A 115,343-nucleotide genomic window follows, 5' to 3' on the forward strand; every position below is an offset into this window, starting at 1 on the left:
ACCAGATCCTAACGATCAGGGGGTAACAAGGGCAATCAGTAATATGTATGTGAACCGCGAACCACGTTTTTATGCAAATATTACTTATTCAGGCCGTAAATGGATCAATACTTCGTCAAATATTGTTACCAGTTTCGAGTTTAATGGTAATGCAGGTAAATCGGCCATTGCAAATACAGATTATACAAAAACCGGTTATACTTCAAGAAAGCACCTTACAGTAGCGGGTTGGACAAATGGCAGGACTATTTTTACCATGATCAGGTTGGCTGAGATTTATCTGGATTATATCGAAGCATTACAAGAGTCGAATCCTTCTGATCCGGATATCCTGATTTATTTAAACAGAATTCGTACAAGAGCGGGGATTCCTGCTTATGGAACCGGCGGACTTCCTATTCCAACCGATATGAAAGATGCTATTCGTAGAGAAAGACGCGTTGAGCTGGCTTTCGAGTTAGACCGCTATTTCTATACAAGAGAGTGGAAAATTGCAGAAACTACAGATACACAAATCAGGGGTTTAAATATTACCCAAAACGCACCTGGATTTTTTACACCAGTAGTTACCGAAAACAGGGTTTTCCAAAAGAAACACTATCTGTGGCCAATACCAAGTGGTGAAATTCAAAAAGTTCCTGTAATTGTACAAAATACAGGCTGGTAAAATTAAAAGCACCGGGTATTTCACCTGGTGCTTTTTAATTCCTTAACATTTAACCTATGAAAAATATTTTCCCATTATCAGCAATAACCGTGGTTTTACTTCTGGCCTGTAATACTAAAAAGGAACCTGTAGAAACGGTGAAACCTGCGCCTCCACTGGTAGAAGCAATAGATCCGCCAGATGCACCACCTAAAACCTGGAAAGAGCATTGGTTCGAACATGTGCAATTACTTAACCGTGTATCGTACGATACCAGCGTAGTGGTTTATTATGACGGCGATGTTAAACCCACCATTGTTTGGCCAAAAACCTATATGGCCGAAGCCTGGAATTACACCAAAAAAGCTTATGGTAAATTTGGAGATGATAGCCGCTTATTTGTAATTTACCATGCCGGTAAATATGGCGGTGGTCATCCGGGGACCTATCTTGATGCCGGTCATGATTACCGGAATGTTACGGACTGCGGTTCTAACGACCTTAATGCATGGGTAACCGGGGTAGATAACGACATTGATTTATCAACCCACGAAATTGGCCATATTGTAGAAGGAGCATCGAAAGGTATAAAAGAATCTCCGGCTTTTGATATCTGGCACGACAGTAAATGGATGGAAATCTATCAATACGATGTGTATCTGGGGTTAAACAGAACTGCTGATGCACAACGCTGGTCGGCTAAAATGATGACCACAACCGATAGTTATCCAAGAGCAGGTACACAATGGTTTAAAAACTGGTTTTTACCAGTTTACGAAAACTATGGCAAAACAAAAGTATTAAACGGCTTCTTTACCCTTTTGTCTCAGCAATTCCCTAAACAGGCTATTACTGTACAGGGCAAAAGTTACCAGCAATATACCCGGAAAATGAATTTTGGCGAGTTTATCCATTTCTGGAGCGGCGCAGCCAAAGCAGACCTGGCCCCATTGGCATTAAGCGCTTTCGGACCGAAAGACGAAAAAGGTGCAGACTGGGCACCAATGCTGGCCAAAGCGAAATCCGATTTTCCTAACATTAACTACTAAATTTATTTAAGCGAAAGATTCAGGATATATACCTGGATCTTTCTTTTTTTTATTATAAACACACAAATAAAACAATGAACAACAAATTTTTAATCCTCACATTGCTATCATTTTTAACAACAGCTGCTTATGCGCAGAACAGGGAAAGAGGGTATAAGCTAACTATTAACGATAAAGACAGCGCAACAAATCCAACGGTAGATCATAAACTGGAAGCCGCTTTTTTTAATGTGTATCCGGGTTTTGCTCAGGCAGATGGCTACCGAACGAAAAGAAATGTGGTGCTGGATTTTGTAACCGATGAAACACCTACAATTAAAGCCAAAGCCGGCGAAATTAAAGTGAACAGCGAATGGGTTAAAAACAAATCTCAAAAGAAAATTGAGAAAGAATTATTTACCGCACTTTCCAAAAACTGGGTATCATACAGTAAAGAAAAACATAAAGGATACAGTTTAACTTTCATCAGCAAAGACCCGAATTTGGATCCTGAGGTGAGAAAAAACCTAATTTCTACCTATTTCGAAATCTACCCCACTTTGGTAAAAACATTTAACGATAAATCTACTCACGATGTTTTATTCGTTGTTGATACTGCTTATAAAGCCGTGGCAGAAGCTAGTGGGAACAGAATTTTGTTCAGCGCGGGTTATATGAAAGCACACCCAACTGATATTGATGTGGTTACACACGAAACTATGCATATTGTTCAGGGTTATGGTTACAGCGCTGGTCCGGTTTGGTTAACAGAAGGCATTGCCGATTATGTGCGTTATAAATATGGAGTAGATAATGTAGGCTCGAAATGGAGTCTGCCGGCTTATAACGAAAAACAGAGTTATACCAACAGTTACCGCATTACTGCCCGCTTTTTTGCCTGGTTAGAGCAAAACGTAAAACCGGGATTAATTGCCACATTGGATCAGCAATTAAGGGCACATCAATACACCGCACAATCGTGGGAAACCTTAACCGGAAAAACCCTCGATCAGCTGTGGACAGATTATGGTAAAGAACCACAAAAAGTAACCCTGACTTATAGTAGTAAGAAATAATTACCTAATGGCCGTCATCTCGACTGGAACGCAATGGAATGCCTGCCCGTACAGGCGGGGAGAGATCTATCCCGAGATAGATTTAGCTTCGCTGAGCCTTCGGGTTCTCTGCTCTATTGCACTCCGCTCGAAATGACGACCGCTGTTTTGTAAAAATAACCATCACTAAAGTAAAATTTTTGATCATTTACTAAAACGTTTTACATAAAATAATTAATTTGCAGAATTAAACGCTAACCAAAACACTAATATCCCATAATAAATGAAAAAAATATCTATTCTTTCGGTTTTCGTGATGCTTGTTTCGGCCTTATCAGTGCAGTTGAAAGCGCAGGAAATCACTAAAAAGAGCGGTTATACCTTATCGTTCGAAAGCAACTTCAAAGAACTTGATCCACAACTTAAAAAGCGGCTGATCAAAACCTTTTTCGAAGTTTATCCGAAACTGGCAAAAGAATACAATCCGTCTACCATTAAAGAAGTAAAGTTTTTTGTAGATACGGCTTATAAGGGTGTAGCTGCAACCGCTGATGGTAAAGTAACCTTTAGTTCGATGTGGATGATAAAACACCCCGAAGATATTGATGTAGTTACCCACGAAGTAATGCACATCGTACAGGATTATGGCCGCAGTGTTGGTCCGGGTTGGTTAACCGAAGGTATTGCCGATTATGCCCGCTATAAATTCGGCGTAGATAATGCCGGTGCCAAATGGGCGTTACCAGCGCTAAAACCAGATCATTCTTATAAAAACAGTTACCGCATTACTGCTGCATTTTTTGCCTGGATAGAAAAAGATGTAAAACCAGGTACCATTAAAGCCGTTGATGCTTCTTTAAGAGACCATACCTATACCAAAGAAATCTGGACCAAATTAACCGGTAAAGATTTAGATGCACTTTGGGCAGATTACGTTAAAAATTCGCAAGTTTAAAAAATAATTATTCCCATATAAAAAACACAAACACAACAAATGAAACGATTATTTATCGCCTTACTGGGTTTTGCAGCAACAACCAGCTTTGCACAAACAATAGGTAAGGTAACAGATCCGGTAGATTGGATAAACCCGTTAATGGGAACAGCCTCCAAACCGTCATTATCTAATGGAAATACCTATCCGGCAATCGGCTTGCCATGGGGAATGAACATGTGGACACCACAGACCGGCAAAAGCGGCGATGGGTGGGCATATACTTATGAAGCCGATAAAATCCGCGGATTTAAACAAACCCACCAGCCATCTCCATGGATGAACGATTACGGCGCTTTTTCAATTATGCCCGTAACCGGAAAATTAAGATTTACTGATGACGACCGTGCAAGCTGGTTTAGCCACAAAGCAGAGGTTTCCAAACCATATTATTACAGCGTTTATTTGGCTGACGCTGATGTAACTACTGAAATTACCCCAACAGAAAGAGCAGCCCAATTCAGATTTACATTCCCTAAAACCGATAGTTCTTACGTAGTTGTAGATGCCCAGAACAGAGGATCGTACATTAAAATCATTCCGGCTGAAAGAAAAATCATCGGTTATACCACTAAATATGCCCGTGGTCCGTTGCCTAAAAACTTCAAAAACTATTTTGTAATCTATTTCAATAAAGATTTTAAACTGGCCAAAACCTGGGATGATAAAAAACTGAACGATAAAGATTTAGAACTGACTGTAGATCACGCTGGTGCTGTTATTGGTTTCGCTACACAAAAAGGTGAGCAGGTAATTGCAAAAGTGGCTTCTTCTTTTATCAGCTTCGAACAGGCCGATCTTAACTTAAAAAGAGAACTGGCTAGCGATGGTTTCGATGCTACAAAAGCAAAAGGCAGGGCAACCTGGAATAAAACGTTAAGCAAAATTTCGGTTGAAGGTGGTACCATCGATCAGGCCCGCACTTTTTATTCGGCCATGTACCGTACCTTGTTCTTCCCGAACAAATTGTACGAAGTTGATGCACAAAACCAAATTGTACACTGGAGTCCATATAATGGTCAGGTTTTACCGGGCTACATGTTCGCCGGTACCGGTTTCTGGGATACTTTCAGGGCATTATACCCTTTCTTAAACCTGGTTTATCCTTCTATCAACAAAGAAATGCAACAGGGTTTAATCAACGATTACAAAGAGGGTGGTTGGTTGCCAGAGTGGAGCAGCCCGGGTTATGCCAACATCATGGTGGGTAACAACTCTGCTTCAGTAGTTTCTGATGCTTATATTAAAGGAATGCGTGGTTACGACATCGAAACTTTATGGCAGGCGGTAAAACATGGTGCCAATAACGAAGGCCCGATGGAAGCTGTTGGTCGCGATGGTGTTAAATATTACAACGAATTGGGTTATGTGCCTTTCGATGTGAAAAAGAACGAAAATGCGGCTAAAACTTTAGAATATTCTTATGATGACTTCACCATCTACCAATTGGGTAGGGCTTTAGGTAAACCGGCATCGGAGATCGACATCTACAAGAAAAGAGCCATGAACTATAAAAATCTTTTCGATCCGGCTTCTGGCTTAATGCGCGGTAAAAACCAGGATGGAACTTTCCAAAGCCCGTTCAGTCCGTTTAAATGGGGCGGTGCATTTACCGAAGGGAACAGCTGGCACTACACCTGGTCGGTTTTCCAGGATGTTGATGGTTTAGCCAAATTAATGGGCGGACATGATAAATTTGTAACCAAACTCGATTCGGTTTTCTCTATGCCTCCGGTATTTGATGAAAGCGCTTACGGTGGTGTAATCCACGAAATCCGCGAAATGCAGATTGCAAACATGGGTCAGTATGCACATGGTAACCAGCCTATCCAGCACATGATTTACCTGTACAACTATGGTGGTGCCCCTTACAAAACACAATATTGGGTACGCGAAACCATGAACAGGATGTATAAAGCTACACCTGATGGTTATTGCGGTGATGAAGATAACGGGCAAACTTCTGCCTGGTATGTTTTCTCGGCAATGGGTTTCTACCCGGTAACACCAGCAGTTGATCAGTATGTTTTAGGCGCACCGTTGTTTAAAAAGGTAACCATTACTTTAGAAAACGGTAAAACTGTTGTCATCAATGCACCAGCTAATAGCGATAACAACCGTTACGTGCAAACCTTGCAAATGAATGGTAAACCTTATTCAAAAAACTGGATCAGCCACAGTGGTTTGCAAAAGGGTGCGGTGTTAGATTTTAACATGACCGCAACGCCAAACAAAACAAGAGGTACAAACCCTGCTGATTTCCCTTACTCGTTATCAACAGAAAAATAGAAAAACAATTAAGGCTGTATCATATAAATAGATTTGTCATCCAGAGCCCATCGAAGGAAGAATAAAATTTGTTATGATGATACAGCCTGATATTTAAGGAAAACCTTAGTCCCCAAAAGGACTAAACTAAAAAACCAAATATATGAACATCAACGTCTCTAAGACGGGGTTTACAGCCATCATCTGGCTTTGCGGAACCCTGCTGGCATTTGGTCAGCGTATCGATCTCAAAGATCTTTCTGCCTTTAAAAATCCTTCAAATTCATGGTCGCTTGCTCAAAATGTGGTGGCCGATCTTAATGCCGAAAATGTTTTAAAAACAACTAAAGGCGAAGGTATATTAGTAAACCAATCAACCGCAAAAAAAGCCGGTGCCGATTTATATACGGTAAACGAATATGGCGATGTAGCCGTAGAACTAGATTATTTAACCGCCAAAGGAACCAATTCTGGTATTTATCTTCAGGGCAATTACGAAATCCAGATCGATGATGCCTGGGGTTTAAAAAATGCTACTTCATCAAACAATGGCGGCATTTACCAACGCTGGGACGACAGCAAACCTGAAGCCGATAAAGGTTTTGGTGGTGTTGCTCCCCGTCAGAATGCAAGTAAAGCGCCTGGTTTATGGCAGCACATTAAAATTATTTTCAAGGCGCCAAAGTTTGATGCTTCGGGAACAAAAACGCAAAACGCAAAAATCATCAGCGTAGAATTAAACGGTGTATTGATCCACGAAAATGTAGAGCTTTTTGGCGCAACCAGAGGTGCAGCAGGTGCCGAAAAAGCGAAAGGCCCTTTGCGTTTGCAAGGCGACCACGGTTCGGTTGCTTTTAAAAATATCTCAATCACCGAATTATCTGATATTCCTAAATCAGACCAAAGAGGCGGTGCTGATCCGATTTATATCGAAGCAGCAAGCAATAACATGATCAGAAGTTTTGTTGATGTGGTTCCGGGTGTACGTTCGGTACACGCTATTTCGGTAGGTGGACCAGAAAAAACAGCTTATAGCTATGATTTGGATAACGGAACCTTATTACAAGGCTGGCATGGTAATTTTGTTGATGCGACCCCGATGTGGGATGGTCGCGGAAACGGAACCTCACGTCCGTTGGGCAGTATTACCCGTTTTACCAAAAAACCGGTTTTGGCCATTGCGAAATTAGCAAACGATCAGGCGGCCTGGATTGCCGATACCGCAGGTACTGGCTTCAGAACCAAAGGTTATATAATGGATAAGCAGGACCGTCCGGAGTTTAAATACATCATCAACGGAGCTCAGGTTACCGATGCGATTAAAGTAATGGAAAATGGACAAGGTTTAACCAGAGAGATTACTATTAATAAACCATCAAAAGACTTATATTTCTTATTGGCTACTGCTTCTAACATTGAAGAAGCTGGCAAAGGTTTGTATTTAATTGATGATAAAGCATATTATATACAGCTTGGTGAAGGTACCGCAAAACCTATTATTAGAAATATTGATGGCAAATGGGAAATAATTGCAGCCATTGGAACCAGGTTAAATTATACCATTTTGTTTTAATTGTGATGACAATGAGAAATACATTCAAAAAATTAGCAATACTGGCATTAAGTTTTAGCTTTTCTACAGTTTTTGCACAGGAAACCCCGAAAGAAGAAGATTTTTTCAAAATAAATAAAGTACGCGTACCAGAAGGACCGATTTTAGAAGTTGGTGGTTTAATTGCCATGCCAAACGGCGATTTAGCCATTTCTACCCGTAGAGGAGAAGTGTTTATTGTAGAAAACCCCACGAGTACCAAGCCTTACTGGCGCAGATTTGCTTACGGACTGCACGAAATTTTAGGTATTGCCTATAAAAACGGGGCATTGTACGTGGCACAACGTGGCGAATTAACCAAACTGGTAGATAAAGATCAGGATGGCAAAGCCGATGTGTACGAAACCGTTTATGCATGGCCTTTAAGCGGTCACTATCACGAATATAGTTTCGGACCTAAATTAATGCCTGATGGTACCTTTATGGTTACCGCAAACGTTGCCTTCGGCGATGAAGAATGGTGGCGTGCAGAAAGCCGTGTACCCATGCGTGGTTGGGCCATGAACATTACCGAAGATGGTAAAATGAGTCCTTATGCTGCGGGTTTCCGTTCTCCTGCCGGTATTGGTAGCATTGACGGTAAATTTTATTACACCGAAAACCAGGGCGACTGGGTAGGATCAGGCGGTTTGTGGAAAGTAAACAAAGGCGATTTTATGGGCCACCCTGCAAGTTTAAGGTGGACAAACCTTCCGAATTCTCCTGTTAAATTACAATCCGATTTCTTCTATTCACAAATGGACGAGCGTCGTATTAAAAACGAACAAGGCCGGTACATTAAACCGGAAAACAGGGTGAACGAAACTTTCAAAACCTTATTCGAAATGAAAAAGGTATTCCCTGAACTGCGTTTACCGGCAGTTTGGTTACCTTACGGTATTTTGGGTATCTCTTCTGCAGAGCCTGTTAAAATTCCCGCCAATACATTCGGTCCCTTTGCCGGTCAGATTTTGGTTGGCGATCAGGGAATGAGTATCATCTCGAGGATTTTTATGGAAACCGTAAAAGGTGAAGAACAAGGCGCAGCCTTCCTTTTCCGCAAAGGTTTCCGTTCAGGTGTGTTAAGATTAGAGTGGGGCACTGACGGATCATTATTTGTGGGCGAAACCAACCGTGGCTGGGGATCTGCAGGTGATGCCAACGAAGGTTTGGAAAGATTGGTGTACAATAACAAAACCCCATTCGAAATGAAAGCGGTTAGGGCAATGCCTGACGGTTTCGAGGTAGAATTTACCATGCCTGTTGATCGTAAATCTGCAGAAGACTTGGCTTCGTACAATGCAGAGAGCTTTATTTACAAATACCACCCGGTTTATGGTTCACCTCCGGTAAATACCGAGAAACTAAAAATCTCTGGTGTTAAAGTTTCGGCTGATGGGTTAAAAGCAAGGATTATCGTTTCTAATCTCCGTCAGTATTATATCCATACCTTAACCCTCGATGGTATTCGTTCGCAGGATGGTTTTTACTCTCTGATTCATCCGGTAGCCTATTATACTTTAAATCAGATTCCTGACGGAAACAAACTCTCTGCCAGCGAAGTAAGCACTAAAAACTCTGCAGCAACACCAGCTGTACCTGCAAAGAAAACGGCCATACCGAAAGTAACAACCGGTAAAGCACCAGAAGCCAAAGGAGCAACTGCAACAGAAACCAAGCCGGCTACTACAGCAGCAAAAGCACCTACCTACAAAGAAGTAGAAGGCCTTTTGACTAAAAATACCTGCTTAGCCTGCCACAACCCAACTAAAAGACAAATTGGGCCACCCTTTGCAGAAATTGCTAAACGTAAATATTCACCAGAAAAAATATTTCAGTTGATCCATAACCCACAACCACAAAACTGGCCGGGTTACTCAACAGAAATGCCTCCAATGCCGCAGGTAACCAAAGCAGAAGCTTTAAAAATTGCCGGCTGGATCAATTCTTTAAACAAATAAGTTAGTTAGTATAGTTGTTAGGAACGGTTAGTAGAAATGCTAGCCGTTTTTTTGTTTAAATGTAAAAAAGAAATGGGGATTCCACTATTGCAGAATCCCCATCATCTAAATTAACGCTCTCATATACATAAACGCTGTAAATCGGATTTATTGCGTTAGCCGTAATTTTTTTCTTTGTCCGTACAAAACAGTTCAATCACCGCTTGCCCTCATTTCGACATAGACCGACCTAATATTAGTGTCGTTATTGCTGAGGAGGAACAAAAGCCATTCTCGAAATGACGATTTATCTCAGGTAGACATACCACCTGTAAAAAGAAATGGGGATTCCACTATTGCAGAATCCCCATCATCTAAATTAACGCTCTCATATACATAAACGCTATAAACAGGATTTATTGCTTTAGCAGTAATTTTTTTTCATTTTTTGGGATCTTACCATTAAAACCTATTTTTACCTTATGGCTACGATAGATAAAACCCAACAAGATGCTGAGAAAATGGCAGCTGCCCTTGCTGCAGTAAAATTTGTAAAAGATGGTGATGTTGTAGGCCTTGGCACAGGATCTACCACTACTTTTGCCATTAAAGAACTCGGTAAACGCGTAAAAGAAGGATTGAAAATCACCGCTGCGGCGAGTTCTATCCGTACAGAAGAACTTGCAAAATCTTTGGGCATCGAAATCCTGGACCTGGGCAGTTTAAGTTCAATTGATATCAGTATTGATGGGGCTGATGAATTTACCGAAACGCTCGATCTGATTAAAGGCGGAGGTGGTGCGCTATTCAGGGAAAAAATTATTGCCTCATTAAGTAAAAACGCCATCATTATTACCGATGCCTCTAAAAAAGTAAAAAAACTCGGGGCTTTTACCGTCCCAATTGAAGTAATTCCTTTGGCTTATCAGTATGTTTTCGATCAGATTACCAAACTTGGCGGAAAAGGAAAATTAAGATCGGTAGAAAATAAATCATTTATTACCGACAACGGAAACCTGATCATTGATGCCGATTTCGGTCTTATTAATGATCCTGCAAAACTATCTTCAGACCTCAACCAAATTAACGGATTACTGGCCCATGGCTTATTTATTAACCTCACTTCAAAGGTTGTTATGAGTGAAGGAAAGGATATTATCGTTTTTGAATAAATAGTTTAATGGTTTATTAGTTATTTATTCATTAGTCATTAGTTCATTTGTCATTAGTGATGTCCGTCATTGAGAACCGAAGCGGTGGAAGATGTGGGGCAGGGTGAAGCAATCTTTCATGCAATTCACTAGCTCATTGATCATAGGTTAATCCTCGCCAAACACTTAATTTTTTCTTTTGGTTAATCGGTTAATTGTGGAAATTGGTTAACTGTCGCCAACCGCCTACTCATTTCGTCCGTCATTGCGAACCGAAGCGGTGGAAGATGTGGGGCAGTGTGAAGCAATCTTTTAGTTTATTGGCCCATTAGTTAATCCTCGCCAAACACTTAATTTTTCTTTTGGTTAATCGGTTAATTGTGGAAATTGGTTAACTGTCGCCAACCGCCTACTCATTTCGTCCGTCATTGCGAACCGAAGCGGTGGGTATGTGGGGCCGTGTGAAGCAATCTTTCTTCTAATCGTTTAGTCGACTCCGGACTTCAGACTGCCGACTCCGGACTATTCAATAATTTCACCGATAAATTTCTCCTCCTTCAAATTCTCCAAAAATTTTTACCGACAATTTTATTTCACTCACCGATAAAACATCGCAACTAAGGGAAAAGCCATTCTCCGGTCTGTATTTCTGTGCTACATTTGAATCATAAAACAAACAGTCATGGAAACTTTAATCAACAAAAATCGCGCAGATAAACAATTAGGTTTAGGCATTTTAATCTTAGTAATCGGTTCAGTATTCTTACTTAGAAACACCGGAGTAGATGTTCCACATTGGATATTGAGTTGGCACACCATTATGCTGGGCGCAGGTTTGTGGATGGGTTACCGCAAAAACTTTCAGGGAAGCGGCTGGTTGGCATTAACCATAATTGGAGGTTTATTCACCTTTAAAGCCATAAATATTTTTGATTTCGATCTGTTCAGGGTAAGCATTCCAATGGTATTAATCGGCTTAGGTTTATACGTGATCTTAAAACCTAAAAAAGTTCAAAACTTTGATCAGTATTTCGAAAAGAAACCTATCGATTTTACAAAGAAAGAAAGCTAAAATTCTTAACTCCATCATATATCTAAAAAAGGAACATTTTTTTAATAATGTCCCTTTTTTGTGCGTACTGGCGTAGGGTATTGAGCATGGAGCTCCGTATGCCTTCAGGCCTTGAGCCATGCACTTTGCACGCTGCCCCATGCTAAAAAAGAAACGGGGATTCCACCCTTAGGCAGTATCCCCGTCATCTAAATTAACGCTCTCACATACATAAACGCTGTAAATAGAATATATTGTGTGGACCTTAAATTTTTTTTTATTTTTTTTGCTAAACCTGTAAAACAGGTGCTGCCTTATGGTATTTGTTGCGGTATTCAATCGGGGTTAAACCCGTTATTTTTTTAAAAACATCCCTGAATGATTTGGTATCGGTATAACCCACATCAAACATCACTTCGGTAATGTTTTTCCTGCTCGATTCGAAACTGCGCTTTGCTGCTTCAATTTTAACCCTCTGGATATATTCTATTACGGTATTTTTAGTAGCGCTTTTAAACCGCCGCTCAAAACTCCTTCTGCCCAAAGCAAGCATATCTGCCAGCTGATCTACCGTAATCCGCTCCTGGTAATTTCCATCGATAAATTCCTGCGCTTTTTTAATTTTTGCATCTTCATGTCCTTTCTGTCCCTGAAACATCATAAATGCAAGCTGACTTTCTCGATCGATATCAATGGCGAAATATTTTGCCGCTAAAATAGCCGTATCACGGTCGGTAAACTTCTCTACCAGGTATAAAAGCAGGTTCCAGTACGAATTTGCCCCACCACTTGAATATAGTCCCTGAGCGTCGGTAATGATGCTGCCATCAACCAATTCCACATCAGGAAACATTTCCCTGAACTGATTGGCAAATAACCAGTGCGTAGAGCATTTTCGGCCGTTTAACAAACCTGTAGCAGCCAATATAAATGCACCTAAACAAAGTGAGGCTACTTCTGCGCCTTTTGCATGTTGTTTTACAATCCATGGAATCAGATCCTCATTGGCCTCCATTGCATAACCTACATTACCACTTATTGCCGGAACGAAAATGAGATCAGTATGTTCTACTTCGTGCAATAATTTGTCGGCATGTACAGAGAAAAGGCTATTGTTCAGTCTTACCTCTTTTGTCATGGCTACAAGCTCAACCTTAAAAAGCGGTAACTTGCCTGATGCCTGTAAAAATTCATTAACAGCGGTAAATAAATAGCGTGGATCTGCTATGGCCTCGATCACGGCAGTCTCTGGAATTAAGATAGATACATGTTTCATATCTCAAATATAGCGAGCCTGTTTGTCGTAAACAACCCCTGCAATTGACGTTTCTGCATGTTTAGCTTTTTGCGATCTCCGCGTATGTTTGTGTTGTTAATGGGCTGATGCCAAAAATGTATAATAGAGAAACCGATTGCTGTAGGGCATCAAAAAAAAGATCAGATGGCTAGTATAAATTCATACCTCACATTTAATGGCAACTGCCGGGAAGCGATGATTTTTTACCGGGATTGCCTCGGTGGAGAACTAACACTCGAAACCATTGGGGAAACTGAATTTGCTGACAGAATGCCTAATGTTATCAAGCGAAGCATTATGCATGCCGTTTTAGCCAAAGATGAACTGGTGATTATGGGGACCGATATGGTAGAAGAACGCGGGCTCATCAAAGGAAACTCAATATCCCTGATGCTCAACTGCAGTTCTGAGGAAGAAGCAAAAGCTTATTATGATAAACTTTCGGCAGGAGGGAAAGCATCACATCCCTTACAGCAAACCTTTTGGGGAACGCTTTTTGGCGATTTAACTGACCGTTTTGGGAATAACTGGTTAATTAATTACGATAAAAACAGATAAAATGAAAAATTTAAAAACCTGGTATTGGATTGCGACCATAATTTTCGCACTGATGATGATAATGGATGGTTTTGGTGGAATAACACAACAGGAAGCTGGTAAAGAAGTGCTCAAACACCTTGGTTATCCGATGTATTTGCTCATCATTGTTGGTATTGCAAAATTATTAGGAGCAATATCAATCTTACAGCATAAATATACCGCCATTAAAGAATGGGCTTACGCAGGTTTTGCCATCAATTTTATTGGCGCTTTTGCTTCCAGGGCTTTCGTTGGCGATGGCATATCGCTATTAATTCCACCCGTTATTGCGCTGGTAATTATGTTTATTCCTTACACATTATGGAAAAAATTAGATGGAAATGTTAAAAATAGTTAAAACTAAATGATTAGTTTTAATAAAGGCTTTTCAGAACCAAATATTGTTAACTTTGGGTATTGTAAACAAGCAAACACAACTGTGGTGCCATCGTGATTTTCAATCCGGATCATGATCGTTTCACCATCCCTAAAAACAATTTATACGAATGAAAAAGAGCCTTTTATTCATAATCGCTTTATTATTTACCACTTCTGCATTTTCTCAAAATGTGATCCAGCTGTTCAACAGCGCAAATGATTTTTTTAAATTATTGCAGGAAGAGAAATTTACCGATGCACATGCATTTTTTGACGATACCTTAAAAACCAAACTACCTGAAGAAAGCTTAAAGAAACTTTGGAGCGATATCGGCAATAAATTCGGTAAAGCAGAATCTTTTGATGCCATTCAGAGTAAAGCAGAGGGGCAATTTTTTGCTGTAACCGTTGAAGGTAAATTTGCCAAAGGAGACCAGAATTTTATTATTGGTTTTAACAAAATTCAAAAGATTGTGGGGATTTTCCTGGCGCCATCAAAAAAAATAACCACCTATTTAAAACCCAGCTATGTTGATACGGCTTTATTTACTGAAAAATCGGTGTATATTGGTCCTCCGGGAAAACAACTGGCAGCCATTATTACGGAACCAAAAAATGTTAAAAACTTCCCGATGGTTGTTTTTGTGCATGGCTCTGGCCCCGGCGATATGGATGCAACCGTTGGTGCCAATAAACCTTTTAAAGATTTAGCCGGCGGACTGGCTTCGAAAGGAATTGGTTCGGTCCGATATGTGAAAAGAACACTTATTTATCCGAATGAATTTACAGGTCCGTTTACGGTAAAAGAAGAGGTTTTGGATGATGAAACTGCTGCTATTGCTGCTGCAAGAACCGCTGTTGGTGCCGATCCTAAAAATATTTATGTATTTGGCCACAGTTTAGGTGGAATGCTGGCCCCCAAAGTGGCAACGCTTTCTCCTGAATTGGCCGGGATTATTTTAGCGGCTGCACCGGCAAGAAAGTTAACGGATATCATCGTTGATCAAAATAAATACATGTTTGAGCAAGCTAACGATACATCTGCCGTGTTTAAACAACAACTGGCCAATGCGATGGCAGAGATTGATAAAAGCAGGATTTCTCAATTGGGAACAACCATAAAACCGGATTCTGTTATTTTGGGGCTGCCTGCAAAATACTGGACCGATTTAAACAGTTACGATCAGGTAGCTGTAGCAAAAACTTTATCAAAACCCAGGATTTACGTTTTACAGGGTGGAAATGATTTTCAGGTAAGCAAAACCGATTTCGATTTGTGGAATGAAGCCCTGGGTAAAAAGAAAAACGTAACTCTTAAATTCTATCCTGAGTTAAACCATTTATTAAGTCCACAAACAGGAAAAGGAACCATGGCGCAATATCAGGCTGCAGCAAGTGTTTCGGATACGCTGGTGAACGATTTAGTGCTTTGGATCAAAGCTAAATAGGCAGATTTCAGATATTATTAAAAGATAGAAGCTCCGGTAAACCGGGGCTTTTTTTGTGCCTTCCTGAAAATTAATAAAAAACAATTCAAAAAATAAGCGGTTTAAATTACAGGATCTCATTTTAACCTATTATTATGGCAACAAGGAATAAAATCACTTTAAAAGGAATTTGGGGAGTATTAAAAGCTTCATTTACTGGTTTTACTGATCATAAAGTAACCAAATTAAGTGGCTCACTTGCTTATTATACCGTGTTTTCAATGGCTCCTTTATTGGTGGTAATTATTTCTTTATGCGGTATATTTTTAGGAAGAGAAATTGCCGAAGGGCAGGTTTATGCCCAGCTGGAAGGTTTTTTAGGAAGAGAATCGGCTACTTCTTTACAACAACTGATCAAAAATGCATATCTGGACGGGAAAAGCACCATCGCACTAATTATCGGTATTTTTACTTTATTGTTAGGTGCGACTACCGTTTTTGGCGATATTCAGGATTCTATCAATACCATTTGGGGTTTAAAACCAAAACCTAAAAGAGGCTGGGTAAAAATGTTGCAAAACCGTTTTCTGTCGTTCTCAGTGATTATAAGCCTTGGTTTTGTTTTATTGGTATCACTTGCTGTAACTTCCGTATTAGACGCTTTTAGCAACCGTTTACAGCTTAGGTTTGCTGAAGTATCAGTTGTTGTATTTTACATCATTAACCAACTGGTTACCCTCGCTGTGATCTCTTTAATATTTGGGGTGATTTTTAAGGTATTGCCTGATGCGATAATTAAATGGCGTGATGTGATTGCCGGTGCAATTGTAACAGCCGTTCTTTTTATGATCGGTAAATTTGCCATTTCTATTTATATCGGACAAAGTAATGTAGGCGGAACTTATGGTGCAACAGGATCGTTAGTGGTGGTACTTTTATGGACGTACTATTCATCTATCATTTTGTATTTTGGCGCAGAGTTTACAAAGGCTTATGCCGTTGCTTTCGGGTCGGAGATTTATCCTTCACATTATGCGGTTACCACCAAAGAAATTGAGGTGGAAACGGATGGGAAATCTATTCAGGATAATCATCCTGAAATTAAGGAAGAAGTGAAAAAAGCTTAAACTTATTCTCCCCAGGCGGTAATGATTAATCTTCTTTGTCCGCCACGGTTTCGGTGTTCGCAAAGGTAAATGCCCTGCCAGGTGCCAAGTGCTAACCTGCCGTTTCTGATTGGAATAGTAACCGAACTGCCTAAAAGTGCCGATTTTAAGTGAGCAGGCATATCGTCTGATCCTTCATAATCATGCTCGTAATCAGGGTCGTTTTCCTTAACGGTTTTATTAAAGAACATTTCAAAATCCATACGCACAGTTGGATCGGCATTTTCATTAATAGTAAGCGAAGCCGAAGTATGCTGGATGAATACCTGGCAGATGCCAATATTAATCTCATCAAGCTGGGGTAGGGCATCCTCAACTTCATCAGTAATGATATGGAAACCCCTTCTTCTTTCTCTAAGTGTTAAAGCTTGCTGGTATATTTTCATTTTAAATTAATTCTCAATGATTTTAATAAAATCTTTTTCGCTAGGTAAAACCGTTAAATATTTACTGGCAAAAATCTGTTCATTGTTTTCAGGGAGTGTATATCTTACAACTGATTCACTTTTATCCTGGCAAAGAATAATCCCAATGGTTTTGTTTTCATCCCCGAGCTTCACTTCTCTGTCAAAATAATTCACATACATCTGCATCTGACCAATATCCTGATGTTTTAATTCTCCGATTTTCAAATCAATAAGCACGAAACATTTTAAAATACGGTTGTAGAAAACCAAATCTATCTTAAAATGTCTTTCTTCAAAAGTTATTCTTTTTTGACGGGCTGCAAAGGTGAAGCCATTGCCAAGTTCCAATAAGAAATGTTCAAGCTTATCAATTAATTTTTGCTCTAAATCACTTTCTGAATAAAAGCTTTGTTCTGGTAAACCTAGAAATTCTAATATATATGGATCTTTTATCAAATCCTTATTATTTTCAATTGTTTGCCCTTGTTGGCCAAGAGATAATATTTCTTCTTTATTTTTACTTAGTGCTAAACGGGTATATAGCGCTGAATCATATTGACGTTGTAGTTCACGTAAACTCCAGTTATTCTTTATTGCCTCTATTTCATAGAAATTACGCTCATTTGCATCTGTTATCCTAATTAATTTAAGATAATGGGACCAGGTAAGTTTGAATTGCGCAGACACTGTCTGCGCAATTGAATAAGTTAGATAAAACTGGCGCATTTGTTCTAAATTTCTTTTCGAAAAACCTTTGCCAAATTCAGTAACTAATTTTTTAGAAAGCTCACTCAAAATTTGTTTGCCATATTCGGCCTTTTCTTTGCCTTTCTGCTCTTCTTCAACAATCATCTTACCAATTTCGAAGTAGGCCATAGCCATTGTATTATTAATGGTTTGTGCAACTTTTTGCCTTGCCTGAGTTAGCAATTCAATAACCTTGTTATATAGATTTTGGTTATTTATTTCCATTTTAAAATATTAAAACCTGCTGCTGAAATGGGATTTTAATTTTCTACTTCAAAAACTCTACATTCCATATTTTTTCTGCTTTCCGGCCAATTAACCAGAAAGAAGCAGCTAACACCGAAAAGAATAAAGCCTTATGCCAGCTATCCCAGAAATATTCGAAATAACGGGTGTATAGGTTGATAAAGAGAAATGTAATACCAAATTCTCTTGCAATATCATCGTGGTATTTTAAACCGAATAAGGTGCTTACAACACAGATTGCTGCCGAAATTAAGGCCCAATAGAACAAACTCAATTGCCTCACCGTGTACCATTCTTCTAAACTGGCAAAATTGCCGAATACCGATAAAGCCCAAAGCGATACAAACAGATAAACCATCCCGGCGATATAGGTAACCTGAAAGAAGTTTTGCGTTTTAGGAATAGCTTTCATAATGAACGATGCTGCGGTTAACGTTGCACCAAAAACCACAAATCGTAAAGGATAGTTCATTCCGAGGAAATAATAGTTCCATCTGCTGAGGTAACCAGTTTCGGTACCAAACCAGGCGCCTAATGAGATTAAAGCAAAAATCCAGATCAACCGGGAGTTAAAAATAAAACCTAAAGCACCATAAATAAATACTGAAACCAGTATCAGAATGGAGAAATTGCCCGAACCATTATCAAAAGCTTTCCCGAAATAAGCAACGGCATTTGCAGTAAGTAGAATCGCTGAAAAAACAATCGCCTCGTTGCTGAATTTTAAATGTGCAAGTTTCTTTTTCCGCCTGAAACCCAGGATATAAAGCCAGGCCGCCAATCCGCCTGATACAATTGCAATTACAATGTTTGGCGTATTATAAACCCTTTTAAGGTAGTTTAAAATTGAATTATCGATTAATAATGAGCCAAGTGCAATAAAACCACAGGCCAGCGCTACCCAAAAAGCATATTGCGCCAGGCGCAACCAATCGAAATTTTTAGCTTCGTAACTTTTACGGAGTTTATTTCCTGTTTCTTCGTTAATGATCCCGTCGCTTTGCCACTGTTCAATCATATCATCAAGAAACTCACTTTTTTCTCTATCGACTTTCATAGGTTAGGTTATGTACGAAGATAGGTTTTTTAGTCATTAGTCAAAAGTCCTCAGTCAATAGTCTATATCGACTAAAAATATGGACTAATGACTCCCGACTAATGACTCCGGGCTACCTAAATCACCTCTTTAATCTTCTTGTTATTCCCTACAATCCAGATCACATCACCATTATCGAAAATAAAATCAGATGACGGATTTAGTATCCGATCTTTGCCCCGCTCAATGCCAACAATTAAAGCCTGTGCTTTTTCGCGGATTCCTGCATTTCTGATGCTTAATCCATACACCGGCGATTCGGCATGAACCACCACTTTTTGTAAGGTCATTTCCTTGTTCGGGAAGTTGTCTTCTTCAGCAATTTCCGGCCTGTCAACTTCTAATAAGACTTTAACAGCCGCCAGTTGATCATCAGCACCAATTACTAATAATTTATCGTTAGGGTAAAGCCTTTCGTCTCTTCCCGGTGTTGGAATGTTATTCCGTCCACGCTCAATTAAAGCGATGTTTACGCCATATTTTTCCCTGATCATCAATTCTGTAAGCGTTTTTCCAACCACTTCCGATTCGGGTGAAACCGTAAGTTCTGTCAAGTGGGTATCCCAGGGTAAAATATCGGGTTTCTGGTTTTCGCGTGCATTTAAATTCAACATGAAACGCCTTTCCAGTTTGTCGTAAAAGGATTGAAGTTTTCTGGAGAAAATCACCATTCCAAGAATAATTAATCCCAGCGCAATTACGGCAGCCACCCAGGTGTCAAAAAACTCATACATCAAAAAACCTACAAAGAAAATCCCCAGGGCAATTCTGAAAAATTCGATCGCTATTAATGGTCCCCGGGTATATTTTTTGTTTAGCCAAAGGTGCGAATAAGCCGTTCTTTGAATCCTCCGAATGGATAAGGCCCATAAAAAAGGCGACATCAATATAAATGAAACTACAACGCTGATGATAATGGAAGTTAAGCTATTGGCAATATTGCTTGCAATAAAGGGCTGCACGTACCGGTAGGCCAAAAAGATAATCGCAATAATAATTACCGAATGGATAATGGTATTAAAGATGTACGATCGCAATAGAATTTTCCAGTCGCTTAGGGTAGTAATCCCTTCGGTACTCGAACTGTACCTTTCGATACCATCCAGCCATTTTTTTGGTAAAACATGATTTAAATACTGATAAAAAGGTTCTGATAATTTAATCAGATATGGTGTGGTAAAGGTGGTAATCGCCGCTGCAGCTACCGCAATAGGGTAAAGAAAATCGCTGGTTACTTTCAATGTTAACCCCAATGAGGCTATAATAAAAGAAAACTCACCAATCTGCGCCAAACTCATGCCCGATTGTACCGAAGTTTTTAGCGGCTGACCAGAAAGTAAAGCCCCTAAAATGGTAAAGAGGATCTTTCCGAAGATAATAACGGTTGTAGCCACTAAAATTGGAACAGCATATTTAACCAGCATAGATGGATCGATCAGCATCCCGACAGAAACGAAAAATACTGCTGCAAATAAATCTTTTACCGATTTGGTTAAATGTTCGATCCTTTCGGCCTGTGTAGTTTCTGCTAAAATAGAACCCATAATAAATGCACCAAGGGCAGGAGAGAAGCCAACTTTATCGGCCAGTAAAACCATTACCAAACATAAGGCTAATGATACCACAAGCATGGTTTCATCATTCATTAATTTCTTTGTGGCTTTAAGAAATGATGGAACAACGAATATTCCGCCCAAAAACCATAATACAAGGAAAAAAGCCAGTTTAAGGATCGAATATAACATTTCTGTACCAGCCGATTGCTGACTAACCGCGAGGGTAGAGAATAGTACCAGGAGGAGGATGGCCACTAAATCTTCAACAATTAGCACTCCAAATACCAAACCTGCAAATTTCTTGTGTTTTAAGCCCAGTTCTTCAAAAGCCTTAATGGTAATCATGGTTGATGAAATGGACAAGATTCCACCTAAAAACAGGCTATCCATATCTTTCCATCCCATGGCTTTCCCCACCAGATAACCCGCCAGAATAATGAATAAAACTTTTACAATGGCAGTAATGGAGGCAGAACCTCCTACTTTAACCAGCTTTTTAAAACTGAATTCTAAACCTAAGCTGAACAAAAGGAAAATAACGCCTATTTCGCCCCAGATGTTAATGCTCTTGGTATCGGTAACGGATGGAAAAAAATCTAAGTGTGAGCCAACCAACAGGCCGGCCAGTATATAGCCCAAAACGAGGGGCTGTTTAATTCGTTTAAATATTAGTGTAGTAATTCCTGCGGCGGCAAGAATTAAGCCTAAATCGGCAATCAAATCAGGTAAATGCATCTATAAAAAATGGGTAATGATGTTAAATAATCTATTTTCGGACACGATGTGCACCCGACATTTATTAAAATTCCAATAAAATGAAATTACTTACCAAAAAACATGTTTTGGATAGAGCATTTTAAACAGGCACCAATAATTATATTTTAATCTTTTGATTATAACTTTGGTATTGACGGTTTTGTTCTTTAAAAAAAGAAACAGCAAAAAAGATAAGAGGATACAGGCGTTTGATACCACTTTTACAACCGGACTGTTAATAAAATCCTTTTGTAAACTTTCATTATCCTGATTAAACCCAAGATTGATGTTTTTCTTACATGAAAAGAAACTGATTTTTGGGTTTTTTAATGCTGCATCATTTCTTTTTTCCTGCGATGCGATGGCCGCAAAATTTATAGAGATAGAAAAAAAGAAGATGATGTAAAAAAGCCTCATTGCCGCTAATATAACGAAAATAAGGCTTTTTTGAAAGATGAATTTGTCATTCTGAATGAAATGAAGAATCTTTTGGCTGAAAATTGTATGTAATTTTCAATTGTTAACCAATATTGTTATCGCAATTTGGGTTCTGTGCCTTGTTGGTTAGAGATTCTTCACTGCGTTCAGAATGACAGACTTTATATGAAAGAGTCGTCATTTCGAGCGGAGTGCAACGTAGTCGAGAAATCTGTTTAAATAGATATCTCTCCCGAATATTCGGGACTGCGCTTCAGTCGAGATGACGATCGAATTGGATACGCTGAATAATCTACCCGTTAAAATAAGCCAGCGTAGCCTCCTTATCTTTTTGTAACTGAACGGTTAAAGCTTCTAAACCGGTAAATTTTACATCATGACGTAAGAATTTCAAAAAGTTCATTTTAATGTCCTGGCCGTAGATTTCCTGGTTAAAATCAAAAATATTTACTTCAATATTTCTCGTCATTCCGTTAATGGTGGGGCGCTGCCCAATGTAAGCCATACCCTGGTAAGCTTGAAGGTTGAAGGCTGAAGGCTGAATGTTGGACGTATTGACTTCAGATTCCGGACTTTGGACTTCGGACTCTATTTCAACCGTTACGGCGTAAATGCCATCACCTGGAATTAACTTATAAGTTTCTTCCACAAAGATATTTGCGGTTGGGAAGCCGATTGTCCGGCCGATTTTATCGCCTTTAATTACCCGTCCGAAGATGGAAAAAGGATAACCTAGATAATCGTTGGCCAAACCCACATCGCCGGCTAAAAGCGCCTGACGGATTTTGGTAGAGCTTACAGCCACATCGTGAATGTCCTGCTCCATAATTTCCTCAACAGTAAAGCCGAAGTGTAAACCAGCGGCTTTTAAGTCGCTTAAATTACCCGAACGGTCTTTACCAAAACGGTGATCGTAACCAATAATAATATGTTTGGTACCGATATTATTAACCAAAGTATTTTTAATATAATCTTCCGGCAGCTGGTTCGAAAAATCGCGGGTAAAAGGGGTAATAATCAAATGATCTACACCTAAACCTTTTAAAATTTCGGCTTTTTCGTTAATGGTATTGATCATTTTCAGATCCTGATTTTCAGGGTCGATGATCATCCTGGGGTGTGGAAAAAAAGTTAAAATTACACTTTCTCCGTTCTCTGCCTTTGCTTTTTCTACCAGTTGTTTAATGATTTTTTGATGCCCGAAATGCACGCCATCAAAAGTGCCAATGGTAACAATGGCATTGTCTAATTTTTTAAATTCCGAAAGGTTATTGTATATCTTCAATGGGATAAGAAATTAATGTAAAGCGTGGCGTTTTACTACCCCGCCTTTTAAATCGGCAATTTGTTGCTGTATTACAAAAGCATCCGAATCGATCTGTCGGATGGCGGTTTGCAATTTGCTCATTTCCAGCTTGGTAACCACGGTAAAAATAATATCAATATCTTTCTTTTCTCCGTAGCCGCCCTCACCTTTATAAATGGTAACACCACGTTTCATTTCGTTGATGATGAAGCCTTTAATGGCTTCCTGATGTTCCGAAATGATGGTTACACCGGTATATTGTTCAATGCCATTCACTATAAAATCGATAGTGCTGGATGCTGATAAATAGGTTAAAATAGCATATAATGCCGTTTCGATATTCAGAAAATAAGCAGCAAAGGCAAAAATAATGATGTTTAAAATCAGAATGATGTTCCCCACCGTTAAAATACTGTTTTTACTGATGTAAAGTGCTAAAACCTCAGTTCCGTCAATAACACAGCCACCACGCATAGCCAAACCAATTCCGCCACCTAAAAACAGACCACCAAAAAATGCAATGAGCAATTTATCGTGGGTAATGGGCTGGAAAGGCAGAAAAATTAAGGCTATAGAAAGTGCTGCGATGGCAATGGCCGTTTTAAGTGCAAAGCCTTTGCCAATCTGCCTGTAACCTAAAATAACGAACGGAATATTGATGATGGCAATCAGATATGATAAATTCCATCCGGTTAAGGTGCTTAATAATAAGGAGATACCTGTAACGCCGCCGTCGATAAAATGGCTCGGCATTAAAAAGCTTTTTAAGCCAAAACATGCTGAAGTTACACCCGCAATAATTAAAAGAATTTCTTTTATAAACCTGGTGTGCCTGTTTTTAATGTGGTTCATGCTTCTGCTTCAGTTTTAGCTTCTTCTTTCCTGCTACGAATATAATTAACAAGTTCTAATACCTCAAACGCATCTTTAAGCAAAAAGTTTCCGCTTCTGGTACGGGTAAGTTTAGAAAGATAGGCACCATTGTTTAATGCTTTTCCAAAATCCGAAATCAGGGAACGGATATAAGTGCCTTTACTGCATACAATCCTGAAATCTATTTCCGGTAATTCGATCCGCGTAATTTCAAATTCAGGAACACTTACAAAACGCTTACGCAATTCGACCTCTTCACCCAAACGAGCTTTAACATATAAACGTTCGCCATTTACTTTTACCGCAGAGTGGGCTGGCGGATACTGTTCTATATCACCAATAAATGGTTTACAGGCAGCATAAATTTCGTCTTCGCTAATGTTGCTGATACCGAAAGTTTCGTCTACCTCAGTTTCCATATCGAAAGATGGGGTAGTGGCCCCCAGAATCATGGTGCCGGTGTATTCTTTCTCTTCGGCCTGAAAAGTATCGATCTGCTTGGTTAATTTGCCCGTACAGATAATTAAAAGTCCTGTTGCAAGGGGATCTAAAGTGCCGGCGTGACCAACTTTTAGTTTTAGCGGTTTTAAAGAATTACGGATTTTGCCCACCACATCAAACGAAGTCCATTTGTATGGTTTGTTAATCAACAGTAATTCGCCTTCAGCAAAATTGAAATCTTTAAATTTTGAATTTTCGGTACTCACAAATCTTTTTTGCGCAAAGATACGGATTAGTTTATATCAATGTGATATCCTGATAAGAACAATGCCAGTATGATAATTCCCAGTGCAATACGGTAATACCCGAAAACTTTAAATCCGTGTTTGGTTAAAAAGCCTATAAATGATTTTATGGCGATTATGGCAACAATAAATGCAATAACATTGCCCACCAATAACAGTTTAATATTTTCTGTATTTAATAGGTGATATCCTTTTAAAAGTTTGTAACCTGTTGCTGCGCACATAGTAGGTACAGCTAAAAAAAATGAAAATTCTGCAGCAGCACTTTTTGTGAGTTTTTGGCTCATTCCACCTAAAATTGTTGCAGCACTTCTGCTCAAACCCGGGAAAGCTATTGCCAAAACCTGAAAAAGACCAATTTTCAAAGCAGTTGCATTTGTGATTTCTTTTTCACTATCAATTATGGCATTTTTGAACCATTTATCAACCAAAAGAAGAATTACTCCGCCAACAAGTAAAACGGCAGAAATAAATATCGGATTACCAAGGGTATTATCAATAAAATCGTTCAAAAGGAAGCCAAAAACCAGAGCCGGTATAACAGCAATAATTAATTTCAGGTAGAATTTCCAATCAGAAAAATTGAAGAATTTCTTCCAGTAAATTACCACTACGGCCAAAATTGCACCTAATTGAATTGCAACCTCAAAAAGTTTTACAAAATCATCTTTACCAATTCCCATCAGGGCTGATGTGATGGCCATATGGCCAGTGCTCGATACGGGTAAAAATTCGGTTAATCCTTCAATAATGGCTAAAATAATAGCTTCGAAATAGTTCATTTTTTTAGAAAAGATAAGAAATAAAGAAAACGCTTAATCAAATAAATTAAGCGTTTGCATATATAATTCTTTTATGATATATTATTTTTTTAAGATGGCATAGATTCCAAAAGCAAAACCTGCCAACACCACTACAGGTGCCAATAAAGTCCTTCTGAAATCGTAAATATCACCAGTGGTGCCCATCATCAGGATAAAACCAACTGCAACAATTGCAATGCTGATCAATAACAACTGGTAATTTTTTTTGGTAAAAACCAATTCGCTTTTAACGTCCTTAACAGCCGGACTTGTTTTTTCTTCTGCCATTATCTATAAAGATGATAAGATTTTAAACGTAAATATCTGCTTACTGCAAACCATGTACTAATGCCTGTTATAAAAATACCAACAATTAAAAGGCCGATAAAAACAAAGCCAAATTCCTGGTAGTTATTTAAAATAATAATTTCCGGTACTTCTTTGCGGGCATAAATCAAGGTTGCCAATAAAATAATGATGGCAATAAATGCAGCAATTAAGCCATGCAAAGCAGCATACAATAAGAAAGGACGTCTGATAAAATTTTTCGTTGCACCAACAAGCTGCATACTTTTAATTAAAAAGCGTTGCGAGTAAATTGCTAGTCGTATAGTGTTGTTAATCAGTGCAATAGAAATTATTAAAAGTAATACTGCAAAAGCGAAAATAATTAAACCAATGGTATTGATGTTTTTGTTTACCATATCGATTAAAGAACTTTGGTAAACTACTTCTTTAACCACAGGGTTTTTAGATATACTGGCTTTTAATGCATCAATGCTTTTGTTATTCGCATATTCTGCTTTTAAATACACATCGAAAGTTGAAGTTAAAGGGTTGTAACCTAAAAAGTTAACAAAATCTTCGCCTAAATCCTGTGTTAAATTTCTCGCAGCAAGTTCTTTATTTACATATTGTGTCTGCTTTACTGCAGGGTTTGTATTCAGCTCTTTCTGGAAAGCCAGTACATCGGCTTCTTTTGCGCCTTCATCAACAATAATGTTTAAAACAATGTTTTCCTTAACGTAGTTAGACAGGTTTTTGGCATGTACAAGTACCAACCCAAGTAGCCCCAGCATTAATAAAACCAATGCAATACTAATTATAGTAGAGATATAAACGGTTTTGGTTTTCTTAGATGCATCACTTACTTCGAATTCTTCCATGTATTTCATTTTTGTTTCTGCGAAAATATAAATTATACCTGATAAACACCAATTAATGATTGCTAAATGAATATTAACGGATAGGATTAGCTTTTAGTTTGAGCGTCAGATTGTTTGGCTGGATTTAACTTTTTAGGTAAATACGGTACGAAATTTGTTAAAAGGGCGTTAAATAGATATTCTTAAAACAAAATTTACTATGAAAAAACAAATTACCATCCTTAGTCTATTGATGCTCTTTACCTCAATCCTTATCTCCTGCAAAAAAGATGAAACTTCGTTAAAAGCTCAAATGATGGGCCGCTGGACATTAAACAGGATTGTAACTACAGGTTATACTGATGATAAACTTAATGGCGACGTTAATTATGGTAAAACCACTGATTATATTGACTATAAATCAAATAACGACGATCAGGTGGAACTAAGTTTGTCTGGAAACAGGACAATTGGTACTTATGTGATCATTTATTCAGACCAGTTTAGTATGGATATTAATGATGGTCTAAATTATTGCAAAATAAACAGCATTTCTCAGAATAAATTGCAGTTTACTGCTAAAGTTGATAAAACAAACGTTACTAAAGTGTATTATTTAACCAGATAAGATCTTAATCCCCCTATTATTTGCCTGCGCCATTGGTTTTAGATCAATGGCGCATTTTTTTTGCGCTAAGCTATTATAAGCCAGTCAATTTCTTCAATACTCTCTGCGACAGATTCTTTAATCCTTATTTTTCTGTAGCCCACTTTCCGATTAATTTTTTACTGTGAGCTTTAGCCTCATTAATAGAAAATGTTTTTTCGGGATGATGTTTTAAGGCTGCTGTTTTTTGTAGCTCTTGATAACTTTCTTCAGGGATGAGTACGTATTTTTTATTTTCAATTGTAAGATGTGTCATGGCCGCTCGTTTTTGATACACCAAGATACTAAATAATATATTAACCCATTTATTTCGATTTAGTTTCTTTTACAGGCTGTTGCTGGCTGTGGTGTCGATTTTTGATAGCTGACCTTAAATAAACTTTTTAGCCTAGAAGGATCAGATGGTAACATCTGACCGCGAGCCTAACCTCTTCTTATTCTGCATTTCTGAAGGCAAAATAATATCATTAATCTGCTTTTTTAAGCCCCTTAATTTCTGTATTTTCGCGTCTTTAAAAATTTAAAACTTGCAATGGATTATCAATTCAAAGAAATAGAACAAAAGTGGCAGAAATTCTGGGCAGATCATCAAACGTTTAAAGCCGAAAGTAATTCTGATAAGCCAAAATATTATGTGTTAGATATGTTTCCTTATCCATCAGGAGCAGGCCTGCACGTTGGCCACCCACTGGGTTACATTGCATCAGATATTTTTTCGAGATACAAACGCCTTAAAGGCTTTAACGTATTGCACCCAATGGGATACGATTCGTTCGGGTTACCTGCAGAGCAATACGCCATACAAACCGGACAGCATCCGGCAATTACTACTGAAGCCAACATTGCAACCTACCGTCGTCAGTTAGATCAGATTGGTTTTTCTTTCGATTGGAGCAGGGAAGTACGCACCAGCGAGCCATCTTATTACAAATGGACGCAGTGGATTTTTATGCAATTGTTCAACTCCTGGTACAACATTGAAAACGACAAGGCAGAGGATATTACCACCTTGATCGAAAAATTTAATGCATCCGGCACAGCCGACGTAAAAGCGGTTTGTGATGATGATACCAAACAATTTTTGCCAAGCGACTGGGCAACGTTTACTGATGAGGAAAAACAGATCGAATTGTTGAAATACCGTTTAACCTATCTTCGCGAAAGCACTGTAAACTGGTGTGCAGCCTTAGGAACGGTTTTAGCCAACGATGAAGTAAAAGATGGTTTTTCTGAACGTGGCGGTTTCCCTGTTGAGCAAAAGAAAATGATGCAGTGGAGTATGCGGATTACTGCTTATTCTGACCGCTTATTGCAAGGTTTAGATACCATCGATTGGCCGGAGCCGATTAAAGAAATGCAGCGAAACTGGATCGGTAAGAGTGTGGGTGCGTCTGTTAAATTTCAGGTGGAAGGACATGATAAACAAATCGAAGTTTTCACTACCCGTGTGGATACCATTTTCGGAGTTTCTTACCTGGTACTGGCTCCGGAACACGAATGGGTTGCTGAATTAACTACTCCTGAACAAAAAGAGGACATTGCAAATTATATAGCTTTAACCAAAAAGAAATCAGAGTTAGATCGTATGGCCGATACCAAAACGGTTTCGGGTGCTTTTACGGGTACATATGTGATTAATCCGGTAAGTGGCGAGCGTGTTCAACTTTGGATTGCTGATTATGTGTTAGCTGGTTACGGAACAGGTGCGGTAATGGGCGTGCCAAGTGGCGACCAACGCGATTGGTTATTCGCTAAGCATTTTAATTTACCGATTATCCAGATTTTGGACGCACAGAAAGATATAGATGTTCAGGCTGATCCGACTAAAGAAGGAACATACATTAACTCAGGCTTTATTAACGGATTGAGTTACAAAGAAGCTGTTGCATTTTTGAACAACTGGTTAGAGGTTGAGAAAGTTGGAAAAGCAAAAGTAAACTTCCGTCAGCGCGATGCGATTTTTGGTCGCCAGCGTTATTGGGGCGAACCGATTCCGGTTTACTTTAAAGATGGATTACCTTATCTGGTTAAGGAAGAAGAATTACCTTTATTGTTGCCTGAAATTGATAAATATTTACCGACTGAAACAGGAGAACCACCTTTGGCGAGGGCCGAAAACTGGTTGCCTGCAGATGGCGGACATTACGAACTGAGCACCATGCCGGGTTGGGCAGGAAGCAGCTGGTACTGGTACCGCTACATGGATGCGAACAACAATAACGATTTTGCTTCAAAAGAAGCGGTTGAATACTGGAAAGATGTGGATTTGTACATCGGTGGTTCTGAGCATGCAACCGGCCACTTATTGTATAGCCGTTTCTGGAATAAATTTTTGAAAGATTTAGGTTATACCAAAGAAGAAGAGCCTTTCAAAAAACTGATTAACCAGGGGATGATTCAGGGCAGAAGTAATTTTGTTTACCGCATCAATGATGAAAACGGAAAACCAACCAATACTTATGTTTCTGCTGGTTTAAGAAAAGAATACAAAACTTCGGCACTGCATGTTGATGTAAACATTGTTGAAAACGATACTTTAGATATTGCTAAATTTAAAACCTGGAGAGAGGAATATGCCAATGCAGAATTTATTTTCGAAGGTGGCAAATACATTTGTGGTGTTGAGGTAGAAAAAATGTCGAAATCGAAATTCAACGTGGTTAACCCGGATGATTTGATTGAGCGTTACGGTGCTGATACTTTGCGGATGTACGAAATGTTTTTAGGGCCATTGGAGCAGAGTAAGCCCTGGAATACAAACGGTATTGAAGGTGTTTTCAAATTCCTGCGTAAGTTCTGGCGTTTGTTCCACAATGAAGACTGGACTTTCCATGTAAACGATAATGAACCGACAAAAGCAGAGTTAAAATCGCTGCATAAGATCATTAAAAAGGTACAGGATGATATCGAGCGTTTCTCGTTCAATACATCTGTGTCGAGTTTTATGATTGCAGTAAATGAATTAACTGATCTGAAATGCAAAAACCGTCAGGTTTTGGAAGATATGGTGATTATCCTTTCACCTTATGCACCGCACATCTGTGAAGAGCTTTGGGTATTATTGGGTAACGAAAGGGGAACTTTATCATACACCGCTTATCCAACATTCAAACCTGAGTATCTGGTAGAAGATGAATTTGCTTACCCGGTTTCCATCAACGGTAAAATGAAGATGAACCTGAATTTGAGTTTAACTTTAGCTCAGCCGGAAGTAGAAGCAATTTTATTCGCAGATGAGCAATTTCAGAAATTTTTGGATGGAAAACCGACTAAAAAAATCATTTTCGTTAAAGGAAAGATTATTAATGTAGTTGTTTAAGGTAGAAGGTAGAAGATAGAAGTTGTAAGGTTTAGGGTTTTCCTTTCTCTTGCCTTAAAAATAGAAAAACCCGATTTGCGTATTGCAAATCGGGTTTTTGTTTATTATGGAGCGAACTCCAGGATCAAGGCCGTCATCTCGACTGAAGCGCAGTCCCGAATATTCGGGAGAGAGATCTATCCAGACAGATTTAGCTTCGCTGAGCCTTCGGGTTCTCGACTTCGTTACACTCCGCTACCATTGACAGACTAAAATAAAAAAGGCTCGTCATTGCGAGGAACGAAGCAATCTTAAAGAGCACGCTAGGCAGCGATCGTTGTAAGATTGCTTTCCCGTAAAAACGGGACAGGCAATCGGCTGAAAGAGCCTCCTCTCAATGACGAATTTTCGCGGCTTATCGTATGGGTTTAAAAAACAAACCCAAGTTGTAATTTACAACTTGGGCTTTTAATATATGGGTGGGAAATCTTTAGTCTTTCCGCCTTAGTCTTTAAGCTTAAAACCTAATCTCTCTTCCTCCTGTTTCCACCAAATCTTCTGTTGTTACTGGCGTTACGTGGTTTGCCGCTCATGTTGCCATCGCCGGCTTTTTTACCCCCACCACCTTTTGATTGAGCCTGAGGTTTACGTTTAACCTGATTTTTGGCCAGCATGCTTTCCCAGGTTAACGGATAGGGATGATCATCAACAACGGGAAGAGTAATTTTAATCAGTTTCTGAATATCCAACAGGTACTCATTTTCTTCTGCATCGCAAAATGAAATCGCAATACCATTTGCACCCGCACGACCGGTACGACCAATCCTGTGTACATAAGATTCAGGAATATTAGGCAATTCGAAGTTGAAAACATGCGATAACTGATCAATATCAATACCACGGGCAGCAATATCAGTCGCTACCAAAACGCGAATTTTCCTGTCTTTAAAGTCAGTTAATGCCCTTTGTCTGGCATTTTGCGATTTGTTACCATGAATGGCAGCCGCTTTAATTCCGGCATGAGCCAAATCTTTCACAATCCTATCCGCACCATGTTTAGTACGCGTAAAAACTAATGCAGTTTGAATATTTTTATCTTCCAGTAAATGGATCAATAATTTCTTTTTATCAGGTTTATCCACAAAGTAAACCGACTGAACAATCGTTTCTGCCGTTGAAGAAACAGGGGTAACTTCTACTTTTGTAGGGCTTGATAAAATCGTATTCGCCAATTTCTGAATTTCATCCGGCATCGTTGCGGAGAAAAACAAAGTCTGGCGTTTAGCAGGCAATTTAGCCACTACTCTTTTCACATCGTGGATAAAGCCCATATCGAGCATCCTGTCAGCCTCATCCAGTACAAATAACTCAATAGTGTTTAAGTTGATAAAGCCCTGATTCATTAAATCTAATAAACGGCCGGGCGTAGCCACTAAAATATCGATGCCTTTTTTAAGTGCTTCAACCTGCGAGTGTTGATTAACCCCGCCAAAAATTACCAAGTGGCGTAAGTTTAAGTTGCGGCCATAAGCTTTAAAACTTTCTTCAATCTGGATGGCCAACTCGCGTGTTGGTGTTAAAATTAAAGCCTTTATGTTTTTGGTTGCTTTGGTATTGATGTGTTTTTCGTGTAATAACTGCAACATCGGAATGGCAAAGGCAGCGGTTTTTCCGGTACCGGTTTGAGCACAGCCCAATAAATCTTTACCTTTTAATATCGTTGGAATAGATTGCTCCTGTATAGGCGTAGGTTGTGTATAACCTTCGGTCTCAAGGGCCTTTAAAATTGGCTCAATGAGGTTTAATTCTTTGAATAACATGTATGTTTTTATGTAATATTTATCGAAGAAGCTAGAACGATCAATTGTTGAAGGACTAACTTGCGGAGAGAATATGCCATTAAGAATGGCAAGCCCTTATTCCTGCTTCGGCGGCAAAGATACAAATAAAATGTGGAAAAGTAAAGTCCGTCAATCTGTTGTACCGGCTCAGGTTACTACGTAACCCTGGGGTATGATTAGGAGAATTTATTCTCAAAATAATGTATTTAAATTTAATGTATATGCAATTGTAATTTTTTTGTATATTTATTTTGTTTTAAATGTATTTTTCACGTTTATTTTTTTGTATCGATAATTTATGATGTAAATATATTAATCTCTAACCAACTATCTAACCAATTACTACACTATGAAAAAAACAGTACACCCGCTTTATGAGTATTCGATTCTGATTTATTTGCCCCAGATTTAGAAAGGCAAAAAACCGGTCAACCTAAAATTATTACTGAAAAAATTGCAACAAATTAAACTGTTGTGTGCTACGCATTTGCCAATTTTTTCAGTTCAGTACCCTAAGAATCATTAACTATCATTATAACCTATGAAACAAAACCTATCTTTTTTCAGGAGGAGTTATGTTCTCTTGTGCCTGAGTATGCTGTTCGCAATCAAGGCAAATGCCCAAACCAAAGTAACCGGGAAAGTTACTGCGAGCGATGATAAACTTCCCATCGTTGGGGCAACAATAAAAATCAAAAACGGTCCTGGAGGTACCACAACCGATGCAAATGGTACATTTTCTATTGCAGCAAAATCAAACGATGTACTGGTGGTTTCGTTTATCGGTTACGGATCGAAAGAAGTTGCCGTAGGCGGTGAAACCACTCTTTCTATCGTTTTACTGGCCGAAAACAACAAATTATCAGAAGTGGTGGTAACAGGTTACTCGAGCCAGCGAAAAAAGGATTTAACGGGTGCGGTTGCCGTGGTGAGCATGGGCCTGTTAAAAGCCCAGCCTGCTGCCAGTGCGGTAGAAGCTTTACAGGGTAAGGCTACCGGGGTGCAGATTATTAATGACGGAGCGCCGGGTTCTACACCGCAGATCCGGATCAGGGGGATTAGTACCATCAATAACAACGAACCACTATATGTAATTGATGGAGTTCCGTTTGAAGGTAAGCTTTCCTGGCTTAACCAAAATGATATCGAAAGCATGCAGGTGTTAAAAGATGCTTCATCGGCCTCTATTTACGGATCGAGGGCCAATAATGGTGTTGTAATTATTACCACTAAGAAAGGCGTGGCAGGACCACCAAAAATCACACTCGATTCTTATTACGGTACACAGGCTCCGCGTAAAGGCAGTTTCCCTGAAATGATGAATCCTCAGCAATATGCCCAGTATGTATTTGATGGCTACAAAAATGCCGGAAAAGCCATTGCAGCAGGTAAAAATTATGGTTCAGGGCCAACGCCGGTACTGCCTGATTACCTGGTGGCAGGTTCAAAATTAGGTCAGGATGTTACTGCCGCCGACGCTGATCCTTCTAAATACAATTACAGCCGCGATCCTAATCTTTTCTATCAAATTACAAGGGCTAATAAAGAAGGTACCAACTGGTTTGATGAGATTACGGAATCGGCACCAGTGCAAAATTACCAGATCAGTGCTACAGGTGGCGGCGAAAATGCAACCTACACTTTTTCGGGCGGGTACCTTGATCAGAAAGGGACCATAAAATATACCGGTTTTAAAAGGTACAATTTGAGATCGAATACCAGTATATCTGCTTTTAACAAACATGTCCGTTTTGGCGAAAATGCGCAGTACAGTTATTCAGAAGGTTATGGTTTTGGTGTTAATCCCAATACGCCAGGTAGTTATCAGGATCAGGGCAGTGCATTGGGCTGGGCTTACCGAATACCAACCATTATCCCGGTTTACGATATTGCCGGAAATTTTGCGGGCAGCCGCGGAAGTCAATTGGGAAATGCTGAAAATCCGCTTGCTTTTCTTTACCGTGCAAAAGACAATAAAAACAAAAGTAATTTCTTCTTCGGAAATGTTTTCGCTGAGGGCGATATCTTGCCGGGACTTGTACTAAGAACCAATTTTGGTTTGCGTTACGAAAACTTTAACGGCCTGTCTATGCGTTATCCAAATCTGGAATTTTCTGAAGGTAACAACTCCAATAACCTCAACGAATACCAGGGATATAATACCGAATGGACCTGGACCAATACTTTAAATTATAGTAAAGTTTTTAATGAATTGCACCGCGTAAATGTATTGGTTGGTACAGAAGCCATCAGATCAAGATCCCGTCAGTTAAATGCAGGACGGAATGATTTCTTTATTCTGGGCAATCAGGATTACTATTACCTGAGTACGGGTTCTTCCAACATCAGCAATACCAGTTTTGGCTCAATTGGTTCGCTGTTCTCTTTATTTGGAAAGGTAGATTATTCTTATCATGACCGTTATCTGGCCAGTATTACTTTCAGGCGTGATGGTTCTTCAAACTTTGGTCCGAACAATAAATACGGTAATTATCCGGCAGGAAGTGTTGCCTGGAGATTATCGGAAGAAGAGTTTATGAAAAGTTTGAAATGGGTGAGTGATTTAAAACTACGTGTTGGTTATGGCCAGACGGGAAATCAGCGGATCCCGCCTTACCAGTACATTAACCGTTTCCAAAGTTCCATTATCAATTCTGCTTATGCCGTTGGTGGTGCAAACGGGTTAACCACTGGTGTATGGCAAAATGCTTATCAAAATGCCGATGTAAAATGGGAATCGTTAAAGGCTTTAAACATTGGACTTGATTTTAGTTTGTGGGGAGGGGCAATAGATGGATCGGTAGATTGGTATAACAAAAAAACGTCTGATATGCTTTATAATCTTCCTCTACCGTCAAGTGTGGTTGGTTTAGGTAGTTCGCCGTTTGTAAATATTGGTGATATGAGCAACAAAGGGGTCGAATTTAATGTGGCTTATCATTATGGCATTAAAGACAACAATCCGCTTAAATTTGATGTTGGCGTAAATTTCTCCAAAAACAAGAACGAGATTGTAAGATTGGCTCCTGGTATTTTTAATCAGATTTATGGTAATTACAGAAGTTTACAAACCAGTGTATTGCAGGAAGGTGCACCATTTGGTTCATTTTTCGGCTACAAAACAGCCGGAATTTACCAGAGTACTGCTGATATTCAGGCCAATCCATCTTATTCTGGCGCCAGGGTTGGTGGTTTGCGTTACCAGGATATTAATGGCGATGGGGTAATTGATCCTAAAGACCGGACCATTATTGGTGATCCAAATCCTGATTTTACGGTTGGGATAAACTTAAATGCATCTTATAAAAACTTTGATATTGCTGCATTTATTTATGGCGTTCAGGGCAATGATATTTTTCAGGCTACACGCTATTTCACCGATTTCCCTTCTTTCGACGGTGCAAAAAGTACCAGGCTGTTAAATGCATGGAGTCCTTCAAATCCGACCAGTTTAATCCCTTCTGCTTATGCGGGTGCTTCAGATCTGGAGTTTGCCTCATCAAGCTATTACATTCAGGACGGAAGTTTTTTAAGGTTGAAGAATATACAGCTTGGTTATTCGATCCCTACAGCTAAAGCATTTGGTGCAAATTCGCCCATCAATAAACTGAGGGTATATGTAAGTGCAACCAATTTATTTACAATTACCAAATATACCGGCATGGATCCGGAGGTGAGCCAGATTACGGATACTTTCTCTGCACCAGGGGTAGATCAGGGCGTTTATCCTTCTCCACGTCAGTTTTTAATCGGTATTAATGTTGGATTTTAATTAAAAAGAAACAAAGATGAAACATATAAAATATATCCTGCTCTCTTTTCTGATCTTGTCTACCTTCTCGTGTAAGAAGGAATTTTTGAACCTGCAGCCTCAGGGCGAACTTACAGAGGCGCAATTAACCACGCAAGATGGGGTTGAGGGTTTACTGGTAGGTGCCTACGGACTACTAAACGGTAATGTTAACGGTACTTACGGCAATTATGGCGCTGCACCGAGCCAATGGCTGTTTGGAGAAGTAGCTTCTGATAATGCGCATAAAGGCAGTAGTGTTGGCGATCAGCCGCCTATGAACGCCATTGAGCAACACTCGCCAACCAGTACCAATGATAATATATCGAACCTTTGGGACAGGTGCTTTGAAGGTATTCAGCGCTGTAACAATACCCTTAAAATATTGGCAAACTTACAGGCAGGCAATGGATCTGCCAAATTTGATGATGCCCGCGCCAAAGAAATACAGGGAGAAGCCCGTTTATTGCGTGCACATTATTATTTCTTTCTGGTAAGGGTTTTTAAAGTGGTGCCATACATTACCGAAGCCAATAGTGGTACTTTTGTTCCAAACGATAAGGATATTTACCCTAATATTGTGGATGATCTTCAGTTTGCTGTAGCCAATTTGAGTACAACCAAACCGAAAAACCAAAAAGGAAGGGTTGATAAATATGCGGCACAGGCTTACCTCGGTAAAGTTTTCTTATACCAGAAAAAATACCCGGAAGCATATGATCTGCTGAACGCGGTAATTTTGGCTAAACCAGATTTAACCACCATGCCTTATACAGATAATTTCGATATTACGAAAGAAGACGGACCTGAAACCATTATGTCTGTTCAGCATTCGGTGGGTACTGATGGTACCGGTGGAGACAATGGAAATGTTGGCGATATCCTGAATTTCCCTTACGGTAACACGCCAATCAACTGCTGCGGGTTCTTCCAGCCTTCTATCGATCTGGCCAATTCTTTTAAAGTTGATATTGCCGGTTTGCCATTATTAGATGGCAGTTACCGTACCAATCCCTATAAATCAGATTTTGGTTTAACCGGAGCCGCAAAAGACAATTATGTAGTGGATAAAACCTTGCCTCTTGATCCGCGGATAGAATCGACTATTGGCAGGCGTGGTGTTCCATACCGCGATTGGGGAATTATGGCAGGCGATACCTGGATCCGGGATGCTTCAAACGGTGGACCTTTTGTTCCCGTTAAAAATACAATAGAGGCTGCACAGATTTCAAGCGGTACAGCACCGGGTACTACTAACGTAACCGGCTTGAATGTAAACCTGATCCGTCTGGGTGATGTTTACCTCATGGCTGCAGAATGTGCGGTTGAAAAAGGCGACCTGCCAAGAGCTTTGGCACTTGTAAATGCTGTGCGCTTGAGGGCAGCAAAAATTACCCCTCAGCAAATAAATGGTACACCTGCTGCAGCATATAAAGTAAGTCCGTACACTTCATTTCCTAATGATACCTATGCCCGGAACGCAGTTCGGTTTGAGCGCAGGCTCGAGCTGGCGATGGAAGGTCACCGGTTTTTCGATCTGGTACGCTGGGGCATAGCCAAACAAACGCTGGAGAGTTATTTCTCTTTTGAGGGCGGATACTTCGACTATTTAAAAGGCATCACTATAGAAAGCAGAGATGAGTATTTTCCTTTACCACAAGATCAGATTGACAGAAGTAAAGGTACATTGAAACAAAGTCCGGGTTATTAGGATATTGTTATAATTAATATACATGAGTAGGGTTTTGGTATTGATAGGCCAGAACTCTACTCATTTTTTTTACAAGTAATTTGTTTGCAGACTTCCCCACTCAAAAAACCCAACTCAAACTATTTTTCCTCTTTAAACCTGCTGAAAAACAATAATGCGATTAAGCAGAGTCCGAAACCAACAATTCCGTTTAACCGTAAGCCGAAATCATTCCCCGGATCTTTGCCATAGATGGTAAGCATGGCAAAAATGGCGATGCCAAAGGTTTGTCCGAGTTTTACAAAAAGGTATTTCACTGCGAAGAACATTCCTTCGTGGTTTTCGCCGGTTTCTAAAGTGTCTTTCTGGGCAATATCGGCTAATATGGCCGTAGGTAAAATGCCCAGCGCCGCTAATGGAAAAGAGGCTGATAATACCAGGATGTAAATCTGCGTATGCGGTCCGAAGGGTAATTTCCCTAAAAAGAAAATGGTAACAAAGATCAGGCAGAGTACGCCAAAAGCAAACAATACAAAGGGTTTCTTCCCAATTTTAGCAGATCCAAAATTAACAACCGGGTAAAACAGGAGGGAAGCTAAAACCATCGCGCCCATAAATTTTCCGCCTTCAGATTCTGGTAAGCCTAATAAAACGGTACAGAAAAATAGTAAACCACTTGAAATAATGCTCAATGCGGTATAAAAAGCGAAATCGGAGATCAGGTAATATTTGAAATTGCTGTTCTTAAAGGTGCTCTTAATGGCTGGCCATAATGGTACATGCGTAGGCTTGGCTACCGAAAATTCTTTTTCATTGATAAAAAAAACAGGAAGTAACATCACCAGTCCGGATAGGATGCACAAACCCCATATTGCAGCCTGGATAGCTTCGCTGCGGTTGGCTACGTGAAAATTAGCTTCAACCAGATCGGCAAAATTGTTGGTGCAGGCCGATAAAATAATCCCGATAACGAAGCCCACCTGCTGGTAACTGGATAGTTTAACTTTTTGTCGTGGGGTATTGGTTACTTCAGCCAGTAAAGCATTATAAGGAATAATATAAGTGGTTACCGAGACGAAAAACAAGCAAAGTGTAATAGTAAGCCACCAGGCATTATGCAGGCTTTCCGTTTTTTGGATCGGGTAAAAAACCAGTCCGCAGAAAACCATGGCCGGAATAATGGCCCATTTCATAAAAGGCATCCTTCGTCCGTTTTTATTGGTACTGGCATCGCTTCTCGAAGCAATAAATGGATCGTAAATGGCATCTACCAGCCTGCCCGATGCAGCGATAATAGAAAGGATGTTAAATGCCCCCAATAAAACAAGTTGCGGCACCAAAGGGGGTAAACCGGCATTGCTTGGTGGAAGATAGAAATAGGGAAGCATTACAATGATAATGTTTGTCATTGTACTCCAGCCAATCATACCGGCAGCATAAGCAATTTCCTGTTTTAAAGAGAGTGTTTTGTTCATTAATTATTTAAATTCTTTTTACTTTTTAACACCCCGTCCTGCGGACACCCCTCTACGTGAGGGGAATTTTCCACCATAAGTGTATAGACCTGCTAGGTCTGATCAGGGGTAAACTATTTCTTATTAAACCATCTGCTCACAAAATAGATTGCCAGAAAGCCAACAAAAATATATAAACCATTCAGTGCAGCATTCTGATCATCAGCATAAATGCTAAACGCCACAAAAGTATAAGCCGCAATAAATATAACAGGCAATATAGGATATAAAGGCACAGTGTAGATGGTTTTTTTATCAAGATGTGCCGTTCTTTTTCTCAGGATAAAAATGGTAGCCGCAGAACTGGCCATACTGATGCTTTCTAAGAAAATGGTGTAGTTTAAAATCTTATCGAAGGTTTTGGCGTAAAAGATAATAACCACCGCTATCACAGTAAAAACAGTTAAACTAACAGTGATTACCTCTGTTTTTTTATTCATCCTGCTGAATATTTTTGGCAGGGCACCTTCTTCGCCCATGGCGAACATGGCCCTTGGGTTACTCAATAAATTTACGTTTACATAACCCATTACAGAGAAGAAGATAATAACCGAAAGCGCACTAAACCCTGCAGGACCAAATATTTTTGAAGCCAGAATTGCAGCAATGCTTTCGGCCGATTTTAATTCTTCGAAACCGATTACCTTTACATATACATAGTTAATGGCCAGGTAAAGTGCCACAATAATGGTTAAACCGATAATGATAGAACGTGGAATTACCTTTTTAGCCTCTTTAACCTCGCCACCAAAATTGATGGTTTGGGCATAACCCGCGTACGAAAATGAAACCGCAATTAAACACAGTCCTAGTGCTTTTCCATAATCGCTCCAGGTAGGTAATGTACCGGTTGCAGTTTTAAAAACAGGAGTAACCGTTTCTGTTTGTCCGCCGAAAAATACAGCACAGATTAAGGTCAAAATCATCCCGATCTTGATTACTGTTAATACATTTTGCGTTTTGGAACTCGCTTTTAAGCCCAAAAGATTAATGATATAAAAAACCAGAATGGTAACAATTGCTATGGCTACCCGGTAAGTTTCGGTTTGTTTTGCTGCCGGTAAAATAATTTTGCTCAGGTATTCTGCACCGATAATTGAAATGGCCGCAACTGACGCCGCACTGGAAATAATAACAATGCAGTTTATGGCAAAGGCAATGGATGGATGATAAGCAGATGAAAATATTTTATAATACCCGCCCGTAACCGGAAAACGTGAACCGATTTCGGCATAAGTTAAGGCGCCACAAAAAGCTACAAAACCACCAATAAACCAGGCGAGGTAAAAAAGTTCGGGGATTTGCGCTTTTGCAGCTACGTTTACCGGCGTACGGAACACACCCATTCCGATAACCAAACTCACCACAATCATGGATAAATCGAAGAGCGAAAGCTGTTTCTTTTGTTGCATTAAATAGAATTTTGAATAATGGGATGAAGATAGGGAAAATTGAATGATTGAATGAGAGAATGTTTGAATGGGGAAGGTGATTGGTTCATTAGTTATTAATTGATTAGTGGGCGGACAGGTTGCCCAGGCTTGAATTGTTAAATGTTGGAATGTTTTAAAGTTGAAATGTTTTGGACATTGGTTAATGGTTGATAGCCTATAGGCATATTAACAGTTGACTTCAAGAGAGTGAGCCGTTCACTTCAAGACTATTAACTATCAAACCATGAACTATCAACCACTAGCGATCACCAACTATTTCATTAATGACCAATCGAACTATTGAACCACAATATACCTCTTCCATCCTTTTGTTGAAATTTTCTTTTGCTAGCCTCATAGAATAAATCTATTATTGTATTATAATTCTGAAAAGCGTATTTGAAAATATTTTTATTTCAGGCATCAGGATTATTTCTACAGATTCTTCATCACTTTGCAAACCAAAAAGTGCAGGGTTTTTCATTGAAGAACAGATAAAACACAGTATGGCAGAAGTAATTTATAACGACGACAGTATCCGTTCATTAGATTGGAAAGAGCACATCAGGCTTCGTCCGGGGATGTACATTGGTAAACTTGGCGATGGTTCTGCTCAGGATGACGGTATTTACGTTTTATTAAAGGAAATTGTGGATAACTCCATTGACGAGTTTGTGATGGGTACCGGAAAAACCATCGAAATTACCCTTTCCGAGCAAAAAGTGAACGTTCGCGATTACGGTCGCGGAATCCCTTTAGGTAAGGTAATCGATTGTGTGAGCAAGATTAATACCGGTGGAAAATACGATAGTAACGCCTTCCAGAAATCAGTTGGTTTAAATGGAGTGGGTACCAAGGCGGTAAATGCACTTTCTACCAGTTTCACCGTACAATCCTACCGTGATGGAAAAACGAAAAAAGTAGAATTTTCTAAAGGTGAAATTGTAAATGAACAACCAGTTATTGATACCACCCAGCGCAATGGTACGGCAATTACTTTTTATCCGGATGAAACCATTTTCAGAAACTACCACTACATTCCGGATTTTGTGGAAAGTATGGTTTGGAACTATGTTTTCTTAAATACAGGTTTAACCGTAAATTTCAATAACCAGAAATATTTTTCGGAAAGAGGTTTGTACGACCTGCTCTCTAAATTTAATAAGCCTGAAGAAATCCGTTACCCGATTATCCACATGATTGGTCCGGATATTGAAATTGCCATGACCCACGGACAACAATATGGCGAAGATTACCACTCTTTTGTTAACGGACAGCATACCACGCAAGGTGGAACACACCAGGCGGCTTTCAGGGCTGCAGTAGTGAAAACTGTTCGTGAGTTTTACAAAAAAGAGTTTGATGCAGCCGATGTTCGTTCTTCGATTATTGCTGCAATTTCTGTCCGTGTGCAGGAACCGGTTTTCGAATCGCAGACTAAAACCAAATTAGGTTCACAAAACATGGGACCCGAAGGGCCATCGGTAGCAACTTTCATCAACGATTTTGTTAAGAAAGAACTGGACGACTACCTGCACAAAAACAAAGAGGTTGCGGATGCATTAGAGAAAAGAATTCTACAATCAGAGCGTGAGCGTAAAGATATTGCCGGTATTAAAAAGCTGGCTAACGACAGGGCTAAAAAAGCATCATTACACAATAAGAAACTTCGCGATTGTAAGGTGCATTTTAACACCACGCACGAGAAGCGTTACGAAACTACTTTATTCATTACCGAGGGAGATTCGGCATCGGGTTCGATCACCAAATCGCGTGATGTAGATTGTCAGGCGGTATTTAGTTTAAAGGGTAAGCCGTTAAACTGTTACGAGCTCACTAAAAAAGTGGTTTACGAAAATGAGGAGTTTAACCTATTACAACATGCTTTAAATATTGAAGATGGTTTAGATGGATTGCATTATAACAATATCGTTATCGCAACAGATGCCGATGTAGACGGGATGCACATCCGTTTACTAATGATGACATTCTTCCTTCAGTTTTTTCCTGATCTGGTAAAAGCCGGGCATGTGTACATTCTGCAAACGCCACTTTTCAGGGTGAGGAATAAAAAGGAAACGATTTATTGCTATAGTGATGAGGAGCGAAGAAATGCAATCGAAAAACTGGGCAACAAGCCCGAAATTACCCGGTTTAAAGGGCTGGGGGAAATCTCGCCTGATGAATTTGGATTATTTATAGGTAAAGACATCAGATTAGATCCTGTTATTTTAAAAGACCAGACCATTAAGAGCCTGCTCGAATATTATATGGGTAAAAACACACCCGATAGGCAACAGCACATTATCCGTAACCTAAGGGTAGAGAAGGACGAAGTAGAGGAAGAACCTAAAGTGATTACTGAGGAAGTAGCGTAACGATTTTTAAGGTAGGATTTTCCGTTTCGTGGAGACACGAACCGGAGAGTAGCATTTATAAATTGGGTCGTCATCTCCGAAACGCAGTGGAGCGGAGAGATCTATCTTGAGATAGATCTCTCGATTTCTTTCAGGATGGCAGACTATATAAAAGTGTTTGTCATTGCAAGAAAATTTTTTCAGCCGGCGAAGTAATCTTACCACTATGGTTGGTAATGATGATCCTGGGTTCGAGCCCCATCAGCCACCCTGTAGTTTAGAAAGCGGTTCAATTTTTTTTGATACGATAATGTTTGCTAAATGCAAAAATCTATCATCATATAACGCTGTTTAGATGTAGAAATAAACAGGTGTTTTTGAAGATGAAATTTATTTAAGATTATTCTCCTGACTGGATTTGTAGTCATTATATAAAGAATGTATTAAAATTTAAACAAAATTTGCATTGGCGAGCATGAAGGTTCCGTTGAAAATATCTTATGATTTATTTGGTGCTTTACGAAGCAATTATTTATCCTTGTTCACTTCAACCGTATCTTCAGGATGCTGCGGGGGCAGTACATCTACCTTTTTCTCTACAATCGTGATTTTTGTAAATACCGCATACTTACTAGGGGAGATGCCCTTATCGTATTTTTCGGCATAGGCCTGGGTAAATTCTGCCCCGAAATACAAGATAATAGATGTGTAATAAATCCATAGTAAAATTACGATGATTGAGCTGGCTGCCCCAAATGCTGAGCCTGGGTTACCTTTTTCGATGTAAATTCCAATCAGGTATTTACCTAAACTAAAAAGCACAGCGGTAAATAATGCCCCGATTATTGCCGATTTCCAGCGGATAACAACATCTGGTAATACTTTAAATATAATCGTAAATACAGCCGTAACCGCAGCAAGGGTAATTACATTGTTCAAAATATAAATCAGCAGCTGCATCGTATCATTTGCTACCGGAATGACCTTATCTATATCACTTTTTGAAACCAGCGAAACCAAGTTATCGCCCAAACCTACTACCACACTGTTAATTACGAGCGAAACAAGCAGTAAAAAGCCCATTGAAACAATCAGCGAAAATGATAGAAGTCTATTGGTGAGCATTTTCAGCCAGCCTTTTTTAGGAATGGCCTTTACTTTCCAGATGATGTTAATACTATCCTGTATTTCGATAAAAATAGCCGTTGCTCCAACAATTAAGGTACCAATACCAATAATTAACCCAATAGTAGATTGACCGGATTTATTAGCATGTTCTACAAAACCCTGAATTTGTGCTGCGGCATCTTTCCCCACCATTTCGGTTATCTGTCCAAAAAACTGACCCCTAGTCTGCTCGTTTCTTTTATCACCAAAAAATAGCGTGGCAGCCGATAATACAATGATGATTAGCGGTGTAAGCGAGAAAATAGTATAATAGGCAAGTGAAGCACTTAGTTTAGTTACCCTGTCTTCTACAAAACCTTTTCCGGCAGCAATAAAAAGGTGATAAAGCGCAATAAAAAAGTTTTTGATTTTGGTGATTATTTTCATCGAAAAATTAAAACGGATAACCTATCCCAATGTTAAAAATTAAATTCTGCCTGCGCCATTCTTTGTTGCCAAAGGCAATATCATCAAACACCCATCTTTGTCCTTCAGGCAGGTAAGGTTTACGTACTGGGAAAGCCACATCTAAACGTACCACAAAAATAGTAGCATCAACACGTAAACCTGCGCCGGTACCTACAGCCAATTCATTAAAAGTATTTTTTAATTTAAAGCCCGATCCAAGTCTGGCAGTTTCTGGTTTGCCTGGTTCCCCAAGATCTTCTTTCCTTAGCCAGATATTACCTGCATCTACAAATAATGCACCATAAAGCACACTCACTATCTTAAAACGAAGTTCTGAATTGAGCATTAACTTAATATCACCACCCTGATCAGCAAAAATGGCATTATCCGGAACCTTGTACGTACCCGGACCTAAAGTACGTGCCGGAAAGGCCCTGATATCGTTACTTCCGCCTGCAAAAAACTGCCTTACAAAAGGTAAAGATGTACTATTGCCGTAAGCATAACCATAACCCAGATTTAAGCGGTTTGCCCAGATCAGGTTGCGGTTAATTTTATAGAAATCCCTAAAATCGGCCTCTGCCCTTATAAATTGAGTAAGCGGTGTATTAAATAAAGTTTTTTGTCCTTTATCATTTGTTGGTGTAAATAATCCCCAAACATTACCACTCGTTTCTAAACCACCATAGAAATAAACATTGTTACGGCGGTTGGTTTCCATTTGGTTGGTGTAGGTGAAGTTATAATTACTACCTATGATAAACTGGTTTTCGAGTGTACTTCTTAACAACGGGTTTGCGTCAAATAAACTGTCCCTTTTTTTATCACTAGGAAAGCCTGTAGCAATATAACTAACAGAGATGGGATTGAAATTATGCTCTTTATATTGATTTTCTTTAAAATTGTATCCAAATTCGCCTTTGAATGCATTTAAGGTGTATTCCGATCCACGGTTAAGCATCTGGTAAGAAAGCGAAGCAATAGTTTTTGGTATGAAAGCAGTTGTACTGTTAGGTTTGTAAAAAGGAACGATAAACCTTGGGAAAGTTAACTTTCCTTCAGCCGTTAACGACAATGAATTACGGCCTAAAGACGTTCCCCTAACCTGTGTTTCAAAACCACCACTAACGCTCACATCCAATTGTTCTGCGCCCCTGAATAAGTTTCTGGTAGTTTGCGTTACTTTTACCTCCGAACCCACAAAATTATTCGATTTACTCGTACCGGTAACCGAAAAGCTCAGCGAGTTTTTCTTAAGCGGAGTAAGGTATATATTCAGATCCAATTGGTTGTTCTTGAAACTATCAATCGGTAAAAACTCAGCCCTGACATCCCTGAAAGCACCTACATTTACCATTCTGTTTAACGATTGGTTGTGGTCTTTACGGTTATAAGCTTCTCCTTTCTGAAAGAAAACCAAACGGTCGAATAACCTTGGCTTAAAAGTATTGCGGTCATCATAAATGCTGAAATCGTGATATTCCAGTGGTTTTAATTTTCTTAATATCGTATCTCTCCGCAGAGTGTAGTTCGGGTAAACATTGATGTTCCTGATGGTATAAGGCTTTAATCCGGCATCAGGTGCAATATCTTTAACTTTCACAGTTACATTTACCAAATTTTTACCGATGGTACTATCTACCTGCATAATCAGGTAATCCGGGCTGAAATAGAAATAACCCTGCTCTTTAAGGTCGTTATCAATCCTGATGCGCTCGTTTTTATAATTATCCAGGTCGTAATAATCGCCTGCTTTTAGTAAGGTTTTATCTTTGTTCTGATTGATGATTTTGGTTAGAGCACCACTATCTGGCGGAAAAGTTACTTTATTGATTTTATAACGGTTACCGGTTTCTGCAGTATAAACAGCTTTACCTTTCTTATCTTTCACTACGGTATCGCCGGTAACGGTGGCCTGTAAATATCCCTCGCTAATTAAATAGCTGGTTAGTACATCATTATTGTATTTCAGTTTTACCTCACTTACCAATACAGGTGGCTCCCCCTGCCTGCGTAACCAGTTTTTAAAACCTTTTGGTTTTTTGGGTTCGCCGGCCAGGTTATAAATGCCAAGTTTATATTTAATACCCAAAATAGATTTATTGGGACGAGGTCTTGTTTTGCTCTCTAAATCACTTTTTACCTGTTTTTCATCATCAATTTTACCCGACGAATCCGGATTAATCTTTACTTCAGCACCTGTATATAAATGTTGTCCCGGCTTTAACGATTTGGTAGAGCTACATGCAGCCCAAACTAAGCAGGCCAGTACAAATAAAATTGGTCTAATTAGTTGTCTCATTTTTAGGTTTTTGTTCAATGTTTCTTCTGTTGCGTTTTTTCTGGAAAATCTCTCTGAATTTATTGTAATCTACCACAAGGGTGAAACCTAAACCGGTTTCGATAATCTGTCCCTGTACAATTACATCGTTCTGGTTGCGTCGGTAAGCCCTTAAGCGGTACCTTCCATCGGCTGATAATGCGTACTCAACATTTACGTTTCCGCCAATATCTGTCGATTTTTCGCCTGGCGCCTGTGGTCCTTCCAAAGCGAAAGAACTGCCCACGGTTACGGTCAACCTGTCATTTAATAATTTTTTAGATAATCCAACTTCAAGATCTGTTTTCTGTTGCAGGGAGCCGGTAGAATAATCTTCTGAAGAATTTACTCCAAAATTCAATTCTACACCCTGAATTAAATCGGAAGCCAGGTTGTTTAACTGCTCGGTTAATAATTTACTTACACTCGATCTCGCCAGGGTAGAAACACCGCCGCCACCGCCTGCCAGACTTTCGAAAGGATTGTTGGCGATAAACCTGTTTAGTGCCAATAGGGCAAAAACCTGTTTATTCAACTCACTTTCGTCGCGGTTAACGTTAATCAGCTTGGTGTAAACCGTTCCGTTTAATGCGCCACGTTCGTTTTCAGGCAAATCAAGTTTGAAAGAGATAATTGGTTTTAACAGCTCGCCTTTCATCATTAAATAAACCTGGAAAGGCAATTTAGTTTTAGCCTGAATATTGTCTGGCTCGTTAATCAGATCGATAGGGGCAGCATTAACTTCATACAGGGCTGTTAAATTTACATTGGCCGAAGTAGGCTCGCCTGTCCAGATAATGGTACTTCCTTTTACCAGTTTGAACGCTTTTTTACCCAGCGGACCAACCGACAGATTGTATGAACCATCAATAATTTCGTAACGGCCTGTTAAACTGATTTTACCGCTCGGGTCCATAGTCGCGTTAAGATCTGCCTCACCTTTAATATTTAATGCATCACCATTTGATGGATCTACCACCACATTCAGTTCGGCCTCAGGATCGATGGTTACTGCGGCAACAAGGTTAATTCCCTTCATCGCCGATTTACTCACGCTATCTACTTTTAAAGCTTTTTGTCCGTTAAATGGCGGGGCATCCGCATCGATAAATTGCACAATTCCTTCCTGGTCTATAATGGCCGGATCGCTTGATGGTAAGGCGAAGAAGAACTTGGTACCTTTGTTTACCCTGATGTTCATATTTACATCAGGCTGGTTCAAATCACCGCGCACTTTGATGTCGCTCGTTAAAAATACCGTTCCATAAATGAGATCATTATCAGCTGCAGTCGAATTGATTGCCCTGAAATTGTTCATTTTGATATCTAAACCAAAACGGTAATTTTTAAAATCGTTGGTAAGGACTTTTCCGTTAATGGTTGCTTTTTGGTTTAAAGAATCAATCAGTGTGAAGTTATTAAAACTGATGCCTTCATTTGTAAATGAAATCTTTTCGTTTGGCATGCGGAAATATGAATTTACATAAGCCACTTTAATGCCTGCATTATTGAAAGTTAAATCGCCCAGTATTTTAGGCGCAGTTAAAGCACCTTTAACGGTTAGGGCGCCGGTTAAAGTACCGGTACCGTTTTTAAGCTGGCCTGCAGATAAACTTTCGATATTTTTCATTTCGATCTTATCGATATTCACTGTTAGATCCAATGCGCTTTGAGGCGCAGTATAATAAAAACCATTTACCCTTAACTCATGTACGCCGGTTAACGCCACATTTACCTCAAAAGCATTCTTGGTATTGTTGTTTACGGCTAAACGCAAAGTACCCAGCTGATCTTTCTGATAACGCAACTGATCGATGGTTAAGTTTGCCTCAAATTTTGGGGTTGATGCTAAATCTTTCACATTTGCAGTTCCGTTTAAACGACCACCCACCAGCGTAGTATCGGTTTCGGCAAATTTAGTCAGGGTTTCTAATTGGAAATCTTTAAACTCTACCGATAATGGTGCATTAGGCTGGGTAGGGTTGCTGTTAATGGAAAGTGATTGCCCGCTGTTACTGATCTGAAACTGGTTAACCAATATGCCCGAAGCACCAAACTGAATGTAATTATCCTGCGAGACCACCCATTTTTGATAATCGAGCAGTAACTTCTGAGGATCTAAAGTAAATTTAAAATCTTTATTGATCGATTGGAAATTACCTCCAATAACATATTTGTCTTTTTTCTGCCTGTCGCGTAAGAAAATGTTTACCCCCAAATTGTTATTGGCCGCATCGCCACTTACTTCGGTATTGAAAAGGGCAATAGATGGACTTTGAAAGCTTTTAACAGTTAAACTGTAGTCTAATTTATTATTATCGTTGTTGATATTTAAAACCGTGGTATCAACTTTGAAATCGCCATATACTACCTGCGGAAAATTACCTTTAATCTGCAGGCTGTCTTTTTGTGTATCAATTAATCCATAAAACTGCGATTGCTTAAATACCGTTAGCTCAGGTACAAAGTTCTTTAATAGTTTGGAATCATAAACCTGAACAAAAAATCTTAGACGCTGATCGGGAACTTTGGTTACCGTACCAAAAGCATAATATTTATTGATTTCGTTGATTATTGCACTACCCACTTTGGTCAGCTGGTATTTACCATCGATTTTGGCAGATAATATTTCAGATTTTAAGGTCAGTTCGTTTTCTGTAGCGGTTGATTTTGCACGGATCGAAATCGTATCTACGTTAACCTTTTGCTTGTCTTTTACCAGTTGCAAGCCGGTAACATCAACCGAACCGTTTAAATAATCGGCATCTGCAGTAGCCAGATCTACTTTAACAACCCCGGCAGCACTTAAAACCGTAGGGCTAAAATTTAAAGCCTGTAGGTTTACCTGTTTTAAGTTTAAATCGGCTTTTACGGCACTATATTTACCTGCAAGATTTACTTTGGCATCTAAATTAAAGTTAGCGTTGCTATCGGGCATGCTGCTTTTAATGCTGATGTTCTGGTTGCTGTAATTACCGGAAACGGTTAAATTGCGGTAGGTATATTTATTGTAATAAGCACTTAATACCCTTGCATTAAATTTGGCATTGATTTTTTTAGGATCGAGCCCTGTACCTGCAATATTGGCCTTAACAGAAACACGGCCCAGTTTAGGCTGCATTTTTAATAAGCGGCCTACGTTGAAGTTATTTAAATTAATATCTGCCTTATAACTTTCCCTGCCTTTAGGGCCATTCATGCCGGCAACCACCACGGCACCACCCATATCGGTATTGATATTTAAGTTGGTGTTGAAATCAGTCATGGAGCCTTTAAAATTACCTTTCGCGTCAATTACATTTGGCAATTCGATTGATGGCGGCAAAGATTTTTTAGGTACCGCCACTAAAATATCGCCTTTGGTAACATGAAGTTTTTTAATGTTTAAATCGAGAAAAGTTTTCTTGATGTCGGGCAGGCCTTTGGCTTTTCCGCTGATATCAATCTGTGTATTTTTTAGTCCGCTAATCTGCAGTTTTGGAATATTCAGGTTATTTAAATAACCGTTTACATCTGCATTTATTTTTATTTTTTCGTTGCGGTAATTCGCAGGTACAGCATTACTGAAATATCCGGCATCTTTTAAACCTATGGTGGTGTTTTTAAGGGCAATGTTTAGTTTTACACGCTCAGGATGTTTGGTTAAATCTTCCATTGAGGTAAAATTTAACTCTGTTGCATTTTCTATCGAGGTATTTGGTGTTTTCAGGATGAAATTGCTTAGCTTGATTTGTTTATCGTTATACACCGCGTCGCCACGTAGTTCATCCAAAACAAAACCACTTTTCTCTTTTAACGAACCATTTTTTACATTGGCTTTTATGCCTGCTGCACTATAGCTTACATCGCTGGCACCCAAATTAAGCTGGTTAATTTTAAGGTGGTTAAAATCCATGCCTTTAGGTGCAGGTTTTGCGCCCAGGTTATCGAACTGTACATCATTATCGGCCAGGCTAATGTTTTTAATGATTAAACCCAATGGCGATTTTTCAGGAACCACCGTATCTTTAACTTTCTTTAAATCGTTACTTGGTGCAGGTTTAAAAGCAAAAAGGATATTCGATTTGTTTAAATGGGCATCATCAACTGAATATTTGCTGTTGGTTAAATCTACTTTCAGGTTGGCTAAACCAAGGTCGTTTACCGTGGCAATGGCTTTGGTGGTCGAAATCTGGTCGTCGTAATTTACCTTTACGTTATTAAAAACGAAGTTTTGCACTTCAATTAATGGTAATTTCCCCTGTTCCTTCTGCGTACTATCTACACTGTTGGTAATATGCTGAACCAATTTAACCAATGGTTTTTGCTGTAAATAACGCAATGAGGTATTTACCAGGCTTAACTCCTTAATTACATAATGCTGGTTGGCGAGGTCGAAATCTTTAATTTTCGTTTTAAATGCCCCTAAATACAGTTTCACATCATTACCCGCAACATCATCACGGTAATTAATGCCAATATCTTCGAACGAAACTTTATCAACAGAGAATTTTAAGGTAGAGGTGGTGTCTTTCTTTACTTTTTCCTCCGGTTTTTTCTGATCGCTTGCAAAGGCATCTACCAGAAAAGAGAAGTTGAATGTTGTATCGGGACTAATACGCTTCACATTTGCGCGTACATTTTTTAGTTCAATGTTATTTACCTCAACTGTGTTTTTCAACAGTTTAAATAAGCTAATGTCTACAGCAAGTTTTTCGGCATATAATAAGGTATCGCCTTTGCGATCTTCGATGTAGAATTTATTTAAGACTACATCTTTTGGCAAAGCAATTTTAATGCTTTCTAAACTTACTTCTGTCTTGGTTTTGCTTTTAAGGTAGTTTATGGCCTTACCTTTTACAAAATTCTGAACGGCAGGAATATTTAAAGAGAGGGCTACACCCACAACCAGGATGATGATGGAGGCAATTACCCACAATAAAATTTTGAGACTTTTACGTACGTATTTATTCAAAGCTAAGGGTGTTTGGTGTCAGTTAAATGCCAAAAGCATGCCATTAAAATTAAATTTAAGGCAGTTTTTAATAATTAATACAAAAAATAAACTAAATTGTTCGCCCGCTATAAAAATTTAACACAGGCGGTGATGTAAATAGTTAAAAATGAAATCAATAAATCTGAATATATCTTTTGAGCAATATGCCGGTATCGGAGAATTAACATTGGAAGACCGTGCACTTTGCGAACTTTCTGAGAAGGCTTTAGCCAGTTCTTATTCTCCTTATTCGAGGTTTCGTGTGGGCACAGCTATCCGCTTGGCTTCGGGCGAAACCATACTGGGCAGTAACCAGGAAAACCTGGCTTACCCATCAGGGCTTTGTGCCGAACGCGTAGCGCTTTTTAGTATCGGTTCTACTTACCCGGATGCAGTAATTGAAAGCATGGCCATTACGGCCCAAACAGATAATTTTGAAATTTTAAAACCGATTACCTCTTGCGGGGGCTGCCTGCAGGTTATGGCAGAGTTCGAGCGTAAGCAAAATGCACCGATTGAAGTGATTTTTTATTGTTTAAACGGCGAAGTACTCAAAGTACCAAGTGTGAAAAGTTTATTGCCTTTTGCTTTTGTTGAGGATAGGCTGGAGCGGTAGTAGGAGGCAGGTTCGTGCCTATGAATGGCCTTCATTTTATTGCGAAAATCTCCTTACCGTCATTTCGAGCGGAGTGCAACGGAGTCGAGAACCCGAAGGCTCTGCGAAGCAAAATCTATCTCGGGATAGATCTCTCTACCGAATATTCGGAACGTTCTGGTCTGGAGATGACGACGCTTTTATTGACGTCTAATTCCGTCCTCCGACCCCGGACCTCCGACTTATTTTCTATATTTGGTTTTTTAACCACAATGAAGCATCTCTACATTTTTACGCTTTCCGTTTTTATTTCTTTCGGTGCATGCGCTCAGTCGGTACTTAAAAGTAACGCAGTTTATAAAATCACTTATTTCCGTTCGGCTAATGGGAAACCAAAGGACGATCGGAATCCTGCAGTGGTGATTGTTTCAGCAAAGCAAAACTTAATCAGTAATGCGTCTATTCTTGATCGTAAGGCGAAATATCCTTATGAGCAAAGCATCGTAACCAAACCCGAAAATATTTTATTTCAACTGGCAGATTTAGGTGTAAACAACCAGATTGCCACTGCCGATAGCGCTGCAATTGCAAAACAGGTTTTTGAGTTTGGTACTGAAACCAAAGTGATTTTGGGTTATACCTGCAAAAGGGCAACAACAGTGGTCAATTCTAACCGGATCGATTTATGGTACACTACCGATGCAGGTATAAAAGCGGCGCCAACGAGTTTAGGCCAAGGCCTGGGGCTGGTTTTAGAGCAGGTGCGTAATGGCAATAGTTATGTAACCGCTACAAAAATTGAAGGGGTTAAAAAGGCACAACCAATTGACCTTGAAAAAATTACTTCGAAACTAAGAGATGGTTTAACTTATAAAGACCTCCTTTGGAAAAGCAGGTTTACCACCTTAAACGTTTTCAATAATGAACAGATTAACTTTATAGATAAACCACAATCAAACGATTCTATTTTTCGCTTTGCGGGAGGTACGGTAATCGCCAGAAAGGTAAAATTCCCTGAACTGGCCAACCCAAATGTTTTTGTTGATTTAACGGAGCAATCGAACGGTGATGCTTACGACAGAACGGGTTCGGTGTTTATTATTCCAACAGATAAACAGATCAGTTTGATGGATGCGCTTAAAAACTCGGTTAAGGCACTGCCTGTTTATGATAACGGGAACGGGAAGCAATACCAGGGGGTGGTAGCTACGGCTAATTATGATCCTGTAATCGAATTGATGCGCTTTTTTACGCCTTTTGGTGTGGGTAAATACAACACTTTAAAATTAAAGGATAAAAACTGGGCGGAGAAAGTGTATTACAGACAGGATGTTTCGGAGTTATTTCCGCTGGTGAATGGAAAAGAAGTCTGGGTAGCTGTTTTTATCGGCAACTACGATAAAGGTGGACATAAAGTTTCGTTAAATATTACGCTACACAATGGCGGAAGGCCGAAAGAAGCCAAAGAAGTGATTCTACCTTTGTTTAACTCAACCAATGTAATGGAAATGGCCGGACAGGAATATGCAACCATGTTTAGCAGCGAAAAAGGTTTGGAAGTTTCTTTCACTTTAGCTAAAGATTTAAAGGATGCGAAACTGCGTTACACTACCACCGGACATGGCGGCTGGGGAAATGGCGATGAGTTTGTACCGAAGAAAAATACGATCTGGCTGGATGAAAAGGAAACTTTTGCTTTTACACCATGGAGGCAGGACTGCGGATCGTACCGTTTATCAAATCCGGCTTCGGGAAATTTCGAAAGCGGGCTATCTTCATCTGATTTAAGCCGATCGAACTGGTGTCCGGGTACGGTTACCAACCCGAACTGGATCAGTCTGGGAGATTTAAAGGCCGGTACGCACATGATAAAAGTAACCATCCCAATGGGTAAACCTGAAGGAGGCAGTTCAAGCGCCTGGAATGTTTCGGGTGTGCTTTTGGGGACAGAATAACTTTTTTTGTCATCCTAAGCGCAGCGAAGGATCTTTTATTAGCCTTATTTTACCATATAAGACATTTAAGCAATATAAGCTCAATAGTTTATATGCAATTGTTAATTTTTATTAATTTATAAAGGTTGATTTTATGCATCATGCAACCCCAAATAGTACCACAAACCTATTTTTCTAAACCGGATTGCAGAGCAGATCCTTTTTTGCAGGCTGAGCGTAGGTTGTGGGCAAAAAAGATCGTATCGGAAAGCCGGAAGTAACACTTAATAAAACTTACGGAACCCTGCTTTCCAAATCAACACAAATAAATTTAGAGAGATGTATCCTCCCGATCGTCATTTCGTCCGTAACCTGTCCCGAATATTTGGGAGCGGAGAAATCTATCTTGGAACTACTATTAGGATAGATCTCTCCATTTCGCTTCGCTCCAGTCGAGATGACGATTTTTCTATTAAATCTTTCATCCTAAGCGCAGCGAAGGATCTTTTATTCGCCTTATTTTACCATATAAGACATTTAAGAAATATAAGCTCAATAGTTTATATGCAATTGTTACTTTTTATTAATTCATAAAGGTTGATGGTTTTTATGCAACCATCCATAGCAGCACAAGCCTATTTCCTAAACCGGATTGGAGAGGAGATCCTTTTTTGCTGCCCGAGCGCAGGGCTGAGTGCAAAAAAGATCGTATCGGAAAGCCGGAAGTAACCATCATAAAACTTACGGAACCCTGCTTTCCAAATCAACACAAACAAATTTAGAGAGAGGTATCCTCCCGATCGTCCTTTCGACCGTAAACTGTCCAGAATATTGGGGAGCGGAGAAATCTATCTTGGAACTACTATTAGGATAGATCACTCCATTTCGCTTCGCTCCAGTCGAGATGACGGTCGTTTTATTAAATTGTCATCCTTGAGTGTTGTAGAAGGATCGAAATGTGAATAACCTCTCTTCATACTGTGCAATCATTTTTATTATATTTACGGCTGCCAATTTTTGTAAATAAATGAGTGAAGAATTAGATCAAAACGTAAACGAAGAGCACAAACATACCATAACCCCAATTAACGGTTTATACGAAAACTGGTTTCTCGATTATGCGTCTTATGTAATTCTCGATAGGGCTGTTCCGCACATACACGATGGTTTAAAACCTGTACAACGCCGCATTATGCACTCGCTTAAGGAGATGGATGACGGGCGTTTTAATAAAGCGGCCAATGTAATCGGTAACACGATGAAGTACCACCCGCATGGTGATGCCTCTATTGGCGATGCGATGGTGCAGATCGGGCAGAAAGATTTATTGATCGATATGCAGGGTAACTGGGGCGATCCGGTTACAGGCGATAGCGCTGCAGCACCGCGTTACATCGAAGCGCGTTTATCGAAATTTGCCAACGAGGTGGTGTTTAATCCGGATACTACAGAGTGGCAGCTGAGTTATGATGGACGTAACAATGAACCGATTACCTTACCGGTTAAGTTTCCTTTATTGCTTGCGCAAGGCGCCGAAGGTATTGCTGTTGGTTTGGCCACCAAAGTAATGCCGCACAACTTTATCGAGCTGTTAGATGCATCAATTGAAGCATTACAGGGTGTTCGCCCCAATATATTGCCCGATTTTTTTACGGGCGGCATGGCCGATTTCTCGAATTACAATGAAGGGCAGCGGGGAGGTAAAATCCGTGTTCGGGCAAAAATTACGGAAAAAGATAAGAAAACGCTGGTCATTACCGAAGTTCCTTTTAGTACCACAACGGGTTCGGTAATTGATAGTATTTTATCGGCCAATGATAAGGGTAAGATCAAGATTAAAAAGATCGAAGATAATACCGCAGCGAATGTAGAAATTGTGGTGCACCTGGCACCGGGCATCTCGCCCGATGTAACCATCGATGCACTTTACGCTTTTACGGCCTGCGAAGTATCGATTTCGCCAAATACCTGTATTATTCAGGGAGATAAGCCGCACTTTTTAAGTGTAAACGATATCCTGATTGAAAATACAAAACACACTAAAAGCTTACTTAAAAAGGAGCTTGAAATCCGCCTGCATGAACTGCAGGAAAAGATTTTCTTTAGTTCGTTATTGAAAATATTTATTCAGGAGGGGATGTATAAAAATCCTGAATATGAAAACTCAACCAATTTTGAAAAGGTTGTGGAGGTTTTACATGTTTTATTCGACCCTTTTAAACCCTCACTTTACCGCGAAATTTTGCCGGAGGATTTTAAGAAACTGATCGATAAGCCGATGAGTAGCATCACCCGTTTTGATGTGAAAAAGGCTGATGAGCAGATGAAAAATCTGGAAGATGAAATTAAAGTGGTTAAAAACCATTTAAAACACCTTACCGATTATGCCATTGCCTGGTACCAGAAGCTGAAAGATAAATATGGAAAAGGCAGGGAACGTAAAACCGAAATCCGTTTGTTTGATAGGGTAGAGGCTTCGAAAGTAGCACTTGCCAATGTGAAACTCTACATGAACAGGGAAGATGGTTTTATCGGTACAGGATCGGGACTAAAGAAAGATATACATGTTGCTGATTGCTCGGACATTGATGAGGTAATTGTTTTCCGCGAGGATGGAAAATGCATCATTACCAAAGTGGCCGATAAGACCTTTGTGGGTAAAAACATCATTCACGCACAGGTATTTAAGAAAAATGATGAGCGTACCATTTATAACATGGTTTACAAGGATGGCGCCAGTGGTACATCATATATTAAAAGATTCGCCGTAGTTGGTGTAACCCGGGATAAGGAATACGATTTAACCAAGGGTTCGAAAGGATCTAAAGTTTTATATTTTACAGCCAACCCGAATGGTGAGGCCGAAATTGTAAACGTTGCCCTGAAACCGCACTCTAAGCTGCGCAAACTGCAATTCGATCTTGATTTTGCAGAAGTGGCCATTAAAGGCCGTGGCTCGCAGGGAAATATTGTTTCGAAGTATCCGGTGAAGAAAATTGTACTGAAAAGTAAAGGTGTTTCTACTTTATCAGGACTAAAAATCTGGTACGATGACCTGCTGAAACGCCTGAATGTTGATGGTCGTGGGAAATACCTGGGTGAATTTGATGGCGACGACCGCATTTTGCAGGTACATAAAGATGGTTACTACGAGTTAAGTTCTTTTGAACTGAGCAACCATTTTGATGATGGCCTGATCGTGATTGAAAAGTTTGATCCTGAAAAGGTTTTTGCCGCCGTACATTTTGATGGCAAGGCACAGAATTATTTTATAAAGCGTTTTGTGTTCGAGCTGCAAGCTAACGGCCGGAAAACGATTATCATCAGCGAAGAGCAAAAATCGAAACTATTGTACCTTACTTCGAACCCCGGCGCCAGGGTAATTGTTGATGTGTTAAAGGGAAAAACTCAGATTCCTGAAACATTAGATTTAATCTTATCAGAGCTCATTGATGTTAAAGGCTTAAAGGCAAACGGGAACCGATTATCTCCTCATGATATTCAGAAAGTAGCACTCGAAGAACCGGAAATTATAGAAGAAGAGGTTGAAGAAACTGTTGAGGAAGGAGGCGAGGAAGATGGACCAGCCGATGGGGAAGATATTGCCTCAGAAGAAAGCACCACAGAAATTGAAACTACGGCGGAGGTAACTGAAAAACCTGAGGCTGAAAAACCAAAACCAAAATTCGAACGTACAGAAGAGCCTGTTGCCAAAGTAGAAAAACCTGAGGCAGCAGAAAAACCTGTGGTTGAAAAGCCAAAACCCGAACCGGTTAAAAAGGAAGCGCCTAAAGCGGAAGATAAAATAGAAGAAAAACCAGTAAAAAAGATTGATTTAGAAATTACCAATCCGGATGATATAGATATAGATATGGATGATAAAGGGCAGTTGGGGTTGTTTTAGATATTAAAGACTGCTGTCTTATTTTACTCTAATAGGCTAAATCTATCTCGATATAGATTTCTCCCCGCCTGTACGGGCAGGCATTCTACTGCGTTCCAGTCGAAATGACGACTTTTTTTCTGCAAATCGTCATCCTGAACTTTTTTCAGGATCTCAATAGCAGGAAAAGATGCTGAAATAAACTCAGTATGGTATTTCGAATTTGTTAGATCTGCGGGGAACTATTGATGTGGTTCCCGCAGATGCCGCAGAAAAGAAGCGCAGATTTAAAAAATAGGATAATCGTCATCTCGACCGCAGTGGAGAGATCTATATAATAGTATTTCTTAACTAGAGAGTTTTTGACTTCATTTTCATTAAGCTTTCAGAATAATCCTTTGTTGAAAGCCCATTGGTTTTTGCAATATTTATTGCAATTTCCTGAGCTTTAATAGCTCTCCTGAAATTTTTTAATTAATAAAATAAATGTGCCAGCGTATCGTAGTTATTTGCATTTGGATCTAACTGAATAGCTCTTTTACTCCATTTTACAGCTTTTAAAAGGCGTTTCTGATTTCTGGTCCCGGATGAATAAAAGTTCCAGGCTGCCTCATTCAATCCGTTTGGAAAAGATTTGGCTTTCCATCCCGGTTTAAAACGTAATGCACTGTCTGTTTTTTCTAATAATTTTAATCGTCTAACACTATCAATTTCAATACTCATGTAATATTTATCGTAGTGATTGGTAGCTATTTCAAAATAGTTAGCGGTGTCTTTAACAGCATTATAATAAAAAAGCATTTTTTCATTGTAAATTTTTTGCCCGTTATATTCGTTATTTTTCCATTGGTTTTTATAAAAATTAGCTATGTTCTGAGCATCGGCCAAACAAATTGTTTTTATTGCATTGGTCATTGTATTGTTGGCGATAACATTTAAGATAAAACCTCTTTTTTGCGATGATTCTTTTTTAAAAATGCTATCTATAATAGTTCTGTTTGTAAAGGCTTTATTGTAAGCGATTCTGTTAATTATTGGACCTGCCTCAAGAATATATAATACGGTTTGATAATCATCAAAAGAAGCCGGGCCTAGTTTTTTGGCATATTGTTCTATATAATAGGCATTATTTGTTACGCCTTGTTTTTTAAGTACATCTATTAACTGTTTTAATTTAGTTACATCTGAAGTATCTTTTAGATAATCTTCTTTCGCTTTCTTAATGGTTATTTGTTGTGAGGCTTCTTTTGCATAATTCAATATCTGTTCAAATCGTTCTTTGGGAGCATCTACTTCTAAGTTTCTGTAAAACAGCTCCATATTACTATGTAAAAAAAGATAGTTTGGGCAGTTTTCGATATTATAATACTCATTTATTGCTTTTAAAGTAGAATCACCATAATTTGTTTTATAAGTGACAAAATGAAGATTTATTTTATTAATGATTTCCTGATCGCTAAAAAGTGGATTTTCTTTTTCATTATTTGTGTTTTCTGAATTCAAGATTATCAAAACATCCTTTTTTAAATAATGTGCTGATAGCAAAGCTTTTTGCAAAGAAGCGCTGTAATTTAATTTTTGAGCAAATAAGATGGAGGGACAGAAAAATAAAAGAAAGAGTGAGAGTGAAATTTTCATGATGTTAGCTTTTTATAAATATAGAGCAAACCAATTGAAAAAAGAAGAGTGCTGCCTAATGATTAGGGAAAGCTGGCCAAGAAGGTGGATTTAGAAATTACCAATACAGATGATAAGGGACAGTTGGGGTTGTTTTAGATATTAAAGACTGCTGTCTTATTTTACTCAAATAGCTAAATCTATCTCAAGATAGATTTCTCCCCGCCTGTACGGGCAGGCATTCCACTGCGTTCCAGTCGAAATGACGACTTTTCTTCCGCAAATCGTCATCCTGAACTTGTTTCAGGATCTCAATAGCAGGAAAAGATGCTGAAATGAATTTAGGGGGACAACGCCAAAAAACAAAAGGCCCCGGATGTAAATCCGGAGCCTTTTCCCTTAAAAATTGTAGAACGTTATTTAATACTTACCAATACCTGGATTTTTCCAACCGTTTGCTGGTTAAAATCCTGCAGGGCTTTACCTAAAACCTGACCTACTTTAACCCTGTTCAAATCGGCTTTCATGGCTACACCAATTGTTGATGAGGTTACCAGCATATCGCCCCGTTTAATTTCTCCGCCTTCTAAACTAACCTTAGTAGGGATTACGCCGATTACGCCCATAGGCACTTTGCCAACAAGTTCCGAATCAATGTTTTCTTCTGTTAACAAAACTCCGGGTTTAGTGGCGTAAACACCAGCTACCAGATTAGAGTAAGCACCATTTGATTTCTCTACCGTTCTGTCTTTACCGGTAGAAATAATAAGGATATCTCCTGGTTCAAAATCTTTTGTTTCTCCGTTTACATCAAATGCTTCGGCTAAATCGGCACCTCCGGTTTGTGTACCGCCATTAAAGAATCCCTTTCCGGCTTTGTTGATCCTAATAACATTGGCACCCGAGCTTTGACCAATAAAAACATCTCCTGATGCGCCAGTATGGTTAGCCAATATGGTTGTGCCTGTACCGGCATCAGATACATGAAGCGTTGGATTACCATTAGCAGTATTGAAATTTGCAAAACGGCCAGCCCTTCCGGTTCCGAAATTAGGTGTCCAGCCGTATACTGCATTTCCGGTTCCATCATTATTGGCTTCAATACCATTGCCGTTTTTACCTGCATTTGCGGTAATTCCATTACCATTACCTTCAGTAAGTGCAATAAGTGCAGGTCCGTTTCCACCAGCATTTGATGAATAAAACAACCCGCCATAACCACCCGTTCCGGATGATAATCCATAAACTCCGGCTGTACCAAAGTTTGCAAAAATAGAATTTACCTCACCTTTAACAGCAGCAGAAGTGCCCTGGGTATTATCTACTTTAAAATTACCCGCTGTACCATTACCAACAGTTTTAACGGTTAAAGCATCACTTGTATTAGCTGTGTTAAAGTTTTCAAAATGAGCCGCACGCCCTGTACTAAATGAGGGCGCCCAGCCATATACCGCATCTCCTGTACCATCAACATTGGCTTCTACAGCATTACCGTTTTTACCCGCATTAGCCGTAATTGCATTGCCATTACCATCGGTTAAAGCAATAAGTGCTGCACCGTTACCCGCAGGGTTGGAGGCATAAAATAAACCTGCCCTGCCTCCGGTTCCGGATGATACACCAAAAATACCCGATGCACCAAAGTTTCCGAAAATGGTATTTACCTCTCCGCGAACGGCAGCACCAACACTGTTGGTGTTATCGATCTTAAATGAAGCTGCATTACCAAGCGTATTATCGGGGATATTTCCATTACCGTTAGAGTTTACCTCAAAAGTATTGACATCTGTATTTGCTGCATTGGTGTTAATGAAGCGGCCGGCTAAACCTTTACTTCCGCTGTTTCCTACTTCGCCCTGCACACCCACACCAGTGCCTGTAGTATTAGTGGCTATAAAGCCGCGAACACCGTATCCACCGCCATCGTTACGGCCAACTACAGCTCCGGCGATATCACTGGTGGTTAAACCAACAACAGCCTCTCCTCCACCTGTATTCTGACCCAGAACACCAGCTGAAGTTTGCGCACTTGTAATCCCGTTTATGGCCAAACCACTACCAGTAGAGCTTTTTACCCCGATGCCATTGCCTGTTGTTGAAGCATTAATTACTGTTCCATTTCCAACTGTATTTACATTTAATACATTGCTTGTATTTGAATTATTAAAAACAGAAATGCTGGCAGCAATTCCATTGGTAGAAGTTGCAGTTAATCCTGTTCCGGTATTGCTATTGGCATATACACCGGTTCCTGCGGCACTCGCGTTACCATAAACGCCCAGGCCGTTAGGTGTTACCCCATAAACACCCCATCCGCTTCCGTTATGACTTCCCCACACGCCGATGCCTAAACCACCCGTACCATTATTAATACCACGCAAAGCTGAAGAAAAACCACCAGGTGCAGTCGAACTTACAATTCCCCTCACCGCAGCAATGCTGGATGATGTGGTGTTATTTATACCTTCAACTGATGTTCCATCACCATTGTTGGTGATCGAAAATAATGTAGGCGCTGAATTTTCTGTAGCCACAAACGGAAGCGTTAACGAACCGCCGGCATCTGTTCCGGGCGCCCATGTAGTTCCGTTATATTTTAAAACCTGTCCGTTGGTTGGCGCTGTAGCTGCAATAGCAACATTCTGCAGGCCTTCTACAACCGGATTAGGATAGTTTCCGCTTAAATCGCCACCTGCAACTCCAGTTAATGTGCCTGCAGGACCAATGGGGCCGATTGGACCGGCAGGACCGGTTGCACCTACCGGCCCCTGAGTACCCTGAACACCAGCAGGGCCTGCAGGACCTATTGCTCCTGTTGCACCAACCGGACCCACCGGACCTTGTGCTCCGGCGGGACCTACCGGGCCGATAGCACCTGTAGCTCCTGCGGGACCGGTTGCGCCAATAGCACCTGCAGGACCAGTTGCACCTGTAGGGCCTACCAATCCTTGCGGACCGATCGGGCCTGCAGCACCTGTTAATCCGATTGGTCCCTGTACACCGGCAGGACCTACCGGACCTATAGCGCCGGTTGCGCCTGTTGGGCCGGTTGCACCAATCGGGCCTACCGGTCCTGTTGCACCTGCTGGACCTACCAATCCCTGAGGGCCAATTGGGCCGGCTGCTCCGGTTGGACCGGCAGGGCCTGTTGCACCTGCAGGACCGGGGTTACCTGAAGCTGCATATAAGGCAAAAGGTACACTCATTAATTGTGTTGCGCCCAAATCAGTAAAAGCACCACCACCAATGGCCAGTTCTACCTTTAAATACTGATTTGCATTTTGCCAGGGCACACCTGTTAAAGTTCCTGTTGATGGGCTTCCTTTACCAATTTGTAAGGTAAAAAGACCTAACGTGTTTGTGGTAAGATCATGGCTTTCCTGATATTGAACAGGGCCGTTGGCACTTGCTCCAAGTATCGAAATCCTCACCTTCACATTTTGTCTGGCAAGTACGGTTCCATCGTTATTGCGGGCAACTGCCTGATAGTTTATTCCTGTTAATCCACTTTGGGCAAATAATTTCCCAAAAAAGAGAAGGGTAACCGCAACTATGAGCGTAAACTTTTTCATGTTGAATAATTTAAGTAAAGAGGTATTAGATGTATGTTTTACTGTTTTGTACTGGTTTCCTGTTGCATAGGCGGTTGTTTAACCTCTGCTTTTGGTTCGGTTTTATCAACTTTAATTTCTGATTCGGAAACCGTTTTGGTATTGCTTACCGCTTTCCTTTTTGCGGCAGAAAAAGATGTCCTCTGTGCGCCCTGGGTATAATTCTGAAACAACCTTTGTTTTGTAGGTGTAGCAACATCTTTTTTAGCAACATCTTCCTTCTGCTTTTGAGCCGCAATTTCGGTCTCTTTATTAGGGAATAAAGTGTTAATGGTTGATTTCTGAGCCTTTACATTTGCAATACCAATAACGATCAGTATTGCCAGGAAAAATAATTTTTTCATTTTTATAGGTTGTTTAGTAGGGTTTAGTATTAATCAATGGCATAGCTTAAGGTAAATTTGATTCCGTTTTTAAGCACATACCGCCTTGCTGTTGGCGCGATGTAGCTCATATCAAACTGGAAAGGTTTTACTTTCAGTCCAAGGCCAACAGAAACATGCTGCCTGTTGCCCTTTTCAGGGTCTTCGTAAAAATATCCGGTGCGGAGAAAAAACTGGTTCAGGTAGGCAAACTCCATCCCGCCGGCAATGGTAAATTCTGATATTTCTTCTTTAAAACCACCTGGTGCATCAAAAAGTGATGTGAATAAGGCACTTGGTACACTTCTGGCCGGGTCTTTTCCTTTTTCAATTTCGTTTGTTGCAATGCCGTTTGCATCCAGTTTATACCTGGGGGGCGAAGGCACCATCAGTTTGTTGATATCAACCAGAAAAGTAAGGCTGTTCGATTGGTTTCTTAACAAGGTGTACCCGCCGCCAATGCGTAAATTCATAGGTAGAAATGATTCGCCTGATGATGCTGAAGAATATTTTAATTTGGTACCCACATTGGTTAAACTTACTCCCCAGGCATAGCGCGAGTTGTTCAATGTTTTTTCAGAATAAACACTAATGTCGGCAGAGTAGGCATTAACCGGGTTTACCTGTAAACCGTTAAACGTGCCGTTACCTAAATCGCTTCTGATGAAACGGCCGGTTAATGCAATGGCAAAATTATTTCCGAACTTTCTGGAATAGGTTCCGTCTATCGCAAACTCATTGGCATTGTATGATTGTAGTAGTCTGCCGTTTTCATCGCGGAAATTGATGCTTCCCTGATCAAAATACCTTAAAGAAACACCAATTACCTCTTTATCATTTAACTGATGGTAAGCGTTTAAATTACCGAGGTGCAGGCTTTTGTCAATCTCTCTCATCCACGGCACGTATGAAACACTTATACCTGTTTTATTGGCGAAAGAGAGTTTTGCCCCGTTAATAAAATTAGAATTTGCATCGCTGGTTAGGCCTGTTCCTGCTTCTCCTACACCCGAGTTCCTCGCATCGGGACTAATTAATAAAAAGGCCGCACCAGTGGTTACCGTACTGTATTGATTTTGAAGCTGTGCCTTTGCGTAATTGACCGAGCAAAGCAAAATCAGTACAATGTATGCAGTTTTGATAAGCGTTTTCATTGATGTATTTTAGATAGTTAGCAGTTAGGTTTATTGTATGATGAGCTTTTCAGAAAATGTCCGGTAATTAACATAAAGTACCACGTGGTACACACCAGATGCCAGTCCGTTTAATGGTATTACATATTCTATTTTGCCTGCCAGACTGGTAACCGAGCTCGAATGCACAATTTGCCCTGCATTGTTTACCAGGTTAATCACCACTTTGCCATCAGTCAATAAATCAAAATCTACTTTGGTTTTTCCAACAGCAGGGTTAGGATATACCCTCATGTTGCCAACGGCATTTGGGATAAAGTTGGAGGCTATAATTTCTGGCTGCTGAAAACCCTGCGTAAGCACAATACCAGCACTTTGCAGCGTTAAGGTTGCTACTTCGCCAACAGTAAACTGCACTAAAGTAGCTCCAACCTGTGCGCTTGAACCTGTGCTGGCCACTACACTACGGGTAAGGGTAGCCTGGCCATAAGATTTAAACAGGCACAGAAAAAAAATTAAAGAAAGTAAAAATACCTTTTTCATAGAGCGCAGGAAGTTTGTTTGTAATGGTTTATAGAATTAGCATTCTATATTTCAACCACAATATTCTTCTTCCTGGATATTAAGGAATGAGCATTAATGGATGATCATTACAAATTGACAGAAAGCAATCTGTTATTTCAATACGCTTTTTACGGTATTTTTTAAATGAACATGAATGAACAGAAATTAATGTAAACCGAGGTAGGCCTTGTTCTCTAAAGCATACTTAACAAGCGATGCAGTATTGTTTAAACTGAGTTTATAAAAGATGTTTTTACGGTGCGTATCTACCGTTCTGGTGCTTAAAAAAAGCAGGTCGGCAATTTCTGCATTGGTATTGCCATCAATAATCAGACTCACAATTTCCAGTTCGCGGGAGGAGAGAAGGTGTTTATTTTTTTTATCCTGATACTTATTGCTTAATAAAAACTCTTCAAGGATGTTCCGGAGGCTTTCAGATACATAATATTCACCATTATAAATACAATCAATAGCCTTAAAAAGATGTTTGTCGTCTGTATCCTTAAATAAATATCCTTTTGCACCTGCTTCGAGCATATTCAGTACATTTCTTTTATCATTAAGCATTGAAAGAATAATCACCTTAATATCCGGATATTCTGACTTTAAAATTCCCAGGGTTTGATAACCATTTAAAACCGGCATGTTAATATCCAGTAAAACCACATCGGGGCGTTCATTTTTAACAAGATCGATTACTTCAGCACCATTGTTGGCAACTGCAATTACCTTGAAATCACTTCTAACGGCCAAAATAAGCTTCAGTCCGTTAATCAGCACATTATGATCATCTGCAATTAATATCTTAATCATTAACTTTTGGTTTTAAAATTCTTTTCAGGTTAATCGAAATGGTTACCGCAACACCTTTTCCCATTGCTGTGTCAATGTCTAGTTCGGCCCTTATGGCTTTAATAAGCGCCTCAATATTAAACAGGCCGTAACCTCGTTTAACCGCGTTATGGTCGTATCCTTTCCCATCATCTTCATAAAGTAAAATCAGCCTTTCGTGGCGGTTAATGATTACGATATAAATGTTTTTAGCAGCGGCATGTTTAATCGTATTATTAATCAATTCCTGACAGATCCGGTAAATGGCATATTCAGGAGTGCTTTTAAGGACAACGGTAAAACCCGAATGATCAAAATGGATGTTAATGATCCCCATTTTGTTAATGCTATCTGTAAGATCTTCCATAGCAGTTACTAATCCATTTTCATCAAGGGTTTGAGGACTTAAATTGATCAATGTATTTCTCAGGACGTTTACAGAAGAATCGATATATTCTGCCGATAATTTGCGCAGTTCGCCACCGTCAATCATTTTATTAATATCGCCTGCCAGAAGGTAATGTTTTAGGGTAGAGAGTTTTAAGCCCAGTTCATCGTGCAGGTCGTCGGCAATCCTTTTGCGGTCGGCCTTTTGGAAATTGATCATCTGCCGTAATTGTACCACCTGCAGGTGTTTAACCCATTTTAAATAAATAAATAAGGCGATTAAAGAAATAATGGTTAAAATGACAATACCAAGAATAATAAACCAGGTTTTTTGCCAGAAAGGGGCATTGATAAAAATAGGCAGAACCGTTTTTTCATTGCTGTAAACATCAGTTATTATGAGTTTAAATTTTCCCGATGGCATATTGGGGAAACGGATGCTGTTGCTCCCGAAAACGCTCACTTTTTTGTTATCGTAACCAATCATCTGGTAAACAATTTTTCTTTGCGTTGGGTCAATAAAATCCATCGTGCTAAAAGCAATGGTTATTGTGTTTTCGTTGTGCTGAAGTTTTAAACTGCGGGTCGTTATCGGGTTGCCAATATCCGGCCGCACCTGATCGTTGATCAGGATCTCCGTAATCTGTGGTTTAGAACGGCTGGTGTACACATTCGATTTAACAGGATCGATAATATTAATACCGTTGATTCCGCCAAATGCCAATAATTTATTCCTTAGTGCCACAGCCGCATTGGGATTAAAAACCATACTCTGCAGGCCATCGCCTATGCTGTATCGGGTTTGGTTATAGGTAGCGAGGTTATAAATGTACAATCCGTTGTTGGTGCCCACCCAAAGGTTGCCATGCCCGTCCGCCAGTACACTGCTGCAATTCGCATCAATTAAACTGACGTTCTCAATGCTGTCCGATTGGCAGTTGAATGTTAAAAGCCCCGATGTAGTAGCAAGGTATATCCTTTCGCCAATATGGATGCTTCCGTTTATGCCGTAAGGCGATCTTGCAATTTCCTTGTTAAAAATAAATTTCCCGTCTTTTAAATCGGCAAGGTATAATGATGTATAATAAGATTGGATAATAACCTTATCTGGTGTAACAGGAACGATGGTTTGGATATTTGGCCATGATATAGCGTTGTTAATACCCTGATCCATATCGAAATATAAAACGTTATTTGCTTTAAAAATAACCCTGGCGATACCGTATTCCGTAGCCGCGAATAAATTTTCTCCGATTTTTAAAATTTGGTTAATCTGCACTTTTCCGTTCATTTTTTCAGAAAAGCTTGTTTTTAACTGATTAAAACTTGCTTTCTTAGCATCGTAAACAAAGAAAAAGCCATTAGAAAGCCCGGTTAAAATATTGCCGTTATTTAATTCTAGAAGTTGAGAGATACCGAGTTTTAAAAATTCATGTTTTAATGGTTTTGTTAAATCCTGATTATAGATTAATAAACCGGAGGTTTTTGTTCCGCACCAGATTCCGCCCTTTTCTGGTTTTATAATAACACTGATATCATTTTCAAAATTGGGAGAAACAATATCTGCCTTATCTATATAACGAGAAAAGATAACCTTATTTAAGTTGGTATAATCAAGGCCATAACCATTAATACTTAAAAACAGGTTCTGTTTTTGATCGATGTAAATTTTTTTGATGTAATTGGCCGATAAACTAAACGGATCATCTGATTGGTGGGTATAATCGGCTATAAATTTTTTGCTAACCAGATCGAATAACAGCAAGCCATTGCTTCTTGTGCCAATCAGGAGCCAGGGTTTATTGGGGTATTTCGCTATTGCTGTTGCAGCAATATTTTTACCCGTTTTGTAAGTGTTAAAACACTTGTGCTGTTTGGTTTTGAGGTTTAATTTAATCAATCCCTTATCGCTGGCTAACCAGAGCAGACTATCTGATGCCACATAAACATCGGCAATGTGACTGTTAAGTGCCGTATTGTTGCTGTTCATAAAAAACTCCTGAACATGCTGTTCTTTTACATCATCTGTTTTATAGATGTATATGCCTTTTACTCCTCTGCTGATAAACCAATCAAGCTTATTGTAAAATGAAACTGGTGTAAAAATATATCCGTTAGAATAAGTGGTGATGTATTTGGCCGTACCGTCTTTCTTCCTGTATTTATAAACATTGCCCGCCAGATAAACCCAAAGATCCTCCTGTTTGTCGATATAAAAAGGAAAGGTGTAATAATTGTCGCTCAGTTTAACATCCTTTTTGAAATGATAAAGTGTGAAATTATCCTGCCTCCTGTTGTACTTTGCCAGGTTACTTTGCGAACCGATGATTAAATCGCCATTTTTATCTTCTATAATATTGGTTATGTAATTGCCCGGGAAAGCCGCAAGGTTATTTTTGTTTTTGTAGGTAATGCAGGTTTTGCCATCAAAACGGTTTATTCCATTTTCGGTACCCATCCATAAAAAACCATCTTTATCAACGTGGAGTGCTTGTATGGTGGGGTCGCTCAGGCCATTTTCCAGCGTAAGGTGTTTAAATAATAATGTGGGTTTGGTTTGCGCAGAAACCGATAGGCATAATAACAAAAAACAGAAAATGCCAGATATCCTTTTTAATAAACTAACACATAAAAAATGGTTAATAAGGCACATGGGATGTTAAGATGGGATGATTTAGATTTTAAATATATAAAAAAATATATTTTGCCTGTTTAATATTTGCTGATAATAAGCATATTATGAGATGATGAGGGATAAAAAGACTTAAAAATACCCTTAAATTAAAAAAGACTATATTTGCAATGCTCAAAGGGGTGCTTTTTGATGTTGCAATTTCTGTTGCCATCAATTTGCTGAGATTATACCCATTTAGAGGCTTAAGGCAAAAGACTTAAGGTAGAAGGTTTAACCTTACACCTTTAACCCTACACCCTATACCTTCTAATGAACCTGATGCAGATAATGCTGCCGTAGGAAGAGGTTAAATTACCGAGCTGTTTCGCCCTGAAAACAGTTTTCAAATTTTTATCGTAAATGGATTTTCAGGATTGGTTTAAGCTTTTTCAGGAGCAGATTGTACATACTTCTTTAATCGAATGGTTTGCCGTTGGCTTTGGGGTTGCAGAAGTGCTATTGGCCAAAAAGAACAGTATCTGGCTTTACCCAACAGGCATAATTTCCATTTTACTATCGATGTTTTTATTGCTGAACGTAAAGTTATATGCAGAAACGCTGCTGAGTATTTATTATCTGGTAATGAGTGTTTATGGTTGGGTAATCTGGAAAAAAAGAAAGCAGGATGGCGAAAACCAGGTGTCGTGGTCCAGTAGTAATGAATTAACCATAGCTGTATTAATTTCAGTTATTGGTTTTGGGCTGCTTTACCTTGTATTAAGGCATTATACTGATTCTGACGTTCCTTTATTCGATGCATTTGTTTCTGCTACGGCCTGGGCAGGGATGTGGTTATTAGCAAAACGGAAAATAGAGAACTGGATTTTTCTAAATATCTCAAACATTGTGGCCATTCCGCTACTTTTTCATAAAAAACTCCCGCTTATGGCCTGTTTAACTACATTTTTATTTGTAGTTGCCATTTTTGGATTTTTTGACTGGAAGAAAATCATCAGTAAAACCAGGTTTAAACCAGCTCAATCGTAGCAGCAAAAATATCATCATGCAAGATACATTAACCACCACCTGGCAGGAAAAGGTAAAAACTTATGCGGCACTTTCGGAAGAAATGGGGAAACTTCATCCCGAAATTTTAGAACTTGCCTATCAGGAAAACTGGTTTAAGCTTTTTGTGCCCGGAGTTTATGGCGGGCCAGGCAAAAAACTCCCTGAAATTTTAAGGTTAGAAGAAGAACTGGCAGAAGCCGATGGAAGTTTGGGCTGGACGGTTACTTTATGTGCAGGTGCGGGCTGGTTTGCAGGATTTTTAAATCCTGAATTGGCTACAGAAATTTTCGCCGACCGTGAAGTTTGTTTTGCAGGAAGTGGGGCAATTGGCGGAGTGGCTGTAAAAACCAAAACAGGGTATCTGTTAAAAGGTAAATGGAATTATGCCAGTGGTGCTTTACATGCAACCATATTTACCGCAAACTGTACGCTAAAAGATGAAAACGGCGAAGATATTTTGGATGAAAACGGCACGCCCGAAATCCGATCATTTATCCTTACAAAAGAAGAAGTAAATATTCTGCCCGGCTGGTCTTATTTTGGTTTAATTGCAACCGGAAGCCATGCCTTTGAAGTGAAAAATTTAAATGTTCCTGAAAACCGGACTTTTCAAATCAATCAGCATATTGAAGTTGCAGATGCTGGTTTTGATTATCCTTTTTTACAGCTGGCAGAAACCACTTTAACGGTAAATAGCTTAGGTATGACCAATCATTTTATTAAACTGGTTGAAGATGCCTTTTACGTACGTACAGGATTAAAAAGATATACTGATGAGCAGGTTTTGTTTTTTACAAACGAACTCAGTAGCTGTAAGGAAGAAATCCAAAATCTGCGGGCGAAATTTTACAGCATTTTTGATGCATCCTGGAATCAGCTGATTAATAATAATAAGATTGAGGAAAATACATTAACAGAAGTAAGTTCGATCAGCCGTAAACTGGCACATGCCTGTTGGAGAACGGCAGCCAGATTGTTTCCTTACTGTGGTTTAGAAGCGGCCAAAAAAGAGTCAGAAATTAACCGTGTTTGGCGTGATCTCCATACGGCCAGCCAGCACGCCTTGCTTACCTTCGAAATTTAATTATTCCAGAAGTTCAGGCCTGATTTTATCCTGAAAATCTTTGGCAAACTTATTTAGTTTTGGCTGAATCACAAAGGCACAGTATGGCTTGCCCTGGTTGTCGCTAAAATAGTTCTGATGATAATCTTCAGCTTCATAAAACTCCGTTGCCGGACTAATTTCGGTAATGATGGGTTTATCGAAAACCTGCTCATGCGTAAGGTCGCTAATCATTTGCCCGGCCTGCTTTTTCTGTTCTTCATTTTCGTAAAAAATTACAGAACGGTATTGTGTACCAATATCATTTCCCTGCCTGTTTAAGGTTGTTGGGGTATGGGTTTTAAAGAATACCAGTAAAAGCGTATTGAAGGATATAACTTCCTCATCAAAGCTGATCTGAACTACTTCGGCATGGCCGGTATCTCCATTACACACCTCCATATAAGTTGGATGTTTTAATTCTCCTCCCATATAGCCTGATGTTACCTGGCTTACGCCATTTAACGTCTGAAATACGGCTTCGGTGCACCAAAAGCAGCCTCCGCCAAATGTTGCTGTTTGCATATCCTACTTATATAAAATCTGTCCCAACTTTTGTAATCTGTTAAAAAAACGCTTTTTTGAGATCGAAAGTTTGGATTAACGACTAATTATTCCTTTAAGTTGTAAATGTTTGACTTACAGAGGATCAATATAGTATTTATACAGTATAGTGCAAACTATAAACCTTTTTCTGTTCAAAAATATATCTAAAAAAAACGCCTCCGATTTATTTCGGAGGCGTTTGTTATGTTATTGATATTGAATATATATCGGTTTTGGGGTAAGCTTTAAAAGCTCTTCTGGTGTCATCAGGCGTTTAGGATCTTTTTTAAGGTCGTTTTTGTAAAACAGTTTAAAACCTGTAAACTGAACCGGCTCTCCCTGTACAAAATGGCGGTAGGTTCCTTTTTTCAATTCAGGCTCGCCCCATCCATCCATGTGCACCACTACCTGTACTTCCGGACGAAGCTTGATACTTGCAGAGTTGGTTACCATTTTCTTTGTAAAACGGTGCAATACAAATACTTTTGGAGGCAGGTTATGTTTTTTAACAATATCAGCAAGGTATTGAGTTACATAATTTACATCTGCAGCATCGTATGTACCGATCTTTTTTCCTGGCAATGAACCATCTTTCATCGAAAATTCAGGATCAATACCTAAATGAACGTAAGGCAGTTCAAGGTATTTTTCAATATGGGGCAACTCAGCCTTAATGGTGCTTAAAGCTACCTGAAGATCTAAAAATACAATGGTATTTGGTTGCATTTTAGCAATGGTTAAAACAGAATCGATCTGTTTATTGCCCATTCTGTTAATGTATTTTCCATCTTTTCCAGGTGTTCCGCTTGCCACAGCTGCAATATAATGCAAGCCCGGTTGTACCGGTGTAGTTGGATCGGCTTTTTCCCAATGTTTAACTTCGGCATTCAGGCGTTGCCACATTTCTTTTGGTGCATATTCGCCCAAAGCACCCATTTTTTTTGAGTGCAGGTTTCCATAATAAACCACAATGCGTTTAAATGGCAGAATGGCTCCGGCCAAAGGATATGGCTGTTTTTTTACCGGCCATTTTCCGGTTGTATCTCCATTGGCCAGTTTTTTTACCAACGAATCGTAAAGTTTCGGATCAACAGGTTTCATTACATTTGCTGTTGAGTCGGTTTTCTTTTTAGTGGTATCAGATGAGAAGATTTTACCAACGCCGCTGCCGCTTTTACCGTCTGAATTACAGTTGGCGAACAAGCTGATTGCGGCAAAACCAAGTATTAGGGTGCCTGCTAATTGAGGGAATTTCATAGATTTATTAGATGATTTAAAATTTAGACAGTTTCCGGTTCTGTTGTGGATGAAAGTAGGTCGGAAATCTGATAGTTTAAAATAAAGTAATTAACATTTACACATTGCAGAATTTACCAAAAACACCTAATGGTAATTTAATGCCAGAAGTAGCCTGTAAAAAAAGCTCTCCGGTTTCGAGGTTTTGAACTGCCGGGAAAGAAGTGCGGATTAGATTTTCGACAATTACCGAAGAAAAACCAAGGGAGTAGGTATTTAAGATCAGGAAATGTTCCTTTTCATCCAGTAACTGTACAACATCCTGCATCATTTCCTGGATATGATCTTCCAGTTTCCACTTTTCGCCATTTGGTCCATGGCCGTATGCTGGCGGGTCTAAAATGATTCCATTGTATTTTTTGCCTCTTTTCAGTTCTTTCTTTACAAACTTCAAGGCATCTTCAACCATCCAGCGGGTATCTTTTAAGCCAGAAAGTTCCTGGTTTTCGTTTGCCCAGGTAACCACCTGTTTAATAGAATCAACATGGGTAGTTTCTGCACCAGCTGCGTTAGCAATTAATGATGCTGCTCCGGTATAGGCAAAGAGATTTAACACCTTTGGCTGCGGTGTTTTAAATTTTTTAATTGATGATGAGATAAAATCCCAGTTTACGGCCTGCTCCGGGAATACGCCTACATGTTTAAAAGAAGTTAAGCCTAAACGAAGCTTAATGGCCACTTCATCATTTTTATATTCTACATGCCAGCGATCCGGAATAGATTGATTTTTCTTTACCCATTCGCCCGAAGTAGCAGAACGGCCTCTGAAAGTTATGTTTGCTGTTTTTTTCCAGTCCTGTTCTGAATATGTTTTTTTCCATACGGCCTGCGGTTCAGGGCGGATAAGAGTTACATTTCCAAAACGTTCTAATTTTTCAAAATCCCCGCAATCAATCAGTTCGTAATCTTTCCAGTGTGTTGGGGCAAGTAATTGTATCATTTATTATTTGTGTAGTTCGTCATTGCGAGGCACGAAGCAATCTTAATGCGGTAGATGTATAGAATAGATTGCTTCGTGCCTCGCAATGACGATTTATTTATTTTATTTAAAATCTAATGGGGCATTAAAATCTTTAGGGATGATAAATAAGCCTTTTGCAGCACCATATAAGCTTTTTGGCTCTTCAATAATATTTATTTTTTCACTCGCCAATTCAGGAAAGCTTTTGACATGTTTAGCTTGTAAAAAATCAATAAAATCTTCTACCTCATTTACCATATTTTCTGGTAAGGTTTCTAATTTGTGAATGATATTTTTTGTAGCCGTAGTCATAATTAACAAATATAAGAATTTTATTAAAACTTATCTTTTGCTGCTTTCATGAAACGGCTGGCGAATACGAAATCGTTTAATTCTTTAATATCGGTGTGTGCAATTTCTTTATTGCTGCCTTCCCAGAATTTCTTTCCTTCGTGCAGGAAGAGGATATAATCGCCAATACCCATTACCGAGTTCATATCATGCGTTACCACAATGGTGGTGGTTTTATATTCTTCGGTAATTTCCTGGATCAGCTCATCAATAACGATCGAAGTTTTTGGATCCAAACCAGAGTTGGGTTCATCACAGAACAGGTACTTCGGATTCATAGAAATGGCACGGGCAATACCTACACGTTTTTTCATACCTCCGGATAGTTCGGCAGGGAATAACTTGTTTTTACCGGCAAGGTTAACACGCTCCAGGCAAAAATCAACCCTTTCCAGTTTTTCTTTTCGGCTTTGATCGGTAAACATATTTAAAGGAAACATGATGTTTTCTTCAACGGTCATACTATCAAACAGGGCAGATCCCTGAAAAAGCATACCAATTTCTTTACGTACTTCGATACGTTGCTCGTAGGTCATCGGAGTAAAATCACGGCCATCGTACAGTACCGAACCCGAATCAGGCTGGTGTAAACCCACCATACATTTAAGCAGGGTTGTTTTTCCTGAGCCCGAACCACCAATAATTAAATTGGTTACGCCTTCTTCAAACTTACCGGAAATGCCTTTTAATACCTCATTTCCTGAGAATGATTTATGAATATCTTTAATTTCGATCATTACAATAACAATTGGGTCACGATATAATCGCAAGCTAAAATAGAAATACAGCTAATTACAACAGCCCTTGTACTGGCTTGAGAAACCTCTAAAGCACCACCACGAACATAGAATCCTTCGTATGCCGGAACTGATGTAATGATAAAACCGAATACAAATGCCTTTACAAGTGCCACCACAATGGTGTAGGGGTTAAAATCAGTTGTAATACCCTGAATATACTCTGCCGGGGTAACTGCTCCCGATACTGAACCACCAATATAACCACCGGTAATACTTAAGAACATAGAAATGATTACCAGCATGGGCACCATGGTAATCCCTGAAATAATTTTTGGCAGAATTAAATAACCCGGTGCATTAATACCCATAATTTCTAAAGCATCAATCTGCTCGGTAACACGCATAGAACCAATTTCTGATGAAATGGCCGAGCCTATTTTTCCGGCCAGTACAATTGCACTGATGGTTGGACTTAACTCCAGAATACTCGAATCGCGGTTTACTGAACCAATAATGGTTTTCGGAATAAAATCGCTAACCAGCTGGAAAGCAATTTGTAAAGTCATTACCGCGCCAATAAAGGTAGAGATAATGGCAATCAGTCCTAAAGAACCCACACCCACATAATCCATCTGTTTGGCGATTTCTTTAAGGTATATTTTCAGTTTTTCCGGCCTTCTGAATACAGACTTGAGTAGCAGGATGTATCTGCCGAAATTGGTAAAATTCATTCCGTATGTATTTGCTTAATTTAAATGATCATTCTTATACTACTACAAAGAAACGATAAAAAAGTTGTCGCTCTTTGCTAATTGCAAAAATATTCGTGGTTTTGAATATAAATATGGTTTTTTGTCAACAAAAATTAAACCACAAAACATGAAAGCTGTAATAACAGGGGCAACTAAAGGAATTGGAAGGGCTATAGCGCTAAAACTGGCACAAAACGGATACGATTTAATTTTAGTAGCCAGGGGTGAGGATGATTTAAACGCTTTAAAACATGAATTAACCCCTTACAGGAATGCTGTTGTTATCCATCAGGCCGATTGTTCGGTTAAAGAAGAAGTTTATGCCTTTTTAAATTCGACGGTTATTGATTTCAGCAATGTAACAGTTTTAGTAAATAATGTGGGCATTTTTTTACCCGGCAGCTTATTGGATGAGGCTGACGAAACTTTCGAAAAACAACAGCATTTAAACCTCAATGCCGGTTATTATACCAGTAAGTTTTTTGGCAAAAAAATGCGTTCAGCGAAGCAGGGCCATATATTCAACATCTGTTCGGTGGCCAGTAAAGCACCTGTAAAAAATGGTGGCAGTTATAGTGTAACAAAAGCAGCGATGTTAAGTCTTAATCATGTATTGCGGCAAGAGTTAGCCCCTCACAACGTTAAAGTTACAGCTTTTTTACCTGGTTCTACCAAAACCTCATCGTGGGAAGGAACAACAATCCCCGATGAAAAATTTGTACAGCCTGAGGACATTGCCGAAACTTTATTCACCATTTTAAACTTAAGTAAAGGTGTAAACGTAGATGAGGTTTTAATTACCCCGCTCGATTTTTAACACAAAATGAACAACGTTATGGAAAAGAAGCTTTTTAGAAACGAACACGATAAGATGATTGCCGGTGTAGCTTCGGGACTTGCAGATTACATGCAGGTGGAGGTTACCATAATCAGATTATTGTTTGCATTATCGGCCATCTTTATGGCTGGCGCTGGCTTAATAGCCTATATTATTATGTGGATTATTGTTCCGGTTAATAATGATCCGGCTGCAAAATTCTCAAAATTTAACGATTATTTTAATAAGAATAATCCGGGCACAAATCCTTTTGGCAATCCTGATCCCTTTGCAGCGAATACCGGTGCAACACCAAACTGGACACAGCCGGTAGATGCTACGCAGAAAACACCATTTGAAACGCAACCTGATTTTAGCAAATTCAATAAACCGAATGATACCGGGCGCACCATAGGAGGCTTATTGCTTCTGGTAATCGGATGTTTTTTCCTGATGCGCGAAATGGATTTTATTCCTGATTGGTTTAGTATCCGCAATTTATTCAGGTACATGTGGCCTTTAATATTTATTGCCTTGGGTATTAGTATTATTGCCAAATCAAAAAGAAAAAACGACTGGGCAGCTTTTCAGAACCAGCAAGAGGCAGAACAGAAAAAAACAGCTGATTTTACTGAAACTGTTGTAGAAAGTGAGCCGGTAACCCCTGTAAATAAAGATGATCAATCAACACCCGCTAACCCTCAAGTATAAATAAAATGAAACTAGATAGATTAATATGGGGTATCATCCTGCTTTTTATTGGCGGTGTACTTCTACTCGAAAATTTTGGCGTTATCAATTTTTATTGGCGTAACGTTTGGAGCTTTTGGCCTGTATTTTTAATTATTGCAGGTTTAAATATCCTTTTTAACAGAAACAATTCGCAAACCGGTAGCATAATTTCCATCGGGGTGCTTGTAATCGCCTTATCTTTTCTTTTTTACAGAGGTCAGCAAGTTCCGGAACATAGCAGCTGGTGGGGACGAAATTTTAAAAAAGACATCGATGTTAATATCGATCATAACGATGGCGATGATGATAACGACAGTGATGACGACAAGGATTCTTCATATAACCAGTTAAATTTAACAGAGCCTTTTGTGGCGGCCGATAATACCAAAAAAACAGTGCTGAATATTTCCGGCGGAGGCATTTCATTTAACCTTGATGGCGAAACGGCTTCGTTAATTGATGCCGATATCAGAAAAAGGCATGGTAATTTCTCTCTGAAAAAACTGGTTACCGATTCTGCAACCGTGCTGACTTTTGCAATGGAAGACAGGAAAAGTAAATGGAATTTTGGCGATAACGGTAACGATGTAAACTTTAAGTTAAACAAAACTGCTACCTGGGATGTGCTGATGAAGCTTGGCGCCGGCGAAGCTAACTTCGATTTTTCTCCCTATAAAGTACGTACGTTCCGTTTTGATGGTGGTGCCGCAGCTTTAGATATTAAAATGGGAGATTTATTGCCGATTACCGATGTGGTGGTAAAATCGGGAGTGGCTGATGTTAAAATTAAAGTGCCTGCCAATTCGGGCTGCAGGATTAAAACCAAAACAGGTTTATCTGCAAAAGATTTCGACGGATTTGAGAAACTTAGCGATGGCGTTTACGAAACTTCTAACTATAAAACCTCAACCAAAAAAATCTTTATCAGTTTAGACGGCGGATTGAGTAACTTTGAAGTGAGCAGGTATTAGAGAGGTTGAAGGTTGTAAGGTAGAGGGCTTAAGGCTTTATCCGATCTAAATTTATAAAACGCTGATCCTGCAATCTTAAATTCCAAACTATCCTAATGAATCCCGATCAATACACAGTAGTAATTAATGGTAAGCCACAAGGTCCGTATAGTTTAGCCGAATTAAAAGATTTAAACATCAGTGCAAATACTTTTGTACGGAAACCCGGCATGGACGATTATAAAGAAGCTCACGCAATGCCAGAATTGCGTGAGCTTTTGGGTTTTAGCTATCAAAAAACCGCGCCTCAGTATTTTGCCGCTTTCGATCAGCGTTTGCTGGCTACGGTAATCGATCATTTTATTATTTTTGGGTTTTACACCATCATTATTTTAATCAGTTATATTTTTATAGACGGAAAAGACCAGCGGATAATGACTTTTATGGTTCCTTTTCCGTCGATATTTATTATTAAACTCATTTATGGAAGCATTGCCGAAGCATCTAAAAGCCAGGCAACAATAGGCAAGAAACTGCTCAACATTAAAGTAACCGATTTAGAGGGGAGCCGGGTTTCTTTTGGAATTTCCCTGATCAGGAATTTTTCTAAAGTTTTATCCGTTATTCCTGTCTTTTTTGGCTACCTGTACAGTTTTGTAAACAAGAAAAACCAATGCTGGCATGATATTGCCGCCAATACTTTGGTGATAAAAGACAGATTGATTTAAGTAGAAAAGCAGGGATATTACAACTATTTTCGTTAGCCGGGCTGTTCGCTATATCTTTGGCTGGCCTTCGACTACGCTCAGGCTGACAGCCAAAGTATGCCGCTTCCATCCCGTTTATTAAACCTGGGCCGGTACAATGATGCCAGACCCACCCACCGTTAAAAAATAAACCCGATTGAAGCGAACACGAAGTGCAACGAAGTAAAGCGTAAAGCGGGACTGCATTTGCCAAGCACAACAGCCCTTCCGTTTCCAAAAAAAAATCGCTTTATCATTAGTTTGATTTAATTACAACATTACAACATCAAAAATTCCAACAATCCTTATCTTTGCAAACAGATGGAAAATATATTGGCAAAACATGATCTGGAAGGCGGATATTGCAACAGTTTAACCGCTTATTCAAGGTATTTAACACGCGAAGTGAACATCGGCGATATTGCATTAGGTGGGCACAACCCCATCCGGATCCAATCGATGACCACTACTGATACCATGGATACTTTGGGCACGGTAGAGCAAACCATCCGTATGGTAGAATCGGGCTGCGAGTATGTGCGTATTACGGCGCCAAGCATTAAAGAAGCAGAAAACCTTGCCAATATTAAAAAAGAACTGCGTTTTCGTGGTTATCATGTTCCGTTAATTGCCGACATCCACTTTACGCCAAATGCCGCAGAAATGGCCGCCCGTATTGTAGAAAAAGTACGCGTAAACCCAGGCAACTACGCTGATAAAAAGAAATTCGAAAATATAGAATATACCCAGGATGCTTATAATGCTGAACTGAGCAGGATTTACAAAAAGTTTATCCCGTTGGTTAAAATCTGTAAAGAGTATGGTACGGCCATGCGCATTGGCACCAACCATGGTTCACTTTCAGACAGGATTATGAGCCATTACGGCGATACCCCACGCGGAATGGTAGAATCGGCAATGGAGTTTATCCGCATGTGCGAAGACCAGAACTATTATAATCTGGTCATCTCGATGAAGGCCAGTAATACCCAGGTAATGGTGCAAGCTTACCGTTTGCTGGTAGAAACCATGGCTAAAGAGGGGATGAATTATCCTTTGCATTTGGGCGTTACCGAAGCCGGCGATGGAGAAGATGGTCGTATTAAATCAGCTGTGGGTATTGGTACTTTGCTGGAAGATGGGTTAGGCGATACCATCCGCGTTTCGTTAACCGAAGATCCTGAATTTGAAGCGCCAGTAGCTAAAGCTTTGGCAGATCGATATTCTTTAAGGAGTCCGAAGTCAGAAGTCGGAAGTCTTGAGTCGATTACTCTACGCTCTACGCCCCACGCTCAACGCCAAACTTACAGTCCTTACGAATACAACCGCCGTATCACAATACCCGTACAGCACATCGGCGGGCACCACCATCCGGTAGTGATGATCGATGTTTCGAAAGAAAATTTAAAAGATCCTTACTTTTTAAATTCGGTTGGTTATAGTTATAGTGCAGGTTTAGATAAATATAATCTGGCCGATCAGGCTTGCGATTTGGCTTATTTGGGAGATAACTTGCCCTCTTTCTCTTTCCCCGGAAATTTAAAGCAAGTGTACAATTACCAGACCTGGTTAAAACTGAAAGATAAAAACAACTGTCACCCTTTATTTTCACTGGAAGAATTTAATGAGGCTGATCATAAAGATGAATTCTTAAACTTTGTTGAGCTTGATGCACAACAATTTAGCAATGAAACAATCGCACAATTGGATTACACGGTTGTGCTTATCCTCAAAACTTCTGCATCGCACGGCATGGCCGAGCAAAGAGCATTTTTTGTGGCATTGCAGGAGAACAATATCCAGATTCCGGTTATAGTAAAAAGAACTTACCAGGATGCAGATGCCGATCATTTAATGCTTTATGCCGCTACTGATTTGGGTGCCTTACTTACTGATGGTTTTGGAGATGGCGTGTGGATTGATGCACAAGGTCAAAACCTTTCGCTGATTAATTCAACCAGTTTTGGAATTTTGCAGGCTACGCGTACCCGCATCAGTAAAACGGAATACATCTCTTGTCCAAGCTGTGGTAGAACACTTTTCGATCTGCAGGAAACCACGCAACTGATCCGCTCGCGTACCGACCATTTAAAAGGCATCAAAATTGGTATTATGGGTTGCATTGTTAACGGCCCCGGCGAAATGGCCGATGCAGATTACGGTTATGTGGGTACCGGACCCGATAAAATTACCCTGTACCGCGGTAAAGAAGTGGTAAAGAAAAATGTAACTACAGCTTACGCTTTGGATGAACTGATCGACATCATCAAAGGTGATGGCAATTGGGTGGAAAAGGTTTAATCGTTAATAATACGAGACGTGGTCTGTGTCCCGCAAACTACTGTATAGTCATTCTTAGCTTGTCGAAGAATGTTAAGTTTTGTAAATGTGTTTCGAAAAGCTGGTGCCGTGGTCTTTGCCCCCACAGACCACCACTATCGTATTGTAGGTTTCGTTCTGTAAGGACACAGACCGGGGACTATGATCTGGTTAATAAAAGATCTGTGTTTATTCTTTTCATCTGTGGTTAAATGTTGACGGTTCACGTTACATTTACTTTTCTAATCAATAAATCCTAAATTGCCGTGATGAAAATTCCCGAGTTTCAATTGCTGTTTAACGAACTTAGAAACTGGCTGGCCGGTAAAGGCCTGTCAGGTAGCGAACTAATTTATTCTTATTTCTTTATCGGACTGGTTGCGGTTGTTTTATTCTTGTTTGTTACCATTTTTGTAACCCGCCAGATTTTTATTGTGATGGTAAAAAGTGCCAAAACTAAATCCGACTGGCAAAAAGCATTGTTCGAGTTTAGGGTATTCAGGGCATTTGCACTGATATTTGGTGCCTACATTATTTATAATGTAGTTCCTTATCTTTTTATCTATTTTAAGAACTGGCATTTTTATGCCTTGATTTTTGCTAAAATCTATATGGTTCTGGCGGTGATGTTTGCTATAAATGCATTTTTAAATGCGGTGGTTTCGATCATGGAATCATCAAAGAAATATGCCGATAAACCCATCAGAAGTTATAAACAGGTGGCCAAAATTGTATTTTACATTGTTGGTTTCGTGCTTATCCTGTCGATTATTCTAGGCGAATCGCCATTATATGTTTTTGGAGGTTTTGGTGCCGTAACAGCCGTTTTTATATTGGTTTTCAGAGATCCGATTTTGGGTTTTGTGGCTTCAGTACAAATGAGTGCCATTGACCTGGTAAGGGTAGGCGACTGGATTACGGTTGAAAAATATGGTGCCGATGGCGAAGTAACCGAGATTAATTTAACCACCATTAAAGTACGAAACTGGGATAAAACGGTAACCATTGTGCCTAGTTATGCCATTGTAAGCGAATCGTTTAAAAACTGGCGCGCCATGGAAGAGAGCGAAGGCAGGAGGATTAAACGCCACATAAACATTAAAATTTCGAGCATTAAATTCTGCGATGAGGAATTGATCGGAAGGCTGCAGAGCATAGATTTTCTGAAAGATTATCTGAGAGAAACACAAACTTTTATCGAACGATATAATGCCGAATATACAGTAAACCCCAACAACCTGGTTAACGGCCGCCACATGACCAATATTGGTACATTTAGGGTTTATGCAGAAAAATACCTCGAAAGTAATCCACATATCAATAAGGAACTCACTTTTATGGTGCGCCAGTTACAGGCCACAGAAAACGGACTGCCTATTGAGATTTATGTATTCTCGAAAGAGAAAGGCTTAAAACGTTTTGAAGAAGTGGCAGCAGATATTTTTGACCACCTGCTGGCTGCGGTACCTTATTTTGATCTGGAGATTTTCCAAAGCCCAAGCGGAAGTGATATGCGTAATTTTGTGAGAAGAGGGGATGATTAATATTTTTTTATCATTATCAAATTTTTTAACTTTCAATATTCTGGCCTTTCCATCTAGCCCTGATGGAAATGGAAATCCCTTTTGGGTACGATTAATTTTTTTTAAATCAATACATTCCCAAAAGGATTGGAGTGTACAGCAGGACAGAACCCTTAATCGCTACTGATGGCCTTGCGCTCCAATAAAATTAAAATGTTTTTATATTTGAAAGACCCCTGTAATAATCACTTACATTAATTTTATTATTCCCCCAAAAACATCAAAACCTTTTCGCAAACCTTAAATAAAAGTGGTGGCAAAGTTTCGCTGGTATAAGGCTGTGTTGCTCCATAAACGTGATTGGCACCTTCAATTTTAACCAATCTGCTGCCGGGGTTGGCCTCAGCCAAAGTTTGTGCCGTTTCAAAAGGCACATTCACATCATCATCGCCATGGATAATTAGCCAGGGAATATTGATCCGCTTTGCCGCATCAATAATATTCAATGTTGCAGCATTTTCCTCCAGATCTTCCAGTAACGTTACATTTAAAGGCATCTGTTCTTTAGTACGGGCATTGGTAACGAATATTTTGCCATTCTTTTTCCATTCTGCTTCCTGCTCTTTTTTCCAAAGACTGTTAAAATTGGCAATGGCGCTCCAGGTAATGAGTTTGTTGATCCTTAAATCGTTTGCAGCCTCAATAATTGATAAACCGCCTCCGCGACTATGGCCAATCAGATTTACTTTGGTATTGGCACCATAAGCTTTCTCAATAAAATCGAGTACGGCATTTACGTCAAAAAGCTCTTTCGACACGGTATTACTGGCAAAAGCCTCCATATCGGTTACATCTTTCGGGTCGTTAACCGGCACACCGCTATGCGATAAATTAAACTTAACGTAACGGTAGCCATTGCTGGCAAAATACCTGGCCACTAAATTATGGGCGCCCCAATCTTTAAAGCCTTTAAAGCCATGAACAAAAAGTATGATGGGCGTATTTGGATTTTTTTCATCAAAAGTAATATCGCCGATAATTAATTTTCCGTCTGAACCGCTAAGGCTAAAATTGCTTTGTGTAATCATAATTTAAAAGGAATTTATATAAAATATAAACCTACGAAATCTAATTTTGTTGTGTGTTTTTATAGAGAATCGTTTCCGATTGTAGTGCAATTCCCGAATATTCGGGGGGAGAAATCTAATTATTAAGCTCATGATATAGATTTCTCCGCTGCGGTCGAAATGACGGGTTTTTAAGAAGAAAACGATAATAGAAGCATAGACCGATATTAACCAAACCCGATAGAAGTGAAAATCCTTTTTGTTGCAATTACCCTGAATGTGCTGTCATCTGCAACCGATGGAAAAGATTCTTCGTGCTCAGAATGACAGAAGTTTAAAAAGATTGTAACGAATAGCGGGACTAACTCAAAAATGAAATGCAGGTTTTGCTTTTCCAAAAAGAAAACACATTAAACTGTCCTTTTATAATAATACCATGCCCAGCCGATAAACAATAACTGAAAAGGCAGCCTTAACCATGCAATAAGAGGCGTAATTTCTATTGATCCGAGCATAAACGGTGCCTTCTGGATCATGTAGATGTGCGCAGGCATAAAGGCAATCAACATGAGTATAATCAGTATCGCAGCAAGCTTTCTTGTCTTTTTAAACAGCAATAAAAAGCCGAAAACCATTTCCAGTACTCCGGAAAAGTAAATTAAAAAGCCAGGTACAGGCAACCATTTTGGCATAATACCGTAATATACTGCAGTGGATAAAAAGTGGTTACATCCTGCTAAAACATAGAAGATGGCATAAACCCAAAGAAAAATTGTGTAGATTGGTCTGTCTATCATGTTCAATATTTTAAGTTAATCTTAGAACGGTCGCTATTTAAAACCGTTCTAAATTGATGTAAATTACAGGTTAATGACAGTGACATGCCTTCACCATGTTACTTTTGTATCCCGATAATAGTTAATAACGGAAGCACTTGGAATATTTAAAAGTAATAGCTTTTACGCATCACCACATCGACCTGAAATCTTTAGGGAAATTAGTTATTTGTGATCAAAGTCTAGATAGCAGGTTGAAAAATGTTCAGTCTGAACTTCCCGTTAGCGAAATTTTTTACATCGGAACCTGTAACCGCGTAGAGTTTGTTTTTCTTACCAAAGAGAAAACCGACAAAGAATTCGTAACTAAATTCCTTACCGTTTTAGATATGGGGCTGCCTCCGGAGTTTATGGAGCGTTTTCTCGACAGTGTTTCTGTTTATGAAAATGAAGAAGCTTTTAACCATTTGTTAAGAACATCGTGCTCTTTAGAGAGTTTGGTGGTTGGCGAAAAGGAAATTCTTGCGCAAATCCGCAGGGCTTATGAGAATTGCCGCGATGCCGGATTTACCGGTGACTATATGCGGATGATTATGGAGCGGGTAGTTAAAACAGCGAAAGAAGTTTATACCCATACCAATATTTCAAAAAATCCGGTTTCTGTTGTTTCATTGGCTTACCGCAAATTAAAAGAATTAAATATGTGTGGCAACTCACGTATCCTGATTATCGGTGCCGGCGAAACCAACCAGAACATTGCAAAATACCTTAACAAACATAAATACTCTAACTTTTCGATTTTCAACCGTACACTTTCTAAAGCCGAAACTTTGGCCGAAGAGTTAAACGGAAAAGCTTATCCCTTAGCTGCACTTGAAGATTTTAATGAAGGTTTTGATGTAATTATCACCTGTACAGGTTCTACCGAGGCCATTATCACCGAAGAACTTTATGCAAAATTGCTTAATGGCGAAACCGGTAAAAAGGTAATTGTTGATCTGGCTATTCCTAATGATGTTACCCCTGCGGTGATCCATAATAACCTGGTTCATTACATCGAGGTAGAATCGCTGAAAGAAGTGGCCCGCAAAAATATCCAGGAGCGCTATAACGAACTGGTACACGCCGAAGAAATCATCAGCAACAACATTACCGAATTTTTCTCTGTTTTAAAACAACGCCGTATCGAACTGGCGATGCAGGAAGTGCCCAGAAAAATTAAAGAAATCAAAAATACGGCTATCAACGGTGTATTTGCCGATGAAATCAGTCAGATGGATGATGCCTCACGCGAAGTTTTAGAACGTGTGATGAATTACATGGAGAAAAAATACATCAGCGTACCGATGGTGATGGCCAAAGAAATCCTTGTTAATCAATCTTAATCTAACCGCAAAGAAAGCAAAGCTTAATTTCCTTTCATTATATTTTTTCTGTCATTCTGAACGCAGTGAAGAATCTTTTATTTCTCGAAATGAATTCTTAATATCAATTGTAATTCCGAGTCGTACACTCGCTTACCTTCATCCTGAATCTGTGTAAGTATCTTTCATGCTTCTGAGCTTAAATGGCCTTACATTTCTTATATGGTTCAATTCTATAAAGCTCATGATAATTAATTCGGATCCTGTTTCTGTTGAGTTTAAAGACAATGCCTATGGGTTACAGATTCGCTGCGCTCAGAATGACAAATTAATCTCCTAATGTCATAGAAATCCTTTAAATTATCCCTTCTGTAACCTCACTGTCTCATTTTTAAACAATTCATGGTATAAACCACTAATTAAATTAAATTTGCAACTCATTTAACCTTTATAGTGAAGAAATTAACCATCGGAACACGCGGTAGCGACCTGGCATTATGGCAAGCAAATCATATAAAAGATGAATTGGCGGCCATCGGAATTGAAGCGGAAATTAAAATCATTAAAACGCAGGGTGATAAAATCCTGAATTTAAGATTGGACAAACTGGAAGGCAAAGGCTTTTTTACCAAAGAACTTGAAGAAGAGCTTTTGGGTGGAACGATCGATCTGGCGGTACATTGCCTTAAAGATTTACCAACCACACACCCTGCAGGATTAACCATTGCCGCCTTGCCTCCACGCGAAGAAGCGAGCGAATACCTTTTAATTTTAAAAGATTGCGTTGATGTTTCGCAGAAACTTTCGCTAAAAAAAGGTGCCATGGTAGGTACTTCTTCTAATCGCCGTAAAGCGCAGTTATTGGGTTTGCGTCCTGATTTGGAAGTGGAAGATTTACGTGGAAATGTACCCACACGTATCCAGAAACTCCGTGATGAAGATTACGATGCGATTTTAATTGCCAAAGCCGGTGTTAAACGCTTAAATCTTGATGTGAACGATTTACATGTAGAAGAACTCGAAACTACTGAGTTTATACCTGCACCTGCACAGGGAGCCTTGGCCATTCAGATCAGGGAAAATGATACCGAGCTTTTTGATGCCCTTCAAAAACTGCATGATCCCGAAACTGCAGAGACCGTAAATATCGAGCGTAAAGTATTAAATCTTTTCGAAGGTGGCTGCCACATGCCTTTAGGTTGTTATTGCAAAAAGGAAAATGGAAAATTCGAAATCTGGACTTCAAAAGCAGAAACTGCTGATGATTTTCCTGAGCGTTTGTTTTTGCGTGCCGATACTACCGAAGGTTTGGCAGAGAAAATCGTAGCCAAATTTAATGTAGAAAGAAAGAAACCGGCTAAGGTTTTCATCTCACGCGAAATTGGCGAACACAGTTATTTCCGCAGGGCTTTAGAAAATAATAATATAGAAATAGAAGGACGTTCGTTAATCCGTACATTTCCGATAGTAACCGTTTTAGATCAATTCATTTTAAAACATATAGATTGGGTTTTCTTTAGCAGCCGCAATAGCGTTGAATATTTTTTTAATTTAAAGCCGCTCTTGCCAAAGAAAACGAAGTTTGGCGTTGTAGGAAGAGGCTCAGAAGACGCCTTACGTAAGTTTGGTCATTTTGCCGATTTTGTCGGAGCAAGTGGTGATATTACCGAGGTAGCAGAAGATTTCGCAAAATTGGTTAACGGTCAGCAGATCTTGTTTCCAAGGGCACAGGATTCTTTGCAATCGATCCAAAAATCGCTGCCAGCCGATGCTAAAATCATCGATCTGCCAATTTACGAAACCGTTATCGAAGAAGATATCGACCAAAGTTATGCCGATGTACTGATCTTTACCAGTCCATCAAACGTTGATGCCTATTTTGCCGATAATTTATTGGAACCCGGTCAGCAGGTAATTGCCATCGGTAACTCTACAGGCAAAAAATTCGACGAAATGGGCGTGAAATATGCATTGCCGTATTCACCAGATGAAATTGGTTTGGCCGAAGCAGTTTTTGGAATAGAAGTAAGGTAGAGGATTTAGGATGTAAGTTAAAGGATTAAAAGGTTTAGGATTTAAAACACTTCTGATTTGGTACCCGGTACTAAATCTTGATACTCTAAGCTGAAATCCAAAAATCTGTGTAATCAATCCGAAAGAAAAAAAAAATAGGATATTCAAGTTTTGATACCCGATACTAAAATGTCGATACTTCAGCTCTTGATACTAAATACTTGAAAAAATGTTAAACCGTCCGCGTAGATTAAGGAAAAATCCTTTAGTGAGAGAGATGGTAGCCGAAACCCGGTTATCGAAAGATATGTTTGTGTACCCTTATTTTGTGGTGCCGGGCACTAATGTTACCCATGCCATTGATGCCATGCCTGGGGTAAACCATTATTCGGTTGATACCCTGCTAAATGATGTAGAAGCTGGAATGAAAAAAGGCCTTAACAAAATAATGCTTTTTGGTGTTGGCGATGAGAAATCGGAAGATGCGAAGTCTGCCTATCACGATCATTCTTTAGTGCCAACGGCGGTTCGTGAGCTCAAAAAACAATTCGGTGATGATTTATATGTAATTACCGATGTTTGCGTTTGTTCTTACACTACTCACGGCCATTGCGGTATTTTGGAAAACGATTACGTTCAAAACGATAAAACGGTTGAAGTAATTGCTAAAATGGCTTTAACGCATGCAGAAGCTGGTGCGGATATGTTTGCACCGTCTGACATGATGGACGGTCGTATCGAAGCCATGCGTAACCTGCTGGATGAAAACGGTTTTGTAAATGCGGCCATTATGAGCCATGCCACTAAATTTGCTTCTGCTTATTATGGTCCTTTCAGAGAAGCGGCCGATTGTGCGCCAAGTAAAGGCGATAGAAAAGCTTATCAAATGGATTTCAGAAACCCACTGGAGGCCTTACGTGAAGCTGCTTTAGACGAACAGGAAGGTGCTGATGTATTAATGGTGAAACCTGGTTTAGCTTATCTGGATATTATTCAGCGCTTAAAACAAGACACTAATCTGCCGATTGCAGTGTACAACGTATCGGGCGAGTACTCGATGGTTAAAGCCGCTGCAGAACGCGGTTGGATAGATGAACAAAAAGTAGTAATGGAAACCATGCATGCCTTCGCCCGCGCAGGCGCAAGCATTATTACCACTTACCATATTAAAGATATTTTAAATAACAACTGGATATAATTTGAGCTGAAAGCTTAAAGCCAAAAGACTAAAGCCATTACTTAGCGCTTTACTTTTCGCTTTAAGCTTTAGTCTTTCAGCTTTAAGCTTAACAAAAATGTTAGATTCATTAAAAAAAATGTTTTCAGGCAACGAAGCCGATATTCCGGTAAATACGGGTAGTAAACCTGATATTTCGAGAGTAAAATCAGCGGAGTTGTACGAAAAGTCGAAAACGTATTTCCCAGGCGGTGTAAATTCTCCGGTAAGGGCTTTTAAATCGGTTTATGGTACGCCTCTTTTTATCGAAAAAGGAGATGGTTGCTACATTTGGGATGCCGATGGGAATCAGTTTATCGATTTCTGCGGTAGCTGGGGACCATTAATTTTAGGGCACAACAATCCAAAAATCCGCGAAAAGGTTACCGAAGTAATGCAGAACGGCATGAGCTTTGGCGCACCAACTGCACTGGAAAATGAACTGGCAGAGCTGATTATCAAAAACAATCGTTTTGTAGAAAAAATCCGTTTCACCAGTTCGGGCACCGAAGCAGTAATGTCGGCTATCCGTTTGGCAAGGGGCTTTACCGGTCGCGATAAAATTTTAAAATTCGAAGGTTGTTACCATGGCCATAGCGATTCGCTATTGGTTAAAGCCGGCTCGGGTCTGGTTACTTTTGGCGAAACTTCTTCTGCAGGTGTGCCGAAATCTTTTGCTGAAGAAACCATTGTGGTACCTTTAAATGATAAAACGGCTATCGAGCAAGCTTATGCCCAGTTTAAAGATCAGATTGCTGCGGTAATTATTGAGGGAATCCCTGCAAACAATGGTTTAATTATGCAGGATGAAGAATATATTCAATTCTTGCGTAAAATCTCTACTGATAATGGTTCCCTTTTAATTTTTGATGAAGTAATTACCGGATTCAGGATCGGTTTTGAAGGCGCTGCTGCACATTATGGCATTACACCTGATATTGTTACTTACGGAAAAATTATCGGTGGTGGTTTACCTGTAGGTATGTACGGTGCACGTGCTGAAATTATGGCACACATTTCTCCCGATGGTGGTGTATATCAGGCAGGAACACTGTCAGGCAACCCGGTGGCCATGGCTGCGGGTATTGCAACCCTGACAGAACTGAATAAATCGGGCTTTTATAAAGACCTAAATGCCAAAGCACAGGAATTTGTAGCCAGTATTCAACGTTTCGCAACAGCGCGTAATTATAAATTCAAGGTGCTTACCATAGGTTCTATCTTCTGGTTTGCCTTTACCGATAAAGATAAAATCCAGTCAGCAGATGATATCGACGCGGGTAGCATGGAGAAATTCAAAGTGATGCACCGCGAATTATTAAACAGGGGAATTTATTTAGGCCCATCGGGATATGAAGTTGGTTTCGTATCTTCAGCACACACAAAGATCGAATTGGAGAAAGCGAAACGTGCTATTTTTGAAGCGCTGGATCTGGTGTTTAAGAAATAAGTTTTTATTCAAAAGATCGTCATTGCGAGGAACGAAGCAATCCTATTACAATCGCCAGGCTTTAAAACCTTAAGATTGCTACTGCCTCGTAATGACAGAAAGAAAAACAAGCTGTGTCATCCAAAAATCTGTGTAATCAACCCGAAGGAAAAATCGATAAATGAAGAAATCTATAATTATATTTTACGCCTTATTGCTTTATGCACTCGTTCAGCTCATTTCTTGGGGAACATTGGTGGTGCGTTTGCAGCCAAGCCGCATGACGATGATTATGGGCGAAGGTTCAGTGTTTTTGTTTTTGCTTTGTATTGGTGGTTATTTCCTTCACCAGTCGTTAAAACGTGAAGATAAATTAAGGGAACAACAGCAAAATTTCCTGATGTCTATTACACACGAACTTAAATCTCCCTTGGCGGCAATAAAACTTTCTATCCAAACCATTGTTAAAAGAGATTTAGATAAAGCACGTCAGGTTTCACTGCTAAATAATTCACTAAAAGATATTGAGCGGTTAGACGACCTGGTCGAAAATATGTTATTGGCAACCAAGATTGAAAACCGTTCTTACACTTTTCCGAAAGAAGAATTTAATTTTTCAGAACTGGTTTATAAAATTACAGATCGGCTTCAGGTTCACTCTTGTGGCAACGAACAATTAATAAGTGCCCAAATTCAGCCAAATTTGCAGATATTGGGTGACAAATTTGCCTTATCGTCAGTGGTAACCAATTTAATCGAGAATGCGGTAAAATATTCAAGTCCATGTGATGAGATAAATGTGCATTTAAATAAGATAGACGGGCATATTCAGTTAAGTGTGATAGATAAAGGGCCTGGTATTTCAGATGCCGAAAAAATGTTGATATTTGATAAGTTTTACCGCGTTGGTAACGAGAATGTCAGAAAAGCGAAAGGAACAGGTTTAGGCTTGTTTATTGTGAAAGAGGTTTTACAATACCATGATGCAGATATTACAGTAAAAGACAATTTGCCTCAGGGAAGTATTTTTGAAGTAACATTTAGTTAATCTCAATTATGTCACAAAAATTAAGAATTCTATTGGTAGAAGACGAGGATCACTTGTTAGATGCTATCAAATTAAACCTCGAACTTGAGGGTTATAAAGTTCACGCCGTAAAAGATGGCAAAACCGCTCTTAAAATTTTTAAAGAAGAACGCTTCAATCTGATTATTTTAGATGTAATGTTGCCTGAAATGGATGGTTTCCAGGTTTGCGAAACAATCCGTTTAGAGAATGCAGAAGTTCCGATTATGTTTTTAACAGCTAAAAACACTTCAGAAGACCGTGTTTTAGGTTTGAAAAAAGGAGCTGACGATTATTTGGTTAAACCATTCAACTTAGAAGAATTAATTCTTCGTGTGGGTATTTTGGTTAAACGCAGTTTAAAATCTGATGATTTAAAAGAATTAAACTCTTATAAAATCGGAGATAAAACAATCTATTTTAACTCTTTCGAATTAAAACACGATGATGGGACCATCACACCGTTAACCAAAAAGGAAACGATGTTGCTGAAACTGTTAATCGAGCGTAAAAACGATGCGGTTTCAAGAGAACAGATTTTAGAAACGGTTTGGAATTATGATGTTTATCCATCAACCAGAACAATTGATAACTTTATTTTAACGTTCCGTAAATATTTCGAGCCAGATCAGAAAAATCCGGTTTATTTCCACTCTATTCGTGGTGTAGGTTATAAATTTACCGATAGTCATTAATGTACAATAATAAAGGCAGGTATGCTTTAATGGCCGTTTTTGTGCTGGCTGCATTGGTTTGTGTTTTTTACAATCAATATCAGCTGGCTGCCGTTTCCGGTGTATTATTTGCCTTTGTTGTTTGGAGTCATTTTAAGCATAGTTCGGTGTTAATGGCATCGAAACATTTCAAAAATAACGAATTTGGTAAAACCAAAGCTTTATTGGCCGAGGTAGCTAAACCAGAACGTTTGGCAAAAAGCCGGAGGGGTTATTACGAATTTATGCAGGGAAATATGGCCTTAAAAGAACAGGATTACGATAAAGCCGAATATCATTTTCAATTGGCCAGTCGTTTTCCGGTGGGCGGTAAAAATGAGAAATCGTATGTACTGATTCATTTGGCTAACCTGGCTTTGCGAAAAAAAGACAGGGAAAGGGCAGAAGCTTATACCAAACTGGCAAAAGAATTAGCTGAAACGCAACGATCGAAAGACATTATTGTTAAAATTGAAAGAGAAATAAGCAAAATATAATATTAAAATTGTCATTTTGAACAACGGAGCACCAGTTTAGCGATAAAAAGGTACTTCGTTTTTTTTTTATTCATACCTTTGCAAAATTAAATTTTAGCCCGGTCGTCATGTTGTCCTGAATATTCGGGATCAGCATCTTTCTTAGTTAGACCCTGAAATGAATTCAGGGTGACGATAACGCGACACCAAATACAAATCATGAAGAATAACTTATTTTTAGACGCAGCATTTTCAAAACAGACCGAACGTCCACCAGTATGGATGATGCGCCAGGCAGGCCGTTTTATGCCACAATATTGGGAAATTAAAAACAAATACTCTTTTTTAGAGATGTGCAAAACTCCTGAGATTGCGGCTGATGTAACGATGTTGCCGGTTGATTTGCTGGATATTGATGCGGCGATTTTATTCTGTGATATTTTGGTAACCGGTGAGGCCATGGGTGGCGATTTAAGTTTCACTCAGGGCGTTGGACCTAAATTTGCAAATCCTGTACGTACGGCTCAGGATATTGAAAACCTAAATGTTGATTGTTTAGATGAGTTACAATATGTAGCTGATGCGATTAAAGTGATCCAACAGCGACTTGACAATAAAATTCCATTGATTGGTTTTGCTGGTGCACCTTTTACAGTAATGAGTTATTTAATTGAAGGAGGTTCTTCTAAAGATTTTAAATTAACCAAACTTTTTATCCATAACCAACCAGAATTGGCACATAAACTTCTGGCTAAAATTGCAAAAGTAACGGCTGATTATCTGAACCTTCAGATTGCGGCCGGCGTTAATGCTGTCCAAATTTTCGACAGTTGGGCACTAGCTTTATCATGGAATGATTATCAGGAGTTTTCTCACCGGTATATTCAGGAAATTATTGCCAACCTCAATAGAAAAGACATCCCGGTGATTTCATTCTGTAAAGGAAGTTCGGTTTTTGCACCAATTATGGCAGAAGCTAAACCAGATGTAATTTCGGTTGACTGGAATGCTGATTTATTGAACATTAAAAATGCTTTGCCAGCTGGTATTGCGGTTCAGGGAAATTTAGACCCACATATTTTATATGCCGATAAAGCGGTAATTAAAGCACAGATCCATAAGTTGTTCGAGCGTATGCGCGGTACCGAAGGTTTTATCTTCAACTTAGGTCATGGTATTATGCCCGATATCCCCTTCGATAATGTGAAATATGCAATTGACGTAGTGAAGGAGTTTAGGTATTAATAGTCTGCTGATTTATTTGTATCTTGTATAAAATAATTTTCAAATGAAACCAGTACGCGCATATCACTTAGTATCAGTGAAAGATATGTTCACAATAGATCATTAGTTTCAAAAAACAAATTATATTCTGATGAAAAAAACAGAAGTTATAGATACACTGAAAGAAATGCCAGATGAATTTTCTGCCGATGAACTAATTGAGCGGATATTGTTGCTTCAAAAAATTGATTCCGGCTTGCAACAGGTTGTTGAAGGGAAAGTACTTTCTGAAGAGCAGGCTGAGCAAAAATTAGAAAAATGGCTAAAATAGTTTGGACTGAAATTGCTATTGATGATTTAAATAACATTGCAAATTTTCATAGTCAATATTCTGATCGTTTTACTTCTGCGTTAATCAAAAAGCTGTTTAATAAACCAAATGTATTAAAGGAAATGCCGGAGCTGGGCAGAATAGTTCCTGAAAGAGATCATGAATCAATCCGCGAACTTATAGAAGGAAATTACCGTATCATTTATTTTTTCGATAAACAGATTGATCTGGTAGAAATACTTACTGTTCACCACTCTTCACAGCCATTTCTTTAGATTCGTATTAAGTTTTATAAATGATAGAAACCCTATTGCCATATTACCAGTATTTTAAAGCTGTACACATCGTGTTTGTAATTAGCTGGATGGCCGGTTTATTTTATATTTTAAGTCTTTTTATTTACCACACTGAGGCAAACGATAAACCTGAACCCGAAAAAAGTATCCTGCAGAAACAGTTTGTTAAAATGGAGGCTACTTTATGGAAAATTATTGCAACCCCGGCAATGATTATTTCTGTTCTGGCCGGTGCATCTATGTTAACTTTAAATTCTGGTTTGCTACAAATGGATTGGATGTGGGTAAAGCTAGGTTTTGTGGTTGGTTTACTCATTTATCATTTTATCTGCCAAAACATTGTTAAGCAGCTTAAAAATAACATATACAAGCTAACTAGCTTCCAATTGAGGTTATGGCGCGAGCTGGCTACCATTTTTATGATCGCAATTGTATTTGTAGTGATCTTAAAAAATGCAATTAACTGGATTTACGGCTTAATCGGCATCATGGGTGTAGCCATGGCCATTATGATTGCTGTTAAGCTGTATAAGAACTATCGTTTGAGAAAATAGGTTAAAAGCTGAATGACTAAAGCAAAATGAAACTGTGCTCATTGTTTGCTTTTCGTCAACTTGTGCAATCCTCCTGATACTTGATAACCGGTACTTGATAATTTAATAAAAAACTATCCTAAATTTGGGCGATAAAATCCAAGCTCATGTTTATAACTACAGGTCTGAAAAAGACCTTACTCTTAATAACTTTTCTTTTTAGTTCTTATTTTGCTTCTGCCCAGTTCAATCAATCGGCTTTCGAAAACCGGATTCGCCCTGATAGCAGTTTAACAAACGAAGTTCACTTCAACTTTTACAATTTAAACTACGTCCGCAATTACGAGTACACCAACGATTTTCATGATGGCTATACCTTGTACGGAACGCAGTTGCAACCGCAAATTGTTTATTATGCACACCCTAATCTGGCCATTACCGCAGGGGCTTTTATTAGAAAGGATTTTGGCAGAAACGGGATTTCTGATGCTAAACCTTTGTTCAGCGTTAAATACCACAAGCGAAACCTTACTTTGATTTTCGGAAGTTTAGAAGGAAATATTCAGCATAAATATATTGAGCCATTATACGATTTCGAAAGAACCATCACTACGCCGATTGAATATGGAACGCAATTATTGGTAGAACGTAAGAAATTTACCTTGGATGCCTGGATTGCCTGGCAGAAAATGATTTATAAAGGTGATCCTGCCAAAGAAGAAATCATTGGTGGTTTATCAACCGAAAGTTTCTTAATTAAAAACGACGATTGGAAATTGAGTATCCCTGCACAATTCTTGGCTTTCCACCAGGGCGGACAAATTGACGTTTTAAAAGAAATCCCGATTACGACCATGTTTAATGGTGCAACGGGTATCAAATTACATAAAGACATTAATACCAATATTAAACAAGTATATACCGATAACTACATTGCGGTTTATAAAGATTTTTCGCCAGATAAAAGAAGAGCTTTCCAGGGTGGTTTTGGCCTATGGTTAAATGCCGGGGTAGAAAGTAAATGGGGAAGCCTGGTAGCCTCTTACTGGAAAGGCAATAACTTTATTTCCATTAAAGGTATGCCGCTGTACGAATCGGTTTCCGATAATTTGTATAGTCCGGGCTTAAAACAAAGTGCCAGAAACATTGTATCGTTGCGTTATGCTTACCAAAAAGAACTGATTCCGCATTTATACCTTGATGTGCGTTTCGAACCGCATATCGATCTCGATAACACGGATAAACAACTACAGTTTAACCACTCCTTTTTCTTAACCTACAAACAGGATTTTAAATTGTTTAAGGTGAAGCAAGGTGGAAGGTAAAAGGTGTAAGGTTTAGGGTGATTAAACTCATACTCGATTTCAAACCTCTCAGGTTTTCAAAACCTGCGAGGTTTTTTATTTTTAAACTGTCCCTAATTTCTAAACCCGATAGCAGTGGAAATCCTTTTTTCCGCAATACCTTCAATATGCTGTCATGCTGAGGTACGAAGCATCTGCAACCGATGGAAAAGCTTCTTCGTTCCTCAAATGACAGAAGTATAAAAAAGATTGTAACGAATAGCGGGACTAACACTTCAAAAATGCTTCTGCCTTTGCTTTCCAAATCAAAATTTATATCTTTCTGAAAATTTATTTTAATTGTATCCGTCTGATAATCAATATATCTTATTCTGATTTTAACTTTATTTAACTTTTTTCTCTCCTCCATGCAACCATTGTTTGTAATCTGCCATCTTCTCTATACAAACACACAATGAAATTGACGCGAAGCTATACGATAAACGATTTGATGGAAGGCTGCAAGGCTGGCGACCGGAAGATGCAGGAGCTGCTTTATAAGCAAACCGCATCGAAAATGCTCGCCGTTTGCATGCGCTACGCCAAAGACAGGATGGAGGCAGAAGATGTGCTGCAGATGGGCTACATCAAAATTTTTCAGAAAATAAAAGAGTATAGGGGCGATGGCTCTTTTGAGGGCTGGATTAGGAGGGTAATGGTTAATACAGCGATTGAAAGTTACCGTAAAAATTTACGCAGCTTAAACGTGGTAGAAATAGATGAAGCTTACGAGCAGCCATCAACCGGATTTGATTTCGGCACCTTAGGGATGCAGGACCTGATGAAGGCAATACAGAAACTGGCCGATGGTTACCGTATGGTTTTTAATATGTATGTAATAGAAGGTTATTCGCACAAAGAAATTGGAGAAGCGCTTGGCATTTCGGAAGGGGCAAGTAAATCGCAATTATCGAGGGCAAGGACAATATTAAAGGAAGAAATTATAAAAATGGAGGGATTTGGTTATGCAACCTATACGGGATAAGGATTTTGATCAGTTATTTAAGGATGCTTTTGCCGATGCAGAAGTAGCACCATCAAGGGATTTATGGAGCAATATTGAAAGCGAAATAACACCTGAGAAAAAAAGGATTGTTCCGGTTTATTGGTTATCGGCAGCGGCTATTTTGTTGATTGCTACCATCGGGATTTTGGTTTATCAACAACAAAATAATACCCATGAAACTAAACAACTGGCCAGTAACACCGTTGAGAAGCCAAAGCAAGTGGTGGAGGAACCAGTTGTGAAAGATCAGCTCCCTGCAGTTGTAGAACCGGTTAAAGTGATTACGCCGATTTCGCCAGTGGAGGCTAAACCAGCAAGGGCTATTGCTAAAACAAAGGTTAAACAAGATGTTGCCAAACCTGTTGAAAAACAACGGATGGTTACAGCACCAGAAATGCAAAAGCAGGAAACCATGATTGCCCAGGTTGAAGAACCTAAAAAAGATATCAAAGCACAAATTGATGCCGCTATTCTTTCTCAGCCTAAAGTGGATATGGTAACGGCAAGCAACCCAATAACGGTTAAAACTGATGAACCGGTTAACGATAACGAACAAAGTAATAAAGGCATCCGCAACATGGGCGATGTAATTAACATCATTGTTAATAAAGTAGATAAGAGAAAAGATAAACTGATCCAGTTCCGTACAGATGATGATGACTCTTCTCTTTCGTCGATCAATATCGGACCTTTTAAAATTGGTAAACGGAAGAAATAGCAGTTTTCAGTTAACAGTTTTCAATTGACAGTTTTAGTTATCAATAGCTAACATTACAACTTTATAACATTCAATATATAAACATTACAACCTTCCAACTTTCAAACAATAAAATAACAAGCACACAGATATGAAACGTCTAATATTTACAGCACTTATGGTAAGCGGACTTGCCGGTGTTATGGCTCCAGGAGCTTTTGCTCAACAAGATACGGTTGTTAAAGATACCGTGATTAAAAAGAAAGCAAAATATACTTTAAACATTGGCGGTGGCAATTTGATCACGAAAAGTTCAGATTCTTTGGATAAAGCAAAAAAAGGTCGCTTTGTAGGAGGAATTACCTTCACCAGGATTGATTGGGGTTTCTCGAGGTTGATCGATAACGGAAGTTTCAATTTATCACCAAATAACGATTTTTTGGATTATAAAGGCGGTAAAACCAGTACTTTCTCTTTTGATATCTTACAGTTTGGCTATCGTTTTAACTCTAACTTTAAGGTTTATGTGGCTGGTGGTTTCGACTGGACATTGATCCGTTTGAGAAAAGACATTACCATCGCTAAAAACTCAAACGAATTTGTTTATACCGACCAATCGCCGGTACATTTCTCTAAAAACCGTTTCTCTAGCAGTTATGTGCATATTCCGTTAAACTTCGAATTCCGCACCAACGAAAATAAAAATGGGAAGAGATTCTATTTAGTATTAGGTCCTGAAGTTAGCTTTTTGTTAAACGGAAAAATTAAACAGATTAGCGAAGAGCGTGGTAAAGAAAAACAATATGACAGTTACCACTTCCAATCGGTTCGTTACGGAGGTACAGTGAGGTTTGGTTATGGAGGTTTAGGTTTGTTTACCAAATATTATTTCAACGATATGTTTACGACCTCTCAGCAAGCTGGCTTAAAAAATATGAGTTTCGGGGTTACTTTCGGATTAAACTAATACCCCTAAATCCCCTAAAGGAGACTTAATACACAAATAAAACAGATCCTGTTTCGGTTAGGCGAGACAGGATTTTTTTGGTTTATAGATTAAGGTTGATTTAAAAAGTTTCTGGCTGATATGTAAACCATAAACGTCATGTTGAATTTATTTCAGCATCTTTTTCGTATGAAAGACCCTGAAATAAATTCAGGGTGACGAATCTCGTTAAGAAAAGGAGCCTAAAACTGGTTTAAATTTATAAATATTAATCGATTCAGGTTATAAGGTTTCGGTAGGATTATTCTCATCCATCAAAGATTTAAAGCAATTCTCCATAAATTCATCTAAACTTATTCCTTGCTCCTCCGCGTAAATTTTAGCCTGCTCTATAACAGCATCATCAAGAATCAATGTGATTTTAGCTTTCATCTCTGTATTTTATTGATTTAAAGATAAATACAGATGTGGTGAATTTTTAAATAAAATATTAACAATTACGCGAGCTTAAACCTTATACCTTCCGCCTCAAAACCCTCCACCTTTTTCTTATCTTTACCACGTGAGCAATATCCTAATCAGCGTTAAAAATTTAACCAAACAATATCAGGCAGAACAGGCCGGCGGCATTAAAAATGTAAGTTTCGACATTAAAAGAGGCGATGTAGTGGCCATAATTGGTGAGAGCGGAAGTGGGAAATCAACCTTACTGAAATCCATTTACGGGTTGTTAAAAACTGATGAAGGCGAAATCTTTTTCGAAGATCAAAGGGTTAAAGGTCCGGATGAACAACTGATTCCCGGCCATAAGCAAATGAAAATGGTTACACAGGATTTTTCGCTGAATATTTATGCAAAAGTGTACGATAATATTGCTTCACAGTTATCGAACACCGACCTGAAAACCAAAGCTGAAAAAACACTCCAGATGATGGAGCACCTCAGGATATTACCCTTGCAGCACAAAAAAATCATTGAGTTGAGTGGCGGAGAGCAGCAGCGTGTGGCCATAGCTAAAGCCATGGTAGCCGATACGCAGGTTTTACTCTTAGATGAACCTTTTAGTCAGGTTGATGCGCTGTTGAAAAACCAGCTGCGTGCCGATATCAAACGGATTGCTTCCGAAACCGGTGTTACTGTTATTTTGGTTTCACACGATCCTGCCGATGGTTTGTTTCTGGCCGATCAGTTACTGATCCTAAAAAATGGCGAACTTTTACAGACCGGAAAACCAGCTGAAATTTACCAGCATCCAAAACATATTTATACTGCCCAGATTTTAGGCAATGCGGTGGTTTTACCAAAAGCAGATGCCGAAAAAATTGGTTTAAAAACTGAAAAAGATACTGTTGTTTTTTATCCCGAATGGGCAGAAATCAGCAGTAACTGGAGCAGCAGACGTTTTGAAATAAAAGATGTGTACTATAAAGGCTTTTATGATGAACTATTGTTAGAAAGGAATGGTGTGAACATCCGTGCCATACAGTTGAACAGGGGAGAACATAAAAAAAACGACCACGTTCAAGTGAACATTAGTCGTTTTTTAGAGTTTTAAATGTGATTATAACTCCTTGTTAATTTTCTAAAAGTTATAATTATGCTTATAACTTTTAGATTAGGTATTAGACATAAAAAAACGACTAGATTCAATTTAATGTTAGTGGTTTTTGAGTGCTTTAGTTGCAAATTTAATTATTGATAATAAGATATTTGACCATTAACAGGAATAGAAGGAATTGTATTTGTAGCGTTTTTTATGCTTATTACAACTTCTCCATTAATTAGCTGATATTCATATTGGTTGTTCTGATAAGAACCTGGTAAAATTATATTTTCGTTAGAAACTTGCCCCGTCCTTGGGTTCGTGTAAGCATCGCCTTTGATAATCACATTAATCAATGTCGAAAAATTAAAATTAGGAATAATATCTTTCAAATATACAGAGTAACCAAGTCCATTATAATCTAAGATCCATTGATTGGGCATTATAGTAAAATCATTATATGCCGATCTTCCTGGATTAGTTGGTATGCTAGATGGATCATTTATTGAAGTAATATCATATCCGGGTGTACCTCTTGGAGGTCTTGGTACGTTAGAATAAGAGGCAGAATATCTTGGTCCATCTCCTTCATAAGGTATTTCTGTTATTTTAATATTTCTCAATCTAAAAATGTTGTCAATAATTACTTTAGGATCAACAGGTGAGGAGTCAAAAAATATTTTTAGAGCACTTCGATTTTCGAGTGGTGAAAATTTTACACTATAAGTTTTCATCTCGAAGGCAATAGCCGGATCAGCAATTAATTTAGAATACCTTCCTACGCTTTTTTCTACTGGAGAATAAGATTCTTCGCATGGATTTGAAGCAGTTGTTACAATTTGAGGGTTGTTTTCTAACTTAAACCAGAAAACGGCATTGTAATGATCTTTGGGTACAACCCAATTATTCCAGTTATGATCATTCATTCCATATATTTCTACTAAATATGTTTTATTAGCCAGAAATGGATATTCTACTGAGACCACAGCATTGGTACGCTGCCCTGTTTCAGTATTTCCCCAAGCATATAAACTTAAATCTTTCGGTGCGTTCCATGTGTATAATGTCCCTCCAACTGTTCTTATATTGTAGCCATTAACCGCAACCGGATTAGGTCCGAATCTATTATATGTTGAGCAGCCACTATTATTAAAAAAATCAGGATTATAGGTGATTTTATTGAACTCGATAAGAGTTTGAGAAAATGCTGTTTTTGAAAAAATTAGTAAAATTAACAAGGCTAAAAATTTTATTTTTCTCATTCTAATTCTTTTTAAAATAAATAACTTCGGTCCTTATTCCTGATTCTTCATTGCTTATATTTTTTAAAATTAATTGGCTATTATTTAATTTTAAAATTTCATAATGTTGTAAAACGCCAAATTTGAAATATTCTAATACATTGGAATTATTAGATGTAATGATGCTGTAATCCCAGCTTTTGTAATCTACGTTAACCTGATCAGCTGTAAATTTATAGGCAGGAATATAAAATTTAACCTTATCGGAACTATCTACCCTGGATATTTCCTGATTTTTTTTGTCAATAAATGACGTTTCAATCTTTGTTGGATTCCAAGCTCCAATAAGAGCAGCTTTTTCAATTTTCTTGTCAAGTTTCTCCTGATTCAATTTTTCCTGCTTTTTGCAAGAGGTTCCAAACAGAAGGAGTGTAATTACCCACGCGATTAAGTATTTATTATTCATAGTAGTATTTTTTTCTAAATAACTACATTATTAGTAATAATACAAGAGCGATATTGAAATAAAGGATTAATGTAAAAAAAAAGGGCACTTAATATCCACAGATATTAAGTACCCTTTCTAATAGAAAATGTCTATTTATTGTTGGGATCTAACTATTACGATTTTAACACGCATTCTAGATGTAGGAAATGCTGGATATGAAGATCGATCAGATCTTTGCAGATCTAGTTCTAAAGTTCCACTAGCTTTATCAATAGCATAACTATACGAATTTAGGTTATATACGTTTGGAATTTGTTCGTAAGTATTATTATCCAATCTTGAAATGTAAACCAAAATTCCATCTTCTTCAAATGTTATTCCATCTAATACATCAGATATATTAAGAGTAGAGTATAGTGTAATACCATCAGTATCTTGTTTCCAATCTCCTGGGTTTACGTAAGCAACAATAGTCCTGTTGGGAATATCCTGAACAACAGTTTCTTTCTTGCAAGAAGCCAGACCTAGTGTGGCAATGCAAAGCATTAGGATAGTAAGTTTTTTCATGTTGATTAGTGTTTATTTGTGTGTGATATGGGTATTACAAATCTTTTGCCAAAAAAATATGATTAGTGAATTATGGATTAATTATTGTGCAACAGATTAAATACACAACATCACGAAACCTTATTTTTGATCATATGAAGCTCTTTTTCCGTCTTTTGCCCTGGTTAATTTTAATTGTTGCAGGGTATTTATTTATTTCCAAAAAGTTCAGTATCAATACCTCTGTGGAGAGCAAACATCAGCTTCTGGTAGAGAAAATCGAGACCATTGGCAAACTGGAGCTGGTGAGGTACCAGATCAGCGATGTATTGGAACATAAGAATAAAACCGATTTTTTGCCTGAAGCCAGCGTTTTATTGATTGTAAAAGCTGAAGCGGTAGGTTGTATTGACCTTACGAAAATTACCCGTGAAGATATTAGCATCGATGCGGACACTGCTGTAGTAAATTTACCACAGCCCGAAATCTGTTATGTTAAAATCGACCATAAAAACTCACGCGTGTATGATACAAAGATGGCTTTCTTCCGCGAGGCCAGTTTGGTAGATGAAGCCTATAAAGCTGCTGAAAGACAGGTAACTGCCGAAGTTAAAAAATCGAGTATTTTAGCGCAGACCAAAACCAATGCCACAATGGTACTTAAACCGATTATTGAAGGTTTAGGCTATAAGAATGTGAAGTTTACTTTTGAGTAGGGTAGAAGGTGTAAGGTTTAGGGTGGATAGCTTCGGCGATCGCTTTACAATGGCGCCGTCATCTCGACTGAAGCAAAGCGTAATGGAGAGATCTATCTCGAGATAGATTTCTCGACTTCGTTGCACTTCGCTCGAAATGACGACAAGGGAGTAGACTTCCGAAGTTTGCCGGTGCCGGGCATGTGCATAGGAGAAACTTTGGAAGTGTTGTGGCTTCTGCGAGAAGACCCTGAAATAAATTCAGGGTGACGTAATTAAAAAATCTTCTCTATGCGGGTTAAAAATATCAACTAATAATCCGGCTTCTAAACATACCACACCATGAAAAACATTTGATGGCGCGAAGAAAACATCGCCTTCATTCAGGATTTTCTTATTATCGCCCATGCTTACTTCAAAACTTCCTTTTGCAACATAACTCATTTGCAGGTGCGGATGATTATGAATTGAACCGATGGCGTCTTTTTCAAATTCTACCTTCACCAGCATCAGATTGTCATCGTAAGCCATAATCTTGCGTTTTACGCCTGCGCCTAAATCTTCCCAATCGATATCGCTGTCGGAAATTAAAGTTTTGTTGTTGAGGTCTTTGAAGTTCATTTTTTACAAGTTCTATTATAAATAAAGCGTCATCTCGACTGAAGCAAAGCGTAATGCCCACCTGCATCGGGCAGGGAGAGAACTATCCCGAGATGGATTTCTCGGCTTCGTTGCACTCCGCTCGAAATGACGAATATATCTCAGCGGATAAATATTAGATCGTTAAACCAAATATTCAAACAGCGTCTGATCCTGATTTAATTCAATAATTTCGAATTTAAAATCTTTCATGCGCTGTAATAAACTGGCATAATCATTTTTGTTAGAAAGTTCGATGCCAACCAATGCAGGACCGTTTTCCTTATTCGTTTTTTTAATAAACTCGAAACGGGTAATGTCGTCCTGCGGACCTAAAACCTCGTTCACAAATAATTTTAAAGCACCCGGTCTTTGCGGGAAACGAACAATAAAATAATGTTTTAGTCCTTCGAAAAGTAAAGATTTCTCCTTAATCTCCTGCATGCGCTCTATATCGTTGTTTCCGCCGCTAACAATACAAACTACCGTTTTGCCTGCAATCTGGTCTCTAAGTTGATCTAATGCAGCCACAGAGAGTGCTCCGGCAGGTTCAACCACAATAGCGTCTTCATTATAAAGCTTTAATATCGTGGTGCAGATTTTTCCTTCGGGAATCAAATGCATCTGATCGAGAAGTTCCTTACAATATTCGTAAGTAATGTGGCCGATGCGTTTAACCGCTGCACCATCCACAAAACGGTCTATCTCGTCTAGTGTATATGGTCCGCCATGTTCCATCGCCGTAACCATCGATGGTGCACCCAAAGGCTCAACACCAACCAGTTTTACATCAGGTTTAACAGTTTTCATGTAAGCGCTTACGCCCGAGGCCAAGCCACCGCCACCAACAGGCATTACTACGATGTCTAAATCAGGCAGGTCTTCATAAATTTCAACACCAACGGTGGCTTGTCCTTCAATTACTTTTTCATCATCAAAAGGAGGAATAAAAGTGGCCGATTTTTCTGCACTGTAAGCCAGGGCTTCTTTCAAACAATCGTCGAAAGTATCGCCAACCAAAACCACTTCCACACTGTCGCCACCAAACATGTAGGTTTGTTTAACCTTTTGTTTAGGCGTAATTTCTGGCATAAAAATAACCCCTTTAATGCCTAGTTTTTTGCATGAATAGGCTACACCCTGTGCATGGTTGCCCGCGCTTGCACAAACTACACCGTTAGTCAAGGCATCCTGCGGCAATGTACTGATTTTGTTAAATGCACCACGCAATTTATAAGAGCGTACAATTTGTAAATCCTCTCTTTTTAAATAAATATTGGCATTATAATGAGCAGAAAGTCCGGCGTTAAACTCTAAAGGTGTACGTTTTACCACGCCCTTTAACCGTTGATGTGCAGATTGAAAATCTAGCGTATTTGGTGTTGTTGTGTTCATAGTTTAGTATCAAGATGTGAGATAAGAGTATCAAAACTTAAATCTCGCTTGTGTTTTTGTAAAGCAGGGTTCGGTATTTTATCGGTTGCAGCAGTCCTGCTATTCGTTCCAATCTTTTTAAAACAGCTGCCTTCTGAAGAACGAAGAACCTTTTTCATAGGTTGCAGGTGCTTCGTGCCTCAGCAAGGTATTATATTCAAGGTGGCTGCAATTAAAAAGTATTTCCACTGCTATCAGGTTTAGGAAAGTAAAGTTGGTGCGTTAAATAAAAACGTCACCCGCTTAACTCCAAACCCTCAGCTTTTATGCTAAATGCAGCGCAACCAATTGATTTAAATCGTGGTCGTTAATGCCTTGTTTGCTATCGGCCAAAACCAAAAACTGTTTGTACACAATATCCAGGTGGTCTTTTTCCAATTTATGGCCTAAACGGTCTAAATGATGTTTTAAAGCGTGGCGACCGCTTCTTGCCGTTAATACAATGGTTGCATCAGGGAAACCAACATCTTCCGGTTTAATAATTTCGTAATTTTCGCGGTTTTTTAAGAAACCATCCTGGTGGATACCCGAACTATGTGAAAATGCGTTTCCACCCACAATTGCTTTGTTCGGTTGTACCGGCATATTCATCTGGTTACGCACCATGTGGCTCATTTCGTAGAAACGGGTAGCATCAATCTGGGTATTTAAGCCCAAAACCTTGTGCGTTTTCAAAATCATGACGACTTCTTCCATTGATGTATTACCTGCACGCTCTCCAATACCGTTAATGGTACATTCTACCTGGCGGGCACCATTTTGTAAGCCAGCAATAGAATTCGCTGTAGCCAGGCCTAAATCGTTGTGGCAATGCACCGAAATAATGGCATTATCGATATTTTTTACATTTTCTTTCAAAAAAAGGATTTTCGAACCGTATTGGTCTGGTAAGCAATAACCATTGGTATCCGGAATGTTTACCACAGTTGCCCCGGCAGCAATTACGGCCTCAACCATTTTGGCTAAAAACTCAATATCGGCACGGCCTGCATCTTCAGCATAAAATTCGATATCCTCAACATATTTTTTGGCGTATTTTACTGCATCAACAGCACGCTCTAAAATATCTTCGCGGGTACTGTTAAATTTATGTTTAATGTGGAAATCGGATGCGCCGATACCCGTATGGATACGTGGTCTTTTTGCATAACGCAAAGCATCAGCAGCAACGTCGATATCATTTTTGTTTGCACGGGTTAAAGCGCAGATAATCGGGTTGGTTACCGCTTTCGATAATTCGATTACGCTGTTAAAATCCCCAGGACTGGATACCGGGAAACCAGCTTCAATTACATCTACACCTAAAAGCTCGAGTGATTTTGCGATTTCTACTTTCTGGTTTGTATCTAACTGGCAGCCTGGTACCTGCTCGCCATCACGCAATGTGGTGTCGAAAATATAAACTTTGTTTGGGTCGTGAATCATAATCTTAAGTTTAGGATGTGATTAATTTTTGGGATAAGAATTTAATTACCAATTTGCCCATTTCGGCTGTGCCTAAAACTTTGAAACGGTTTGTGCTTTGGTCGGCGATATCATGTGTTCTAAAGCCGTCTTTCAACACTTGGTCTATGGTATCGACTAATAATTTGGCTTCTTCTTTTAATCCGAAACCAATTTCTAACATTAATGCTGCCGATAGGATAGAAGCTAATGGATTAGCTAAATCTTTACCTGCAATATCGTGTGCCGAACCGTGGATTGGCTCAAAGAAACCGGTACTTTCGCCAACAGATGCCGAAGCGAGCATACCCATTGAACCTGCAATTTGTGAAGCTTCGTCGGTTAAAATATCACCAAATAAATTAGCGGTTAACACCACATCGAATTTTTTAGGGTTTTTGATCAGTTGCATCGCTGCATTATCGATAAACATGTGTTCGGTTTCTACATCAGGGTATTGTTTTGCAATTTCCTGAACAGTTTCGCGCCATAGGCGGGAACTCTCTAAAACATTTGCTTTATCTACTGAACATAGTCTTTTATTACGTTGTTGTGCGGCCTGGTAAGCTTTATGTGCAATACGTTCTACTTCGTAACGGTGGTAAATCATCAAATCAGAAGCAGTGTTTCTGTCTTCAGAGCGTGTTTTTTCGCCAAAGTACACATCACCGGTTAGTTCGCGGAAGAAAAGAATATCAGTTCCCCTTAAAATTTCCGGTTTAATGCTTGATGCCTGAAGAAGTTCATCAAATAGTAATATCGGGCGGAGATTGGCAAATAAACCCAGTTCTTTACGGATTTTTAAAAGGCCTTGTTCTGGTCTGACTTTTAAACTTGGATCATTATCATATTTGGCATGGCCAATTGCTCCAAAAAGGATCGCATCACTTTGTCTTGCTTTTTCTAAAGTTTCGTCTGGCAAAGGTTCGCCGGTAACTTCAATTGCCGCGTGGCCCATCAGGGCTTCGTCAAATGTAAATTCGTGGCCAAAAATCTCGGCAATTTTTTCTAATGCTGCTTTTCCCCAGGTAGTAACTTCGGGACCAATACCGTCTCCAGGTATTACTAAAATGTTCTTCTTCATTGTACTAAACGTTTTCTAGTATAGTTTCGACGACTTTTACTTCGCCTTTTTCTAACAATATTCTTTTTTCTATGCAGGTTGGCAGCTGCGATTCAAAATGGCCAACATAAATCAAGGTCATCCCGTTGCTGCACAGTTCGTCAACCAGTTGGTTAAAGTGCTGCGTTTGCTGGCGGTCTAAGCCCTGGCAAGGTTCATCCAGAATTAACAATTCAGGATTTTTTATAATCGTCCGCGCTAACAATACCAATCGTTGTTTACCGAGAGGGAGTGCGGTTAATAATTCATTTTTATTTTCAGTCAGGCCAAAGTACTCCACTAATTCATCCACCTGTGTACTTTTGGTATAAGGCAACTGCTGGAACAAACCTACAGTATCGTAAAAACCGGAAGCTATACTTTGCCAAACGGTTGCTGTTGGATCGAAATACCAATGGAATTCGGGCGATATTAAGCCGATATGCTGTTTAATGTCCCAAATGCTTTCGCCGCTTCCACGCCTGTTGCCGAACAAATAAAGTTCGTTGGCATAAGATTGCGGGTGATCGCCATTTACCAGGCTTAACAGGGTAGATTTTCCTGATCCGTTATGGCCTTGTAAAAGCCATTTTTCTCCTGCTTTAACTTTCCAGTTGATATTTTTGAGCACTTGTTTTTCGCCATAGCTGATGTTTACATTAACCATTTTTACAATATCCTGAGCGCTGTAAACAGGCGATTCTTTTAAGAAAGCCGGAATTTCTCTCCAATGGATTTCAGTCGCTGAACTTTGTAAAGCATCAACTTTAACCAATTGTCCGTCTTTTATTTCGCCAAATGAATTGATTGAATTTGGTAATTCGCTGTCATTACAAATCAGGATCAATTGCACCCCATCTTCAGCCGCCTGATCCAGTAAAATGTTCAGGTTTTTACGCGAAGCGGCATCTAAACCTGTATAAGGCTGATCGATAATTAATAACTGCGGTTTTAACCACAAGGCCTTAACCAGTTGCAGTTTTTTATGTTCGCCACTGGATAGTTCGATTAATTGTGAACTGGCGAATGTTGCAAATCCTAATGCCTCTAAAATGGGTTCTACCTGATCGAAATGAAGTCCTTTTTCTTTACCATAGCCTACCAATTCGGCATGAACGGTTAACGTTTCTTTGGCCTGCTGACTGGTGTAACGTTGCTGGTAATAAAAATTGGCAACACCTTCCAGGTTTTTAAACTGGTACCAGCTTTCTACAAATAAGGTTTCAGCAGGCAACAAACTTTCGTTGTCAAAATAAATTTTTACATCGCCGGGAGCACTTAATAAGCCCGCGATAATTTTGGCCAGCGAGGTTTTTCCACTTCCGCTGGCTCCGCCCAATACCCAGTTTTCGCCGCGATTGATAGCCCAATTCAAATCCTTTAGCACAGCTTTTTGCTGAAACTTTAAGTTTAAATTTTTAATGCTGACGAAACTCTCTTTCATATTTACTTTTAGGGTGATTGCACTGATTAAGTGTTACACCGATTTTTTTTGATCTTTTTGCTTTAGTCTTTCAGTTCTTTCTACCCTTTGGCTCCTTCAAATTCTTCGATTAATTGTTTTTGATTTAAGATGAAATCGATGTCATCATAACCATTAATCAGGCATGATTTTTTGTAAGGATTAATCTCAAATGATTCCTGAGCTCCGGTTTCTACAATGGTTACGGTTTGATTTTCAAGATCAACTTCTAACGCTGATTTTGCATTGTGATCAACCGCTTTGAAAATTTGCGCCAAAAACTCATCACTCACCTGAATTGGCAATAAACCATTGTTTAAGGCATTTCCTTTAAAGATATCGGCAAAGAAACTGCTGATTACAGCATCAAAACCGGCATCCTGAATGGCCCATGCGGCATGCTCGCGACTGCTGCCACAACCAAAGTTTTTTCCTGCAACTAAAACCTGACCACTGTAGATTGGATTGTTCATTACAAATTCTGGCTTTGGTGTATTATCGCCATTATAACGCCAATCGCGGAACAAATTTTCGCCAAAACCTTCGCGGGTGGTCGCTTTTAGAAACCTTGCAGGGATAATCTGGTCGGTATCGATGTTCTCTATGTTTAAAGGCACTACTGCCGATGTTAATTTTGTGAATTTTTTCATGTCAATTAGTATCAAGTAAGGAGTAACAAGTATCGAGACTCATATTCCCCCTTTTTATCTTTAATCTTTTGCTTAATGGTGGTAATATTTTTACTCTCCACTTTAAGCCTTACACCTTTACAAAGTGCTCAACTACTGGAAAAGGATCATAAAAGTGGTGCAATAACTTTTTCCAATCCTGGTACGCTGCTGATTCCCTGAAACCTTCGGTATGTGCCTCCAGTGTTTTCCAGTTAACAAGCAGAATGTATTTATTTTCTACTTCTATACATTTTTGAAGCTGATGGGAAATGTAACCTTCCATTGTGGAAATGATTTTTTGTGCTTCGTTAAAAGCTTTTTCAAAATCGGCCGATAATCCGGCTTTTACATTTAGTATGGCAACTTCTAAAATCATAATTTTCAAAATTGTCATTCTGAGGAACGAAGAATCTTTAATTATTCCGGGCAGGTTTTTCATCGCCTGCAGATGCTTCCTTCGTCAGCATGACAGTTATTTTAAACCTTCTCCAACAAATCCCTTACATCGGTAATTTTTCCCGTTACAGCTGCTGCTGCGGCAGTAAGCGGACTAGCCAATAAGGTACGTGCATTTTGTCCCTGTCTGCCTTCGAAGTTTCTGTTCGATGTAGATACACAATATTTACCTGCAGGGATTTTATCCTCGTTCATGCCTAAACAAGCACTGCAACCTGGCTCGCGTAGCTGAAAACCGGCAGCTTCGAAAATTTTATCCAAACCTTCGTTTTTAGCCTGTTGTTCTACCTGTTTCGATCCCGGAACAATCCAAACGGTAACATTATCTGCCTTGCGTTTGTCTTTTACAAAATCGGCTACTTCGCGTAAATCTTCAATGCGTGAGTTGGTACAGCTTCCGATGAACACATAATCAACCGGTTTTCCGATCAAAGATGAATCGTCATCAAAGCCCATATAATCTAAAGCTTTCTGGTACGAAAGTTTTTCTTTTTCTGGTTTTGCAGCTGTTGCCGGAATATGTTCCTGAATACCCATACCCATTCCAGGGTTTGTACCATAGGTGATCATTGGAGCGATATCAGCTGCATCGAAAGTTAATACGCTGTCGAATTTGGCATCAGCATCGCTGTATAAAGTTTTCCAGTAGGCAAGGGCTTTATCCCATTCTTCGCCGGCAGGTGCAAATTCTCTTCCTTTAATGTAATCGAAAGTGGTTTGGTCTGGTGCAATTAAGCCACCACGCGCACCCATTTCGATACTCATGTTACAGATCGTCATACGGGCTTCCATACTCAAAGCTTCGATTGCCGAACCTGCATATTCGATGAAATAACCGGTTCCGCCCGCAGCAGAAATCTGAGCAATAATGTATAAGATAATGTCTTTTGCACCAACACCTTTCCCCAATTCGCCATTTACCTCAATTTTCATGGTTTTAGGTTTCGATTGCAATAAACACTGTGTTGCAAAAACCTGCTCAACCTGTGAGGTACCGATACCAAATGCAATGGCACCGAAAGCACCGTGTGTTGAGGTATGACTATCGCCACATACCATCGTTTTTCCTGGCAGGGTAATACCCAACTCCGGGCCGATAACGTGTACAATCCCTTGAAAAGGATGGCCTAAACCGTAAAGTTCTATGCCGAATTCTGCACAATTTTTGGTGAGCATATCAACCTGATAGCGCGAAAGCTCTTCTTTAATCGGCAACAACTGGTTTAGGGTTGGCACATTGTGATCGGCTGTGGCTACAGTCTGCTTTGGACGGAAAACAGGTAAGCCCCTTTTGCGTAAGCCATCAAATGCCTGCGGAGAGGTTACCTCGTGTATTAAGTGTGTATCAATGTATAAAATATCGGGAAATCCTTCTTCACTTTTTACAACGTGAGCATCCCAAATTTTTTCTACTAATGTTTTTGACATTTTGACCCCCTGGCCCCCTTTAAGGGGGAAGTTAAGTTTGTAATTATTATTTTTTAAGACCTGTCCAAAGTCCCCTCTCATTTTAGGAGAGGGGATTTAGAGGTAAGGTTATGCTGTTTTAATTGCCTTCATCGCGGTCATTGCTTTACGCAATGTAGCACCGATTTGTTCTACTTCGTGTGAACGGATCGCTTCGTTAATATCGATTAATTTTCTGTTGTCAACCGCACCATCTTTACCTTCGTTAAAGTTTTTACCCACTAAATCGGTATCTACTTTTTTCATAAAATCGCCCAAAAGTGGTTTACAGGCCTGATCGAATAAATAACAACCATATTCTGCAGTATCAGAAATTACGCGGTTCATTTCGAATAATTTTTTACGTGCAATGGTATTGGCAATAAGTGGTGTTTCGTGTAGCGACTCATAATAGGCCGACTCTGGTTTGATACCTGCCTGTACCATCGTTTCGAAAGCTAATTCAACACCGGCACGAACAAAAGCAACCATTAAAGTATAGTTATCAAAATATTCCTGCTCACCGATTTTAACATCACCTGCTGGTGTTTTTTCGAAAGCAGTTTCGCCAGTTTCGGCTCTCCATTTTAACAGGTTTTTATCTCCATTTGCCCAGTCTTCCATCATGGTACGGCTAAATTCGCCACTCATAATATCATCCTGGTGTTTCTGGAATAACGGACGCATAATATCTTTCAGTTCTTCCGAAATTTCAAAAGCTTTGATTTTAGCCACGTTGCTTAATCTATCCATCATCGCAGTAATACCACCTTGTTTTAAGGCTTCGGTAATTACCTCAACACCGTATTGAACCAATTTAGAAGCATAACCGGCATCAATTCCTTTTTCTACCATTTTATCGAATGACAGGATAGAACCCGTTTGCAATAAACCACAAAGGATGGTTTGCTCGCCCATTAAATCAGATTTTACTTCAGCTACGAAAGAAGATTTTAATACACCCGCTCTATGTCCGCCGGTACCTACGCAATAAGCTTTAGCCTGGGCCAAACCTTTGCCCTGAGGGTCGTTTTCAGGGTGAACAGCAATTAGGGTAGGTACACCAAAACCACGAACATACTCTGCCCTTACCTCACTACCCGGACATTTAGGCGCAACCATAATCACAGTTAAATCTTTACGGATCTGCATGCCTTCTTCTACAATGTTGAAACCGTGAGAATATAATAGGGTTGCACCTTCTTTCATCAAAGGCATAATTGCATTTACAACAGCAGTATGTTGTTTATCAGGAGTAAGGTTAATTACCACATCTGCATTTGGAATCAGTTCTTCATAGGTACCAACTGTGAAATTGTTTTCAGTTGCATTTTTCCACGAATCGCGTTTACCTTCAATTGCTTCCTTACGTAAAGTGTAGCTTACATCTAAACCACTATCTCTTAAATTTAAACCTTGGTTTAAGCCTTGTGCACCACAACCTACAATTACCAGTTTTTTGCCTTTTAATGCGCTAACGCCGTCTAAAAATTCAGCACTATCCATGAAGTCGCAAACACCTAATTGGTTTAATTTTTCTCTAAGAGGTAATGTGTTAAAATAATTTGCCATTGTTTTTTATTGGTTAATTTCTAGTTTAATTATCAATTATATTTTGTTATTTCATTCGGGTTGATTGCACAGGTGGTTTGATTACACAGATTTTTCACCCATTTTCCATCTGACATCTTCCATTTACATATACTTTTTCAGTGCCGATGCGTAACCATAATGTACGTTATCATGACCAATGGTTGTGATCAGAATTTCTTCTATGCTATTCATCTGTACGCCATAGGTAGCTGTTGTGAAAGGAGTGATGCCAGAAAATTTTCCATTTGCATAATCTGCTTTTATTTTTTCAATGCTTTCTAAAGCAATGGTTTTCAATTCTGCTACTTCTTCTTCAGTTACCGTATAAGATGGCTTGGTATCCTTTTTATAATACTCGTTAAATTTTACCGAAGCAGCATCTTCCAAAATACCTGTACGCACATAACAAAGTGTTTGTGTACTCACTACAATGTGCCCGAAATTCCAGATGATATTATTGTTATAACCATCAGGTATTTTATTCAGCTCTTCGATGGTTAAACCATCAATTAACCGGATAAAGGCTTTGCGTGAGTTTATTATA

The 115,343-nt window shown here is 39.2% G+C and carries 94 protein-coding genes (2 of these 94 running past the window's edge); 46 read left to right on the forward strand and 48 right to left on the reverse strand.

What is annotated here, in order from left to right:
* The 9 genes from ACTJKC_RS13180 to ACTJKC_RS13220 all read left to right on the forward strand — a co-directional run.
* Positions 1–667: the 3' end of a RagB/SusD family nutrient uptake outer membrane protein gene (locus ACTJKC_RS13180; protein ID WP_440792520.1), read on the forward strand. Its footprint begins 1,160 nt before the window's first position; only the last 667 of its 1,827 coding nucleotides appear in the window; its start codon lies off the left edge, out of view; it ends in the stop codon at positions 665–667.
* A 56-nt stretch (positions 668–723) separates the two neighbouring features.
* On the forward strand, positions 724–1,695 hold the full coding sequence (locus ACTJKC_RS13185) for a hypothetical protein (RefSeq protein ID WP_440792522.1): 972 nt from the start codon (positions 724–726) through the stop codon (positions 1,693–1,695).
* A gap of 74 nt (positions 1,696–1,769) precedes the next feature.
* Positions 1,770–2,750, forward strand: a complete 981-nt coding sequence (locus ACTJKC_RS13190; protein ID WP_440792524.1) for a basic secretory protein-like protein — start codon at positions 1,770–1,772, stop codon at positions 2,748–2,750.
* 262 nt (positions 2,751–3,012) lie between these two features.
* Positions 3,013–3,684, forward strand: a complete 672-nt coding sequence (locus ACTJKC_RS13195) for a basic secretory protein-like protein (protein ID WP_440792526.1) — start codon at positions 3,013–3,015, stop codon at positions 3,682–3,684.
* A 39-nt stretch (positions 3,685–3,723) separates the two neighbouring features.
* A complete protein-coding gene (locus ACTJKC_RS13200; RefSeq protein ID WP_440792528.1) occupies positions 3,724–6,012 on the forward strand; it encodes a GH92 family glycosyl hydrolase in 2,289 nt (762 codons plus the stop codon).
* Between the two features lie 142 nt (positions 6,013–6,154).
* Positions 6,155–7,564 carry a 3-keto-disaccharide hydrolase gene (locus tag ACTJKC_RS13205; RefSeq protein ID WP_440792530.1) on the forward strand — a complete coding sequence of 470 codons (1,410 nt, stop codon included), beginning with the start codon at positions 6,155–6,157 and terminating at the stop codon, positions 7,562–7,564.
* Positions 7,565–7,575: 11 nt separating this feature from the next.
* On the forward strand, positions 7,576–9,543 hold the full coding sequence (locus ACTJKC_RS13210; RefSeq protein WP_440792532.1) for a hypothetical protein: 1,968 nt from the start codon (positions 7,576–7,578) through the stop codon (positions 9,541–9,543).
* A gap of 461 nt (positions 9,544–10,004) precedes the next feature.
* Entirely contained in the window at positions 10,005–10,694 is a 690-nt protein-coding gene (rpiA, locus tag ACTJKC_RS13215) for a ribose-5-phosphate isomerase RpiA (RefSeq protein WP_440792534.1), read from the forward strand.
* Between the two features lie 661 nt (positions 10,695–11,355).
* A complete protein-coding gene (locus ACTJKC_RS13220; RefSeq protein WP_440792536.1) occupies positions 11,356–11,745 on the forward strand; it encodes a LiaF transmembrane domain-containing protein in 390 nt (129 codons plus the stop codon).
* Positions 11,746–12,013: 268 nt separating this feature from the next.
* Here the strand turns inward: ACTJKC_RS13220 and ACTJKC_RS13225 are convergent, their stop codons facing one another.
* Positions 12,014–13,000, reverse strand: a complete 987-nt coding sequence (locus ACTJKC_RS13225; RefSeq protein WP_440792538.1) for a GlxA family transcriptional regulator — start codon at positions 12,998–13,000, stop codon at positions 12,014–12,016.
* Positions 13,001–13,165: 165 nt separating this feature from the next.
* Here ACTJKC_RS13225 and ACTJKC_RS13230 point away from each other — a divergent pair, with 165 nt between their 5' ends.
* From ACTJKC_RS13230 to ACTJKC_RS13245, 4 genes are all read left to right on the forward strand, one after another.
* A complete protein-coding gene (locus ACTJKC_RS13230; protein WP_440792540.1) occupies positions 13,166–13,579 on the forward strand; it encodes a VOC family protein in 414 nt (137 codons plus the stop codon).
* A 1-nt stretch (position 13,580) separates the two neighbouring features.
* Positions 13,581–13,958: a DoxX family protein gene (locus ACTJKC_RS13235; protein WP_440792542.1), complete on the forward strand. Its 378-nt coding sequence runs from the start codon at positions 13,581–13,583 to the stop codon at positions 13,956–13,958.
* 148 nt (positions 13,959–14,106) lie between these two features.
* A complete protein-coding gene (locus tag ACTJKC_RS13240) occupies positions 14,107–15,426 on the forward strand; it encodes an alpha/beta hydrolase (protein WP_440792544.1) in 1,320 nt (439 codons plus the stop codon).
* 134 nt (positions 15,427–15,560) lie between these two features.
* Entirely contained in the window at positions 15,561–16,532 is a 972-nt protein-coding gene (locus tag ACTJKC_RS13245; RefSeq protein WP_440792546.1) for a YihY/virulence factor BrkB family protein, read from the forward strand.
* Between the two features lie 2 nt (positions 16,533–16,534).
* On the opposite strand, the gene ACTJKC_RS13250 is transcribed toward ACTJKC_RS13245, so the two are convergent.
* The 11 genes from ACTJKC_RS13250 to ACTJKC_RS13300 all read right to left on the reverse strand — a co-directional run bounded on the left by ACTJKC_RS13250 (position 16,535) and on the right by ACTJKC_RS13300 (position 26,711).
* Positions 16,535–16,957, reverse strand: a complete 423-nt coding sequence (locus ACTJKC_RS13250; protein WP_344852840.1) for a secondary thiamine-phosphate synthase enzyme YjbQ — start codon at positions 16,955–16,957, stop codon at positions 16,535–16,537.
* A 6-nt stretch (positions 16,958–16,963) separates the two neighbouring features.
* Entirely contained in the window at positions 16,964–17,950 is a 987-nt protein-coding gene (locus tag ACTJKC_RS13255) for a PDDEXK nuclease domain-containing protein (RefSeq protein WP_440792549.1), read from the reverse strand.
* Between the two features lie 43 nt (positions 17,951–17,993).
* Positions 17,994–19,028 (reverse strand): DUF2157 domain-containing protein, encoded by a 1,035-nt coding sequence (locus tag ACTJKC_RS13260; protein ID WP_344852841.1) that lies wholly within the window; start codon positions 19,026–19,028, stop codon positions 17,994–17,996.
* Between the two features lie 116 nt (positions 19,029–19,144).
* Positions 19,145–21,358: a cation:proton antiporter domain-containing protein gene (locus tag ACTJKC_RS13265; protein WP_440792551.1), complete on the reverse strand. Its 2,214-nt coding sequence runs from the start codon at positions 21,356–21,358 to the stop codon at positions 19,145–19,147.
* Between the two features lie 90 nt (positions 21,359–21,448).
* The gene (locus ACTJKC_RS13270; RefSeq protein ID WP_440792553.1) at positions 21,449–21,796 is read right to left on the reverse strand and encodes a hypothetical protein; all 348 of its coding nucleotides are present in this window, start codon (positions 21,794–21,796) and stop codon (positions 21,449–21,451) included.
* A gap of 313 nt (positions 21,797–22,109) precedes the next feature.
* A complete protein-coding gene (locus ACTJKC_RS13275; RefSeq protein WP_440792555.1) occupies positions 22,110–23,102 on the reverse strand; it encodes a bifunctional riboflavin kinase/FAD synthetase in 993 nt (330 codons plus the stop codon).
* A gap of 12 nt (positions 23,103–23,114) precedes the next feature.
* Positions 23,115–23,975, reverse strand: a complete 861-nt coding sequence (locus ACTJKC_RS13280) for a YitT family protein (RefSeq protein ID WP_344852847.1) — start codon at positions 23,973–23,975, stop codon at positions 23,115–23,117.
* Positions 23,972–24,703 (reverse strand): tRNA pseudouridine(55) synthase TruB, encoded by a 732-nt coding sequence (truB, locus tag ACTJKC_RS13285; RefSeq protein ID WP_440792557.1) that lies wholly within the window; start codon positions 24,701–24,703, stop codon positions 23,972–23,974. The genes ACTJKC_RS13280 and truB overlap by 4 nt, the downstream gene beginning before the upstream one ends.
* A 26-nt stretch (positions 24,704–24,729) precedes the next feature.
* Positions 24,730–25,524 carry an undecaprenyl-diphosphate phosphatase gene (locus ACTJKC_RS13290; protein ID WP_440792559.1) on the reverse strand — a complete coding sequence of 265 codons (795 nt, stop codon included), beginning with the start codon at positions 25,522–25,524 and terminating at the stop codon, positions 24,730–24,732.
* 81 nt (positions 25,525–25,605) lie between these two features.
* Entirely contained in the window at positions 25,606–25,833 is a 228-nt protein-coding gene (locus ACTJKC_RS13295) for a DUF3098 domain-containing protein (protein WP_440792561.1), read from the reverse strand.
* Positions 25,833–26,711, reverse strand: coding sequence for a cell division protein FtsX (locus ACTJKC_RS13300; protein ID WP_025145075.1), 879 nt, complete (start codon positions 26,709–26,711; stop codon positions 25,833–25,835). Before ACTJKC_RS13300 ends, ACTJKC_RS13295 begins: the two co-directional genes overlap by 1 nt.
* Before the next feature lie 199 nt (positions 26,712–26,910).
* Here ACTJKC_RS13300 and ACTJKC_RS13305 point away from each other — a divergent pair, with 199 nt between their 5' ends.
* The gene (locus tag ACTJKC_RS13305) at positions 26,911–27,318 is read left to right on the forward strand and encodes a hypothetical protein (RefSeq protein ID WP_440792563.1); all 408 of its coding nucleotides are present in this window, start codon (positions 26,911–26,913) and stop codon (positions 27,316–27,318) included.
* A 124-nt stretch (positions 27,319–27,442) separates the two neighbouring features.
* Here the strand turns inward: ACTJKC_RS13305 and ACTJKC_RS13310 are convergent, their stop codons facing one another.
* Complete coding sequence (locus ACTJKC_RS13310) at positions 27,443–27,613, reverse strand: hypothetical protein (protein WP_440792565.1); 171 nt, start codon at positions 27,611–27,613, stop codon at positions 27,443–27,445.
* Between the two features lie 276 nt (positions 27,614–27,889).
* On the opposite strand from ACTJKC_RS13310, the gene leuS reads away from it, so the two are divergent.
* The gene (leuS, locus tag ACTJKC_RS13315; RefSeq protein WP_440792567.1) at positions 27,890–30,676 is read left to right on the forward strand and encodes a leucine--tRNA ligase; all 2,787 of its coding nucleotides are present in this window, start codon (positions 27,890–27,892) and stop codon (positions 30,674–30,676) included.
* Between the two features lie 503 nt (positions 30,677–31,179).
* Here the strand turns inward: leuS and ACTJKC_RS13320 are convergent.
* Complete coding sequence (locus ACTJKC_RS13320; protein ID WP_344852856.1) at positions 31,180–32,475, reverse strand: DEAD/DEAH box helicase; 1,296 nt, start codon at positions 32,473–32,475, stop codon at positions 31,180–31,182.
* Between the two features lie 562 nt (positions 32,476–33,037).
* Here ACTJKC_RS13320 and ACTJKC_RS13325 point away from each other — a divergent pair.
* Both ACTJKC_RS13325 and ACTJKC_RS13330 read left to right on the forward strand, forming a co-directional pair.
* Positions 33,038–36,268 carry a SusC/RagA family TonB-linked outer membrane protein gene (locus ACTJKC_RS13325; protein WP_440792570.1) on the forward strand — a complete coding sequence of 1,077 codons (3,231 nt, stop codon included), beginning with the start codon at positions 33,038–33,040 and terminating at the stop codon, positions 36,266–36,268.
* Between the two features lie 16 nt (positions 36,269–36,284).
* Entirely contained in the window at positions 36,285–37,997 is a 1,713-nt protein-coding gene (locus ACTJKC_RS13330; RefSeq protein ID WP_440792572.1) for a RagB/SusD family nutrient uptake outer membrane protein, read from the forward strand.
* A 119-nt stretch (positions 37,998–38,116) separates the two neighbouring features.
* On the opposite strand, the gene ACTJKC_RS13335 is transcribed toward ACTJKC_RS13330, so the two are convergent.
* Positions 38,117–39,451 carry an MFS transporter gene (locus tag ACTJKC_RS13335; protein ID WP_440792574.1) on the reverse strand — a complete coding sequence of 445 codons (1,335 nt, stop codon included), beginning with the start codon at positions 39,449–39,451 and terminating at the stop codon, positions 38,117–38,119.
* A 113-nt stretch (positions 39,452–39,564) separates the two neighbouring features.
* Positions 39,565–40,902 (reverse strand): APC family permease, encoded by a 1,338-nt coding sequence (locus ACTJKC_RS13340; RefSeq protein WP_440792576.1) that lies wholly within the window; start codon positions 40,900–40,902, stop codon positions 39,565–39,567.
* A gap of 527 nt (positions 40,903–41,429) precedes the next feature.
* On the opposite strand from ACTJKC_RS13340, the gene ACTJKC_RS13345 reads away from it, so the two are divergent.
* Positions 41,430–43,301, forward strand: coding sequence for a DNA topoisomerase IV subunit B (locus ACTJKC_RS13345; protein WP_344852861.1), 1,872 nt, complete (start codon positions 41,430–41,432; stop codon positions 43,299–43,301).
* A 507-nt stretch (positions 43,302–43,808) separates the two neighbouring features.
* On the opposite strand, the gene ACTJKC_RS13350 is transcribed toward ACTJKC_RS13345, so the two are convergent.
* The 3 genes from ACTJKC_RS13350 to ACTJKC_RS13360 are packed head-to-tail and all read right to left on the reverse strand — an operon-like array spanning position 43,809 to position 52,129.
* Complete coding sequence (locus tag ACTJKC_RS13350; protein WP_440792579.1) at positions 43,809–44,834, reverse strand: YihY/virulence factor BrkB family protein; 1,026 nt, start codon at positions 44,832–44,834, stop codon at positions 43,809–43,811.
* Between the two features lie 7 nt (positions 44,835–44,841).
* Positions 44,842–47,157 (reverse strand): translocation and assembly module lipoprotein TamL, encoded by a 2,316-nt coding sequence (gene tamL, locus ACTJKC_RS13355; RefSeq protein WP_440792581.1) that lies wholly within the window; start codon positions 47,155–47,157, stop codon positions 44,842–44,844.
* On the reverse strand, positions 47,141–52,129 hold the full coding sequence (locus tag ACTJKC_RS13360; RefSeq protein ID WP_440792583.1) for a translocation/assembly module TamB domain-containing protein: 4,989 nt from the start codon (positions 52,127–52,129) through the stop codon (positions 47,141–47,143). The genes tamL and ACTJKC_RS13360 overlap by 17 nt, the downstream gene beginning before the upstream one ends.
* Positions 52,130–52,277: 148 nt before the next feature.
* On the opposite strand from ACTJKC_RS13360, the gene ACTJKC_RS13365 reads away from it, so the two are divergent.
* The 3 genes from ACTJKC_RS13365 (at position 52,278) to ACTJKC_RS13375 (ending at position 58,583) form a co-directional block, all read left to right on the forward strand.
* The gene (locus tag ACTJKC_RS13365) at positions 52,278–52,766 is read left to right on the forward strand and encodes a cytidine deaminase (RefSeq protein ID WP_440792585.1); all 489 of its coding nucleotides are present in this window, start codon (positions 52,278–52,280) and stop codon (positions 52,764–52,766) included.
* 251 nt (positions 52,767–53,017) lie between these two features.
* The gene (locus tag ACTJKC_RS13370; RefSeq protein WP_440792587.1) at positions 53,018–54,700 is read left to right on the forward strand and encodes a PNGase F N-terminal domain-containing protein; all 1,683 of its coding nucleotides are present in this window, start codon (positions 53,018–53,020) and stop codon (positions 54,698–54,700) included.
* Between the two features lie 1,006 nt (positions 54,701–55,706).
* Positions 55,707–58,583, forward strand: a complete 2,877-nt coding sequence (locus ACTJKC_RS13375) for a DNA gyrase/topoisomerase IV subunit A (RefSeq protein WP_440792589.1) — start codon at positions 55,707–55,709, stop codon at positions 58,581–58,583.
* Positions 58,584–59,036: 453 nt separating this feature from the next.
* Here ACTJKC_RS13375 and ACTJKC_RS13380 read toward each other — a convergent pair whose 3' ends face one another.
* From ACTJKC_RS13380 to ACTJKC_RS13410, 7 genes are all read right to left on the reverse strand, one after another.
* A complete protein-coding gene (locus tag ACTJKC_RS13380; protein ID WP_440792591.1) occupies positions 59,037–60,200 on the reverse strand; it encodes a hypothetical protein in 1,164 nt (387 codons plus the stop codon).
* Positions 60,201–60,595: 395 nt separating this feature from the next.
* Positions 60,596–63,751 (reverse strand): beta strand repeat-containing protein, encoded by a 3,156-nt coding sequence (locus tag ACTJKC_RS13385; protein WP_440792593.1) that lies wholly within the window; start codon positions 63,749–63,751, stop codon positions 60,596–60,598.
* A gap of 38 nt (positions 63,752–63,789) precedes the next feature.
* Positions 63,790–64,134 (reverse strand): hypothetical protein, encoded by a 345-nt coding sequence (locus ACTJKC_RS13390; protein WP_440792595.1) that lies wholly within the window; start codon positions 64,132–64,134, stop codon positions 63,790–63,792.
* Positions 64,135–64,163: 29 nt separating this feature from the next.
* A complete protein-coding gene (gene porV / locus ACTJKC_RS13395) occupies positions 64,164–65,306 on the reverse strand; it encodes a type IX secretion system outer membrane channel protein PorV (RefSeq protein ID WP_440792597.1) in 1,143 nt (380 codons plus the stop codon).
* A 30-nt stretch (positions 65,307–65,336) separates the two neighbouring features.
* Entirely contained in the window at positions 65,337–65,828 is a 492-nt protein-coding gene (locus ACTJKC_RS13400) for a T9SS type A sorting domain-containing protein (RefSeq protein ID WP_344852872.1), read from the reverse strand.
* A gap of 186 nt (positions 65,829–66,014) precedes the next feature.
* A complete protein-coding gene (locus ACTJKC_RS13405) occupies positions 66,015–66,662 on the reverse strand; it encodes a response regulator transcription factor (protein WP_344852873.1) in 648 nt (215 codons plus the stop codon).
* Positions 66,655–69,654: a two-component regulator propeller domain-containing protein gene (locus tag ACTJKC_RS13410; protein WP_440792600.1), complete on the reverse strand. Its 3,000-nt coding sequence runs from the start codon at positions 69,652–69,654 to the stop codon at positions 66,655–66,657. Before ACTJKC_RS13410 ends, ACTJKC_RS13405 begins: the two co-directional genes overlap by 8 nt.
* Positions 69,655–70,101: 447 nt before the next feature.
* On the opposite strand from ACTJKC_RS13410, the gene pnuC reads away from it, so the two are divergent.
* Positions 70,102–70,728, forward strand: a complete 627-nt coding sequence (gene pnuC / locus ACTJKC_RS13415; protein ID WP_440792602.1) for a nicotinamide riboside transporter PnuC — start codon at positions 70,102–70,104, stop codon at positions 70,726–70,728.
* Positions 70,729–70,744: 16 nt separating this feature from the next.
* On the forward strand, positions 70,745–71,833 hold the full coding sequence (locus tag ACTJKC_RS13420; protein WP_440792604.1) for an acyl-CoA dehydrogenase family protein: 1,089 nt from the start codon (positions 70,745–70,747) through the stop codon (positions 71,831–71,833).
* Here ACTJKC_RS13420 and msrA read toward each other — a convergent pair whose 3' ends face one another.
* The 6 genes from msrA to ACTJKC_RS13450 form a co-directional block, all read right to left on the reverse strand.
* Positions 71,834–72,376 carry a peptide-methionine (S)-S-oxide reductase MsrA gene (msrA, locus tag ACTJKC_RS13425; protein ID WP_440792606.1) on the reverse strand — a complete coding sequence of 181 codons (543 nt, stop codon included), beginning with the start codon at positions 72,374–72,376 and terminating at the stop codon, positions 71,834–71,836.
* Positions 72,377–72,604: 228 nt separating this feature from the next.
* Positions 72,605–73,654: a hypothetical protein gene (locus ACTJKC_RS13430; protein WP_440792608.1), complete on the reverse strand. Its 1,050-nt coding sequence runs from the start codon at positions 73,652–73,654 to the stop codon at positions 72,605–72,607.
* A 97-nt stretch (positions 73,655–73,751) separates the two neighbouring features.
* On the reverse strand, positions 73,752–74,633 hold the full coding sequence (locus ACTJKC_RS13435) for a class I SAM-dependent methyltransferase (RefSeq protein WP_440792610.1): 882 nt from the start codon (positions 74,631–74,633) through the stop codon (positions 73,752–73,754).
* A 102-nt stretch (positions 74,634–74,735) separates the two neighbouring features.
* The gene (gene vapB, locus ACTJKC_RS13440; RefSeq protein WP_440792612.1) at positions 74,736–74,966 is read right to left on the reverse strand and encodes a type II toxin-antitoxin system VapB family antitoxin; all 231 of its coding nucleotides are present in this window, start codon (positions 74,964–74,966) and stop codon (positions 74,736–74,738) included.
* A 23-nt stretch (positions 74,967–74,989) separates the two neighbouring features.
* Positions 74,990–75,742 (reverse strand): ABC transporter ATP-binding protein, encoded by a 753-nt coding sequence (locus tag ACTJKC_RS13445; protein WP_344852882.1) that lies wholly within the window; start codon positions 75,740–75,742, stop codon positions 74,990–74,992.
* Entirely contained in the window at positions 75,742–76,476 is a 735-nt protein-coding gene (locus ACTJKC_RS13450) for an MlaE family ABC transporter permease (RefSeq protein ID WP_344852883.1), read from the reverse strand. Before ACTJKC_RS13450 ends, ACTJKC_RS13445 begins: the two co-directional genes overlap by 1 nt.
* A 148-nt stretch (positions 76,477–76,624) precedes the next feature.
* Between ACTJKC_RS13450 and ACTJKC_RS13455 the strand changes: the two genes are divergently transcribed.
* The 6 genes from ACTJKC_RS13455 to ACTJKC_RS13480 all read left to right on the forward strand — a co-directional run bounded on the left by ACTJKC_RS13455 (position 76,625) and on the right by ACTJKC_RS13480 (position 83,605).
* Complete coding sequence (locus tag ACTJKC_RS13455) at positions 76,625–77,314, forward strand: SDR family oxidoreductase (RefSeq protein ID WP_440792615.1); 690 nt, start codon at positions 76,625–76,627, stop codon at positions 77,312–77,314.
* An 18-nt stretch (positions 77,315–77,332) separates the two neighbouring features.
* The gene (locus tag ACTJKC_RS13460) at positions 77,333–78,025 is read left to right on the forward strand and encodes a PspC domain-containing protein (RefSeq protein ID WP_440792617.1); all 693 of its coding nucleotides are present in this window, start codon (positions 77,333–77,335) and stop codon (positions 78,023–78,025) included.
* 5 nt (positions 78,026–78,030) lie between these two features.
* Entirely contained in the window at positions 78,031–79,017 is a 987-nt protein-coding gene (locus ACTJKC_RS13465; protein ID WP_440792619.1) for a LiaF transmembrane domain-containing protein, read from the forward strand.
* Between the two features lie 95 nt (positions 79,018–79,112).
* Positions 79,113–79,724, forward strand: coding sequence for an RDD family protein (locus ACTJKC_RS13470; protein ID WP_440792620.1), 612 nt, complete (start codon positions 79,113–79,115; stop codon positions 79,722–79,724).
* A 339-nt stretch (positions 79,725–80,063) separates the two neighbouring features.
* Positions 80,064–82,043 carry a (E)-4-hydroxy-3-methylbut-2-enyl-diphosphate synthase gene (gene ispG, locus ACTJKC_RS13475; protein WP_440792622.1) on the forward strand — a complete coding sequence of 660 codons (1,980 nt, stop codon included), beginning with the start codon at positions 80,064–80,066 and terminating at the stop codon, positions 82,041–82,043.
* Between the two features lie 287 nt (positions 82,044–82,330).
* Positions 82,331–83,605 carry a mechanosensitive ion channel family protein gene (locus ACTJKC_RS13480; RefSeq protein ID WP_440792624.1) on the forward strand — a complete coding sequence of 425 codons (1,275 nt, stop codon included), beginning with the start codon at positions 82,331–82,333 and terminating at the stop codon, positions 83,603–83,605.
* Between the two features lie 242 nt (positions 83,606–83,847).
* Here the strand turns inward: ACTJKC_RS13480 and ACTJKC_RS13485 are convergent, their stop codons facing one another.
* Both ACTJKC_RS13485 and ACTJKC_RS13490 read right to left on the reverse strand, forming a co-directional pair.
* Entirely contained in the window at positions 83,848–84,672 is an 825-nt protein-coding gene (locus ACTJKC_RS13485; protein WP_440792626.1) for an alpha/beta hydrolase family protein, read from the reverse strand.
* Positions 84,673–85,061: 389 nt separating this feature from the next.
* On the reverse strand, positions 85,062–85,448 hold the full coding sequence (locus ACTJKC_RS13490) for a DoxX family protein (RefSeq protein ID WP_440792628.1): 387 nt from the start codon (positions 85,446–85,448) through the stop codon (positions 85,062–85,064).
* 137 nt (positions 85,449–85,585) lie between these two features.
* Here ACTJKC_RS13490 and hemA point away from each other — a divergent pair, with 137 nt between their 5' ends.
* The 15 genes from hemA to ACTJKC_RS13565 all read left to right on the forward strand — a co-directional run bounded on the left by hemA (position 85,586) and on the right by ACTJKC_RS13565 (position 100,101).
* The gene (hemA, locus tag ACTJKC_RS13495; protein ID WP_344852892.1) at positions 85,586–86,812 is read left to right on the forward strand and encodes a glutamyl-tRNA reductase; all 1,227 of its coding nucleotides are present in this window, start codon (positions 85,586–85,588) and stop codon (positions 86,810–86,812) included.
* A 432-nt stretch (positions 86,813–87,244) separates the two neighbouring features.
* The gene (hemC, locus tag ACTJKC_RS13500; RefSeq protein WP_440792631.1) at positions 87,245–88,825 is read left to right on the forward strand and encodes a hydroxymethylbilane synthase; all 1,581 of its coding nucleotides are present in this window, start codon (positions 87,245–87,247) and stop codon (positions 88,823–88,825) included.
* Between the two features lie 208 nt (positions 88,826–89,033).
* A complete protein-coding gene (gene hemB / locus ACTJKC_RS13505) occupies positions 89,034–90,002 on the forward strand; it encodes a porphobilinogen synthase (RefSeq protein WP_440792633.1) in 969 nt (322 codons plus the stop codon).
* A gap of 97 nt (positions 90,003–90,099) precedes the next feature.
* On the forward strand, positions 90,100–91,470 hold the full coding sequence (gene hemL / locus ACTJKC_RS13510) for a glutamate-1-semialdehyde 2,1-aminomutase (protein WP_440792635.1): 1,371 nt from the start codon (positions 90,100–90,102) through the stop codon (positions 91,468–91,470).
* Between the two features lie 160 nt (positions 91,471–91,630).
* Positions 91,631–92,497, forward strand: a complete 867-nt coding sequence (locus ACTJKC_RS13515; protein ID WP_344852896.1) for a sensor histidine kinase — start codon at positions 91,631–91,633, stop codon at positions 92,495–92,497.
* A gap of 8 nt (positions 92,498–92,505) precedes the next feature.
* Positions 92,506–93,210 carry a response regulator transcription factor gene (locus tag ACTJKC_RS13520; RefSeq protein ID WP_025146905.1) on the forward strand — a complete coding sequence of 235 codons (705 nt, stop codon included), beginning with the start codon at positions 92,506–92,508 and terminating at the stop codon, positions 93,208–93,210.
* Entirely contained in the window at positions 93,210–93,725 is a 516-nt protein-coding gene (locus ACTJKC_RS13525; RefSeq protein ID WP_440792638.1) for a hypothetical protein, read from the forward strand. Before ACTJKC_RS13520 ends, ACTJKC_RS13525 begins: the two co-directional genes overlap by 1 nt.
* 198 nt (positions 93,726–93,923) lie before the next feature.
* Entirely contained in the window at positions 93,924–94,949 is a 1,026-nt protein-coding gene (gene hemE, locus ACTJKC_RS13530; RefSeq protein ID WP_440792640.1) for a uroporphyrinogen decarboxylase, read from the forward strand.
* Between the two features lie 130 nt (positions 94,950–95,079).
* Positions 95,080–95,259 (forward strand): hypothetical protein, encoded by a 180-nt coding sequence (locus tag ACTJKC_RS13535; protein ID WP_440792642.1) that lies wholly within the window; start codon positions 95,080–95,082, stop codon positions 95,257–95,259.
* Positions 95,247–95,534, forward strand: a complete 288-nt coding sequence (locus tag ACTJKC_RS13540; protein ID WP_344852900.1) for a type II toxin-antitoxin system RelE/ParE family toxin — start codon at positions 95,247–95,249, stop codon at positions 95,532–95,534. The genes ACTJKC_RS13535 and ACTJKC_RS13540 overlap by 13 nt, the downstream gene beginning before the upstream one ends.
* A gap of 20 nt (positions 95,535–95,554) precedes the next feature.
* Positions 95,555–96,109, forward strand: coding sequence for a CopD family protein (locus ACTJKC_RS13545; protein WP_440792644.1), 555 nt, complete (start codon positions 95,555–95,557; stop codon positions 96,107–96,109).
* Between the two features lie 146 nt (positions 96,110–96,255).
* Entirely contained in the window at positions 96,256–97,413 is a 1,158-nt protein-coding gene (locus tag ACTJKC_RS13550; RefSeq protein WP_440792646.1) for a hypothetical protein, read from the forward strand.
* A gap of 433 nt (positions 97,414–97,846) precedes the next feature.
* Positions 97,847–98,416 (forward strand): RNA polymerase sigma factor, encoded by a 570-nt coding sequence (locus tag ACTJKC_RS13555; RefSeq protein WP_344852904.1) that lies wholly within the window; start codon positions 97,847–97,849, stop codon positions 98,414–98,416.
* The gene (locus ACTJKC_RS13560) at positions 98,397–99,155 is read left to right on the forward strand and encodes a hypothetical protein (RefSeq protein ID WP_440792648.1); all 759 of its coding nucleotides are present in this window, start codon (positions 98,397–98,399) and stop codon (positions 99,153–99,155) included. Before ACTJKC_RS13555 ends, ACTJKC_RS13560 begins: the two co-directional genes overlap by 20 nt.
* A 130-nt stretch (positions 99,156–99,285) precedes the next feature.
* A complete protein-coding gene (locus tag ACTJKC_RS13565) occupies positions 99,286–100,101 on the forward strand; it encodes an outer membrane beta-barrel protein (protein ID WP_344852906.1) in 816 nt (271 codons plus the stop codon).
* A 261-nt stretch (positions 100,102–100,362) separates the two neighbouring features.
* Here the strand turns inward: ACTJKC_RS13565 and ACTJKC_RS13570 are convergent, their stop codons facing one another.
* A complete protein-coding gene (locus ACTJKC_RS13570) occupies positions 100,363–100,512 on the reverse strand; it encodes a DUF6364 family protein (protein WP_440792650.1) in 150 nt (49 codons plus the stop codon).
* A 130-nt stretch (positions 100,513–100,642) separates the two neighbouring features.
* On the opposite strand from ACTJKC_RS13570, the gene ACTJKC_RS13575 reads away from it, so the two are divergent.
* Positions 100,643–101,635, forward strand: coding sequence for an ABC transporter ATP-binding protein (locus ACTJKC_RS13575; RefSeq protein ID WP_440792652.1), 993 nt, complete (start codon positions 100,643–100,645; stop codon positions 101,633–101,635).
* Between the two features lie 137 nt (positions 101,636–101,772).
* Here ACTJKC_RS13575 and ACTJKC_RS13580 read toward each other — a convergent pair whose 3' ends face one another.
* The 3 genes from ACTJKC_RS13580 to ACTJKC_RS13590 form a co-directional block, all read right to left on the reverse strand.
* The gene (locus ACTJKC_RS13580; RefSeq protein WP_440792654.1) at positions 101,773–102,885 is read right to left on the reverse strand and encodes a hypothetical protein; all 1,113 of its coding nucleotides are present in this window, start codon (positions 102,883–102,885) and stop codon (positions 101,773–101,775) included.
* A 1-nt stretch (position 102,886) separates the two neighbouring features.
* On the reverse strand, positions 102,887–103,330 hold the full coding sequence (locus tag ACTJKC_RS13585) for a hypothetical protein (protein WP_440792656.1): 444 nt from the start codon (positions 103,328–103,330) through the stop codon (positions 102,887–102,889).
* 135 nt (positions 103,331–103,465) lie between these two features.
* Entirely contained in the window at positions 103,466–103,879 is a 414-nt protein-coding gene (locus ACTJKC_RS13590) for a hypothetical protein (RefSeq protein ID WP_440792657.1), read from the reverse strand.
* Positions 103,880–104,013: 134 nt separating this feature from the next.
* Here ACTJKC_RS13590 and ACTJKC_RS13595 point away from each other — a divergent pair, with 134 nt between their 5' ends.
* The gene (locus ACTJKC_RS13595) at positions 104,014–104,574 is read left to right on the forward strand and encodes a DUF4230 domain-containing protein (RefSeq protein ID WP_440792659.1); all 561 of its coding nucleotides are present in this window, start codon (positions 104,014–104,016) and stop codon (positions 104,572–104,574) included.
* 240 nt (positions 104,575–104,814) lie between these two features.
* Here the strand turns inward: ACTJKC_RS13595 and ACTJKC_RS13600 are convergent, their stop codons facing one another.
* The 10 genes from ACTJKC_RS13600 to ACTJKC_RS13645 all read right to left on the reverse strand — a co-directional run.
* A complete protein-coding gene (locus ACTJKC_RS13600) occupies positions 104,815–105,174 on the reverse strand; it encodes a cupin domain-containing protein (RefSeq protein ID WP_440792661.1) in 360 nt (119 codons plus the stop codon).
* A 162-nt stretch (positions 105,175–105,336) separates the two neighbouring features.
* A complete protein-coding gene (gene ilvA / locus ACTJKC_RS13605) occupies positions 105,337–106,587 on the reverse strand; it encodes a threonine ammonia-lyase IlvA (RefSeq protein ID WP_440792663.1) in 1,251 nt (416 codons plus the stop codon).
* A 303-nt stretch (positions 106,588–106,890) separates the two neighbouring features.
* Positions 106,891–108,051 carry a 2-isopropylmalate synthase gene (locus ACTJKC_RS13610; RefSeq protein WP_344852915.1) on the reverse strand — a complete coding sequence of 387 codons (1,161 nt, stop codon included), beginning with the start codon at positions 108,049–108,051 and terminating at the stop codon, positions 106,891–106,893.
* A 10-nt stretch (positions 108,052–108,061) separates the two neighbouring features.
* On the reverse strand, positions 108,062–109,153 hold the full coding sequence (gene leuB / locus ACTJKC_RS13615) for a 3-isopropylmalate dehydrogenase (protein ID WP_344852916.1): 1,092 nt from the start codon (positions 109,151–109,153) through the stop codon (positions 108,062–108,064).
* A 4-nt stretch (positions 109,154–109,157) separates the two neighbouring features.
* Positions 109,158–110,615 (reverse strand): ATP-binding cassette domain-containing protein, encoded by a 1,458-nt coding sequence (locus ACTJKC_RS13620; RefSeq protein WP_440792665.1) that lies wholly within the window; start codon positions 110,613–110,615, stop codon positions 109,158–109,160.
* Between the two features lie 80 nt (positions 110,616–110,695).
* Complete coding sequence (gene leuD, locus ACTJKC_RS13625) at positions 110,696–111,283, reverse strand: 3-isopropylmalate dehydratase small subunit (protein WP_440792667.1); 588 nt, start codon at positions 111,281–111,283, stop codon at positions 110,696–110,698.
* Positions 111,284–111,392: 109 nt separating this feature from the next.
* Positions 111,393–111,680: an antibiotic biosynthesis monooxygenase family protein gene (locus tag ACTJKC_RS13630; protein ID WP_113950925.1), complete on the reverse strand. Its 288-nt coding sequence runs from the start codon at positions 111,678–111,680 to the stop codon at positions 111,393–111,395.
* 101 nt (positions 111,681–111,781) lie between these two features.
* The gene (gene leuC, locus ACTJKC_RS13635) at positions 111,782–113,188 is read right to left on the reverse strand and encodes a 3-isopropylmalate dehydratase large subunit (RefSeq protein WP_440792670.1); all 1,407 of its coding nucleotides are present in this window, start codon (positions 113,186–113,188) and stop codon (positions 111,782–111,784) included.
* A gap of 108 nt (positions 113,189–113,296) precedes the next feature.
* Positions 113,297–114,778: a ketol-acid reductoisomerase gene (ilvC, locus tag ACTJKC_RS13640; protein WP_316827868.1), complete on the reverse strand. Its 1,482-nt coding sequence runs from the start codon at positions 114,776–114,778 to the stop codon at positions 113,297–113,299.
* A 123-nt stretch (positions 114,779–114,901) separates the two neighbouring features.
* Positions 114,902–115,343 carry the 3' portion of a DinB family protein gene (locus tag ACTJKC_RS13645; protein WP_440792672.1) on the reverse strand. Its footprint extends 20 nt past the window's final position, so 442 of the gene's 462 nt are visible here — the last part of the coding sequence; the start codon falls outside the window, past its right edge; it ends in the stop codon at positions 114,902–114,904.

The sequence above is a fragment of the Pedobacter sp. 22226 genome (assembly GCF_052045455.1).
Taxonomy (GTDB): Bacteria; Bacteroidota; Bacteroidia; order Sphingobacteriales; family Sphingobacteriaceae; genus Pedobacter; species Pedobacter jeongneungensis.

Bases quoted from the DNA above. Each gene is read 5' to 3' on its own strand.
- ACTJKC_RS13185 (WP_440792522.1), top strand. From the start codon at position 724: ATGAAAAATATTTTCCCATTATCAGCAATAACCGTGGTTTTACTTCTG.
- ACTJKC_RS13190 (WP_440792524.1), top strand. From the start codon at position 1,770: ATGAACAACAAATTTTTAATCCTCACATTGCTATCATTTTTAACAACA.
- ACTJKC_RS13195 (WP_440792526.1), top strand. From the start codon at position 3,013: ATGAAAAAAATATCTATTCTTTCGGTTTTCGTGATGCTTGTTTCGGCC.
- ACTJKC_RS13200 (WP_440792528.1), top strand. From the start codon at position 3,724: ATGAAACGATTATTTATCGCCTTACTGGGTTTTGCAGCAACAACCAGC.
- ACTJKC_RS13205 (WP_440792530.1), top strand. From the start codon at position 6,155: ATGAACATCAACGTCTCTAAGACGGGGTTTACAGCCATCATCTGGCTT.
- ACTJKC_RS13210 (WP_440792532.1), top strand. From the start codon at position 7,576: ATGAGAAATACATTCAAAAAATTAGCAATACTGGCATTAAGTTTTAGC.
- rpiA (WP_440792534.1), top strand. From the start codon at position 10,005: ATGGCTACGATAGATAAAACCCAACAAGATGCTGAGAAAATGGCAGCT.
- ACTJKC_RS13220 (WP_440792536.1), top strand. From the start codon at position 11,356: ATGGAAACTTTAATCAACAAAAATCGCGCAGATAAACAATTAGGTTTA.
- ACTJKC_RS13225 (WP_440792538.1), bottom strand. From the start codon at position 13,000: ATGAAACATGTATCTATCTTAATTCCAGAGACTGCCGTGATCGAGGCC.
- ACTJKC_RS13230 (WP_440792540.1), top strand. From the start codon at position 13,166: ATGGCTAGTATAAATTCATACCTCACATTTAATGGCAACTGCCGGGAA.
- ACTJKC_RS13235 (WP_440792542.1), top strand. From the start codon at position 13,581: ATGAAAAATTTAAAAACCTGGTATTGGATTGCGACCATAATTTTCGCA.
- ACTJKC_RS13240 (WP_440792544.1), top strand. From the start codon at position 14,107: ATGAAAAAGAGCCTTTTATTCATAATCGCTTTATTATTTACCACTTCT.
- ACTJKC_RS13245 (WP_440792546.1), top strand. From the start codon at position 15,561: ATGGCAACAAGGAATAAAATCACTTTAAAAGGAATTTGGGGAGTATTA.
- ACTJKC_RS13250 (WP_344852840.1), bottom strand. From the start codon at position 16,957: ATGAAAATATACCAGCAAGCTTTAACACTTAGAGAAAGAAGAAGGGGT.
- ACTJKC_RS13255 (WP_440792549.1), bottom strand. From the start codon at position 17,950: ATGGAAATAAATAACCAAAATCTATATAACAAGGTTATTGAATTGCTA.
- ACTJKC_RS13260 (WP_344852841.1), bottom strand. From the start codon at position 19,028: ATGAAAGTCGATAGAGAAAAAAGTGAGTTTCTTGATGATATGATTGAA.
- ACTJKC_RS13265 (WP_440792551.1), bottom strand. From the start codon at position 21,358: ATGCATTTACCTGATTTGATTGCCGATTTAGGCTTAATTCTTGCCGCC.
- ACTJKC_RS13270 (WP_440792553.1), bottom strand. From the start codon at position 21,796: ATGAGGCTTTTTTACATCATCTTCTTTTTTTCTATCTCTATAAATTTT.
- ACTJKC_RS13280 (WP_344852847.1), bottom strand. From the start codon at position 23,975: ATGAACCACATTAAAAACAGGCACACCAGGTTTATAAAAGAAATTCTT.
- ACTJKC_RS13290 (WP_440792559.1), bottom strand. From the start codon at position 25,524: ATGAACTATTTCGAAGCTATTATTTTAGCCATTATTGAAGGATTAACC.
- ACTJKC_RS13295 (WP_440792561.1), bottom strand. From the start codon at position 25,833: ATGGCAGAAGAAAAAACAAGTCCGGCTGTTAAGGACGTTAAAAGCGAA.
- ACTJKC_RS13300 (WP_025145075.1), bottom strand. From the start codon at position 26,711: ATGGAAGAATTCGAAGTAAGTGATGCATCTAAGAAAACCAAAACCGTT.
- ACTJKC_RS13305 (WP_440792563.1), top strand. From the start codon at position 26,911: ATGAAAAAACAAATTACCATCCTTAGTCTATTGATGCTCTTTACCTCA.
- ACTJKC_RS13310 (WP_440792565.1), bottom strand. From the start codon at position 27,613: ATGACACATCTTACAATTGAAAATAAAAAATACGTACTCATCCCTGAA.
- leuS (WP_440792567.1), top strand. From the start codon at position 27,890: ATGGATTATCAATTCAAAGAAATAGAACAAAAGTGGCAGAAATTCTGG.
- ACTJKC_RS13320 (WP_344852856.1), bottom strand. From the start codon at position 32,475: ATGTTATTCAAAGAATTAAACCTCATTGAGCCAATTTTAAAGGCCCTT.
- ACTJKC_RS13325 (WP_440792570.1), top strand. From the start codon at position 33,038: ATGAAACAAAACCTATCTTTTTTCAGGAGGAGTTATGTTCTCTTGTGC.
- ACTJKC_RS13330 (WP_440792572.1), top strand. From the start codon at position 36,285: ATGAAACATATAAAATATATCCTGCTCTCTTTTCTGATCTTGTCTACC.
- ACTJKC_RS13335 (WP_440792574.1), bottom strand. From the start codon at position 39,451: ATGAACAAAACACTCTCTTTAAAACAGGAAATTGCTTATGCTGCCGGT.
- ACTJKC_RS13340 (WP_440792576.1), bottom strand. From the start codon at position 40,902: ATGCAACAAAAGAAACAGCTTTCGCTCTTCGATTTATCCATGATTGTG.
- ACTJKC_RS13345 (WP_344852861.1), top strand. From the start codon at position 41,430: ATGGCAGAAGTAATTTATAACGACGACAGTATCCGTTCATTAGATTGG.
- ACTJKC_RS13350 (WP_440792579.1), bottom strand. From the start codon at position 44,834: ATGAAAATAATCACCAAAATCAAAAACTTTTTTATTGCGCTTTATCAC.
- tamL (WP_440792581.1), bottom strand. From the start codon at position 47,157: ATGAGACAACTAATTAGACCAATTTTATTTGTACTGGCCTGCTTAGTT.
- ACTJKC_RS13365 (WP_440792585.1), top strand. From the start codon at position 52,278: ATGAAATCAATAAATCTGAATATATCTTTTGAGCAATATGCCGGTATC.
- ACTJKC_RS13370 (WP_440792587.1), top strand. From the start codon at position 53,018: ATGAAGCATCTCTACATTTTTACGCTTTCCGTTTTTATTTCTTTCGGT.
- ACTJKC_RS13375 (WP_440792589.1), top strand. From the start codon at position 55,707: ATGAGTGAAGAATTAGATCAAAACGTAAACGAAGAGCACAAACATACC.
- ACTJKC_RS13380 (WP_440792591.1), bottom strand. From the start codon at position 60,200: ATGAAAATTTCACTCTCACTCTTTCTTTTATTTTTCTGTCCCTCCATC.
- ACTJKC_RS13385 (WP_440792593.1), bottom strand. From the start codon at position 63,751: ATGAAAAAGTTTACGCTCATAGTTGCGGTTACCCTTCTCTTTTTTGGG.
- ACTJKC_RS13390 (WP_440792595.1), bottom strand. From the start codon at position 64,134: ATGAAAAAATTATTTTTCCTGGCAATACTGATCGTTATTGGTATTGCA.
- porV (WP_440792597.1), bottom strand. From the start codon at position 65,306: ATGAAAACGCTTATCAAAACTGCATACATTGTACTGATTTTGCTTTGC.
- ACTJKC_RS13400 (WP_344852872.1), bottom strand. From the start codon at position 65,828: ATGAAAAAGGTATTTTTACTTTCTTTAATTTTTTTTCTGTGCCTGTTT.
- ACTJKC_RS13405 (WP_344852873.1), bottom strand. From the start codon at position 66,662: ATGATTAAGATATTAATTGCAGATGATCATAATGTGCTGATTAACGGA.
- pnuC (WP_440792602.1), top strand. From the start codon at position 70,102: ATGGATTTTCAGGATTGGTTTAAGCTTTTTCAGGAGCAGATTGTACAT.
- ACTJKC_RS13420 (WP_440792604.1), top strand. From the start codon at position 70,745: ATGCAAGATACATTAACCACCACCTGGCAGGAAAAGGTAAAAACTTAT.
- msrA (WP_440792606.1), bottom strand. From the start codon at position 72,376: ATGCAAACAGCAACATTTGGCGGAGGCTGCTTTTGGTGCACCGAAGCC.
- ACTJKC_RS13430 (WP_440792608.1), bottom strand. From the start codon at position 73,654: ATGAAATTCCCTCAATTAGCAGGCACCCTAATACTTGGTTTTGCCGCA.
- ACTJKC_RS13435 (WP_440792610.1), bottom strand. From the start codon at position 74,633: ATGATACAATTACTTGCCCCAACACACTGGAAAGATTACGAACTGATT.
- vapB (WP_440792612.1), bottom strand. From the start codon at position 74,966: ATGACTACGGCTACAAAAAATATCATTCACAAATTAGAAACCTTACCA.
- ACTJKC_RS13445 (WP_344852882.1), bottom strand. From the start codon at position 75,742: ATGATCGAAATTAAAGATATTCATAAATCATTCTCAGGAAATGAGGTA.
- ACTJKC_RS13450 (WP_344852883.1), bottom strand. From the start codon at position 76,476: ATGAATTTTACCAATTTCGGCAGATACATCCTGCTACTCAAGTCTGTA.
- ACTJKC_RS13455 (WP_440792615.1), top strand. From the start codon at position 76,625: ATGAAAGCTGTAATAACAGGGGCAACTAAAGGAATTGGAAGGGCTATA.
- ACTJKC_RS13460 (WP_440792617.1), top strand. From the start codon at position 77,333: ATGGAAAAGAAGCTTTTTAGAAACGAACACGATAAGATGATTGCCGGT.
- ACTJKC_RS13465 (WP_440792619.1), top strand. From the start codon at position 78,031: ATGAAACTAGATAGATTAATATGGGGTATCATCCTGCTTTTTATTGGC.
- ACTJKC_RS13470 (WP_440792620.1), top strand. From the start codon at position 79,113: ATGAATCCCGATCAATACACAGTAGTAATTAATGGTAAGCCACAAGGT.
- ispG (WP_440792622.1), top strand. From the start codon at position 80,064: ATGGAAAATATATTGGCAAAACATGATCTGGAAGGCGGATATTGCAAC.
- ACTJKC_RS13480 (WP_440792624.1), top strand. From the start codon at position 82,331: ATGAAAATTCCCGAGTTTCAATTGCTGTTTAACGAACTTAGAAACTGG.
- ACTJKC_RS13485 (WP_440792626.1), bottom strand. From the start codon at position 84,672: ATGATTACACAAAGCAATTTTAGCCTTAGCGGTTCAGACGGAAAATTA.
- ACTJKC_RS13490 (WP_440792628.1), bottom strand. From the start codon at position 85,448: ATGATAGACAGACCAATCTACACAATTTTTCTTTGGGTTTATGCCATC.
- hemB (WP_440792633.1), top strand. From the start codon at position 89,034: ATGTTAAACCGTCCGCGTAGATTAAGGAAAAATCCTTTAGTGAGAGAG.
- hemL (WP_440792635.1), top strand. From the start codon at position 90,100: ATGTTAGATTCATTAAAAAAAATGTTTTCAGGCAACGAAGCCGATATT.
- ACTJKC_RS13515 (WP_344852896.1), top strand. From the start codon at position 91,631: ATGAAGAAATCTATAATTATATTTTACGCCTTATTGCTTTATGCACTC.
- ACTJKC_RS13520 (WP_025146905.1), top strand. From the start codon at position 92,506: ATGTCACAAAAATTAAGAATTCTATTGGTAGAAGACGAGGATCACTTG.
- ACTJKC_RS13525 (WP_440792638.1), top strand. From the start codon at position 93,210: ATGTACAATAATAAAGGCAGGTATGCTTTAATGGCCGTTTTTGTGCTG.
- hemE (WP_440792640.1), top strand. From the start codon at position 93,924: ATGAAGAATAACTTATTTTTAGACGCAGCATTTTCAAAACAGACCGAA.
- ACTJKC_RS13535 (WP_440792642.1), top strand. From the start codon at position 95,080: ATGAAAAAAACAGAAGTTATAGATACACTGAAAGAAATGCCAGATGAA.
- ACTJKC_RS13540 (WP_344852900.1), top strand. From the start codon at position 95,247: ATGGCTAAAATAGTTTGGACTGAAATTGCTATTGATGATTTAAATAAC.
- ACTJKC_RS13545 (WP_440792644.1), top strand. From the start codon at position 95,555: ATGATAGAAACCCTATTGCCATATTACCAGTATTTTAAAGCTGTACAC.
- ACTJKC_RS13550 (WP_440792646.1), top strand. From the start codon at position 96,256: ATGTTTATAACTACAGGTCTGAAAAAGACCTTACTCTTAATAACTTTT.
- ACTJKC_RS13555 (WP_344852904.1), top strand. From the start codon at position 97,847: ATGAAATTGACGCGAAGCTATACGATAAACGATTTGATGGAAGGCTGC.
- ACTJKC_RS13560 (WP_440792648.1), top strand. From the start codon at position 98,397: ATGCAACCTATACGGGATAAGGATTTTGATCAGTTATTTAAGGATGCT.
- ACTJKC_RS13565 (WP_344852906.1), top strand. From the start codon at position 99,286: ATGAAACGTCTAATATTTACAGCACTTATGGTAAGCGGACTTGCCGGT.
- ACTJKC_RS13570 (WP_440792650.1), bottom strand. From the start codon at position 100,512: ATGAAAGCTAAAATCACATTGATTCTTGATGATGCTGTTATAGAGCAG.
- ACTJKC_RS13580 (WP_440792654.1), bottom strand. From the start codon at position 102,885: ATGAGAAAAATAAAATTTTTAGCCTTGTTAATTTTACTAATTTTTTCA.
- ACTJKC_RS13585 (WP_440792656.1), bottom strand. From the start codon at position 103,330: ATGAATAATAAATACTTAATCGCGTGGGTAATTACACTCCTTCTGTTT.
- ACTJKC_RS13590 (WP_440792657.1), bottom strand. From the start codon at position 103,879: ATGAAAAAACTTACTATCCTAATGCTTTGCATTGCCACACTAGGTCTG.
- ACTJKC_RS13595 (WP_440792659.1), top strand. From the start codon at position 104,014: ATGAAGCTCTTTTTCCGTCTTTTGCCCTGGTTAATTTTAATTGTTGCA.
- ACTJKC_RS13600 (WP_440792661.1), bottom strand. From the start codon at position 105,174: ATGAACTTCAAAGACCTCAACAACAAAACTTTAATTTCCGACAGCGAT.
- ilvA (WP_440792663.1), bottom strand. From the start codon at position 106,587: ATGAACACAACAACACCAAATACGCTAGATTTTCAATCTGCACATCAA.
- ACTJKC_RS13610 (WP_344852915.1), bottom strand. From the start codon at position 108,051: ATGATTCACGACCCAAACAAAGTTTATATTTTCGACACCACATTGCGT.
- leuB (WP_344852916.1), bottom strand. From the start codon at position 109,153: ATGAAGAAGAACATTTTAGTAATACCTGGAGACGGTATTGGTCCCGAA.
- ACTJKC_RS13620 (WP_440792665.1), bottom strand. From the start codon at position 110,615: ATGAAAGAGAGTTTCGTCAGCATTAAAAATTTAAACTTAAAGTTTCAG.
- leuD (WP_440792667.1), bottom strand. From the start codon at position 111,283: ATGAAAAAATTCACAAAATTAACATCGGCAGTAGTGCCTTTAAACATA.
- ACTJKC_RS13630 (WP_113950925.1), bottom strand. From the start codon at position 111,680: ATGATTTTAGAAGTTGCCATACTAAATGTAAAAGCCGGATTATCGGCC.
- leuC (WP_440792670.1), bottom strand. From the start codon at position 113,188: ATGTCAAAAACATTAGTAGAAAAAATTTGGGATGCTCACGTTGTAAAA.
- ilvC (WP_316827868.1), bottom strand. From the start codon at position 114,778: ATGGCAAATTATTTTAACACATTACCTCTTAGAGAAAAATTAAACCAA.